This is a genomic window from Streptomyces sp. NPDC033177 (assembly GCF_055577715.1).
Map to the genome: position 1 here is coordinate 395215 of NZ_JBVIPS010000005.1, position 111609 is coordinate 506823.

Below are 111609 nucleotides of genomic sequence, written 5' to 3' on the forward strand. Positions count from 1 at the left end.
CAGGGCGCCTCACAAGCTTCGAGCGGCTGCGCCGGACTCCGTCCGCCGGTGTCAGCGTCGGCTCAGCCCAGCGGGTCCGGAGCCGTCGTAACCCCGGACTCCGTCCGCCGGTGTCAGCGTCGGCTCAGCCCAGCGGGTCCGGAGCCGTCGTAACCCCGTACTCCGCCAACTTGGCCTTGCCGCAGTCGGGGGAGGTCAGGACGAGCGGGCCCTCTTCCGTGAGAGCGATCGTGTGCTCCCAGTGCGAGGACCAGGTGCCGTCCGTCGTGATGACCGTCCAGTCGTCCTCCAGGACCTCCGTGCGGGGGGTGCCGAGGGAGACCATGGGCTCGATGGCCAGGCAGAGGCCGGGGACCAGCTTGGGGCCCTTGCCGCGGCGGCGCTCGACGTAGTTCAGGACGTGCGGGTCCATGTGCATCTCGGTGCCGATGCCGTGGCCGCCGTAGTCCTCGACGATGCCGTACTTGCCGCCGCCGGGCTTCGGCTGGCGGCGGATGTACGTCTCGACCGCGCGGGAGATGTCGACGAGCCGGTTGCCCTGCTTCATGGCGGCCAGACCCGCCCACATCGACTCCTCGGTCACCCGGGAGAGCTCGATCAGCTCCGGGGAGTGACCGGTGCCCACGAACGCGGTGTAGGCGGCGTCACCGTGCCAGCCCTCGATGATCGCGCCCGCGTCGATGGAGATGATGTCGCCGTCCTTCAGGACGGTCTTGTCGTCCGGGATGCCGTGGACGACGACCTCGTTGACCGAGGTGCAGATCGTCGCGGGGAAGCCGCCGTACCCAAGGAAGTTGGACTTCGCGCCGTGCTCGGCGATCACCTTGCGGGCGACGTCGTCCAGGTCCTTCGTGGTGGCACCCGGCACCGCCGCCTCACGCGTCGCGGCGTGGATGGCGGCGACCACAAGGCCCGCCTCACGCATCTTCGCGATCTGCTCGGGGGTCTTGATCTGCACCATGGGGCTTCCGCTCTCCGTCATCCGTCCAACAACCGGCTACGTACACGAACCGACTACGTACACAACACTACGGCCGCGGTCCCCCGAGGGGCACCGCGGCCGAGACAGCGTACTGGCTACTTGTCGCCCTTGAGGGCGTCCATCGCGCGCTTGGTGACCTCGTCCACCTTGCCGAGCGCGGAGATCGTGACCACCAGGCCCTGGGCCTTGTAGTGGTCGATGATCGGCTCGGTCTCGCGGTGGTACACGTCGAGACGCTTGCGGACGGTCTCTTCCTGGTCGTCACCGCGCTGGTAGAGCTCGCCGCCGCAGACGTCACAGACGCCCTCGGTCTTCGGCTTGCTGTACGTCACGTGGAAAACGTGGCTGGAATCGTTCCGGCAGATGCGGCGGCCGGCGATGCGCTTGACCACCTCGTCCTCGGGGACCTCGAGGTCGAGCACCGCGTCGAGCTTCTGGCCGTCAGTCTTGAGCGACTCGTCCAGGGCCTCGGCCTGCGACACGTTCCGCGGGAAGCCGTCGAGCAGGAAGCCGTTCGCGGCGTCCGACTGCGTCATGCGGTCGTGCGCCATCCCGATGGTGACCTCGTCGGGCACGAGGTTGCCGGCGTCCATGAACGCCTTCGCCTGCTTGCCCAGCTCCGTGCCCTGGCTGATGTTGGCGCGGAAGAGGTCGCCCGTGGAGATGTGCGGGATCGACAGGTTCTTGGCGAGGAACGCGGCCTGCGTTCCCTTGCCCGCACCGGGCGGCCCGACGAGGACGATTCGCATCAGCGGAGGAACCCTTCGTAATTGCGCTGCTGGAGCTGGCTCTCGATCTGCTTCACGGTCTCCAGACCCACACCCACGATGATCAGGATGCTTGTCCCGCCGAACGGGAAGTTCTGGTTCGCGCCGAAGCCCACCAACGCCATCGTCGGTACAAGAGCGATCAGACCCAGATACAGCGAGCCCGGCCACGTGATCCGGTTGAGTACGTAGCTCAGGTACTCAGCGGTCGGACGGCCAGCCCGGATGCCCGGGATGAAGCCACCATACTTCTTCATGTTGTCCGCGACTTCCTCGGGGTTGAACGAGATAGCCACGTAGAAGAAGGCGAAGAACACGATCAACAAGAAGTACGTCGCGATGTAAATCGGGTGGTCGCCCTTGGTCAGGTTCGCCTCGATCCACTGCTTCCACCCGGAGTTGCCACCCGCGAACTGGGCGACGAGAGCGGGGATATAGAGCAGCGAAGAGGCGAAGATCACAGGGATGATGCCCGCCTGATTGACCTTCAGCGGAATGTACGTCGACGTGCCGCCGTAGGACCGGCGACCGATCATGCGTTTCGCGTACTGAACCGGAATGCGGCGCTGAGCCTGCTCCACGAAGACGACCAGACCGACCATGACGAGACCCACCGCGATCACGGTGCCGAACTCGATCCAGCCGCCCGCCAGGGAGCCCTGCTTCTTGATGGCCCACAGGGCGCTCGGGAAGGTCGCGGCGATCGAGATGAACATCAGGATCGACATGCCGTTGCCGATGCCGCGGTCGGTGATGAGCTCACCGAGCCACATGACGCAGGCCGTACCCGCGGTCATCGTGATGACCATGGTGACGGTCACGAAGATCGACTGGTCCGGCACGATCTCGGTGGCTACTGGACAGCCGGAGAACAGCGAGCCCGTGCGTGCGGTCGCCACGAGGCCGGTGCCCTGGAGGATCGCGAGCGCGACGGTGAGATAACGCGTGTACTGCGTGATCTTCGCCGTGCCGGCCTGGCCCTCCTTCTTCAGGGCCTCGAGCCGCGGGATCACCACGGTCAGCAACTGCAGGATGATGCTCGCCGTGATGTACGGCATGATGCCGAGCGCGAAGATCGTGATCTGCAGCAGCGCCCCGCCACTCATCATGTTGACCAGACCGAACAACCCCTGGTTGGCGTTGGCCTGGTCCATACATACCTGGACGTTCTTATAGCTGACGCCCGGGATCGGAATGTGTGTTCCGAGCCGGTAGATCACGATGATGCCGAGAGTGAAGAGCAGCTTCTTGCGCAGGTCGGGCGTCTTGAACGCCCGGGCGAACGCGGTGAGCACGGTGCCTCCTGCGACCCCCGCGCGCGTGCGTCAGAGGTAGTGGTCTGAGGATCGACGAATACGTATCAGTCAGAAAAACCGCACGGGCAGACCGCACGGAGCTTAGACAGTGCACGCCACCTTACCGGCGACCGTGCCCCCCTTGGAACGACCAACCGGGGATGCCCCTTTTGTGGGGCATCCCCGGCTGGGAATCGCTCAAGTCATCGAGTGGCCTGAAGAATTCAGACGAGCTCGGTGACAGTACCGCCGGCGGCGGTGATCTTCTCCTTGGCGGAGCCGGAGACGGCGTCAACCGTCACCTGCAGCGCCACGGTGACCTCACCCTGGCCGAGGACCTTGACGAGGCTGTTCTTGCGAACCGCACCCTTGGCCACGAGGGCCTCGACGGTGACCTCGCCACCCTCGGGGAACAGCGCGCTCAGCTTGTCGAGGTTCACGACCTGGAACTCGGTCTTGAACGGGTTCTTGAAGCCCTTGAGCTTCGGGAGACGCATGTGGAGGGGCATCTGGCCACCCTCGAAGCGCTCCGGAACCTGGTAACGGGCCTTGGTGCCCTTGGTACCACGACCAGCGGTCTTACCCTTGGACGCCTCACCACGACCCACACGGGTCTTGGCGGTCTTGGCGCCCGGGGCGGGCCGGAGGTTGTGGACCTTCAGCGGGTTCTGCTCCGCCATGTCAGTCGACCTCCTCAACCGTCACGAGGTGGCGGACGGTGTTAGCCATTCCGCGGAACTCGGGGCGGTCTTCCTTGACGACCACGTCGTTCAGGCGCTTGAGCCCGAGCGAACGCAGCGTGTCGCGGTGGTTCTGCTTGCTGCCGATGTACGACTTCGTCTGCGTGATCTTGAGACGGGCCATTACGCACCCGCTCCCGCACGTGCACGAAGCAGAGCCGCGGGGGCGACGTCCTCGAGGGGCAGACCACGGCGAGCCGCGATCTCCTCGGGACGCTGCAGGCCCTTGAGGGCCGCCACGGTCGCATGCACGATGTTGATCGCGTTCGACGAGCCGAGCGACTTCGACAGGATGTCGTGAACGCCGGCGCACTCGAGCACAGCACGCACCGGGCCACCGGCGATAACACCGGTACCGGGGGAAGCAGGCTTGAGCAGGACGACGCCCGCGGCCTTCTCGCCCGTGATCGGGTGCGGGATGGTGCCCTGGATACGCGGAACCTTGAAGAAGTTCTTCTTGGCCTCTTCAACGCCCTTGGCGATGGCCGCGGGAACTTCCTTGGCCTTGCCGTATCCGACACCTACGGTGCCGTCACCGTCGCCCACCACGACCAGCGCGGTGAAGCTGAAGCGGCGACCACCCTTGACAACCTTGGCGACACGGTTGATCGCGACAACGCGCTCAACGTATGCGGTCTTCTCGGCGGCGGCGCCACCGTCGCGACCCTTCCGGTCCCGCCGCTCGCCGCCACCGGCACCGCTTCCGCGGCGCTGGGGTCCAGCCATTGGAATTACCTCTCTCTGTTACGTCCGCTAGCTCCGGAACCGGGGCTTAGAACTTCAGCCCGGCTTCGCGGGCGGCGTCCGCCAGAGCGGCAATGCGCCCGGCGTACTTGTTGCCACCGCGGTCGAACACGACGGTCTCGACACCCGCGGCCTTGGCACGCTCGGCGACGAGCGCGCCGACCTGCTTGGCCTGCGCCGACTTGTCGGCCTCGCCACCGCGGATCGTCGTGTCCAGGGTCGACGCCGACGCAAGGGTGTGACCCTTGAGGTCGTCGATGACCTGAGCAACGATGTTGCGGTTCGAGCGAGTCACGACGAGGCGCGGACGCTCCGCCGTACCCGACACGTGCTTGCGGATGCGGATGTGGCGGCGGGCCTTGGCGGCACGCTTGTAAGCGTCGCCCTTGGCGATCTTCACACCGTATGCCATGGCTTACTTACCTGCCTTTCCGACCTTGCGCCGGATGACTTCGCCCTCGTACTTGACGCCCTTGGCCTTGTACGGGTCGGGCTTGCGGAGCTTGCGGATGTTGGCCGCAACCTCGCCGACCTTCTGCTTGTCGATGCCCTCGACCGAAAGCTTGGTCGCGGACTCCACCTTGAAGGTGATGCCCTCGGGGGCCTCGACCAGGATCGGGTGGCTGTAACCCAGCGAGAACTCCAGGTTGGAGCCCTTCGCGAGGACGCGGTAACCGACACCGCTGATCTCGAGCTTCTTCACGTAACCCGTGGTCACGCCGGTGATCATGTTCGCCACCAGCGTGCGGGACAGGCCGTGCAGGGCCTTGTTCTGACGCTCGTCGTTCGGGCGGGTGACGTTCAGAACGCCGTCCTCACCCTTAGCGATGTCGATCGGCGCGACAACGGTGTGGGAAAGGGAGCCCTTGGGACCCTTAACCGAGACCGTCCGGCCGTCGATGGTGACGTCCACGCCGGCGGGAACCGTGATGGGGAGCTTGCCAATACGCGACATTAGCTATTCCTCCGTTCCCGACTACCAGACGTAGGCGAGGACTTCCCCACCTACGCCCTTCTTGCCTGCCTGCTGGCCGGTGAGCAGACCGTGCGACGTGGAGATGATCGCCACGCCCAGGCCGCCGAGCACCTTCGGCAGGTTGGTGGACTTCGCGTAAACCCGGAGACCGGGCTTGGAGATCCGCTTGATGCCCGCAATGGAGCGCTCACGGTTCGGGCCGAACTTCAGCTCGAGAACGAGGTTCTTGCCGACCTCGGCGTCCTCGGTCTTCCAGCCCGTGATGAAGCCCTCCTGCTGGAGGATCTCCGCGATGTGAGACTTGATCTTGCTGTGCGGCATCGCCACGGAGTCGTGGTACGCCGAGTTCGCGTTACGCAGACGAGTCAGCATGTCCGCGATCGGATCAGTCATGGTCATGAATTGGCCTTCGGCCTCTCTCGCCGTGGTTTCCTATCTGCGCCATCCCTCTCCCCACTCAGAGGCGGGACGGGTGCGGCGCGGGGACCTACGGCGTAGTAAGTCGGTCAGGGCGGCAGGCGCCCAACCCTCCTAGCCTAAGCCATGGAGAGGTGGGCCACCTACCGACCAGATACTTACCGAGAGCCTCTGTTAATTCCCAAGTCCCGTAGGACAGGGGGAATTACCAGGAGCTCTTGGTCACGCCCGGCAGCTCGCCACGGTGAGCCATCTCACGAAGGCAGACGCGGCACAGGCCGAACTTGCGGTACACGGAGTGCGGACGGCCGCAGCGCTGGCAGCGGGTGTAGCCGCGCACACCGAACTTGGGCTTACGAGCAGCCTTGGCAATAAGTGCCTTCTTCGCCATCTCGCTTACGCCTCCTTGAAGGGGAAGCCGAGGTGACGGAGAAGGGCACGGCCTTCGGCGTCGTTGGTCGCCGTGGTGACCACGGTGATGTCCATACCCCGGACGCGGTCGATCTTGTCCTGGTCGATCTCGTGGAACATGACCTGCTCCGTGAGACCGAAGGTGTAGTTGCCACGGCCGTCGAACTGCTTGGGGGACAGACCACGGAAGTCGCGGATGCGCGGAAGCGCGAGCGACAGGGTGCGGTCCAGGAACTCCCACATGCGGTCGCCACGGAGCGTGACGTGGCAGCCGATCGGCTGACCCTCGCGCAGCTTGAACTGCGCGATGGACTTCCGGGCCTTCGTGATGGCCGGCTTCTGACCCGTGATGGTGGTCAGGTCACGGACGGCACCGTCCATGAGCTTCGAGTCACGGGCGGCGTCGCCGACACCCATGTTGACCACGATCTTGACGAGGCCGGGCGTCTGCATGACGTTCTCGTACGAGAACTCTTCCTGCAGCTTGCCCGCGATCTCCTCGCGGTACTTCGTCTTCAGACGCGGGCTGGTGGTGGTCGTCATCAGATGTCCTCACCCGTCCGCTTGGCAACGCGGATCTTGTTGCCGTCATCGTCGAAGCGGAAACCGACACGCGTGACAACCTTGTTGCCGTCCTTCTCCACGACCAGCTGGACGTTGGAGACGTGGACAGGGGCTTCGGTGGTCACGATGCCGCCGGCCTGCGAACCGCTGGCGGTCGGGCCGGCCTTCGTGTGCTTCTTGACCCGGTTGACACCCTCGACCAGGACGCGCTCGTCGCGCGGGTAAGCGGCAATGACCTTGCCCTGCTTGCCCTTGTCCTTACCGGTGATGACCTGAACCAGGTCGCCCTTCTTGATCTTCATGCTTACAGCACCTCCGGCGCGAGCGAGATGATCTTCATGAACTTCTTCTCGCGCAGCTCACGGCCCACCGGGCCGAAGATACGGGTGCCGCGAGGGTCGCCGTCGTTCTTCAGAATGACGGCGGCGTTCTCGTCGAAGCGGATGTACGAGCCGTCGGGACGGCGGCGCTCCTTGACGGTGCGAACGATGACCGCCTTGACGACGTCACCCTTCTTCACGTTGCCACCGGGGATCGCGTCCTTGACGGTGGCGACGATGACGTCACCGATACCCGCGTAGCGGCGACCCGAGCCACCGAGAACACGGATGGTGAGAATTTCCTTCGCACCCGTGTTGTCGGCGATCCGAAGTCGCGACTCCTGCTGGATCACGTCTATCTCCTGTTTGTCTGCCGGTTCCCGGCGGGGGCGAATCCCTTACGGGAGCCGGCCCCCACCGAGCCTGGCGGAACTGATCCGAGGGGAAATCCCCTCGGAAATTACTTGGCCTTCTCGAGGATCTCGACGATGCGCCAGCGCTTGGTCGCCGACAGCGGACGCGTCTCCATCAGGAGGACGCGGTCGCCGACGCCGGCAGCGTTCTGCTCGTCGTGCGCCTTGAGCTTGTTCGTACGGCGGATGACCTTGCCGTACAGGGCGTGCTTCACACGGTCCTCGACAGCGACGACGACGGTCTTGTCCATCTTGTCGCTGACGACCAGACCCTCACGGGTCTTGCGGAAACCGCGGTCGCTCTTGGTCTCAGTCACGTTGCTCTCGCTCATCAGGCGCTCTCCACCGTCTCGATGCCCAGCTCGCGCTCACGCATCAGGGTGTAGATCCGCGCGATGTCCTTACGGACGGCCTTCAGCCGACCGTGGTTCTCGAGCTGACCGGTCGCCGCCTGGAAGCGGAGGTTGAACAGCTCTTCCTTGGCCTCGCGGAGCTTGTTGAGAAGCTCCTCGTTGCCCAGTTCGCGCAGCTCGGACGCCTTGGTACCGGCCGACATCACGACTCACCTGCCTCGCGCCGAACAATCCGGCACTTCATCGGAAGCTTGTGAGCAGCGCGGGTAAGCGCCTCACGCGCAGTCTTCTCATTCGGGTAGGACAGCTCGAACATCACCCGTCCGGGCTTGACGTTCGCGACCCACCACTCGGGGGAACCCTTACCGGAACCCATGCGGGTCTCGGCGGGCTTCTTCGTCAGCGGGCGGTCCGGGTAGATGTTGATCCAGACCTTGCCGCCACGCTTGATGTGGCGGGTCATCGCGATACGAGCCGCCTCGATCTGGCGGTTGGTCACGTACGCCGGAGTGAGGGCCTGAATGCCGTACTCGCCGAACGCAACCTGCGTACCACCCTTTGACATACCGCTGCGCTTGGGGTGGTGCTGCTTGCGGTGCTTGACCCTACGAGGGATCAGCATGTCGGTCAGGCCTCCGTTCCGGTGCTCTCAGCCGGAGCGGCAGCTGCGGCGGGAGCGTCGGCCTTGGGGGCCTCGGCAGCCGGCGCGGACTGCTGCTGCGGCTTGCGGCCGCGGCCGCCACGCTCGCCACCACGGCCACCACGGGCCGGGCGGTCGTTGCCGCCACCACGGGCCGGGCGGTTACCCGCACGGGCCGCGGCGTTCTCGGCGCGGACCTCGGCGATGTTCTTGACGTCGCCCTTGTAGATCCAGACCTTCACGCCGATACGGCCGAAGGTCGTCTTGGCCTCGAAGAAGCCGTAGTCGACGTTCGCACGGAGGGTGTGCAGGGGCACGCGGCCCTCGCGGTAGAACTCCGAGCGAGACATCTCGGCGCCGCCGAGACGGCCGCCACACTGGATCTTGATGCCCTTGGCGCCGGCCTTCATCGTCGACTGCATGCTCTTGCGCATGGCGCGACGGAAGGAGACGCGGGAGGACAGCTGCTCCGCAACGGCCTGCGCGACCAGCTGAGCGTCGACCTCGGGGTTCTTGACCTCGAGGATGTTCAGCTGAACCTGCTTGCCCGTGAGCTTCTCGAGGTCACCGCGGATGCGGTCGGCCTCGGCGCCACGGCGGCCGATGACGATGCCGGGACGCGCGGTGTGGATGTCCACCCGCACGCGGTCACGGGTGCGCTCGATCTCAACCTTCGAGATGCCGGCGCGCTCCATGCCGGACGTCATCATCCGACGGATGGCGACGTCTTCCTTGACGTAGTCCTTGTACAGCTTGTCGGCGTACCAACGCGACTTGAAGTCGGTGGTAATGCCGAGCCGGAACCCGTGCGGGTTTACCTTCTGGCCCATTACCGGGTTCCTTCCTTGCTGCTGACGACCACGGTGATGTGGCTGGTCCGCTTACGGATCCGGTAGGCACGGCCCTGGGCACGCGGACGGAACCGCTTCAGGGTCGGGCCCTCATCCACGTACGCCTCGCTGATGACCAGCGAAGAGGCGTCACTGTGGTCGTAGTTGTGTGCAGCGTTGGCGATGGCGCTGTCAAGCACCTTGCCAACCGGCACGCTCGCGGCCTGCGGGGCGAAACGCAGGACCGCCTGAGCCTCCGTGGCATCCATGCCACGGATGAGGTCCACCACTCGGCGGGCCTTCATGGGCGTGACGCGGATGTACCGCGCCTGGGCCCTGGCTTCCATGGTTGTCCCTTCGGTGTAAGTCATAGTCGTTCCACCCCGCGCTAGCGGCGCTTCGACTTCCGGTCGTCCTTGACGTGGCCGCGGAAGGTGCGAGTCGGCGAGAACTCGCCGAGCTTGTGGCCGACCATCGCCTCGGTGACGAACACCGGGATGTGGGTCTTGCCGTTGTGCACCGCGATCGTGTGGCCCAGCATGGCCGGGACGATCATCGAGCGACGGGACCAGGTCTTGATGACGTTCTTGGAACCTGCTTCGTTCTGGACATCCACCTTCTTGATGAGGTGTCCGTCGACGAAGGGTCCCTTCTTGAGACTGCGCGGCATCTAAACCCGCTCCTAGCGCTTCTTGTTCGTCTTGCGGCGGCGGACGATGTACTTGTTGCTCGCCTTCTTCGGCGAACGAGTACGACCCTCCTTCTGACCCCACGGCGAGACCGGGTGGCGACCACCGGAAGTCTTGCCTTCACCACCACCGTGCGGGTGGTCGACCGGGTTCATCGCCACACCGCGAACGGTCGGGCGAACGCCAAGCCAGCGCTTACGGCCGGCCTTGCCCCAGTTGATGTTCGACTGCTCGGCGTTGCCGACCTCGCCAATCGTGGCGCGGCAGCGGACGTCGACCAGACGGATCTCACCGGACGGCATACGAAGGTGGGCCATGGAGCCCTCCTTCGCCAGCAGCTGCACGGAGGCACCCGCGGAACGGGCGAACTTCGCGCCGCCGCCGGGCCGCAGCTCGATGGCGTGGATGGTCGTACCGACCGGGATGTTGCGGAGGGCCAGGTTGTTGCCCGGCTTGATGTCCGCGCCCGGTCCGTTCTCGACCCGGTCACCCTGCGACAGGTTGCGGGGGGCCAGGATGTAGCGCTTCTCGCCGTCCGCGTAGTGCAGGAGCGCGATGCGCGCGGTGCGGTTCGGGTCGTACTCGATGTGCGCGACCTTCGCCGGCACGCCGTCCTTGTCGTGACGACGGAAGTCGATCACTCGGTAGGCGCGCTTGTGTCCGCCACCCTGGTGGCGAACGGTCACACGACCGGCGTTGTTACGGCCGCCCTTGCTGTGCAGCGGGCGGACCAGCGACTTCTCCGGCGTGGACCGCGTTACCTCGACGAAGTCGGCGACGCTGGAGCCACGACGGCCCGGCGTAGTCGGCTTGTACTTGCGGATTCCCATTTCTCAGTCCTCGTCCGATATTCGGACCAGGGCGCTCCGTTAGGAGGCCTGGCCGAAGATGTCGATACGGTCGCCCTCAGCAAGGGTTACGATCGCGCGCTTGGTGTCAGCGCGCTTACCGAACCCCGTGCGGGTGCGCTTGCGCTTGCCCTGGCGGTTGATCGTGTTGACCCCAGTGACCTTGACCGAGAAGACCGCCTCGACGGCCTGCTTGATCTGGGTCTTGTTGGCGCCGGGCGCGACGACGAAGGTGTACTTGCCCTCGTCGAGAAGCGCGTAGCTCTTCTCAGAGACGACCGGCTTGACGAGGACGTCACGGGGGTCCGTGAAGCTCTTGCTCAGCGGCGTCTCAACGGTGTTCTTGCCCTCGGTGGCGTGGCGCTTCGCCTTGGCGAGGCGCGCGGCCTTGGCGGCCTTGGCCGCCTTGGGGGCGATGCTCGGGTGACGCGTAGCCATCAGGCTTCGCTCCCTTCGGTCTCAGCGGCCTGGGGGCCAGACACGAAGGACTCGAAAGCAGCCTTGGTGAAGACCACGTCGTCCGAGACGAGCACGTCGTACGTGTTCAGCTGGCCCGGCTCCAGGATGTGCACCTGGGGCAGGTTGCGGGCGGAGAGCAGCGAAGTCTCGTCCGCACGGTCGATGACCAGGAGCACGTTCTTGCGCTCGCTGACCTTGCCGAGCAGCGTCTTCGCGGCCTTCGTGGAGATGTCGCCCTCGACCACGTTGGTGACAACGTGGATACGAGCGTTGCGGGCCCGGTCGGTGAGGGCGTGGCGCAGGGCCGCGGCCTTCATCTTCTTCGGGGTCCGCTGCGAGTAGTCACGCGGCTGCGGGCCGTGGACGACGCCACCGCCGGCGAACTGCGGCGCACGGGTCGAACCCTGGCGCGCGCGGCCGGTGCCCTTCTGGCGGTACGGCTTCTTGCCACCACCGCGGACTTCACCGCGGCGCTTGGTCTTGTGCGTGCCCTGACGGGCAGCGGCCAGCTGGGCGACAACGACCTGGTGGAGAAGCGGGATGCTGATCTTCTCTACGTCGAAGATCTCCGAGGGGAGGTCTACGGTCCCGGCCTTGTCGCCTGCCGGCGAAAGGATGTCAATGGTGCTCATCGGTTCCTCAAGCCCCCTTGGCCGCGGTACGGACCAGGACGAGGCCGCCGTTCGGACCGGGAACTGCGCCCTTGATGAGGAGCAGGCCCTTCTCCGCGTCAACGGCGTGAACGGTCAGGTTCTGGGTGGTGACCCGCTCGTTGCCCATACGGCCCGCCATGCGGAGGCCCTTGAACACACGGCCCGGGGTGGCACAGCCACCGATGGAACCGGGAGAGCGGTGCTTGCGCTGGGTGCCGTGACCGGCGCCGAGTCCCTTGAAGTTGTGACGCTTCATGACACCGGCGAAGCCCTTGCCCTTGCTCTTGCCCGTGACGTCAACCTTGACGCCGGACTCGAACACCTCGGCAGTCACCTCCTGGCCCAGCGTGTACTCGCTGGCACCGGGGGTGCGGATCTCCACCAGGTGGCGGCGGGGGGTCACGTCGGCCTTGGCGAAGTGACCCTTGAGGGGCTTGTTCACCTTGCGAGGGTCGATCTCGCCGAAGGCGATCTGGACCGACTCGTAGCCGTCGGAGTCATTCGTACGGACCTGGGTAACGACGCAGGGCCCGGCCTTGACGACGGTGACCGGGACGACACGGTTGTTCTCGTCCCAGACCTGGGTCATGCCGAGCTTCTCGCCCAGGACGCCCTTGATCTGCTTAGTCATCTGTCCGCGCCTCTCAGAGCTTGATCTCGATGTCGACGCCGGCCGGAAGGTCCAGGCGCATCAACGAGTCAACGGTCTTGGGCGTCGGGTCGAGGATGTCGATCAGGCGCTTGTGCGTGCGCATCTCGAAGTGCTCGCGCGAGTCCTTGTACTTGTGCGGCGACTTGATGACGCAGTACACGTTCTTCTCAGTGGGCAGCGGCACCGGGCCTGCGACCGACGCACCAGTGCGAGTCACCGTCTCGACGATCTTCTTCGCCGAAGAGTCGATGACCTCGTGGTCGTAGGCCTTGAGCCGGATGCGGATCTTCTGTCCCGCCATGGCTACTTGGTAGTCCTTTGTCTCGAAGGCTCTGGCTCCCGGAAGGCCCTTTTTTCTACTTCCTCCGACCCACGCGGTCGGGCGTGTCGCAGTCCCGCTCACGGAGATTTCCCGAAGGATTTCCCTGCTAGGGGCTGCGGCCCAGCTGACCGCGGGTCCGGGGGAAGAAACCCACCGGGCGCCTGGTTAAGACTCCGCACCGCACTTCCCAGAAGATTCCCGTACGTCCGCTCCAGCGCTGCCTGCGGGCTTTTTACGACCGTTTGGCAGATGGGGCGACGAGTACTGTGGGACTCGCTTCCGGTCCTCCCGGCGGGAGGCGCGCAGCATCGGCACTCAACCGAGCAACCCCGACAGTCTGCCATACGGGGCATGGGCCTGGCCAATCGAAGCTGGGCAGCGTACCCCGCGGGTGACGGAGGTCAAACCCCGGGTCACGCTCGGGCCACCCTTCACCGCGCCGGGAGCATGATCCACCTCGCACCGGAACCCGTTCCCCCGCGTTCCGGCGCCACGGGCGCCTTCCTCTCAAGAACCCTGAGAGGGAAAAAGAACCCCACCAAACCCCACCCCGCTCGGCGCCATCGGCAACGCCCGAGCCCTGCTCACTCCCCCGAGTGAACATCACCGGCTGAGCTGGATTTCCGCTCCCCCAACTGCCCTACTCTCAGCCTCAGTAGGCCAAACAACAGCAGACATGCGACGGCCCCCGCCGGGACTGGCATCCCATGGCGAGGGCCTGACCACCGAGGAAGAGGCACTTCCCGATGGACACCCAAAACCCTAGCGTGCCCCCGCGCTCCCGGTCCGCCGTTGGCGGCGGTCAATCCCACGCACGAGCGACCCGACGCCCCCGCGTCCATGCTCGCTCCTCCACTGCGCGCCCCTCCGGCCTCGCACACGAGAACACCCGCCACACCGCCCGCTTCACGGTGATTGGCAACCACCTCACCCAGCACCAGGAGCTCTCCCTCCTGGCGATCGGCATCGGCTGCCACATCCAGTCGCTGCCCGCAGGGGCCCGCGCCGACATCAAGACCCTCGCCGCCCGCTTCCCGGAGGGCGCCACCCGTATCGCCGCGGCGCTGCGCGAGCTGGAAGCCCACGGCTACCTGCGCCGCGAGCGTGAACGCACCCCCGCCGGCCGCATCATCACCCACACGACCTCCTGCAACCAGCCGCACGCGGCGGCCCAGCGCCGCCCGCACTCCCCCGCGCCGAGGCCGACCACACCGCCGCCCGAGACCAACGCGGCCCCGGCCACCCACGCACCCCCGAAACAACCCCGCCCCCTCCCCGCCGTACCGCACCCGGTCTTCCCCGCCTCCGCCCTCCTCCAGCAGGCCACCCACCTCCTCGCCGGCCTGCGCCACGAGGACCCGCGCCTGCTCCTCTCGGCCCGCGACGCCGCCCACCTCGCCCCCGGCGTCGCCGCCTGGCTGGAACGCGACCTGGCACCCGCCGCCGTACTCCACGCGCTCACCCACGACCTGCCACCCGAGGGCCCACGCCGCCCCGCAGCCCTGCTCGCCCACCGCCTGACAGCGCTTTTTCCACCCCCGCCCCCCTTCCACGGCCCGCCGCCCACCCGGCATCCGCTCCAGAACTGCGACGCCTGCGACCGCGCCTTCCGCGCCCCCGAACCAGGCCGCTGCCGCGACTGCCACAGCTCCCCGCACGCCCACTGAGCAGGGGAAACGCTCAGCAAGCTTCGCGTCCCCACACCTCGGGAGCCCCGGCCGACTACCCTGCGTGCCGCCCTCGCCGTCGTCGCCCCCGCGCGCCTGCCGGAGATGCAGCGGACCAAGGACGAGGCCTTCGCCAAGGCGGTCGAATGGCAGTCCCTCAGCCCGGTGCAGAGCTGGGTTCTCGCCTGGGCCCGGGACATCGAGATCGCCCGCCGCCCCGACCTGTCAGCCCGGCACGTCCGCGCCACGCGGGATCTGGAGCATGAGGACACCGCTGTCGCCCAGGAGGCATTGCGCGAGCTGAGCACCGTCCTGGACGAGGCGATGAAGGCAGTCCGGACTTGAGCTGGAGCTGGGAGTACGCCTTCGCGGCAGAGGAAGCCGCCCGCACCGCGTCACCAGCCTTTCTCGCCGAAGTGGAGCACAAGGCCGCGACAGAGCATGCACCACGTTTGGTCACCACTGGTCCCCCTCGCACCACGGTTACCGCCAAGCGCAAAAGGGCCCGTACGACCGAAGTCGTACGGGCCCTCCCGCTACTGCTGGGTACTGCTGGTGCTCTCAGTTCAGAGCAACCGGGTCTCCCCGATCAACGCGCAAGCGAGATGCTTACTTGTTGATCTTGGTGACCTGGCCGGCGCCGACGGTCCGGCCACCCTCACGGATGGCGAACTTCAGGCCCTCTTCCATCGCGACGGGCTGGATGAGCTCAACGGTCATCTCAGTGTTGTCGCCCGGCATGACCATCTCGGTGCCCTCGGGGAGGGTCACGACGCCGGTCACGTCCGTGGTGCGGAAGTAGAACTGCGGGCGGTAGTTGTTGAAGAAGGGGGTGTGACGGCCACCCTCGTCCTTCGACAGGATGTAGGCCTGGGCCTCGAACTCGGTGTGCGGCGTGACCGAACCGGGCTTGATGATGACCTGGCCGCGCTCGACGTCCTCGCGCTTGATGCCACGGAGGAGCAGACCGACGTTCTCACCGGCCTGGCCCTCGTCGAGCAGCTTGCGGAACATCTCGATGCCGGTGACCGTGGTGGTGGTCTTCTCGGTCTTGATGCCGATGATGTCGACGGTCTCGTTGACCTTGAGGATGCCGCGCTCGATACGACCGGTGACGACGGTGCCACGACCGGTGATCGTGAAGACGTCCTCGATCGGCATCAGGAACGGCTTGTCGACGTCACGCTCGGGCTCCGGGATGGACTCGTCGACAGCCTTCATCAGGTTGAGGACGGACTCACCCCACTCCTTGTCGCCCTCGAGCGCCTTGAGCGCCGAGACCTTGACGACCGGCAGGTCGTCGCCCGGGAACTCGTACTCGGAGAGGAGCTCACGGACCTCGAGCTCGACGAGCTCCAGGATCTCCTCGTCGTCCACCATGTCGGCCTTGTTCAGGGCGACGACGATGTACGGAACGCCGACCTGGCGGGCCAGGAGCACGTGCTCCTTGGTCTGCGGCATCGGGCCGTCGGTGGCGGCGACCACGAGGATGGCGCCGTCCATCTGCGCGGCACCCGTGATCATGTTCTTGATGTAGTCCGCGTGACCCGGGCAGTCGACGTGCGCGTAGTGACGCGTCTCCGTCTGGTACTCGACGTGCGCGATCGAGATCGTGATACCGCGCTGGCGCTCCTCGGGAGCCTTGTCGATCTGGTCGAAGGCCGAGGCCTCGTTCAGCTCGGGGTACGCGTCGTGCAGCACCTTGGTAATGGCGGCCGTAAGGGTCGTCTTACCGTGGTCAATGTGACCGATGGTGCCGATGTTGACGTGCGGCTTAGTCCGCTCGAACTTTGCCTTCGCCACTGAATCCTCCTGCGGAGTGGTTCTGTACGCCTTGCTTCATCGGCGCCAGGTGATCTTTGCTGGGATGCCGGGGTCCGAGGCATTCCGTCCGTAGAACGGTCGGAATGCCTCAGGACTTCCGGTGACAAGCCTAAAGCGTGAACTCGGGGGAGTTACTCGCCCTTGGCCTTCGCGATGATCTCCTCGGCGACGTTCCGCGGAACCTCGGCGTAGGAGTCGAACTGCATCGAGTAGCTTGCGCGACCCGAGGTCTTGCTGCGGAGGTCTCCGACGTAGCCGAACATCTCCGAGAGGGGCACGAGGCCCTTCACGACACGGGCGCCACTGCGCTCCTCCATGGCCTGGATCTGGCCACGGCGGGAGTTGATGTCACCGATGACGTCGCCCATGTAGTCCTCGGGCGTGGTGACCTCAACGGCCATCATCGGCTCGAGCAGCACGGGCTTGGCCTTGCGCGCGGCCTCCTTGAACGCCTGCGAACCGGCGATCTTGAAGGCGAGCTCGGAGGAGTCGACCTCGTGGTAGGCACCGTCGAGAAGCGTGATGCGAACACCAGTCATCTCGTAGCCCGCCAGGATGCCGAACTGCATGGCCTCCTGCGCACCGGCGTCCACCGACGGGATGTACTCCCGCGGGATACGGCCACCGGTGACCTTGTTCACGAACTCGTACGAAGCGTCGCCGCTGTCGATGGGCTCGATCGCGATCTGCACCTTGGCGAACTGACCGGTACCACCGGTCTGCTTCTTGTGGGTGTAGTCCACGCGCTCGACGGCCTGACGGATCGTCTCGCGGTACGCGACCTGGGGCTTGCCGACGTTCGCCTCGACGCGGAACTCGCGCTTCATGCGGTCGACGAGCACCTCGAGGTGAAGCTCGCCCATACCACCGATGATGGTCTGGCCGGTCTCCTCGTCCGAGTGGACCTGGAAGGAGGGGTCCTCCTCCGAGAGACGCTGGATGGCTACACCCAGCTTCTCCTGGTCACCCTTGGACTTGGGCTCGATGGCGACCTGAATGACCGGCGCCGGGAAGTCCATGGACTCCAGGATGACCGGCTTCTTGTCGTCACACAGCGTCTCACCGGTGGTGGTCTGCTTCAGGCCCATGACGGCGACGATGTCGCCAGCGCCCACCGAGTCGATCTCCTCACGCTTGTTCGCGTGCATGCGGTAGATCTTGCCGATGCGCTCCTTCTTGCCCTTGACGGAGTTCAGCACCGCGGTGCCGGCCTCCAGGCGACCGGAGTAGATCCGGACGAAGGTGAGCTTGCCGAGGTGCGGGTCGCTCGCGATCTTGAACGCGAGAGCCGAAAGGGGCTCCTCGTCCGAAGGCTTGCGCTTGACCACGGTCTCGGGGTCCTTGACGTCGTGGCCCTCGATGGCCTCGACGTCCAGGGGCGAAGGCAGGTAACGCACGACCGCGTCGAGCAGGGGCTGGACGCCCTTGTTCTTGAACGCGGTGCCGCAGAACACGGGGGTGACGGTGGTGTCGCCGCCCTTGCCGGAGGCGATGGTGATGCGACGGATCGCGTCGTACAGCTGGTCCTCGGTGGGCTCCTGGCCCTCGAGGTACAGCTCCATCATCTGCTCGTCGTTCTCCGCGACAGCCTCGAGCAGCTTGCCGCGGTACTCCTCGGCAGCCTCGGTGTGCGTGTCGGGGATGTCGACGATGTCGTAGGCCTCGCCCATCTTGGTCTCTGCGGACCAGACGAAGGCCTTCATGGTGACGAGGTCGACGACGCCCTTGAAGTCAGCCTCTGCGCCGATGGGCAGCTGCATGACGATCGGGGTCGCACCGAGGCGCTCGACGATCATGTCGACACAGCGGTGGAACTCGGCACCCGTACGGTCGAGCTTGTTGACGAAGCAAATACGCGGGACGCCGTAGCGGTCCGCCTGACGCCACACGGTCTCGGACTGGGGCTCAACACCGGCGACGCCGTCGAACACCGTCACGGCACCGTCGAGGACACGGAGCGAACGCTCTACCTCGACGGTGAAGTCGACGTGACCCGGGGTGTCGATGATGTTGATGGTGTGGTCGACGTCGTTCATCGGCCAGTGACAGGTGGTGGCAGCAGAGGTGATCGTGATGCCACGCTCCTGCTCCTGCTCCATCCAGTCCATGGTCGCGGCGCCGTCGTGGACCTCACCGATCTTGTACGACACACCCGTGTAGAACAGGATCCGCTCGGTGGTCGTCGTCTTGCCCGCGTCGATGTGGGCCATGATGCCGATGTTGCGCACCTTGGCCAGGTCAAGTGAAGTGGTAGCCATATCGGCTCAGTCTTCTCTCGGTCTCGATGTGGGTAGCGACTACCAGCGGTAGTGCGCGAAGGCCTTGTTGGACTCGGCCATCTTGTGGGTGTCCTCACGCTTCTTCACAGCGGCACCAAGGCCGTTGGAGGCGTCGAGGAGCTCGTTGAGGAGACGCTCGGTCATCGTCTTCTCGCGACGGGCGCGGGAGTAACCGACCAGCCAGCGCAGGGCCAGCGTGTTGGCGCGACCGGGCTTGACCTCGATCGGAACCTGGTAGGTCGCACCGCCGACGCGGCGGGACTTGACCTCGAGGGTCGGCTTGATGTTCTCGAGCGCGCGCTTGAGCGTGATGACCGGGTCGTTGCCGGTCTTCTCGCGCAGGCCCTCCATGGCGCCGTACACGATGCGCTCGGCGGTGGAGCGCTTGCCGTTCAGCAGCACCTTGTTGATGAGGGAGGTCACCAGAGGAGAACCGTAGACCGGGTCGATGATGACCGGGCGCTTCGGGGCGGGGCCCTTACGAGGCATTCTTACTTCTCCTTCTTGGCGCCGTAGCGGCTGCGGGCCTGCTTGCGGTTCTTGACGCCCTGGGTGTCAAGGGAGCCGCGGATGATCTTGTAACGAACACCCGGCAGGTCCTTCACACGGCCACCACGCACGAGCACGATGGAGTGCTCCTGCAGGTTGTGTCCCTCACCCGGAATGTAAGCGGTGACTTCGATCCCGCTGGTCAGACGCACACGCGCGACCTTACGCAGGGCCGAGTTCGGCTTCTTCGGGGTGGTCGTGAACACACGCGTGCAGACGCCGCGGCGCTGGGGCGAACCCTCGAGTGCGGGCGTCTTGTTCTTCTCGACCTTGTCCTGCCGGCCCTTCCGGACCAGCTGCTGGATCGTAGGCACTACTTCTCCGGTTTCTGTGTGCCGAATGGTAAAGCTAACCTGGAACATCGCCGACCCACGCGGTCGGGTGTGTCGAATACTGCAGACTCCCGCCGCAAGACGGAGAGGAGCGCAGATTGCGGTGGCCGTTATCGGACTCGCACAGCGGCTGAAGACACGCGCACGAGCCCAGGCACACCCCAGGCACAAGGTCTGAGCGTACCTACCTCATCGGCTCTGGTCAAAACAAATGCCCACGCGGGGGACACACCCGGCTGCAACATACGACACAGGGCGGCCACTCCGCGAGGAGTGACCGCCCTGTGAGCGCCTCGTACGCCCCGAAAGGGACGTACTACCGCTTACTGGTTGTAAGGCCCGTAGTCGTAGTCCTCCAGCGGCACAGCCTGACCCGAACCCGTCCCGAAGGGCGAGTAGTCGATGTCGTCGTAGCCGACGGCCGAGTACATCGCGGCCTTGGCCTCTTCGGTCGGCTCGACCCGGATGTTGCGGTAGCGGGAGAGACCCGTACCGGCCGGGATGAGCTTACCGATGATGACGTTCTCCTTGAGGCCGATCAGGGAGTCGGACTTGGCGTTGATCGCCGCGTCCGTCAGGACCCTGGTCGTCTCCTGGAAGGAAGCCGCGGACAGCCACGACTCCGTCGCCAGCGAGGCCTTGGTGATACCCATCAGCTGCGGACGGCCGGAGGCCGGGTGGCCGCCTTCCGTGACCACACGACGGTTCTCGGTCTCGAACTTCGAGCGCTCGACGAGCTCGCCCGGCAGCAGCTCAGCGTCGCCGGACTCGATGATCGTCACGCGGCGCAGCATCTGCCGGATGATGATCTCGATGTGCTTGTCGTGGATCGACACGCCCTGGCTGTTGTAGACCTTCTGGACTTCGCCGACCAGGTGGACCTGGACCGCGCGCTGACCGAGGATCCGCAGCACGTCGTGCGGGTTGGTGGCACCGAAGGTGAGCTTCTGGCCCACCTCGACGTGGTCACCCTCACGCACGAGGACCTTGGCACGCTTCGAGATCGGGAAGGGAGTCTCGTCGCTGCCGTCGTCCGGCGTGACGACGATCTTCTTGGTCTTCTCGGTCTCCTCGATACGGATGCGGCCTGCCGCCTCCGAGATCGGGGCGACACCCTTGGGCGTACGAGCCTCGAAGAGCTCGACGACACGGGGCAGACCCTGGGTGATGTCGTCACCGGCCACACCACCGGTGTGGAACGTACGCATCGTCAGCTGCGTGCCGGGCTCACCGATGGACTGGGCGGCGATGATGCCGACCGCCTCACCGATGTCGACCAGCTTGCCGGTGGCGAGCGAACGGCCGTAGCAGAAGGCACAGGTGCCGACCGCGGACTCGCAGGTCAGGACCGAACGGGTCTTGACCTCCTCGACGCCGTTGGCGACCAGGGCGTCGATCAGGACGTCACCGAGGTCGACGTTGGCCGGCGCGATGACCTTGCCGTCGATGACGACGTCCTCGGCCAGCATGCGGGCGTACACCGAGGTCTCGACGTTCTCCGTCTTGCGGAGCACACCGTCCTCGCCCTTGACCGCGATCTTGAGCTTCAGACCGCGCTCGGTGCCACAGTCCTCCTCGCGAATGATGACGTCCTGAGAGACGTCGACCAGACGACGGGTGAGGTAACCGGAGTCGGCGGTACGGAGAGCCGTGTCCGCAAGACCCTTACGAGCACCGTGCGTCGAGATGAAGTACTCGAGGACGGAAAGACCCTCGCGGAACGACGCCTTAATCGGGCGCGGGATCGTCTCGTTCTTCGCGTTCGACACCAGACCACGCATACCGGCGATCTGACGCATCTGCATCATGTTTCCTCGGGCACCCGAGTCAACCATCATGAAGATGGGGTTCGTCTTGGGGAAGTTCGCGTTCATCGCCTCGGCAACCTCGTTGGTCGCCTTGGTCCAGATCGCGATGAGCTCCTGCGTGCGCTCGTCCTTGGTGATCAGACCGCGCTCGTACTGCTTCTGGACCTTCTCGTCCTGCGCCTCGTAGCCCGCGACGATCGCCTTCTTGGCCTCGGGGACCACGACGTCGGAGATGGCCACGGTGACACCGGAACGGGTCGCCCAGAAGAAGCCCGCCGCCTTCAGGTTGTCGAGCGTCGCCGCCACGATGACCTTGGGGTAGCGCTCGGCCAGGTCGTTGACGATCTCGGAGAGCTGCTTCTTGCCCACCGAGTAGTCGACGAACGGGTAGTCCTCGGGCAGCAGCTCGTTGAAGAGCGCGCGGCCCAGGGTCGTACGCAGCCGGAAGCTGTCGCCCTGCTGGTACTCCTGCTCGCCCTCTTCGACGGCCGGCGGGGTCCAGCCGCGCGGCGGGATGGTGCCCACCGGGAAGCGGATGTCGACCTTCGCCTGGAGCGAGAGCTCCTTGGCGTCGAACGCCATGGTCGCCTCGGCGGAGGAACCGAACGAACGGCCCTCACCGATGACCTTGCGCTCTTCCTCGTCCGTCGTGAGGAAGAAGAGACCGAGAACCATGTCCTGGGTCGGCATGGTGACGGGACGGCCGTCTGCCGGCTTCAGGATGTTGTTCGAGGACAGCATCAGGATGCGGGCCTCGGCCTGCGCCTCCGCGGAGAGCGGCAGGTGCACGGCCATCTGGTCACCGTCGAAGTCCGCGTTGAACGCGGTGCAGACGAGCGGGTGGATCTGAATGGCCTTGCCCTCGACCAGCTGCGGCTCGAAGGCCTGGATGCCGAGGCGGTGCAGCGTGGGCGCACGGTTCAGGAGAACCGGGTGCTCCGCGATGACCTCTTCCAGGACGTCGTACACGACCGTGCGGCCGCGCTCGACCATGCGCTTCGCCGACTTGATGTTCTGCGCGTGGTTGAGGTCAACCAGACGCTTCATCACGAACGGCTTGAAGAGCTCCAGCGCCATGGCCTTCGGCAGACCACACTGGTGCAGCTTCAGCTGCGGGCCGACGACGATCACGGAACGCGCGGAGTAGTCCACACGCTTACCGAGAAGGTTCTGACGGAATCGACCCTGCTTGCCCTTGAGCATGTCGCTCAGGGACTTCAGCGGGCGGTTACCGGGACCGGTGACCGGGCGACCACGACGACCGTTGTCGAAGAGGGCGTCCACGGCCTCCTGGAGCATGCGCTTCTCGTTGTTCACGATGATCTCGGGAGCACCGAGGTCGAGAAGCCGCTTCAGGCGGTTGTTGCGGTTGATGACACGGCGGTACAGGTCGTTCAGGTCGGAGGTCGCGAAGCGGCCACCGTCCAGCTGCACCATCGGACGCAGGTCCGGCGGGATGACCGGCACGCAGTCGAGCACCATGCCCTTGGGGCTGTTGCTGGTCTGCAGGAACGCGGAGACGACCTTGAGGCGCTTGAGCGCACGGGTCTTCTTCTGGCCCTTGCCGGTACGGATGATCTCGCGAAGCCGCTCGGCTTCCTCATCCAGGTCGAACGACTCAAGGCGCTTCTGCAGTGCAGCGGCACCCATCGAACCGTCGAAGTACGTGCCGAAGCGGTCACGCAGCTCGCGGTAGAGCAGCTCGTCACCCTCCAGGTCCTGGACCTTGAGGTTCTTGAAGCGGTTCCAGACCTCGTCGAGACGGTCGATCTCGCGCTGCGCACGGTCACGCAGCTGCTTCATCTCGCGCTCGGCACCTTCGCGCACCTTGCGGCGTACGTCGGCCTTGGCGCCCTCGGCCTCGAGCTCGGCCAGGTCGGTCTCGAGCTTCTTGGCGCGGGCTTCGAGGTCGGAGTCGCGACGGTTCTCGACCTGCTGACGCTCCACGGAGACGTGCGCCTCCAGGGAGGGCAGGTCACGCGTACGGCGCTCCTCGTCCACGAACGTGATCATGTACGCCGCGAAGTAGATGACCTTTTCGAGGTCCTTCGGGGCGAGATCAAGCAGGTATCCGAGGCGCGACGGGACGCCCTTGAAGTACCAGATGTGCGTGACAGGCGCGGCCAGCTCAATGTGGCCCATCCGCTCACGACGCACCTTGGCGCGAGTGACCTCGACGCCGCAGCGCTCGCAGATGATGCCCTTGAAGCGGACACGCTTGTACTTACCGCAGTAGCACTCCCAGTCCCGGGTCGGACCGAAGATCTTCTCGCAGAAGAGTCCGTCCTTTTCGGGCTTGAGCGTGCGGTAGTTGATGGTCTCCGGCTTCTTGACCTCGCCGTGGGACCACTGTCGGATGTCGTCCGCGGTGGCAAGGCCGATCCGCAGCTCGTCGAAGAAGTTGACGTCGAGCACTTTGTCGTCAATCCCTCTTTCGGGGTCGAGTCTCAATCATGGTCTGAACGGGTCCGGGGAGAGCCGGCCGGACACGAGGTCCGGCCGGCCAACCCGTCAGACCTCTTCGACGCTGCTCGGCTCGCGCCGGGACAGGTCGATACCGAGCTCTTCCGCCGCGCGGAAGACGTCCTCGTCGGTGTCGCGCATCTCGATGGACATGCCGTCCGAGGACAGCACCTCCACGTTGAGGCAGAGCGACTGCATTTCCTTGATGAGCACCTTGAAGGACTCGGGAATGCCGGGCTCGGGGATGTTCTCGCCCTTGACGATGGCCTCGTAGACCTTCACGCGGCCGGTCACGTCGTCGGACTTGATCGTCAGGAGCTCCTGGAGGGCGTACGCGGCGCCATAAGCCTCCAGCGCCCACACCTCCATCTCACCGAAGCGCTGACCACCGAACTGAGCCTTACCACCCAGCGGCTGCTGGGTGATCATGGAGTACGGACCGGTCGAGCGAGCGTGGAGCTTGTCGTCGACCAGGTGGTGGAGCTTGAGGATGTACATGTACCCGATCGAGATCGGGTCCGGGAACGGCTCGCCGGAGCGCCCGTCGAACAGCCGCGCCTTGCCGGACGGGAGGACCATGCGGTCGCCGTCGCGGTTCGGGATGGTGTGCTCGAGGAGGCCGGACAGCTCGTCCTCACGGGCGCCGTCGAAGACCGGAGTCGCGACGTTCGTCCGCGGGTCGACCTGGTCGGCGCCGATGCGCTGCAGGCTCTGCGCCCAGTCCTCGCTGAGACCGGAGACGTCCCAGCCCTGGCTGGCGAGCCAGCCGAGGTGGATCTCCAGGACCTGACCCGGGTTCATTCGGGACGGGACACCCAGCGGGTTGAGGATGATGTCGACGGGCGTGCCGTCCTCAAGGAAGGGCATGTCCTCGATCGGAAGGATCTTGGAGATGACGCCCTTGTTGCCGTGCCGTCCTGCGAGCTTGTCACCGTCCGTGATCTTGCGCTTCTGCGCCACGTAGACACGAACCAGCTGGTTCACGCCCGGCGGCAGCTCGTCGCCCTCTTCACGGTCGAAGACGCGTACGCCGATGACCTTGCCGATCTCACCGTGCGGCACCTTCAGCGAGGTGTCGCGCACCTCGCGCGCCTTCTCACCGAAGATCGCGCGGAGCAGGCGCTCCTCGGGCGTCAGCTCGGTCTCACCCTTGGGCGTGACCTTGCCGACGAGGATGTCGCCGGCGACGACCTCGGCACCGATACGGATGATGCCGCGCTCGTCGAGGTCCGCGAGGACCTCTTCGGAGACGTTCGGGATGTCCCGGGTGATCTCCTCCGGGCCGAGCTTGGTGTCACGGGCGTCGACCTCGTGCTCCTCGATGTGGATCGAGGAGAGGACGTCGTCCTGCACGAGGCGCTGCGACAGGATGATCGCGTCCTCGTAGTTGTGACCTTCCCAGGGCATGAACGCCACGAGCAGGTTCTTGCCGAGGGCCATCTCGCCCTCTTCGGTCGCGGGACCGTCGGCCAGGACCTGGCCCTCGATCACGCGGGCGCCCTCGTCGACGACAACCTTCTGGTTGACGGAGGTGCCCTGGTTCGACCGGGAGAACTTGGCGATGCGGTACGTGGTGTACGTGCCGTCGTCGTTCGTGACCGTGACGTAGTCCGCGGAAACCTCCTGGACCACACCCGCCTTCTCGGCCTTGATCACGTCACCGGCGTCGACCGCACAGCGGTACTCCATGCCGGTGCCGACGAGGGGAGCCTCGGCGGTGATCAGCGGCACGGCCTGACGCATCATGTTCGCGCCCATGAGGGCACGGTTGGCGTCGTCGTGCTCGAGGAACGGGATCATCGCGGTCGCGACCGACACCATCTGGCGCGGCGAGACGTCCATGTAGTCGACGTCGTCGCCGGGGATGTAGTCGATCTCGCCGCCACGACGGCGGACGAGGACGCGCGCCTCGGTGAAGCGCATGTCCTCACCAAGCACGGCGTTGGCCTGGGCGATGACGAAGCGGTCCTCTTCGTCGGCCGTCAGGTAGTCGACGTCGTCGGTGACGACGCCCTCGACGACCTTGCGGTACGGCGTCTCGACGAAGCCGAACGCGTTGACGCGGCCGTACGAGGCGAGCGAACCGATCAGACCAATGTTGGGACCTTCAGGCGTCTCAATGGGGCACATGCGGCCGTAGTGAGACGGGTGAACGTCACGGACCTCGAAGCCGGCCCGCTCACGGGAGAGACCACCCGGGCCAAGCGCCGAGAGACGGCGCTTGTGGGTGAGACCCGACAGCGGGTTGTTCTGGTCCATGAACTGCGACAGCTGCGAGGTGCCGAAGAATTCCTTGATCGACGCCACGACCGGGCGAATGTTGATCAGGGTCTGCGGCGTGATCGCCTCGACGTCCTGGGTCGTCATGCGCTCACGCACGACGCGCTCCATACGAGCCAGACCCGTGCGGACCTGGTTCTGGATGAGCTCGCCGACGTTGCGCAGACGACGGTTGCCGAAGTGGTCGATGTCGTCGGTCTCGACGACGATCGACGTACCGCTGTCACCAACGGTCTCGGTCTCACCGGCGTGCAGCTTCACCAGGTACTTGATCGAGGCGATGATGTCCTCGACCGTGAGGATGCCCGCATCGAGCGGAGCGTCCGCACCCAGCTTCTTGTTCACCTTGTAGCGGCCGACCTTCGCGAGGTCGTAGCGCTTGGGGTTGAAGTAGAGGTTCTCAAGCAGCGTCTGAGCGGCCTCACGCGTCGGCGGCTCGCCCGGACGGAGCTTGCGGTAGATGTCGAGCAGCGCGTCGTCCTGGCCCTGGGTGTGGTCCTTCTCCAGGGTGGCGCGCATGGACTCGTACTCGCCGAACTCCTCGAGGATCTGCTCGGTCGTCCAACCGAGAGCCTTGAGCAGAACGGTGACCGACTGCTTGCGCTTGCGGTCGATGCGTACACCGACCATGTCGCGCTTGTCGATCTCCATCTCCAGCCAGGCACCCCGGGACGGGATGATCTTGGCGGAGAAGATGTCCTTGTCGGACGTCTTGTCGATCGAGGAATCGAAGTAGACACCCGGCGAACGGACCAGCTGCGACACGACGACACGCTCGGTGCCGTTGATGACGAAGGTGCCCTTGTTCGTCATGAGCGGGAAATCGCCCATGAAGACCGTCTGGGACTTGATCTCGCCGGTCTCGTTGTTGGTGAACTCAGCGGTGACGAAGAGCGGGGCGGCGAACGTGAAGTCGCGCTCCTTGCACTCGTCGATGGAGTTCTTCGGAGGCTCAAAACGGTGGTCGCGGAATGTCAGGGACATCGACCCGGAGAAGTCCTCGATCGGAGAGATCTCCTCGAAGATCTCCTCCAGACCGGACTTGGTGGGGACGTCCTGTCCACTGTCGAGAGCCGCCTCGACACGACCCTTCCAGGCTTCATTCCCGAGCAGCCAGTCAAAGCTCTCGGTCTGCAGCGCAAGAAGGTTCGGAACCTCGAGGGGCTCCCTGATCTTTGCAAAGGAGATGCGCAGCGGGGCGGTGCTGGCGCCGTTGTTCGTATTCGCGGTCGAGGCAGTGCGCGAGGCGGCCAAGAGGGGGTCCTTCCGAGGGCTCGGACTCACTACGCGCGTACCGGTCCCAGGTTGGACGCAGAGACGAGGCATCCCCGGTCAGGGAAAGTCCAGTCCACTGTGCTCAAGCATGGGCATGCCCCTGGTGACGGGCAGGAGGCAGCTAACAGGCAGCGCAAAGGGTCAGTGTAGCCACTAGGCCCACTGATGTCCAGTGCGGGTTTTTGAAGACCCTCGTTGTTCTCAACCCCTGCTGCAAGCCACGCCCTCGATGCACATCGATACTGCCCTCTTCGCCGTCGATCCATGCCTCGGATGCGGATCGATGTGACGACGCGTCCTGAGAATTGCGCGCTGCGTGCAGTTCGTCAAGGCCCCCCTGCCCCGACTTGGCTCTCAGCTCGTCACCGTCACGGCCGTTCCGGGGCACGACGAAGATCACCATACTCGTCGGGGCGGGCTTCGCAAGGCAGCCGTGGGGTGCGCCGGAGAACGCCGAAGGGCGACCACCCAGATGGGTGATCGCCCTTGACGCGCGCTGCCTGAAGCAGCGCCAAAAAGTCCTGCCGCCTACGCGCCCACAGGCGCGCGGCAGACGACTCGCGAGGTGTTACTTGACCTCGACGGAGGCGCCGGCAGCCTTGAGGGACTCGGCAGCCTTGTCAGCGGCCTCCTTGGCGACCTTCTCGAGGACCGGCTTCGGGGTGCCGTCGACGAGGTCCTTGGCCTCCTTGAGACCCAGGGAGGTGAGCTCGCGCACGACCTTGATGACCTGGATCTTCTTCTCGCCGGCGCCGGTGAGGATGACGTCGAACTCGTCCTGCTCCTCGGCAACCTCGGCGGCGGCGGCCGGGCCGGCCGGAGCAGCGGCGACGGCCGCGGCGGCGGTGACGTCGAACTTCTCCTCGAAGGCCTTCACGAACTCGGAGAGCTCGATGAGGGTGAGCTCCTCGAACTGGGCAAGCAGGTCTTCCTGGCTGAGCTTCGCCATGATGGGCGATCCTTCCACTAATTCGGCTGGTGCCGGGTGTATATGAAGGCGGGCGTACGTTCGGCCCGCTGCGACCGTCGCCCTAACGGGCGGCGATCAATGCGCGAGCCGAATTACTCGGCACCGCCCTGCTCGGCCTGCTTGGCACGAAGCGCCTCCGCGGTGCGGACGAACTTCGAGGGAAGCGCCTGGAAGAGCTGCGCAGTCTGCGTCTGCTTGCCCTTCATGGCACCCGCCAGCTTGGCGAGCAGAACCTCGCGGGACTCGAGGTCCGCGAGCTTCTTGAACTCATCGGCGGACAGCGCCTTGCCGTCAAGGACACCGCCCTTGATGATGAGGTTGGGGTTGTCCTTGGCGAAGTCACGAAGACCCTTCGCCGACTCCACCGGGTCACCGGTGACGAAGGCAACCGCCGTCGGACCCGTGAACAGGTCGTCCAGCGTGTTGATCCCGGCCTCGTTGGCCGCGATCTTGGTCAGCGTGTTCTTCACCACGGCGTACTCGGAGTTCTCACCGAGCGAACGGCGCAGCTGCTTGAGCTGGGCCACGGTGAGACCCCGGTACTCGGTCAGCACGGCGGCGTTCGAGCTGCGGAACTTGTCCGTGAGCTCGGCTACCGCGGCAGCCTTGTCGGGCGTCGGCATAGAGCGTCGGCCTCCTTCCGGGTGATGAGGACCGCTCAGAAGGGGCTGACAAAACAAAACGCCCCAGCGCAGGCGCATGGGGCGTGAACTCGACCTGACGGGAACCCGTCCGGGAGTACTTCCTCAGTCACCTGCGCGGGTCGTCCGCAGTTTCAGCGGATCCTTCGGCCACCGCACACTCTTACGAGCACACGGCAACGACCAGCGGTCTTTGGCTTCTGTGGAAGAGTACGCGAACGGGTTCGCGTCAGGCAAATCGGCTCAGACGCCGCTGTCCGCGCCCATGTCCGCGCCGCTCTTCTCGAGCTCCTTGAACATCTCCATCAGGTCGAAGGTCTTGCCGGCGGGCGGCGGGGTCACCTTGGCGGCCGCGCCGTACTCGGAAAACTTCTGGGACGTCTTCATCGTGCCCTCGGGGGACTTGATGTCGATGTCCATACGGACGGGGTAGTCGTCCTCGTTCACCCAGACCTCGGTGTCGTACCCCTTGATGCCCGCCTTCTCGATGCTCTTGAGGAGCTGTTCGCGCTCGCTCTTGCCGAGCATCTCGTCGAGGCCCTTGTTGGACTCCATCATCTCCTTGACGGAGAGACGGCCCTGGTAGCGCTGCGTCTGGACGCCGTCGACCTTCGCGGGGCCGACGTGCTTCAGGTTCGGCGAGTCCAGGAGCATCGCGAGCTGCTGCGCCGGGTCCTGGTTCATGCTGTCCAGGCCGCCGGTCAGCTGCTTCGCGGCCTTCTCGTCACCGACCTGCTCGGCGATGGTGTTCAGGTCCATCTTGACCCACTGCTTGCCGTCCATGTCCTTGGCGGCGACAGCCCCCATGTCCATGTACATCACGTTGTCGAGCCAGAGCATCCGGACCTTCTCCGGTGCCTCCGGGTCACCATCCGTGAGCGCCGAGCCGGACATCGTCATATCCATGACGGTCGGGTCCCAGCCCATGACGCCGGACATCTTCATGTCACCGCTGGAGCCACCCATCGACTTCGGCGCCGACATCGTCATCTCGACCTTGGCCGACTTGGCCTTCGAGGTCTTCTCGTACGCCGCCGTGATGACCTCGGTCACCTGCGACCGGGACTGGGTCTCCCCCGAGCCCGCCCCCTTGGCCTTGCCGTCCTTGTCGGAGCCTCCACAAGCCACCGCACCCGTACACAGCAGCGTGGTGGCGAGCACGGCGCCCGCCATTCTCTTCACAGTCATGACCCCACCCCTAGGAACACATGATCGACACAATTCAGTGTGGTGAGAGTACCCGAAGGCCGAGATCAGGCCTGCGGCTGCTGGTTCATGAGGTCCTTGAAGCTCATGGTGTCCGAGGCCGGGGGCTTCTCCACGGAGACCGGGGTTCCGTAGTCGCTGTAGTAGACGGTCTGATTGAAGGCGCCGGTCTTCATGTCGGCCTTCTCGGTCTTCTTGACCAGCAGATCGTCGTCGTTGACCCAGATGTCGATCGTCTCGGTGCTCATCCCCGCCTGGCTGAACTGCTCCTTCAGCTCGGCCAGTTGGGACGCGTCCAGGTCGGCGTTCTTGCCCGTCAGATCGGCGACGTCGACCTCGCCGGAGTAGTGCGTCGTCTTCGTGCCGCGCACCGTCTCCTCGCCCACACGCTTCACGTCACCCGAGGCGAGCAGCATCTTGACCGACTGGTTCGGGGTGGTGTTCTGCATCTGGTCCTTGAAGGCGTCACCGGCGGCGCCGCCCAACTCGGCCAGCGTCTCGTAGTCGTACTCGATCCAGTGCTTGCCGCCGCCGGCCTGCGAGGCGAACCGGTCGCCCATGTTCGCGTAGAAGCCCGTCTTCAGATAGCGGTAGTCGATCTTCGACTGGCCCATCTGCTTCATCTGGTCGGCCTGGGTGCCCCCGGTGAGGGTCGCGGTGACGTTGCCGGTGATGCCGTCCGACCACGCCATGGCGCCGTCCATGTTCATCGACATCTGGGTGCCCATGACCGTCTTGCCCTCGATCTTGGCCGAGTCGGCGTTGTCGGTCTTGTCCTCGATGGAGCGCAGGGCGGCTATCGGGCTGAGGGCGACGGAACCGCCCTTCTCGTCCTTCGCGTCACCGTCGCCGCCGCCGGAGGAGCCACAGGCCGCGACCCCGGTCAGCGCGGCGGCCACCGCGATCGACAGGCCCGCGCGTCGCATGGTCGTGCTGTTCATGACATCCCACCCCTTGTACTCGTGTGAATCCTGCACGCTAGCGCAGTCCCCCGACAGCTCCGGCGGACATGCACACATACGAGGACGGGCCCCGCACCTCGAAAGGTTGCGGGGCCCGTCCACACAGAACGCGTACGCGACGCGGCTGCCGTCAGATTCAGACGGCGGCCGGGTCCTCCTCGGTGAGGAGGTTGCGGGTGCGGTTGCTGTCCAGCGGAATGCCGGGGCCCATCGTGGTGGTGAGCGCGGCCTTCTTGATGTAGCGACCCTTGGCGGCCGACGGCTTCAGACGGAGGATCTCCTCCAGCGCCGCGGCGTAGTTCTCCACCAGCTTGGTGTCGTCGAAGGACACCTTGCCGATGATGAAGTGCAGGTTCGAGTGCTTGTCGACGCGGAACTCGATCTTGCCGCCCTTGATGTCGTTGACAGCCTTCACGACGTCGGGGGTGACGGTGCCGGTCTTCGGGTTCGGCATCAGACCACGCGGACCGAGCACGCGGCCGAGGCGGCCGACCTTGCCCATGAGGTCCGGGGTGGCGACGACGGCGTCGAAGTCCAGGCGGCCCTTCGCGACCTCGTCGATGAGCTCGTCGGCGCCGACGATGTCGGCCCCAGCGGCTTCCGCGGCCGCAGCACGGTCACCGGTCGCGAAGACCAGGACCCGGGCGGTCTTGCCGGTGCCGTGCGGGAGGTTCACGGTGCCACGGACCATCTGGTCGGCCTTGCGCGGGTCGACACCCAGGCGGAAGGCGACCTCGACGGTGCCGTCGAACTTGGTCGCGGAGGTCTCCTTGGCGAGACGGACGGCCTCGAGCGGGGCGTAGAGCTTGTCCCGGTCGATCTTGGCGTCCGCAGCGCGGAGAGTCTTGCTGCGCTTCACTTCTGCTCCTGTTGGTTTCAGGTGTGGAGTCGTGGTGCGGGCCGGCGCATGGCCCTACCACTGAGAAAGGTCAGACGGGGAAAGCTCTTAGCCCTCGACCGTGATGCCCATGGAACGGGCGGTGCCGGCGATGATCTTCGACGCGGCGTCCAGGTCGTTGGCGTTGAGGTCTTCCATCTTGGTGGTGGCGATCTCGCGGACCTGCGCCTCGGTGATCTTGGCGACCTTGGTCTTGTGCGGCTCGCCGGAGCCCTTCTCGACACCCGCGGCCTTGAGGATCATCTTGGCGGCCGGCGGAGTCTTGGTGATGAAGGTGAAGGAGCGGTCTTCGTAGACCGTGATCTCCACCGGGATCACCCAGCCACGCTGCGACTCGGTCGCGGCGTTGTAGGCCTTGCAGAACTCCATGATGTTGACGCCGTGCTGGCCCAGCGCGGGGCCGACCGGCGGGGCCGGGTTGGCTGCGCCGGCCTGGATCTGGAGCTTGATAAGCCCCGTGACCTTCTTCTTCTTGGGAGGCATTGCTCTCTCCGGGTCCTAGTGAGAGTTTCCAGCCACCATCCAGCCATCCGGATGGAGGCATACCGCACCACGATAACGGGTAACGTCATGCGGCCAAAAACCGAGCAGGTCAGACCGGCTTTGAGAGCCCGTCTGACCTGTTCGGAGGCGTATGTTCCAGAGGAGCCGCGAGGGCTAGTTCTTCTGGATCTGGTCGAAGCTGAGCTCGACCGGGGTCTCGCGGCCGAAGATCTCGACGAGACCCTTGACCTTCTTCGAGTCGGCGTTGATCTCGTTGATCGTCGCCTGCAGCGTCGCGAACGGGCCGTCGGTGACGGTGACCGAGTCGCCCACCTCGAAGTCGAGCACCTGGACCTCGACCTTGCGGGACGGAGCCGGCTTGCCCTCGGCCTCGGCAGCCTCACGGGCGGCCTTCTCCTCGGCCTCCGGAGCGAGCATCTTGACGATCTCGTCCAGGGTCAGGGGGTACGGGTCGTAGGCGTTGCCCACGAAGCCGGTGACCCCGGGGGTGTTGCGGACGACGCCCCAGGACTCGTTCGTCAGGTCCATGCGCACCAGGACGTACCCGGGGAGCTTGTTCTGACGGATGGTCTTGCGCTCGCCGTTCTTGATCTGCGCGACCTCTTCCTGCGGCACCTCGGCCTGGAAGATGAAGTCCTCGACGTTCAGCGAGACGGCACGCTGTTCGAGGTTGGTCTTCACGCGGTTCTCGTAACCGGCGTAGGTGTGGATGACGTACCACTCGCCGGGAAGGGTGCGGAGCTCGTCGCGCAGGGCCACGATCGGGTCGACCGGCTCGGCCTCTTCCTCGGCCTCCGCAGACTCCGCGTCATCCGCAGACTCAGCCTCGGCGCCCTCGACGTCCTCATCGGATTCGGCGGCAGCTTCCTCGCCGGCCTCGGCGTCCTCGTCGGACTCGGCGTCGGTCTCGACGTGCAGCGCCGACTCCTCGGCGGGAACGCCGGCGGCGGCGTCGGCAGCCTCGGCCTGGTCCGGGTCCTCGGCGTCCGCCGCCTCGACGATGTCGAGCTGGTCCTCCACGGACTCCTCGGAATCCACGCGCGGCTCAACGGCGTCGTTCAGGTTCGGGTCAGACACGGTGGCTGCTTCTTCCTGGATACAGAGGGGTGGAACGCGCGAAACGGGCGCCGGGTACGGCGCCCTTCGCTCTCGGCTGTGCCATCGGCTCAGCCGAAGACGTACTTGACGGCCTGGTTGAACCCATAGTCAATCACGGTCACAAGGCCGATCATGATGACGACGAAGACAATCACCACGGTGGTGTACGTCGTGAGCTGACTGCGAGTCGGCCAGACGACCTTGCGGAGTTCCGCGACGATCTGACGGTAGAAGAGCGCGAGACGGCCGAAGGGGCCCTTCTTGCCGCGCTTGCCGCCCTTGCGGGCCTTCTTCTTGGAATCCGGCGCCTCGTCCTGGGCATCAGGCATGTCGATGGAGCCCACGGCGTCCGTCACTCGTCCTCACCTGATTCCGGGTCGTGGCCGTGCCGCGCCCGGTATGAGCCGCACGGCGGTGCAATGCAGTACGTACATGTGCGCACACATCCTGGCGAAAGGAGTGTGTAGCAGGGCCGGAGGGACTTGAACCCCCAACCGCTGGTTTTGGAGACCAGTGCTCTACCAATTGAGCTACGACCCTTTGATTTCCCCAACCTACCGCATCCGCCCGGGTGCACAGAGTGCGAGGAGAAGGTGCGGCCGGTGAGGGCCAACGAGCAGTGAGTGTACGTGCTCTGCGGCGCCCCGTCGAACAGAAACGGATCCGGCGGCCCCCGGCAAACACCGAAAGCCGCGTGCCGGGGGTCTTTCCGGTCTGGAACGATGGGGCGATGAGCGCTTCCACTTCTCCCACCGAGCGCCGGGTCTCCGCCCGCGTCGGCGCGATCTCCGAGTCCGCGACCCTCGCAGTCGACGCCAAGGCGAAGGCCCTCAAGGCCGCCGGGCGGCCGGTGATCGGTTTCGGCGCGGGTGAGCCCGACTTCCCGACGCCCGACTACATCGTCGAAGCCGCCGTCGAGGCCTGCAAGAACCCGAAGTACCACCGCTACACCCCGGCCGGCGGGCTCCCCGAGCTCAAGGCCGCGATCGCCGCGAAGACGCTGCGCGACTCCGGGTACGAGGTCGACGCCTCGCAGGTCCTGGTGACCAACGGCGGCAAGCAGGCCATCTACCAGGCGTTCGCCGCGATCCTCGACCCGGGCGACGAGGTCATCGTCCCGGCTCCCTACTGGACGACGTACCCGGAGTCGATCCGTCTCGCGGGCGGCGTACCGGTCGATGTCGTCGCCGACGAGACCACGGGCTACCGCGTCTCGGTGGAGCAGCTGGAGGCCGCGCGCACGGAGCGCACGAAGGTCGTCCTCTTCGTGTCGCCGTCCAACCCGACGGGAGCCGTCTACAGCGAGGCCGACGCCGAGGCGATCGGCCGCTGGGCCGTCGAGCACGGCCTGTGGGTCATGACCGACGAGATCTACGAACACCTCGTCTACGGAGACGCGAGGTTCACCTCGCTCCCGGCGATCCTGCCCGAGCTGCGCGACAAGTGCATCGTGGTCAACGGCGTCGCCAAGACGTACGCGATGACCGGCTGGCGCGTGGGGTGGATCGTCGGCCCGAGGGACGTGGTGAAGGCCGCGACGAACCTGCAGTCGCACGCGACGTCGAACGTCTCCAACGTCGCGCAGGTGGCGGCCATCGCGGCCGTCTCCGGTGAGCTGACCGCCGTCGAGAAGATGCGCGAGGCCTTCGACCGACGCCGCAAGACGATGGTGCGGATGCTGAACGACATCGAGGGCGTGTTCTGCCCCGAGCCGGAGGGCGCCTTCTACGCGTACCCCTCGGTGAAGGGCCTCATCGGCAAGGAGATCCGCGGCAAGCGCCCGCAGGACTCCGTGGAGCTCGCCGCGCTGATCCTGGAGGAGGCCGAGGTCGCGGTCGTCCCGGGCGAGGCCTTCGGGACGCCGGGTTACCTCCGTCTTTCGTACGCCCTGGGTGACGAGGACCTCGTCGAGGGCGTCTCGCGGATCCAGAAGCTGCTTGCCGAGGCCCGCGACTAGGCACCTTCCACTTGGTAAGTGGGCCGTCTCCCCCTCCGGGAGGCGGCCCGCTTCTTCGTTCGGGGAAGGCCACGAAGGGGGACAGTGGCTTCCGGGACGCCACGTACGTACGGCAAGATCCTGGAATGGAGCGTGTACGTGACGTAAGAGAGCTGCCCAAGGCCCACCTGCACCTGCACTTCACCGGGTCGATGCGGCCCACGACCCTGCTGGAGCTCGCCGACAAGTACGGGGTGCGGCTGCCCCCGGCGCTGACCGGCGGTGAGCCTCCTCAGCTGCGGGCGACCGATGAACGCGGGTGGTTCCGCTTCCAGCGGCTCTACGACATGGCGCGGTCCTGCCTGCGGGAGCCCGAGGACATCCGGCGCCTGGTGCGGGAGGCCGCCGAGGAGGACATCCGGGACGGGTCGGGGTGGCTGGAGATCCAGGTCGACCCGACGTCGTACGCGCCCCGGCTCGGTGGGCTCATCCCGGCCCTGGAAATCATCCTGGACGCCGTCGAGAGCGCCTCGCGGGACACCGGCCTCGGAATGCGCGTGCTCGTCGCCGCGAACCGCATGAAGCACCCTCTGGACGCCCGCACGCTGGCCCGCCTCGCGGTGCGGTACGCCGACCGCGGCATCGTCGGCTTCGGGCTCTCCAACGACGAACGTCGGGGCTTCGCGCGGGACTTCGACCGGGCCTTCGCGATCGCGCGGGACGGCGGCCTGCTCGCGGCGCCGCACGGCGGCGAGCTCAGCGGGCCCGCCTCCGTGCGGGACTGCCTGGACGACCTGCACGCGGGGCGGATCGGGCACGGGGTGCGGGCAGCGGAGGACCCGCGGCTCCTGAAGCGTCTCGCGGAGCGGGGGGTGACCTGCGAGGTGTGCCCGGCGTCGAACGTGGCCCTGGGTGTCTACGAGAAGCCCGAGGACGTACCGCTGCGCACCCTGTACGACGCCGGGGTGCCGATGGCGCTGGGGGCCGACGATCCGCTGCTCTTCGGGTCACGGCTGGCCGCGCAGTACGAGATCGCGCGCAAGCACCACGCCTTCGACGACCACGAGCTTGCCGAGCTCGCCCGGCAGTCGGTGCGCGGCTCGGCGGCCCCCGTCGACGTACGGGAGAAGCTGCTCTCGGGCATCGAGGAGTGGCTCAGCGGCTGATGCCCGCGAGGAGCGTGCGGGCCAGGGCGGCGGCGAACTCCTCGACGGGCTGCGGAGGTTGCTTGCCGATCGTGGAGTCGTAGGCGAAGGCGCGCTGGGCGCAGGCTCCCAGGAGGAGCGAGGCGGCCGCGAACGTGTCGGCGTCGGGGGCGATCCGGCCGGCGTCGCGTTCGGTGCGGAGGTAGGCGTCGAGGGCCTCGATGGGCACGTGCGGGCCCGTGCCCATCTCCTGCATGGCGTCTTCGTGGCGCCGCTTGAGCTTGGTCTCGGCGTAGAGGGACGCGGCGATCGGGAAGCTCTGGGCGTAGAAGTGGCTGGCCAGGCGGGCGATCTCGGCGAGGTTGTCCTCCACGGGGCGCTCCCCCGGGTCCTCCGCGAGGCGGCGCAGGAGCGGGCCGAGCCGGGGCAGCCGCTCCTGGAGGACGGCCACGAACAGCTCCTCCTTGCTCGCGAAGTGCTTGTAGAGGGCTGCTTCGGAGCAGCCCGCCGCTTTGGCGATCTCCTTGGTGGTGGCACGGGCGAGGCCGATGGTGAGCATGAGGTCGTGCGCCGCGTCGAGAATGCGGGCCCGGGTGGGCTTCTGCTGCATGTGCCGTCCAACCAACCTTGACGAAGAGGTGAGCGGATACTCACCCTAGGGGTGAGTGAATACTTACCCACCTTGGGAGGGTGTGCGATGAGGCTCACGGTGTTCGGTGCGACCGGCGGTGTAGGCGGGGAGATCGTCAGGCAGGCGCTCGCGGCGGGCCACAAGGTCACGGCAGTCGTGCGTGATCCCTCGCGGCTCACGGCGACAGGCGAGGGCCTTGAGGTGTTCCGGGCCGACCTGAGCGATGCGGAGGGGCTGCGGGCGGCGGTGGCCGGGCGGGACGCGGTGCTCTCGGGGCTCGGGCCGCGCAAGAGGTCGGACGCGGGGATAGCGGCGGAGCTCACGCGGTCGGTGCTGCACGCCATGGAGGCCGAGGGGGTGCGCAGGCTGGTGGTGGTCAGCGCGGCGCCGGTGGGCCCGCCGGCCGAGCGACAGCCGGTCGTCGACCGGATGATGGGAGCCCTGGTCAGCAAGATCCTCAAGCCGATGTACGACGACCTGCGGGCCATGGAGGCCGCGTTGGCGAGCAGCGTGACGGACTGGACGTCCGTGCGCCCGCCGAGGCTGCAGGACAAGCCGGCCACGGGCGTCTACCGCCGGGTCGTCGGGGGCACGCCGAGCAGCGGGCGGTTCATCGGCAGGGCCGACGTGGCGCACGCGATGCTGGCGGCGGTCGACGACCTGTCGACGGTGAAGCAGGGCGTGGGCGTCGCCTACTAGGCGTCCAGCTGGCGACTGGTTGCTTACTGGCTGCCTACTAGAGGCTGACGCCCACCGTCACCGGCTCGTTGACCAGCGTGACCCCGAAGGCGTCCCGTACTCCGGCGACGACCTCACGGGCGAGGGCCAGCAGGTCCTCCGTGGTCGCGCCGCCGCGGTTGGTCAGGGCGAGGGTGTGCTTGGTGGAGATGCGCGCCGGACCCTCTCCGTAGCCCTTGGTGAAGCCCGCCTTGTCGATGAGCCAGGCGGCGGAGGTCTTCACGCGGCCGTCCTCCGTCGGGAAGGCGGGAGGCGCCACGTCCGGGCCGAGACGGTCCACCACGCGCGCGTGGAACGCGGTGAACTCCTCCTCGGTGAGGATCGGATTGGTGAAGAAGGACCCGGCCGACCAGCTGTCGTGGTCCTCGGGGTCCAGCACCATGCCCTTGCCCGCGCGCAACTTCAGGACGGTCTCACGGGCGACGGCCGCGGGCACCCGGTCGCCGGCCTGGACGCCGAGCGTGCGGGCCGTCTCCGGGTACTTCAGGGGGGCGCTCATTCCCTGGGCGTCTTCAAGGGCGAAGCGGACACGCAGCACCACGAAGCGGTCGGGCTCGGCCTTGAACCGGCTGTGGCGGTACGAGAAGTCGCACTCGGCGTTCGTGACGGTGACCGTCTCGTGGGTCTTCCTGTCGTACGCGACCACTTCGGTGATGGTCGCCGAGACCTCCTGGCCGTACGCCCCCACGTTCTGGATCGGCGTCGCGCCCGCGGAGCCCGGGATCCCGGCGAGGCACTCGATGCCCGCGAGGCCGGCCTCCACGACGCGGGCCACCGCGTCGGTCCACACCTCACCGGCCGCCAGCTCCAGCTTCGTGCCGTCGAGTGCGAAGCCCTTCGTGGCGATGCGCAGAGCGGTGCCGTCGAAGCCCTTGTCTCCGATGACCAGGTTCGAGCCGCCGCCGATGATCAGCAGCGGGGTCCCGGAGTCGTCGGCTTCGCGGACGGCGGCGATCACCTCGGCGTCAGTCGTCGCGGTGATCAGACGGGCCGCGGGACCGCCGAGCCGGAAGGTGGTCAGCGGGGCGAGGGGGGCATCGTGGAGTTCCTGCACGTGCTCAAGAGTACGGTCCGTGGCCCCGCCGCTCGGGCGGGGCCACGGACCGTGGGTCCGACGGGGGCGAGACCGGGCGGAGCCGGTTCAGACGCCGACCGTGGTGCGCCCTTCGGCCGCTGCCGGGTCGGCTCCGGCCCGCTTCGCGCTCGCGCCCTTCCCCGGGAGCAGCGCCGCCGCGACCGCACCTACGGCGACCATCGCGGCTCCGGCCCACAGCGCGGGCCCGAGGCCGTCCACGAAGCTCTGGGCGGACTCGTAACCACCCTGGGCGGAGAACACCGCGGCGAGGCTCGCGATGCCGAGGGCGCCGCCGACCTCCCGCAGGGCGTTGTTGGCGGCGGGGGCGAAGTACAGCGCCATGCCGACCCCGCCGAGGATCAGGGCGGGGAGCTGGGCGGCGTACGACACCTCGGAGTCCACGAGGCCCAGGCTGCTTCCCCGCGCCGTGCTCCAGTAAGGGGCACCCGCCCACGGCGGATGCCCCTTACCTACTCCTGGCCGCGCGTGAACGTCAGGCGAGCTGGACCACGGCGCGGGACATGCCGAGCACCTTCTGGTCCGCGCTCGTCGCCACCAGGTCCACCCGGACGCGGTTGTCGTCGAGCTTCACGGCGACCTTCGCGCTGACCTCGATGAGCGCACCCTTGTCGTCGTTCGGGACCACGACGGGCTTGGTGAAACGCACGCCGTACTCGACGACGGCAGCCGGGTCACCCACCCAGTCGGTCACGACCCGAATCGCCTCGGCCATGGTGAACATGCCGTGCGCGAGGACGTCCGGAAGGCCGACCTCGACCGCGAACTTCTCGTTCCAGTGGATCGGGTTGAAGTCGCCGGAAGCGCCCGCGTAACGGACGAGGGTGGCACGCGTCACAGGAAAGCTCTGGGACGGCAGCTCGGTGCCGACCTCGACGCTGTCGTACGAAATCTTGGCGGTCATGGCGTCACGCTCCCTCTGCCGCAGGCTCCGCCGCACGCGCGACGAGCTTGGTCCAGGCGGTCACGACGTGCTCGCCGGCCTCGTCGTGGACCTCGCCGCGGATGTCCAGGATGTCGTTGCCCGCCATCGACTTGATGGCCTCGATGGTCGAGGTGACCGTCAGCCGGTCCCCCGCACGCACCGGGCGCGTGTACGTGAACTTCTGGTCGCCGTGCACGACCCGGCTGTAGTCGAGCCCCAGCTGCGGGTCCTCGATGACCTTGCCCGCGGCCTTGAACGAGATGGCGAACACAAAGGTCGGGGGTGCGATCACATCAGGGTGTCCGAACGCCTTGGCGGCCTCCGCGTCGGTGTACGCGGGGTTGGCGTCGCCCACCGCCTCGGCGAACTCACGGATCTTCTCCCGGCCGACCTCATAGGGATCGGTGGGCGGGTAGGACCGCCCCACGAAGGACTGGTCGAGCGCCATGGACTCGGTACCTCCTGCAGGTATGGGTAACAGGTGTGGGTAAACGACGCGAGGCCGCCCCCAGAAATCGGGGACGGCCTCGTGTACGAGCCTGTATCTAGCGCGTTTCGCGGTGCGCAGTGTGCGCGTTGCAGCGCGGGCAGTGCTTCTTCATCTCAAGACGGTCCGGGTCGTTACGCCGGTTCTTCTTGGTGATGTAGTTCCGCTCCTTGCACTCCACGCAGGCCAGCGTGATCTTCGGGCGGACGTCTGTGGCAGCCACGTGAGTGCTCCTTGACGGACGGATGGACGGATGAACGCAAAAAAATAGTAGCCGATCGAAGGTCCGACCCCACAATCGGCTACCAATTCAGTAGCGGTGACCGGACTTGAACCGGTGACACAGCGATTATGAGCCGCTTGCTCTACCGACTGAGCTACACCGCTGCAGATGCCGGATCCCCCCGCCCGAGGGCGAGGATCACGCGACATCAGAGCCCCAATGCGGAATCGAACCGCAGACCTTCTCCTTACCATGGAGACGCTCTACCGACTGAGCTATTGGGGCGAGCGATGAAGACATTACACGGTCGGTCGCCGATCGCCCAAATCCGTTTCGCCGGGGCTGTCCGGGGGCATCTCGGCAGTCGTCCCGGCCGCCTCACCACGTCACTTCGGCGCCTCGCGCCACACCGGTTCGACCTCTCCCGCCTCACCGGTTCGACGTCCTCCACCGGGCCTCTTCAGAGGCCCGCACCACGCCGGTACGACTATTTCGCTCCTCCTCGAAGAGGGCCGGTCGTCACCCTAGGCTCGACCCACTCTGCGTGATCTTGGACGTTTTCGTCCCGGACACCTCCGTCCCGGATGACGCCACGCCCCGCAGCCGCCCCCGAGCCTCAGGAGCGCGATGCCCGACAGCCAGCCGCAGCCCCACTCCTCCGGCTCTTCCGGCTCCTCAGGCGACGACGCCGACGCCTCCGCGCTGCTCCTCTGCGGCGCCCGGCTGACCGACGGCCGGACCGTGGACGTGCGGCTCGGCTCCGGGCGCATCGAGGCGGTCGGCACGGCGGGCAGCCTGACCGCGCACGGCACGCGCGTGGACCTCAACGGCTATCTCCTGCTGCCGGCCGCGGCCGAACCGCACGCGCACAGCGACACGGCCCTGTCCGCGGACACGGAGGGCCCGGTCTCGTACGAGGTCGCCGACGTCCAGCGCCGGACCACCGAGGCCGCCCTCCTGCAGCTCGGGCACGGCGCGACCGCCCTGCGCTCGCACGTGCGGATCGGCGACGTCCCCGGGCTCACGTCGATGGAAGCGGTGCTGCAGGCACGGCGTTCACTGCGCGGCCTGGTCGACCTGACGGCCGTGGCCGTACCGCGCCTGCTGACCGGGGTGGCCGGTGCCGACGGGCTCGCGATGCTGCGGGACGCCGTGAAGATGGGCGCCTCCGTGGTGGGCGGCTGCCCCGACCTGGACCCCGATCCGACCGGCTACGTGGAGGCTGTCCTCGAGGTCGCCGCCGAGCACGGCTGCCCCGTCGACCTGCACACGGACGGCAGCGATCCGGCGCGGCTGGGGCGGCTCGCCGCGATGGCGGGCGGGCTGCGGCCCGGGGTGACGATCGGGCCGTGCGGCGGGCTCGGGCGGCTGCCGTCGGACGTGGCAGGGCGGACCGCGGAGCAGCTGGCGGCGGCCGGTGTGACGGTGGTGTGCCTGCCGCAGGGCGGGTGCGGAAGCGTGGAGCGGCGCGGTGCGGTGGCGCCGGTGCGGCTGCTCCGGGCGGCCGGGGTGCGGGTCGCCGCCGGCAGCGGGGCCATGCGGGACGTGTCGAACCCTGTGGGGCGCGGGGATCCGCTGGAGGCCGCGTATCTGCTGGCCTCGCGGTGCGGTCTGCGCCCCGAGGGCGCGTACGGCGCGGTCAGCTCCGCGGCACGGACCGCGATGGGGCTCCCCCAGGTCCGGGTGGAGGCGGGCTTCCCCGCGGAACTGCTCGCGGTGCGCGGCGACCACCTCGCGGGGGCGCTCTCGCTCGCGTACAGCCGCATCGTGGTGCACCGGGGGCGCGTGGTGGCACGGACGAGCGCGGTGCGGGAGTACTGCGACTCGGCGGCCGCCGTGGCGCTCGACCTGCCCCGGCAGGGCCGCTCGAAGGGGAGCGGTCCGGGCCGGCCGAAGGGCGCGGAGCCCTCCTGACGGCGGGCGACGTGTCCTGGCGTGCTCCCGCGTGCGCGGGGCGATCTCGCGGGAGCTGTCGTACGGTCGGAGACATGCGCATTGTCATCGCTGGAGGTCATGGTCAGATCGCGCTGCGGCTCGAGCGGTTGCTCGCCGCGCGGGGTGACGAGGTCGTCGGGATCGTCCGCAGAAGCGGGCAGGAGGCCGATCTGCGGGACGCGGGTGCCGAAGCGGCGCTGTGCGACCTGGAATCGGCGTCCGTCGACGAGGTGGCCGGGCTTCTGGAAGGCGCCGACGCGGCGGTCTTCGCCGCGGGCGCGGGGCCGGGCAGCGGCGCCGACCGCAAGAACACCGTGGACCGCGACGCCGCCGTGCTCTTCGCCGATGCGGCCGAGCGCGCGGGCGTGCGGCGCTATGTCGTCGTGTCGTCGATGGGCGCGGACCCCGCGCACAAGGGCGACGAGATCTTCGACGCCTATCTGCGGGCCAAGGGCGAGGCCGACGCTTCCGTACGCGGCCGCAGGGCCCTGGACTGGACGATCCTGCGCCCCGGCATGCTGACGGACGACGCGGGCACCGGTCTCGTGCGCCTGGAGGCGTCGACCGGGCGCGGGCCGATCCCGCGTGACGACGTGGCCGCGGTCCTCGCCGAGCTGATCGACTCGTCGGCGACGGCGGGCCTGACGCTGGAGCTGGTCAGCGGGTCCACGCCGGTGTCCGTGGCGGTCAAGTCCGTTGCGGGGAACTGACGTCCGTACGGGGCCGTAGGGGTATGTCGGTCTCCTGAGGGATGTCCCGCGCGCGGGCCGGTGCTTGGCTGGAGGCACTGCCTACGTGAGGAACGCCATGCCTGCTTCCGATGTGCCCGCCGCGCAGGAAGCCCTCTTGCGGCAGATGTACGCCGTCTTCAGTACCGAAGAGCGCGACGCGTTCATCCCGCGCTCCCTGGCACCCGACGTGGACTGGCCGAACCTCCTGGACAACACCCGCGCCCGGGGCATCGCGGCGGTCCGCGCCTACTGGGCACGGCAGTTCGCGGTGATGCATCCCCTGGTGCACCTGGAGCGGCTACGCCTCGATGACGACGGGCGGCGGGTCGTGGCGACCGTGCGGCCGGGCCTGCGGGACGAGACGGGCGACCACTGGGCGCCGACGACGGTCGAACACGTCTACACGTTCCGGGGCGACGGTCTGGTGAGCCGGATGGACGTACGGCAGCGGTGACCGCCCCGCGCCGGGCGCTGTGAAGGCCTGTAGGAGCGCCTCAGAACAGCGGGAGCTGCCCGGGGAAGTCCGGGACCGCGTAACCGTCCAGAGCGGGCTGTGCGGCGCCCAGCATGGCCTGCCTGCGCGAGCCGGGACAGGAGACGAGGTCGCCGCCGCCGCGCGGGCCCGGCGGATCATGCCGGGCGAACCGGCCTCCGACGACCGCGATGTCACGGCGGCACTCGGGGCAGTTCCTGCGGCGCGATGAGGACGGCATGGCTGACATGGACGACATACCCTCAGCGTACGAAAAGACCCCCTCCGACTTGCGTTTCCGCAAGACCGGAGAGGGTCTCCTTCGTGTGGCGGCGCCAGGATTCGAACCTGGGAAGGCTGAGCCGGCAGATTTACAGTCTGCTCCCTTTGGCCGCTCGGGCACACCGCCTGGGTCGCTGCCTGGAACCGTCCGCTTTGGGGCGGCGCTCCGTGGCAACGACGTAAACGATACCTGATGGACAGGGGTGCTTCGCCACCCGATTGATCGGCCCCCGGCCCGGGGGCGGTGGCTAGGCTTTGCGGATGCGGCCAGGGACCGAAGGCCGTGCACCAGCCGAGTACGCAGACCCCGATACAAGGAGCCACAGGACATGGCCGACTCCAGTTTCGACATCGTCTCGAAGGTCGAGCGGCAGGAGGTCGACAACGCCCTCAACCAGGCCGCCAAGGAGATCTCGCAGCGCTACGACTTCAAGGGCACGGGCGCCTCGATCGCCTGGTCCGGCGAGAAGATCCTGATGGAGGCGAACGGCGAGGAGCGGGTCAAGGCGATCCTCGACATCTTCCAGTCCAAGCTGATCAAGCGCGGCATCTCGCTGAAGTCGCTGGACGCGGGCGAGCCGCAGTTGTCCGGCAAGGAGTACAAGATCTTCGCCTCGATCGAAGAGGGCATCTCCCAGGAGAACGCGAAGAAGGTCGCCAAGATCATCCGCGATGAGGGCCCCAAGGGCGTCAAGGCGCAGGTCCAGGGCGACGAGCTGCGGGTCAGCTCGAAGAGCCGCGACGACCTGCAGGCCGTACAGGCGCTGCTCAAGGGGCAGGACTTCGACTTCGCGGTGCAGTTCGCCAACTACCGGTGATTGCCGGTAGGTACGGCAGTAAGTACTGCTGATCGCCGAGTACTGCTGATCGCTCGTCGTGCGACGCCGAAGGGCGGGCACCCGGTTCGGGTGCCCGCCCTTGCTGCTGGCCGCAGATCGGGGATCGACGCCTCAGGAGCGCGGATGGCTCAGCGGCGCGAGTGGCCGAAGAGGATGCGGTAGGCGACGAGCAGGACGAGTGAACCGCCGATCGCCGCGGCCCAGGTCGCGCCGTCGTAGACGTCGGTGGCTATGGGGCGGTCGAGATAGCGGGCGGAGAGCCAGCCGCCGATGAAGGCTCCTGCGATGCCGATGACGGTCGTGCCGATGAAGCCACCCGGGTCGCGGCCGGGCAACAGGATTTTGGCTACGACACCGGCGATCAGCCCCAGAACGATCCAGCTGATGATGCCCATGCGGTGTACCTGCCCCTCTTCGTGCTGTTGTCCCGAAGGACGTCACGGGAGCGGGGCGCGGTTGCGGTGGTCGGCCTGATGCGGTGTATGACACACGGGCTGCGCCGCCGCGCGGCACGGCCCACAGGGTGCGTCAGCGTGTGGTGAACGGCTGGTCCGTACGCACGATTTCGCGGCCGAGCGGCATCAACGACACCGGGATCAGCTTGAAGTTGGCGATGCCCAGCGGGATGCCGATGATCGTGACGCACAGGAGGACGCCGGTCACGATGTGGCCGAGCGCCAGCCACCAGCCCGCGAGGATCAGCCACAGGACGTTCACGATGCAGGACGGCGCGCCCGCGTCGCGGCGCTCAACTGTCGTGTAGCCGAAGGGCCACAGGGCGTAGACGCCGATGCGGAAGCTCGCGACTCCGAAAGGGATTCCGATAATCGTGACGCACAGGAGTACCCCGGCCAGGAGATAGCCGAGGAACATCCAGAAGCCGCACAGGACGAGCCAAATGATGTTCAGGATTGTCTTCACTGTTGGCGACCTGCCATCTGCTCGAGCCGGGCAATGCGCTCCGCCATCGGCGGATGCGTGGAGAACATCTTGGACATGCCCTGCCCCGGACGGAAAGGGTTCGCAATCATCATGTGACTCGCCGTCTCAAGGCGCGGCTCGGGCGGCAGCGGAAGCTGCTTCGTCCCCGCGTCGAGCTTGCGCAGGGCGCTCGCGAGGGCCAGTGGGTCCCCGGTGAGCTGCGCGCCGGACGCGTCGGCCTCGTACTCCCTGGAGCGGCTGATCGCGAGCTGGATGACGGAAGCGGCGAGCGGGCCGAGGAGCATGATCAGGAGCATGCCGAAGATGCCGGGGCCTTCGTTGTCGTTCGACCTGCCGATCGGGATCAGCCAGGCGAAGTTGACCAGGAACATGATCACCGAGGCGAGCGCGCCGGCGACCGATGAGATCAGGATGTCGCGGTTGTAGACGTGGCTGAGCTCGTGGCCGATGACGCCCCGCAGCTCGCGCTCGTCCAGGAGGCGCAGGATGCCGTCGGTGCAGCACACCGCCGCGTTGCGCGGATTGCGGCCGGTCGCGAACGCGTTCGGCGCCTCGGTGGGCGAGATGTAGAGGCGGGGCATGGGCTGACGGGCCTGCGTCGAGAGCTCGCGGACCATGCGGTAGAGCTGTGGTGCCTCGAATTCGCTCACCGGGCGCGCGCGCATGGCGCGCAGGGCGAGCTTGTCGCTGTTCCAGTACGCGTACGCGTTGGTGCCGAGCGCCACGAAGAGCGCGACGATCAAGCCCGTGCGTCCGAAGAAACTGCCGATGACGAGGATGAGAGCGGACAGTCCCCCGAGGAGTACGGCGGTCTTCAGCCCGTTGTGCCGGCGGTGCACGGTACGCCCTCCTGTGGTGCTTGGGGGAACCCTCTGGCTACTGGTGCTTCCACTCTTCAGTGGACCCTCCCGTACTGGTCAACGCCAGGCGGGGAGCACTAGTTCCCTTGTGCGCGCAGGAGCGGTGCCGCGGTGCTGTGGGCCGCTCGGGTGATGTCCGAGCGGCCTTCGCGGAGACGGGGCCGCGTCAGAAGAGGCCGGTGTCGGAGAACCTCAGGACGAGTTGCGGCGCTCCGGAGAGCGCGATGCCGAGGACCGCGGTGAGGGCGATGGCCGCCGTCAGCGGAGCCGGGACACGGTGCTTGGCCGGCTCGCCCTCGGGGGCGCGGAACAGCAGCGCGGTCCACTGGAGGTAGTAGAAGAGCGCGATCACGACGTTCACGGCCATCACCACGGCGAGCCAGCCGAGGCCCGCGTCGACCGCCGCCGAGAAGACGGTGACCTTCGCGAAGAGGCCGATGATGCCCGGTGGCAGGCCCGCGAGGCAGAGCAGGAAGAAGCCGAGCACCAGGGCCGCGAGGGGGCTTCTCGCGTACAGGCCCCGGTAGTCGCTGACACGGTTCAGGCGCTGCGTACGGCCGACAAGGGCGGCGACGGCGAACGCCCCGAGGTTCACGGCCGCGTACATGAGGGCGTAGGCGACGGTGGAGCCGACGGCTTTCTCTGCCTCGGCGGGGTTGTCGGCGTATCCGGCGGCGGCGATCGGCACCAGGAGGTATCCCGCCTGGCCGACGGAGGACCAGGCGAGCAGGCGGACCGCGCTGTACGCGCGCGTGGCCTGTTGGCGCAGCGCCGCCACGTTGCCCGCGGTCATGGTGAGGGCGGCGAGCACGGCGAGGGCCGGTCCCCACACGTCCGCGTACGAGGGGAAGGCGACGACGGTGACGAGGATCAGGCCGGTGAAGCCGACCGCCTTGCCGACGACGGAGAGGTAGGCAGCCACCGGCAAGGGCGCGCCTACGTAGGTGTCCGGTACCCAGAAGTGGAACGGCACGGCGGCCACCTTGAAGGCGAAGCCGACGAGGGTGAGGGCGACGCCGGTCTGCGCGAGCGTGTCCAGCTGTCCGTCGACGTGCTGGAGCTCCTCGGCGATCTCCGTGAGGTGCATGGTCCCGGTCGCGGCGTACACGAAGCTGACGCCCATCAGCGTCACGGCGGTCGCGGTGACGGAGGAGAGGAAGAACTTCAGGGCCGCTTCGGAGGACCGCTTGTCGCCGTGCCTGAGGCCCACGAGCGCGAAGGCGGGCAGGGAGGCGACTTCGAGGGCGACGATGAGCGTGGCGAGGTCGCGCGAGGCGGGCAGCAGGGCGGCGCCCGCAGCGGAGGAGAGCAGCAGGAACCAGAACTCCCCTTCGGGGAGTTCCTTGTCGGTGCCGTTCGCGTCCTTGAGTGTGCTGATCGAGAGCAGCGCCGCCAGCAAGGCACCGCCGATGACGAGCAGTTGGATGACGAGCGTGAAGCGGTCGGCGGTGTAGCTGCAGGCCTCCGCACCACCGGTCAGGCAGAAGGTCGACCGGTCGTCGTTCAGGATCGGCAGCAGGGAGAGCGCCGCGACGGCGAGTCCCGCCACGGAGATCCAGCCGAGCAGCGCCTTCTTCTTGTCGCCCACGAAGAGATCGGCGACGAGCACGAGGAGACCGACGACCGCAGCGATGGTTGGCGGAGCGATCGCGAGCCAGTCGACGGACTGGACGACGCCGGCGGCGCTTTCGGCGGCCACGGTCACGACTTGCCTCCTGAGAGGAGCTGCTGCACGGCCGGGTCGGTGAGGCCGAGCAGAGCGGCGGGCCAGAGTCCGGCGAGGACGGTGAGGGCGACGAGCGGGGTCCAGGCTGCGAACTCATAGCCCTGGACGTCGGCGAGCCCCGGGAATTCGGTCTTGGCGGCGCCCTGTGCCCCCTGGGGATCCTGGGATCCCTGGGGCGCCTGAGCCATCGGGCCCATGCAGACGCGGCGTACGACGATGAGCATGTACGCGGCAGTGAGCAGAGTGCCGACGGCAGCGATCGCCATGAAGGTGAGGAAGGCCGGGCGGCTGAGCCCTTCGGCGGGCTTGAACGCGCCGAACAGGGCGAGCATCTCGCCCCAGAACCCGGCGAGGCCCGGAAGACCGAGCGAGGCGACGGCGCCGAAGGCGAGGAGGCCGCCGAGGCGGGGCGCCCTGCCGTAGAGCGCGGCGCCCGATTCCTGCGCGAGGGTGTCGAGGTCGCTGGTGCCCGTACGGTCCTTCAGCGCGCCGACGAGGAAGAACAGCAGGCCGGTGATGAGGCCGTGCGCGATGTTGGCGAACAGCGCGCCGTTCACGCCGGTCGGGCTCATCGTCGAGATGCCGAGGAGCACGAAGCCCATGTGGCCCACGGACGAGTACGCGATGAGGCGCTTGAGGTCGCCCTTCGCGCCCTGCTTGGCGAGGGCGAGGCAGGCGAGCGAACCGTAGATGATCCCGACGACCGCGAAGGCCGCCAGGTACGGCGCGAAGGTGTGCATCCCGTCGGGCGTGATCGGCAGCAGGATCCGGACGAAGCCGTACGTGCCCATCTTCAGCAGCACGCCGGCCAGCAGGACCGAGCCGACGGTGGGCGCGGCGGTGTGCGCGTCCGGCAGCCAGCTGTGCAGCGGCCACATCGGCGTCTTGACCGCGAGCCCGAGCCCGATCGCCAGAACGGCGATGACCTGCACGGATGTGCTCAGGCCCCGGCCGTTGTCAGTGGCGAGTGCCACCATGTCAAATGTGCCGGACTTGAGGCCGATGAGGAGGAGACCGAGCAGCATCACGACGGAGCCGAGAAGCGTGTAGAGGATGAACTTCCAGGCGGCTTGCGTGCGTTGGGCGCCGCCCCAGCGTGCGATGAGGAAGTACATCGGGATGAGGACCATCTCGAACGCCAGGAAGAACAGCAGCAGATCGAGGACGGCGAAGGTCGCGAGGGTGCCGGACTCGAGCACGAGGATCAGCGCCACAAATGCCTTGGGGGACGGCCCGGTCGGCATTTTGAAATAGCTGTACATCGCGCAGAGGAAGGTCAGGAGCGCGGTCAGGACCAGGAGGGGGAGCGAGATGCCGTCGATGCCGAGGTGGATGCGCACGTCGAGTGCGGGGATCCAGCTGATATCCGTCGTGGCCTGCATCTTTGACGGCTGGTCATGGTCGAAGCCGAGTGCCAGGACGATCGCCGCGATGAGGATCGCGCCGGTGACGATCACGCCGTGGCGCAGCACGGCCTGGTCGGGTGACTTCCCCTTCAGTCCGGGCGGGGCCGGGAGCAGGGCGGCCACGGCACCGATGAGCGGGCCGACCACGATCAACGCGAGAAGAAGCTGCATCACGGATTCACTGATATCGATCACGGCTGCTCACGCTCCGGCTGTGGCGACGAGGACGGCGGCGACAGCCAGGACGACGGTGCCTGCGAGCAGCGCGCTCAGGTAGGTCTGCACGTTGCCGGTCTGCGCGCGGCGGACGGCCGCGCCGAGCCAGCGGGGTGCGGTGCCCGCGCCGCGTACGTACGTGTCGACGACCTCGCGGTCGAGGAACCGGACGAGGCGCGCGGCGGCCTGGACGGGGCGCACGAACAGCGCGGCGTAGACGGCGTCGAGGTGGAAGCCGACGGCGGCGTGCCGGTGCAGCGGGCCGAGCAGGAGGCGGCCGGGGTCGGCCGGGTCGTGAGCGGCGGCCACGTCTCCGTAGACGGGGGCGTGCGAGGCGATGGCCTCGGCTTCGACCAAACCTCCGTCGGCTCCCGCGTCGGCGGCGACCGCGCCCATCGGGTGGCGGACGGCGAGAGCCGTGGTGTGACGCCACGCCCCGTACGTAACGAGCCCGCCGACGAGGGCTAGTCCCGTGCCGAGGACGGAGGTGGTGAGGGTCGGAGTGAGCGAGTGCCCGTCGAACCAGTCCGGCAGGACTCCGACGGTCAGGCCGAAGGCGAGCGAGGGGACGGCGAGCACCCAGAGCACGGCGGTCATGGCGATGGGCTGGCGGGTTGGGGTCTCCCCTGCTCGAACGGAGTTGAGAGCTTGGGGAAGGTCCGGGGCTTCGGGGCCCTTGCCGTTGAAGGCGAGCAGCCACAGACGCGTCGCGTAGGCGGCGGTGAGGAGGGCGGTAAGCAGACCGGCGACCAGGACGATCCAGCCCGCCGCGGTGGGGGCGGTCCCGGAGTGACCGGTGGCCGCGTGCTCGGCGGCACCCAGGACGGCTTCCTTGGAGAAGAAGCCGCTGAAGGGCGGGATCGCGGCGAGCGCCAGGAGCGCCACGGTCATCGTCCAGAAGGCGTCGGGGACCCGGTCGCGCAGGCCCTTCATGCGGGACATCGCGGCGAGGGAGTTGGTGCCGGCGGCGTGGATGATCACTCCGGCGCCAAGGAAGAGGAGCGCCTTGAAGGCGCCGTGCGAGAGGAGATGGAAGACGGCGGCACCGCGGTCGCCGACGGCGAGGGCGCCGGTCAGATAGCCGAGCTGGCCGATCGTCGAGTACGCGAGGACGCGCTTGATGTCGTCCTGGGCGAGCGCGGCGAGGGCCGAGCCGGCCATCGTGACGGCGGCCATGACGGCGAGGACGACCAGCGCCGCCGACGAGGCGGCGAAGACCGGGAGGAGCCGGGCGACGAAGTAGACACCGGCGGCGACCATCGTCGCGGCGTGGATGAGCGCGGAGACGGGCGTGGGGCCCGCCATCGCGTCGGGCAGCCAGGTGTGCAGCGGGAACTGCGCGGACTTGCCCGCCACACCGGCGAGGAGCAGCAGGGCGATCAGCGTCGGGTGGTCGAGGCCGCCGCCCGCGACTGTCCCGAGGATCGTCGTGATGCGGAACGACCCGGCGTCGACGGCGAGCGCGAACAGGCCGATCAGGAAGGGGACGTCGCCGAGCTTGGTGACCAGGAAGGCCTTGAGGGAGGCGGCGCGCGCTTCGGGCGTCTCCCAGTAGTGGCCGACGAGGAAGTACGAGCAGATGCCCATGATCTCCCAGCCGACCAGGAGCACCATCAGGTCGCCGGAGTAGACGACGAGCAGCATCGCGGAGGTGAAGAGGGAGACGAGAGCGGCGTACGAGGGGTAGCGCGGGTCGTCGCGCAGGTAACCCGTCGAGTAGATCTGCACGCAGGAGGCGACGACGCCGACCAGGACGGCGACGAGGGCGGCGAAGCCGTCGATGTGCAGGGCGAGTTCGATGGGGACCGAGCCGGTCGGGGTGAGCTCGGTGGCGGAGTCGATGTCGGCGCCGCCGCCGTGGCGGGCGGCGACCATGACGGCGATGAACAGCGCCGCCAGGGTGGGCAGCACAGCGAGGGGGCGTACGAGACCCGGGACGGAGCGGCCGAGCAGCAGACCGGCGACGGCACCGAGGAACGGCAGGAGGGGGACGAGTACGGCGAGGGTGGTCGTGGTCACGCGGTGGCCTCAGCCTTCTGCGACTTCTGCGACTGCTGTGCCGAGGCGGGGTCATCGGCGTCGTCATCGTCGGGGCCCTCGGCGGTGTCGCGGAGGTCGTCGACGGCGGAGGAGCCGCGGTTGCGGTAGACCGCCAGGACGATCGCGAGGCCGATGCCGATCTCCGCGGCGGCGATGGCGATGGTGAAGAGGGTCAGGGCCTGGCCGGAGTGGAGGGCGTCGCGGAGCCAGACGTCGAAGGCGACCAGGTTGAGGTTGACGGCGTTGAGCATGAGCTCGACGGACATCAGGACCAGGATCGCGTTGCGGCGGGCGAGCACTCCGTACAGGCCCACGCAGAAGAGGAGGGCGGCGAGGACAGCGGGATAGGCGAGGTGCATCAGCGCTGCTCCTTGTCGAGGGGGGAGTCGCTGGGGGCACCGCTTGTGGGGGTATGGCCGGGGGTGTCGCCGGGGGTGTCGTTCAGGCGAGTCATGCGGGCGTTCCTGCGGGAGAGGACGATCGCGCCGACCAGGGCGGCCAGGAGCAGGACCGAGAGCGCCTCGAAGGGCAGCACCCAGTGCTGGAAGAGGAACTTCCCGGTCACCGCGGTGGAGCCCTGGGCTTCGTCGGCGGCGCGGTCGAGGTCGATCCAGGTCGTCCGGAAGGCGTCGACGACGACCCAGACCAGGGCGGCCGCCGCGAGGACGGCCACCGCGAGCGCGACGGGGCGGTTGCCCGAATCGGCGTCCGGGGAGCGGCCGATGGGGGCCCGCGTCAGCATCAGACCGAAGAGAAGGAGGACGACGACGGAACCGACGTAGATCAGTACCTGCACCCAGGCGATGAACTCGGCGGTGAGCAGGAGGTACTCGACGGCCAGGCCGCCGAGCGTCGCCACGAGCCACAGGGCGGCGTGCACCAGCTGCTTGGTGGTGACGGTGACGATCGCCGAGCCGAGGGTGACGAGGCCGACGAGCAGGAAGGCGATCTCCACTCCCGTCGGGGAGAGGAAGCCTTGCGGGGCGGCGGCTGCGAGGGGTGCGGTGGCTGCGAGGTTCACGGTCACGCGGATCCCTCCGGTCCGGCGGCTTCAGCGTCCTGTCCGGCGGCTTCGGCTTCCTGCGCCGCGGCTTCGGCTTCCTGCGCCGCGGCCAGCTTTTCCGCCGCCTTGCGGGCGGTGACGATCTCCTTGGGTTCCTCGGCCGCGGGGTCCAGGGCGGGCGGGGCCGGGACCGTCCACATCCAGTCGCGGAGCTTGTCGCGCTCGTGGGTGAGTTCGTGGATGTCGGTCTCGGCGTACTCGAACTCCGGGGACCAGAACAGTGCGTCGAAGGGGCAGACCTCGATGCAGATGCCGCAGTACATGCAGAGGGAGAAGTCGATGGCGAAGCGGTCGAGGACGTTGCGGCTGCGCTCGCGGCCGCCCTCGACGGCCGGCGGGACCGTCTCCTTGTGGGAGTCGATGTAGATGCACCAGTCCGGGCACTCGCGGGCGCAGAGCATGCAGACCGTGCAGTTCTCCTCGAAGAGCCCGATGACACCCCGGGTGCGGGGCGGGAGTTCGGGCTGGTGCTCCGGGTACTGCTCGGTGACGGTCTTCTTCGTCATCGTGCGGAGGGTGACGGCGAGGCCCTTGGCGAGGCCGCTGCCGGGAATCCGGGGCCGGGTGGGCGGGAGAGACGCAGCCATTTAGTTGATCGCCACCTTCACGATTCCGGTGAGCGCGATCTGCGCGAGGGCGAGCGGGACGAGGAGGGTCCAGGAGAGCTTCTGGAGCTGGTCCTCGCGGAGACGGGGGTAACTGACGCGGAGCCAGATCACGACGAAGGCGAGCAGTCCGGTCTTCAGGAGGGTCCAGACCCAGCCGAGTCCGTCGGCACCCCATGGGCCGTGCCAGCCGCCGAGGAAGAGGACGGTGGTGAGGCCGCAGAGGACGACGATTCCGGCGTACTCGGCGAGGAGGAAGAGGGCGAAGCGCAGGCCCGTGTACTCGGTGTAGGCACCGAAGATGATCTCCGAGTCGGCGACCGGCATGTCGAAGGGCGGGCGCTGGAGTTCGGCGAGGCCCGCGATGAAGAAGACGAGGGCGCCGACGATCTGCCAGGGCAGCCACCACCACTCGAAGGCGTTGAGGATGCCGGGCAGCGAGACCGTCCCGGCGGCCATCGCGACCGAGGCCGCGGCGAGCAGCATCGGGAGTTCGTACGCCAGGAGCTGGGCGGCGGTGCGCAGGCCGCCGAGGAGGGAGAACTTGTTGGCGCTCGCCCAGCCCGCCATGAGCGAGCCGAGTACGCCGACGCCCATGACCGCGAGCACGAAGAAGATGCCCGCGTCGACGAGTTGGCCGACGGCGCCTTCGCTCGGGCCGATCGGGATGGCGACCAGGACGAGGAGGTACGGCAGCAGGGCGATGGCGGGGGCGAGCTGGAAGATGCGGCGGTCGGCCGCGGCCGGTACGACGTCTTCCTTCTGCGCGAACTTGACGCCGTCCGCGACGAGCTGGGCCCAGCCGTGGAAGCCGCCCGCGTGCATGGGGCCGAGGCGGCCCTGCATGTGGGCCATCACCTTGTGCTCGGTCTGGCCGACGACCAGGGGCAGGACGAGGAATACGGCGAAGACGATGAGAAGACGCAGGGCGACGTCGAGCGCGTCGGTCACTCCGAGCCTCCTGGGCGGTCGGCTTCATCGTCGGGCTTGGCGGGGGCGGGCTTGGTGGGGGCGGGCTCGGCGGGGGCGGGCTCGGCTGGCTCCGGCTTGACCGGCTCCGGCCTGGCCGACTCCGGCCTGGCCGACTCGGGCTTGACCGACTCCGACTCCGGCTCGGCCGACTCCGGCTCCGGCCTGGCCAGCTCGGACTCGGCCGGCTCCGACTCCGGCCTGGCCGGCTCCGGCTTGACCGACTCCGACTCCGGCTTGACCGACTCCGGCTTGACCGACTCCGGCTTGACCGACTCCGGCTTGACCGACTCCGGCTTGACCGACTCCGGCCTGGCCGGCTCGGGCTCGGCCGGCTCCGGCCTGGCCGACTTGGGCTTGACCGACTCCGACTCCGACTCCGGCTCGGTCGGCTCCGGCTTGACCGGCTCCGACTCCGGCCTGGCCGACTCCGGCCTGGCCGACTCCGGCCTGGCCGACTCCGGCTTGACCGGCTCCAGCTCCGGCTCCGGCTCGGTCGGCTCCGGCCTGGCCGGCTCGGGCTTGACCGGCTCCGGCTTGGCAGTTACGGCGCCAGGGTCAGTACTGGTACCAGTGCCGGTCTCAGCTTCCGTAACCGGTGCCGCCTCACCGCTCGTCTCACCGCTCGCGCCCTCACTCGCCTCGAACGCCGGGCGGGCCTGGTGCCACGGAGCGTCGGAAGCAGCCGCGGGTGACGCGGGCTCAGGCTTCGCCTCGGGCGCCGGAGCGGCTTCGGGCTTCGCCTCCGGCGTCGGAACGGCCGCAGCCTCCGTTGCCGGGACGGCCGCCCCCTCCGGTCGCTGCGACGCAGAGCCCTGGCTCACACTCCGCGAACGGCGCGGTGCCGGTGCCGGAGTCTCCGGCTGTGTGCCCGCCGCCTGGCTGGCCGAGCCCTCCCCCGCCGTGCGGGCCCGGCGTACGGGACGGTCGCCCGCCGCGCGGGCCGCGCCGCGGGCCGGGCGGGCCGGGGCCGCCGGGAGTTGGCCCTTCAGGGGGCCCCACTCGTTCGGGTCGGGTACGCCGGGAGGCAGCATCTGGCGGCGCTTGGGCCCGCCGTGCTCCGACTCCCCCGGCTCCTTCGCGCCGGGCCACGCCTTCGCGACGCGCGCCGCCAGGACGAAGTCCTTGCGCAGGGGGTGGCCTTCGAAGGTGTCGGGGAGGAGCAGCGGGACCAGATGCGGGTGGCCCTCGAAAGCTACGCCGAACATCTCGTGCGTCTCGCGCTCGTGCCACGCCGCGCCCGCGTAGACGTCGACCGCGGTCGGCAGGGCCGGGGCCTCGTGCGGAACGGTCGTACGGATGAGGAGGCGACGTACGGGAGAGAGGGCGACGACGTGGGCCGAGACGAGGAAGCCGGTGCCGGGTTCGTCGACGGCGCTCAGCCAGTCGAAGTAGGTGCAGGTCAGCGTCGTGCGCGCGGTTTCGAGCGCCGCGATCCACGAGCTCGGCGGGACGTCGACCGTCAAGAGGTCGTACGACTCGTCCGCCGTGGCGTCCGCGCCGAAGAGCTCCTCGACGGGGCTCGGCAGCCAGCCCGTCATGCCTTCCCCTCCCCTGAACCGGAGGCCGGCGCCGGCGGCTTCACGAGCCCGCTCTGCAAGGCCGCCGCCGAAGGCCGGTTGCCGTCGCCGGCCCCGCCCTTCCCGCGCCCGTACCGCTCCCCCAGCGACTCCGCCGCGATCTTCTCCTGGAGCTTGAGGATGCCCTGGAGCAGCGCCTCGGGCCGGGGCGGGCAGCCGGGTACGTACACATCGACCGGGATGATCTGGTCGACGCCCTTGGTCACCGCGTACGAATCCCAGTACGGGCCGCCGCAGTTCGAGCAGGCGCCGAAGGAGATGACGTACTTGGGCTCGGGCATCTGCTCGTACAGGCGCTTCACGGCCGGGGCCATCTTGTCCGTCACCGTGCCCGACACCACCATCAGGTCCGCCTGACGCGGGCCCGGCGCGAACGGGATCACGCCAAGACGGATGAAGTCGTGCCGGGCCATGGAGGCGGCGATGAACTCGATGGCGCAGCAGGCGAGGCCGAAGTTGAAGACCCACAACGAGTACCGGCGGCCCCAGTTGAGGACCACCTTCATCGGCTCGGGGGCCAGCCGCGAGAGCACGCCGAGCTTCTGCGGCTCGGGCGTGGACAGCACGGTCGGCTCGGGCAGGAGCACGGGCTCCGGGGTCACGTCCGTGCGAGGACGCTCCGGGGTCACGTCCATGTGAGGACGCCCTTCTTGTATGCGTACAGCAGGCCCACGGTCAGGAAGCCGAGGAAGACGAACATCTCCACCAGCGTCGTCGCACCGTAGCCGGGCGCGGCGAAGACCGTCGCCCATGGAAAGAGGAAGATCGAGTCGACGGCGAAGATGACGTAGAGGAACGCGTAGACGTAGTAGCGGACCTGGGTGTGCGCCCAGCCCTCGCCGACGGGGTCGACCCCGCACTCGTACGTCAGGAGCTTCTCGGGTGTCGGCACCACGGGCCGGAGCAGGCGCCCCGCGCCGAAGGCGACGGCGACGAACAGCACGCCGACGACGGCGAGCAGTCCGACGACGGAGTACGACTGGTAGTAGCTCGCCGCGACGTTCGTCACGTGCACGTCAGCCCCTCACTCCCTGACCGCCTCTGACACCCAGCACTGTTCGACGATCTGTACGCACGGGAGTCTAGGGCCTGCTAAAGGTGAGGTAAGCAGAGCGTCATGCATCGGGTGGGGTTATCCCCCGAGTGTTCCTGGCGGCCTTCCTCATGGCATCGCGGCGGCGCGCCGTGCACTCTGACCCGTATGACCGCACGCGCCATGTCCTCAGCCACGTCAGCCACGTCCTCGCCGCCCCCCGCCCGCTTCGCGGCGTACGACGCGCAGACCTGGAAGGAGATCGCCCACCTTCTCGCCAACCTGCCGATCGGCGTGGCCGGTTTCGTCTACGTGGTCGTGACGCTCGCCGCCGGCGGCGGTCTCGCCGTGACCGTCGTCGGCCTGCCGCTGCTCGCGGGCGCGCTGCTCGGCGCCCGGCTGATCGGCAGGGCGGAACGTGCGCGGGCGCGCAAACTGCTCGGGCTGCGGATCGACGAGCCGAGCCCGATGCCCAAACAGCGGGGGCACGGCTTCTTCAGCTGGCTGTGGTCGAGCCTGAAGGATCCGGTCGGCTGGCGCACGATGCTGTACTCCTTCATGCGGCTGCCCTGGGGCGTGGTGACCTTCGCCGTCACCCTGACCGGGCTCTTCGTGCTCTGGCCGGTGCTCCCCTACATCGTGCGCGGTCTGACGAACGCCGACCGCGCGATGGCGCGCGGGCTGCTGTCGCCGTCCGACGAACTGGAGCGGCGCATCGTGGAGTTGGAGTCGGACCGCGGTGTCGTCGTCGACACCGCCGCGGCCGACCTGCGCCGCATCGAACGCGACCTGCACGACGGGGCGCAGGCCCGCCTGGTGGCGCTCGCCATGGGGCTCGGCCTGGCCAAGGAGAAGCTCCTGGAGGGCCAGGCGGACGACACCGTGGCGGCGATGGTCGACGAGGCGCACGGCGAGGTGAAGCTCGCCCTCCAGGAGCTGCGCGACCTGGCCCGCGGCATCCACCCGGCGGTCCTGACCGACCGCGGCCTGGACGCGGCGCTGTCCTCGGTGGCCTCGCGGTGCACGGTCCCGGTGAAGGTGACCGCCGATCTGCCGGCGCGCCCGGCCGCCGCGATCGAGGGCATCGCGTACTTCACGGTCTCCGAGCTCCTGCAGAACGTCAGCAAGCACAGCGGGGCCCGTACGGCGTCCGTGGACGTGTGGCGTGCCGACCAGCGGCTGCTCATCCAGGTGTCGGACGACGGCAGGGGCGGTGCGCAGCTGGACGGGGGCTCGGGCATGGCGGGGCTCGCGGACCGGCTCGGCGCGGTCGACGGCCTGTTCGTGATCGAGTCGCCGGAGGGCGGGCCCACGACGATCACGGCGGAACTGCCGTGGCGGGACCGGGATCAGGACCGGGACCAGGACCGGGATCAGACGGCCCGGCCGGCCCTGGGGCAGGGGAGGTAGGGAAAACCCCCGGTCGAAGACACCTACGCACCACATGGTCCGGATCTGCCGCGGCCAGCACGCTTGAGATACGACGCCGAACCAGCGCGTGACCCAAGAGGCAGCGCACGACCGAGCAGAAACGGACGACACCGATGGCCACGGAGTACGGACAGGAGTACGGGCGCATGGACCGTTCGGAGTTCCGGGGATCCGATCTCGACGACCGGCGGCGCCGTCTCCCTGCCGGGCTGCGGGCGCCGATCGAGGCGCGCGCCTGGAAGGAGTTCGGCTATGTGCTGCTGAGCCTGCCGATCAGCATCGTCACGTTCACGTTCGCGGTCACGATGCTGTCGGTCGGGGCCGGCTTGCTGGTCACGTTCATCGGCATCCCGGTGCTCGCCGCCGGGCTCGCCGCCTGCCGTGGCTTCGGCTCGCTCGAACGAGTGCGGGCGCGGGCACTCCTGGACGTCGAGGTGGCCAATCCTGAGCCGCTGCGGCCCAAGAACGGCGGTGGGCCCATGGCATGGGTGGGCGCCGCCCTCAAGAGCGGTGTCTCCTGGCGGCACGTCCTCTACTCCATCCTCCACATGCCCTGGGCGGTCTTCTCCTTCACCGTGTCGGTGGCCTTCTGGACGTACGGCTGGGCGATGCTCACGTACCCGCTGTGGCAGTGGCTCTTCCCGATCTACGGTGGCCAGGGCGGCATCCAGCTCTACCGCGACAACGGTCACCAGATCTACCTGGACAACCCCTTCGAGATCGGCGTCACCGCCCTCACCGGCCTGCTGATCACGCTCGCCACGCCCTGGATCGTCCGGGCCCTGACCACCGTCGACCGCGTCATGGTGGCCGGCCTGCTCGGCCCGTCGAGCCTGGCCACGCGCGTAGTCGAGCTGGAGTCGGACCGCGGTGTCGTCGTCGACACGGCCGCCGCCGACCTGCGCCGCATCGAGCGCGACCTGCACGACGGGGCGCAGGCCCGCCTGGTGGCGCTCGCCATGGACCTGGGCCTGGCCAAGGAGAAGCTGACCGAGGACCCGGAGGCCGCGGCGCGCATGGTGGGCGAGGCACACGGCGAGGTGAAGGTGGCCCTCCAGGAGCTGCGCGACCTGGCCCGCGGCATCCACCCGGCGGTCCTGACCGACCGCGGCCTGGACGCGGCGCTGTCCTCGCTCGCCGCCCGGTGCACGGTTCCGGTCCAGGTCGAGGTGGATCTGCCCGCGCGTCCCGCCGCCGCGATCGAGGGCATCGCGTACTTCACGGTCTCCGAGCTCCTGCAGAACATCAGCAAGCACGCGCGGGCGTCCCACGGCTCGGTCGACGTGTGGCGGGTCGAGGACCGGCTGATGCTGCAGGTCTCCGACGACGGGGCCGGGGGCGCCGATGTGACCACCGGCTCCGGGCTCGCCGGGCTCGCCGAGCGGCTCGACGCGGTCGACGGGATCCTGGTCGTGGACTCGCCGGTGGGCGGGCCCACGACGGTGACGGCCGAGTTGCCCTGGCGGGCGTAGCCGCGAAACCTCCTTCCGCACTCACCCACCCGGTTCGCCCCGCAGCGCGGGGAGGCCGGGTGGGTGCTGCCGCGCCGCCCCGAGCGAGCAGGGCAGCGGTTGCCGAACGGGGGGCAGCGGGCCGCGCAGCAGGGGCAAGCGGTTGCCTGCGAACGCCGTTACGCCCTTCGCAGGCGTTCGTACGCGCGATACTGAGGTGCCGGGGGACAACCAGAACCACATGTGCCGGGGGGCCGTGAACGTGGAGGACAAAGTGCGGGTCGTCATCGCCGAGGATTCGGTGCTGCTCAGGGAGGGCCTGACCCGGTTGCTGACCGACCGCGGGCACGACGTCGTCGCGGGGGTCGGCGACGCGGACGCGCTGATCAAGACGATCAACGACCTCTCCGCCGCGGGCGCGCTGCCCGACGTGGTCGTCGCCGACGTGCGGATGCCGCCGACGCACACCGACGAGGGGGTGCGGGCCGCGGTGCACCTGCGTCACCAGTTCCCGGGGCTCGGGGTGCTCGTCCTCTCCCAGTACGTCGAGGAGCAGTACGCCACCGAACTGCTCGCCGGGTCCAGCCGTGGCGTCGGCTATCTGCTCAAGGACCGTGTCGCCGAGGTGCGCGAGTTCGTGGACGCCGTGGTGCGTGTCGCGGAGGGCGGTACGGCGCTCGACCCGGAGGTCGTGGCGCAGCTGCTCGGCCGCAGCCGCAAGCAGGACGTCCTCGCGGGGCTTACTCCTCGCGAACGCGAGGTACTCGGTCTGATGGCCGAGGGCCGGACGAACTCGGCGGTGGCACGGCAGTTGGTGGTGAGTGACGGCGCGGTCGAGAAGCACGTCAGCAACATTTTCCTGAAGCTGGGGCTTTCCCAGAGCGACGGGGATCACCGGCGTGTGCTTGCGGTTCTCACCTACCTCAACTCCTAGCAATCTGACACCCTGTCAGTTATTCGACAACAACGGCAACCGCGCGAGCGCGGAGACACGAGCACGGAGAACAGTCCTAGAACCAAAGGATGAGTGGGGGCGTCTTCCATGTCGGGCCGGAGGGCGAGGCAGAACATGACGAAACGGGGCATTGCAACGCCTCAAAAGTGCGTCCGTCATGCGATCAACCCCAGGAAGGCGACCCTTACAGACGTAGGGTGGGCCTTGGGAAGGCCGGTCGCCCAGCCTTTCCCGCTCAGCCGCCCGAGGGAGGTCCAGTTCAGTGACCAGCCAGGTCAGTAGCCCAGCCGAGCAGGCCGATGGGGCAGTCGTCGGAGAGCAGCGCAAGCATGCTGGTGAGAAGGATGTACGCCGTCTGGACCGGGTGATCATCCGTTTCGCGGGTGACTCGGGTGACGGCATGCAGCTCACCGGTGACCGGTTCACTTCGGAGACGGCGTCCTTCGGGAACGACCTGTCGACACTGCCGAACTTTCCCGCCGAGATCCGTGCTCCTGCCGGGACACTGCCGGGTGTCTCCTCCTTTCAGCTCCATTTCGCCGACCACGACATCCTCACGCCGGGCGACGCGCCGAACGTCCTGGTCGCGATGAACCCGGCCGCGCTGAAGGCGAACATCGCCGATGTGCCGCGGGGCGCGGAGATCATCGTCAACACGGACGAGTTCTCCAAACGGGCGATGCAGAAGGTCGGCTACGAGGTCTCGCCGCTGGAGGACGGTTCGCTGGACGGCTACAGCGTCCACCCGGTGCCGTTGACGACGCTGACGGTCGAGGCGCTCAAGGAGTTCGACCTCTCGCGCAAGGACGCGGGCCGCAGCAAGAACATGTTCGCGCTCGGGCTGTTGTCGTGGATGTATCACCGGCCGACGGAGGGCACGGAGAAGTTCCTGCGGACGAAGTTCGCCAAGAAGCCGGACATCGCCGAGGCCAACATCACCGCTTTCCATGCGGGTTGGAACTTCGGTGAGACGACCGAGGACTTCGCGGTCTCCTACGAGGTCGCGCCCGCCGCCCAAGCCTTCCCGACCGGCACCTACCGCAACATCTCGGGGAACCTGGCCCTGTCGTACGGGCTGATCGCCGCGGGCCGGCAGGCGGATCTGCCGCTGTATCTGGGCTCGTACCCGATCACCCCGGCCTCGGACATCCTGCACGAGCTGAGCAAGCACAAGAACTTCGGTGTGCGCACCTTCCAGGCCGAGGATGAGATCGCGGGGATCGGGGCGGCGCTGGGTGCGGCGTTCGGCGGCTCGCTCGCGGTGACGACGACCTCGGGGCCCGGTGTGGCGCTGAAGTCGGAGACGATCGGTCTCGCGGTCTCGCTGGAGCTGCCGTTGCTGATCGTGGACATCCAGCGCGGTGGCCCTTCGACCGGGCTGCCGACCAAGACCGAGCAGGCGGATCTGCTGCAGGCGATGTTCGGGCGCAATGGTGAGGCGCCGGTGCCGATCGTGGCGCCCAGGACGCCGGCGGACTGCTTCGACGCGGCCATCGAGGCGGCGCGGATCGCGGTCAGCTACCGCACCCCGGTGTTCCTGCTCTCCGACGGCTATCTGGCCAACGGCTCCGAGCCGTGGCGCATCCCGGATACCGATGAACTCCCTGACCTACGGGTGCAGTTCGCCTCGGGGCCCAATCACACCGAGGACGACGGCAGCGAGGTCTTCTGGCCCTACAAGCGCGACCCGCAGTCCCTGGCCCGCCCGTGGGCGATCCCGGGCACGCCCGGTCTCGAACACCGCATCGGCGGCATCGAGAAGCAGGACGGCACCGGCAACATCTCCTACGACCCGGCCAATCACGACTTCATGGTCCGCACCCGCCAGGCCAAGATCGACGGCATCCAGGTCCCCGACCTCGAAGTCGACGACCCGACCGGCGACGCCACGCTGCTCGTCCTGGGCTGGGGTTCGACCTACGGCCCCATCACCGCGGCGGTACGCCGGCTGCGCGCGGTCGGCCAGAGCGTGGCGCAGGCCCATCTGCGCCACCTCAACCCCTTCCCCCGGAATCTGGGCGAGGTCCTGAAGCGTTACGACAAGGTGGTGATCCCCGAGATGAACCTCGGGCAGCTCGCCACGCTCCTCCGCGCCAAGTACCTCGTGGACGCGGTCTCGTACAACCAGGTCAATGGAATGCCGTTCAAGGCCGAGCAGCTCGCCACGGCTCTCAAGGAGGCCATCGATGGCTGACACGAAGACCGAAGGCACCGGAAGCACGATCGAAGCGCTTTCGCTGGTGCCCAAGGCCGAGGCCAAGCAATCCATGAAGGACTTCAAGTCCGATCAGGAGGTGCGTTGGTGCCCCGGCTGCGGTGACTACGCGGTCCTGGCCGCCGTGCAGGGCTTCATGCCCGAACTCGGCCTGGCCAAGGAGAACATCGTCTTCGTCTCGGGCATCGGCTGCTCGTCCCGCTTCCCGTACTACATGAACACCTACGGGATGCACTCCATCCACGGCCGCGCCCCGGCCATCGCCACCGGACTGGCCTCCTCCAGGCGGGACTTGAGCGTGTGGGTGGTCACCGGTGACGGCGACGCGCTGTCCATCGGCGGCAACCACCTCATCCACGCCCTGCGCCGCAACGTGAATCTGAAGATCCTGCTCTTCAACAACCGGATCTACGGCCTCACCAAGGGCCAGTACTCCCCGACCTCCGAGGTCGGCAAGATCACCAAGTCGACGCCGATGGGCTCCCTGGACGCCCCCTTCAACCCGGTGTCCCTCGCGATCGGCGCGGAGGCGAGCTTCGTGGCGCGGACCGTGGACTCCGACCGCAAGCACCTCACCTCCGTGCTGCGCGAGGCCGCCGAACACCCCGGCACCGCACTGGTGGAGATCTACCAGAACTGCAACATCTTCAACGACGGCGCCTTCGAGGTGCTGAAGGACAAGCAGCAGGCCGAGGAAGCGGTGATCCGGCTCGAACACGGGCAGCCCATCCGCTTCGGGGCCCCGCTGGAGAGCGGCCTCGGTTCCAAGGGCGTCGTACGCGACCCGGCGACCGGCGATCTCAAAGTTGTCCCGGTCACCTCTGAGACCGAGTCTCAGACCCTGGTCCACGACGCGCACTCGACGTCGCCGACGCTGGCCTTCGCGCTCTCCCGCCTCGCCGACCCCGACACCCTGCACCACACCCCGATCGGCGTCTTCCGCAACGTCGAGCGCCCGGTCTACGACACCCTCATGTCCGACCAACTGGACAGCGCCATCGAGCAGAACGGCAAGGGCGACCTGGCCGCGCTGCTGGCGGGCGGCGACACGTGGACCGTCGTCGGCTAGTCCGGCACGATCACCCCGAGGCCCGGTCCTGATCCTTCAGGACCGGGCCTCGTCGTATGCCTCGCGCGCTTCCTGTACGTCCGCCAGGCGCTTCTCGGTCCACTCGGCGAGCGCCCGGACCTGTGTGCCGACCTCGCGCCCGAGGTCGGTGAGCGAGTAGTCGACGCGCGGCGGGATGACCGGTTTGGCGTCGCGGTGCACGAGGCCGTCGCGCTCCAGGGTCTGCAGGGTCTGCGCGAGCATCTTCTCGCTGACCCGGCCGAGCGCCCGGCGCAGCTCGCTGAAGCGGTACGAGCGCTCGTCCAGGGCGATCAGGACGAGCACTCCCCAGCGGCTCGTGACGTGCTCCAGGACGAGGCGCTGCGGGCACATGCCCTCGTCGCCGAGATTCCAGCTGCTTACTGCCATGCCAGTACCTTACTTCAAAGTGGGTACTTTCCAATAGTTAGCGCCCAACGTAGGCTCATCGTCGAACCACCCCAAAGGACATCAGAGGGAGATATCAGACATGAGCATCGTCGTCACCGGAGCCACCGGACACCTCGGCCGTCTCGTCATCGACGGGCTGCTCGGCGCGCAGGTGCCCGCCGGGCAGATAGCCGCCGTCGTCCGCGACAAGGAGAAGGCCGCCGATATCGCCGCGCGCGGTGTCGAGCTGCGGATCGCGGACTACAGCGCGCCCGAGACCCTCGCCGGCGTCTTCGCCGCGGGCGACAGGGTTCTGCTGATCTCCGGAAGCGAGGTCGGGCGGCGGGTGCCGCAGCACGCGGCGGTGATCGACGCGGCCCGTGCGGCGGGCGTCGCGCTCCTCGCGTACACCGGTGTGCTCGGCGGCCCCGACGCCGACATCGAACTCGCGGCCGAGCACAAGGAGACCGAGCGGCTGATCCTGGAATCCGGGCTTCCGCACACGTTCCTGCGCAACGGCTGGTACCACGAGAACTACACGGCCAACCTCGCTCCCGTCCTGGAGCACGGCGCCGTCGTCGCCTCCGCGGGCGAGGGCAGGGTCGCCTCCGCCTCGCGGGCCGACTACGCGGCTGCCGCCGTCGCCGTACTGACCGGCGAGGGCCACGAGGGCAAGACGTACGAGCTGAGCGGCGATGTCGCGTGGAGCCTGGCCGAGTACGCCGCCGAGGTCGCCCGGCAGAGCGGCAAGGACATCTCGTACACGAACGTCCCCGCCGAGCAGAACCTCGCGATCCTGACCGGCGCGGGCCTTCCCGAGCAGTTCGCCGCGATCCTCGTCGACGTGGACTCGGCGATCGAGCGGGGGCTGCTCGCGGGTACGAGCGGGGACCTGGCCCGCCTCATCGGGCGTCCCACGACGCCTGTCGCGGACGCGATCTCGGCGGCCCTCAAGGGCTGACTCCGGGGCGTGAGACGAGTCATGACCGTTTTCGTGAGACGGGCATGACACGGGGGTGTTCGGGCCGCTACCTTCTGAGGGCAGCGTGGGGCTGCCTTGCACCAAGGAGGGGCCGTGGACGCCGCCGCAGCCGAACAGTCGAAGAGCGAGCAGCGCATAGGGCTGCTGAACGGCGTCGCGGCCTATGGGATGTGGGGCCTCGTCCCCCTCTTCTGGCCCCTGCTCAAGCCGTCCGGCGCGGGCGAGATCCTCGCGCACCGGATGGCGTGGTCGCTCGTCGTGGTCGGCATCGCCCTGCTGCTCGTGCGGCGCTGGGCGTGGGCGGGCGAGCTCATCCGGCAGCCTCGCAAGCTGGGCCTCGTGACGATCGCCGCGGCGGTCATCACGATCAACTGGGGCGTCTACATCTGGGCCGTGAACTCCGGCCACGTCGTCGAGGCCTCCCTCGGCTACTTCATCAACCCCCTGGTCACCATCGCGATGGGCGTCCTGCTCCTCGGCGAACGGCTGCGCCCCGTGCAGTGGACGGCCGTCGCCGTCGGCCTCGCGGCGGTCCTCGTGCTCGCGTTCGGATACGGGCAGCCGCCGTGGATCTCGCTCTGCCTCGCCTTCTCCTTCGCCACGTACGGCCTGGCGAAGAAGAAGGTCGGGCTCAGCGGCCTGGAGTCGCTGACCGCCGAGACCGCGATCCAGTTCCTGCCCGCGGTCGGGTTCCTGGTGTGGCTCGGGGCGCGGGGTGACGCCACGTTCGGCGCGGAGGGTTTCGGGCACGCGGCACTCCTTGCGGCGACCGGTCTGGTCACCGCCATTCCCCTGGTCTGCTTCGGGGCCGCGGCGATTCGGGTGCCGCTGGCCACGCTGGGAATGCTGCAGTACCTCGCGCCCGTCTTCCAGTTCCTGCTCGGCATCCTGTACTTCCATGAGGCGATGCCTCCGGAGCGGTGGGCCGGGTTCGGCCTTGTGTGGCTGGCGTTGTCCCTGCTGACCTGGGACGCGGTTCGCTCCGCGCGGCGTAATGCGGTGCGTCTTGCCGCTGCGCGGCGGGAATCCGCCGGGGTCCCCGTCGCGGGGCGGGAGACTGAGCCGATGACTCCTGCTGCTCCCGCCACTCCCGCTGCCGGGCGGGAAGGGTCCGCGGTCTGAGCCTTGCCCTGCGGGGTGCGGGCTGCGCGGTGCTTTTTGCGGGCTGCCTTCTGCGGGTGCGTTGTGGCTGGTCGCGCAGTTCCCCGCGCCCCTGACGGGGCGCCCTCGTCGGTGCTCTTCTGCGGGTGCGTTGTAGCTGAGCGCGCCGTTCCTCGCGCCCCTGACGGGGCGCCCTCGTCGGTGCCTTCTGCGGGTGCGTTGTAGCTGAGCGCGCCGTTCCTCGCGCCCCTGACGGGGACGCCTCATCGGCTGTCTTCTGCGGGTGCGTTGTAGCTGAGCGCGCCGTTCCTCGCGCCCCTGACGGGGACGCCTCATCGGCTGTCTTCTGCGGGTGCGTCGTGGCTTGGCGCGTCGTTCCTCGCGGCCCTAGCGGGGCGGCCTCGTTGTCCTTGCGTACGTCGTGAAGTCGCGAGGGGCTCGGCCGAGGATGGTTTGTACGTCCGGTGTGGGCTTTGCGTTGTGGCCCTCGGGGAGCCAGGCGAGGACGTCCGCGAGGGGGCGGGCGATCTCCTCGGGGACTCCCTGGCCGGCCAGCTCCGTCACGTACGCGTCCGCCGTGATGTGTTCGAAGCGCATCGGCCGGCCCCACGCCTCCGCCAGCTCGGCGACCGCCTCGGCGAAGCTCAGTGCCCGGGGGCCCGACAGTTCGTACGTACGTCCTGTGTGCCCGTCCTCGGTGAGCAGCGCCGCCACCACCTCCGCGATGTCCTCCACGTCGATGAACGGCTCCGGCACATCTCCCACCGGCAGCGCGAGGCGGCCTTCGAGCAGCGGTGCGGCGAAGAGGTCTTCGTCGAAGTTCTGGGAGAAGTTGTTCGGGCGGATCACCGTCCAGTCCACGCCCGCCGCACGCACCACGCGCTCGGCCTCCGCCATGGACGGCTCGAAGGAGTCACCGAACACCTCGACGCCCCGCCCGGACAGGACCACGAAGCGGCGTACGCCGGCCGCGGCGGCCTGGTCCACGAAGTCGGCGATCGGTTCCGGCTCCGGCGGGCCGACCAAGTAGAGGGCGGACACGCCCTCGAGGACCGGGGCCCAGGTGGCACGGTCGTTCCAGTCGAAGCGGGTCTCGCCGGAGCGGGACGCCGCGCGTACGTTCCTGCCCTGGTCCCGCAGCCGGGCCACCACGCGGCGGCCCGTCTTGCCGGTGGCGCCGAGGACGAGGATGAGGGCGTCGGATGCCTGCGTGTTCTTCGCGTTGTCTGTCATGGGTACAGCCAACTCCCCTGTGTGCGCCCATCACATGGGCGCTCGTCTCGCTCCCATGGGAGTACGTCCACGTGCGCGGGGCGCCGTCTACGGTGGGGGCATGGACGCTCTGGGGGATCTGCTGCGAGGGGTACGTGCCGACGGTGCGCTGTTCGACCGGGCCGTACTGACCGGGCCTTGGGAGAGGCGGCACAGCGAGGGGGCCGCCCTGACGCTGGTCACGGTGGTGCACGGGGCGGCTCGGATCTCCGCCGCGTCGGGTGAACCGCGCCTTCTGGGCGAAGGGGGTGCCGCCGTGGTCTGTACGACGGCGCCGTTCACGCTGGCCTCCGCGGAAGCCGCCGGCGCCGGGACCGAGCTCATCACCGGGGCCTACCAACTGGACGGAGCGGTGGGGCGCCGCCTCGTCAGCATGCTGCCGCCGCTCCTCGTGGTCCCGTCGGGCGAGGAGTGCATGCCGATCCTGGAGCTGATCGCCGCGGAGGTGGCCGCCGACCGGCCGGGGCGCCAGTACGTGATGGACCGGATGCTCGACTGGATGCTGGCCTGCACCCTGCGCGAGTGGTTCGACCTGCCGGACGCCTGCCCGCCCGCCTGGTACCGCGCGCTGGGCGACGAGGTGGTCGGCCCCGCCCTGCACGCCATGCACGACGAGCCCGCGCGGCCCTGGACGGTGGCGTCGCTCGCCGCGCGCGGCCAGGTGTCGCGGGCGGCGTTCGCCCGGCACTTCGCCGAGCTTGTCGGCAGGCCCCCGATGGCGTACCTCACCGAGTGGCGGATGACGCTCGCCTCCGAGCTGCTCGCCGAGCCGGGCGCGACGGTGGCCTCCGTGGCCGGGCAGGTCGGTTACGCGGACGGCTTCGGCTTCAGCGACGCCTTCAAGCGGATCCGGGGCATCGCCCCCAGCACCTACCGCGCCTCCCTGACCCCCGCCCGAACGGACCCCCGCTCCCTCATGGCCACAGGCTGACCTACGGCACCGCGCCTTCGAGTGGGACGGGGCCTACCGCGGCAGTGGGCGAAATACTTCGGCCCCACCTCCTCCGAATCGGGCGCCATCGTCGCTACCTTCACCCATAAGGGATCAGAACTGATCGAAAGCGACATCGCCTGACCGAGTCTGGCGGGAGGTCGAGACCCTCGTGCCCGAGAGCGCGCCCCGGACCGTTGCCCAGACCGCGCCGAAGCCGGGGGCGGCGCCCTCGACCGGCCGCCTCCCCGGCAGCCTCTTCGACCGCCGTCTCCCCCGCAGCTTCTCCGGCCGCGACGACCTCCCCCTCCTCGCCGCCTGCGTCGCCTTCGCCGCCCTCTCCCTCGCTCTCGTCCCGCTCACCCTCTCCCTCGGCTGGGACGAGATCGTCTACGCGAGCCGCTTCCCGCCGTACGAACCCGCCACCCCCTTCAGCGCTCCCCGCACCCGCGGCGTCCCCCTGCTCCTCTCCCCCGTCGCGGCCTGGAGCGACTCGACCCTCCTGCTCAGGGTCTGGCTGACGCTGCTCTCGACCGCCGCCCTCTACCTGGGCTTCAGACCCTGGCTGCGCGTCATCGCCGGGCGTCCCGCCGTGGCCGGCGTGGCTGCCGGGCTCTACGGAAGCCTCTGGTTCGCGCTGTTCTACGCGAACGCCGCGATGCCGAACCACTACACCGCCATGGGGGTCACGGCCGCGGTCGGACTGTTCCTCGGGGCCCGCCCCGGGCGTCTCGCCCACGCGGGGATCGCGGCGGGGCTCGCCCTGGCCGCCCTGATGCGCCCGAACGACGGTGCCGCCGTCGCCGTCCCGCTGCTCGCCGCCGCCCTGCTCGTGCCCGCCTGGCGGACCAGGGGGCGCGCCTTCGCCGTGGTCGGCGGTGTCCTGGCCGGTCTGCTGCCGTGGGCCATCGAGGCGTACGTGCGTTTCGGCGGCGTACGCGAACGACTCTCGGCGGCAAGCGACGTGCAGGGCGGGCTGCGTCCCCTGGCTGCCGTCGAGGCCCAGTTCACCGCCCTGGACGGCCCTCTGCTCTGCCGACCGTGCACCGCCGACCAACTCAGGATCGTGGCCGCGGAGTGGTGGCTCCTCCTGCCGGTGCTCGTGGCCGCCGGGTTGTGGGCCACGAGGAGGGCGGGGGCGGGGGCGGGGATGAGGACCGGGGTGGAGAGGACCGAGGCGGAGAAGGCCGGGGCGGAGAAGGCCGGGGCGGAGAAGGCCGGGGCCGAGAAGGCCGGGGCCGAGAAGGCCGGGGCCGAGAAGGCCAGGGCGGGGAGGACCGGGACGGAGAAGGCCGAGGCGGAGAGAGCCGGGACGGAGAGGACCAAGGCGGAGAAGGCCGAGACGGAGAAGCCCGGGACGGAAAAGGCCGAGGCCGAGAAGGCCAAGGCGGGGAGAACCGGGGCCGAGAGAGCCGAGACGGAGAAGGCCGAGACGGAGAAGGCCGAGGCGGAGAAGCCCGGGACGGAAAAGGCCGAGGCCGAGAAGGCCAGGGCGGGGAGAACCGGGGCCGAGAGAGCCGGGGCGGAGAAGGCCGAGGCGGAGAGGGCCGAGGCGGAGAAGGCGAGCGCGCGTGACACCTCGTACGGCACCGCGACGAGAACCCTCGCCACCCCGAAGGCAGTCCGCCCCGCGCTCCGGCTGGCCGTGGTCGTCGCCGTGTGTGTCGCTCTGCCCTATCTCCTCCTCGTCCCCTACGGCGCCCCCCGCTTCCTCCTCCCCGCCCACGCCCTCCTCGCCGTCCCCGCGGCCTTCGGACTCCTCGCCCTCTTCGGCCGGGCACAGCGCGTCGTCACCGTCGTCCTCGCCGCCGCCCTCGTCGCCCACTTGGGGGTCCAGCTCCCGCTCGCCTTCGGCAACGCCCGTATCCAGGCCGGCGCCCGCGGCGACTGGGTGCGCGTCACCGGGGTCCTGTACGAGCACGGGGTCCGCGCTCCGTGCGTACTGAAGGGCAGCACCTCGGTGATCCCCATCGCGTACGTCTCCGGGTGCTCGGCCGCCCGGACCGGCGACCGGCGGCCGCCCGCCGCCCTGGTCCTGCGCAAGAAGCAGCCCCCGCGCTGGGCCCGCGACTGGCGGCGGTATCCCGTGCCGGACACCTACGCTCCCGGCTGGACGGTGCTCGTGCCGCCGCCGACGACGACCGCCTTGCGGAACACGGCGACCGATATGCGCTCTTGACGCACGGTCAAGCTCACCCCCACCATCAGGCACGCCAATTCCATGAATGACAAACGGAATTGGCGCCCCCACGCACCACCAAGCAATCTCGCGCAAGCCCAAGCAACGAACCAACAGAACACGGAGCCCCCCACATGAAGCTCTCCGTTCCCGGACGCGCCGCGGCAGCCGCCGCCATAGCCGTCACCGGAATCCTCACCACCAACGCGGCGTCCTCCGCGGCCTCCGCCCCCACAGCGGCCGCCCCCGACATCTCCGTGGCCAACGTCCAGGCCCATCTCTCGCAGCTGCAGGACATCGCCTCGTCCAACGGCGGCCACCGCGCCCACGGCAGCGCGGGCTACAAGGCCTCGATCGACTACGTGAAGGGCAAGCTGGACGAGGCCGGATTCACCACCTCGCTCCAGGAGTTCACCTCCAACGGCAAGACCGGCTACAACCTGGTCGCGGACTGGCCCGGCGGCGACGCCGACCAGGTCGTCATGGCGGGCTCGCACCTCGACAGCGTCAATTCGGGCCCCGGCATCAACGACAACGGCTCCGGTTCGGCCGCGATCCTGGAGACCGCGCTCACCGTGGCGCGCGAGCAGTACAAGCCGGCCAAGCACCTGCGGTTCGCCTGGTGGGGAGCCGAGGAACTGGGGCTCGTCGGCTCCTCGCACTACGTCGACAAGCTGCCCGCGGGCGAGCGCTCGAAGATCAAGGGCTATCTGAACTTCGACATGATCGGCTCCCCGAACCCGGGCTACTTCGTCTACGACGACGACCCCACCATCGAGAAGACCTTCAAGGACTACTACGGCGGCCTCGACCTCGCCACGGAGCCCGACAAGGAGGGCGACGGCCGCTCGGACCACGCACCGTTCAAGGACGCGGGCGTGCCGGTCGGCGGACTGTTCAGCGGCGCCGACTACAAGAAGACCGCCGAGCAGGCCCAGAACTGGGGCGGCACGGCCGGTGAGCCGTTCGACAAGTGCTACCACTCCGCCTGCGACACGAAGTCGAACATCGACGGGACCGCCCTCGACCGCAACAGCGACGCGGTGGCGTACGCGGTGTGGGGGCTTTCCGCCTGACCTCCCGGCCCTGGCTCAGGGCCGGCCGGCCCCACGGGCCGAGTAACCCCTGGACGCAATTACCTGCGCATGCATATAGTGCATGCGCAGGTAATTGCACGGTCCTCGTGACCGTGCGCCACCACGCCACACACCCAGGGGGCCCACCATGACCCGTAAGTTCCTCTTCGTCCTCGGCAGCGCCCGCCCCGAGGGCAACACGGAGACGCTGGCCCGCAAGGCCGCTGAGCAGCTCCCGGCCGACGTGGAGCAGCGCTGGCTGAACCTCGCCGACCACCCGCTGCCCGACTTCGAGGACCTGCGCCACGACAGCACACGGCCGCGTGCCCGCCCCCGGCCCTCCGGCGACAACGAGGCACTGCTCCTGGACGCCACCCTCGACGCCACGGACATCGTCATCGTGTCGCCCCTGTACTGGTACTCCCTCTCGGCCACCACCAAGCGCTACCTCGACTACTGGGACGCGTGGCTCGAGGTCCCGGAGGTCGACTTCAAGGCCACCATGAAGGGCCGCACCCTGTGGGGCGTGACGGCGCTCGCCCACAGCGAGGAGGAGGTCGCGGAGCCGCTGATCAGCACGCTGAACCACGTGGCCGCCTTCTTCCCGCTGCACTTCGGCGGCGTCCTGCTCGGCAACGGATCGCGGCCGGGCAACGTGCTCGACGACACCGAGGCCCTCGCTCGCGCCAAGACGTTCTTCGCGCAGGAGCCGCCGCTCGCCCGCTACCCGTACGAGAGCTGACGATGCGCAGGGCGGCCGGCCCTACGCCGTGATGTCCTTCGCCCCGAACCTCGCCCACGCCGCCGAGCCGAACAGGGCCGCGTACAGGCCCTGGAGGCCGAGGTTCTTGACCAGCTCGTCCCAGTAGACGGGCTCGCGCATCAGGTCCGCGAAGGACAGCCAGTAGTGCGAGAAGAAGTACGGCTGGATGGCGTGCAGCTGGGGGATCTGGTCGAGGATCTGGATGGTGATCAGCAGGCCGACCGTCGTCGCCATCGCCGCGATGCCGCTGCTGGTCAGCGTCGACACGAAGAGACCGAGCGCCGCCACCCCGATCAGTGACGCGGCGACCACGAGGGCGATGAGCAGGGCTCGCAGCAGCCCTTCGCCGAAGCCGATCCGGGTGCCGGAGATCGTGGTGACCTCGCCGACCGGGAAGAGCAGCGCCCCGACGGCGAGCGCGGAGACAGCCACGACGAGGGTCGCGACCAGGCAGAACGTCATCGCTGTCGCGTATTTGGCGAGCAGCAGGCGCGTACGTCCCGCGGGGGCGACGAGCAGATAGCGCAGCGTCCCCGCGCTGGACTCGCCCGCGATGGAGTCGCCCGCGACGACGCCGACCGCCATGGGCAGGAAGAAGGGGAGGGTCGCGGCGAGCGCGGTGAACACCAGGAACAGGCCGTTGTTGGTCACCTGTGCGATGAACGCCGGCCCCCCCGCTTCGCCGCCGCCCCCGCCGAGCGTCGAGCCGTCGCTGGTCTCGATCTTGACGGCGACACCCACGAGGACCGGCACGGCGGCGAGTACGCCGAGCAGCGCGAGGGTCCGCCAGCGGCGGAAGGTGATGCCGAGCTCGCTGCGGAAGATCCCGAAGGTCCAGATGCGCCGCACCTTCGCTGGGTCCATCACCCCTCGTACGTCGTCCCGTACGTCGTCGATCTCAGCCCGCGACATCGAAGCCCTCCCCCGTCAGCGCCACGAACGCGTCCTCCAGCGAGGCCCGTTCGACGCCGAAGCCCCGCACTCGGACGCCCGCACCGACCAGGGCGGCGTTCAGCTCGGCGAGGTCCGTGCCGCTCTCCGTGCCCGGCGGTTCGCCCGTCACGCGGTCCTCCGTCACGACGAGATCCGTCACGCCGAGTTCCTTCAGGACGCGCACCGCGTCACCCGTGTCCGGCGTCGTGACGACCAGGCGCCCTCGCGCGCCCGCGGCGAGCTCGGCGACCGGGCCCTGGGTGATCAGACGGCCCTGCGCCATCACCGCGGCATGCGTACAGACCTGCTCGATCTCGTCCAGGAGGTGCGAGGAGAGGAACACGGTCGTACCCTCCGACGCCAATTCCCTTATCAGCGCCCGGATTTCGCGCATGCCCTGCGGATCGAGTCCGTTGGTCGGCTCGTCGAGCACGAGGAGCCTGCGCGGCTGGAGCAGCGCCGCGGCGAGCCCGAGGCGCTGCTTCATCCCGAGCGAGTACGCCTTCGCCTTCTTGCCCGCGGCAGCCGTCAGCCCCACCCGGCCCAGGGCGGAATCGGCGCGGGCACGGCGGGTGCGCGGATCGGCGGTCGGGTCGGCGGCGTCGTACCGCAGGAGGTTGTCGCGGCCGGAGAGGAAGCCGTAGAGCGCGGGGCCTTCGATGAGCGCGCCCACGTGCGGGAGCACGGTGCGTGTCTCGCGCGGCATCGGGCGGCCAAGGACCCTGGCCCGGCCGGAAGTCGGCTCGATCAGGCCCATCAACATCCGGATGGTGGTCGTCTTGCCCGAGCCGTTCGGCCCGAGGAACCCGAAGACGCTGCCCGCGGGGACGGTGAGGCTCAGCTGGTCCACGGCCAGCTGCTTGCCGTAGCGCTTGGTCAGCCCGGAGGTCTCGATGACGGTCTCCGCCGCACCGCCGCTACTGCTGCTGCCCGGCACCTTGCCTCCCCCGCTCGAAGTCGTGACGGCGGGTCCGAGGTACCTGTCCGGCACCTCGGACCCGCCGCTCAATCGCCTTGCCGCAGCACGCTACTTCGCCGCGTTCGCCGCCTTCACCAGCGCGTCCTTGGTGACCGCGCCCGCGTAGACCTTGCCGTCCTCGGTGATGAGGGCGTTGATCAGGCGCGTCTTGAAGACCGTGCCCGAGCCGAAGTCGCCCGACACCTTGTCGCCGAGCGAGTCGAGGAAGTTCTGCGCGTCCGGCGGGACGTCACCGGAGGCACCCGTCGGGAGGCCCTGGCCGCCCGGCAGTTCGAGCTCGGCGATGGAGTTCCAGCCCTTGCCGATGACGTTCAGGCCGTTCAGGTCCTCCATGCCCTTGTCGTCCTTGAACTCCTTGCCGCCGTCCTTGAAGCCGTGCTTCTCGGCCGCGGTGTCGTCGCCCTCCGTGACCTTCGCGCCCTTGGGCGGCGTGAAGTCGAAGGTCGAAGCGGCCGGCTTGCCGAAGTCGACCTTGGTGAAGCCCGCGTCGACAACCGCGCTGCCACCGCCGGACGGGGTGAGCGTGAACTTCAGCGGCGTGCCGGTCTCGGAGTCCACGGCGACCGTGATCTGGCCGATCGTCGAGCCGGACTGCTTGGGCTTGATGACCAGGCGGTAGGCGTCGCGGCCGGCCACCTGCGCGGTGCCGTCCACCTTCACCGACGTCGTGTCGTCGACGGCCTTCAGCGCTTCCTCGGCCAGCTCCTTGGGCGTGGAGGGGACATCCTTGGGGAGGTCCTTCACACCGGAGTCCTTGTCGGACCCCTTGCCGGAGTCCCCGCCCTTGCCCGCCGACTTGGAGTGGTACGCCTCGTTCGACTTGCTGTCGTACGCCCACACGTCGTCGCCGTTGTGGATCAGGCTGTACTCGGCGGCGTCGTCCAGGATCGACAGCTTCTGCTTGTCGGGGCCGTCGGCGGCGACGCGCAGCGTGTGCGTGCCGGTCGCCAGCTCCATCAGCTTCGCCTGCGGGTCCGCTGCCGAGCCCTCGCCGTCCTTGCCGTCGTCGCCGCCCGAGCCACCGCCCGGGGCGAAGCCACCGGCCATGTCGCCGCCGAGGGACGGGAGGCCGAGGTCGGTGCTGATCTTCACGGTGCCCGAGAGCTGCTCCGTGTCCGACGCGGCGATCTTCTCGATGAGTTCCTGGGCGGTGACGTCGGGCAGCTTGGGGTCGCCCGACGTGGCGAGCGCCGGGACGAGCCCGATGGTCGCCGCCGCCACCCCCGCCACCGCGACGGGGACCACGTAACGCGCCGCCTTGCGACGGCCCGCGCGCAGCTCCCCGCTCTCGCTGGTGTTCTGCTCCGGTTCGTACGGTGCCATTGTGTGCCCTACCTCCGTGGTCGGCGGCGGCCTTCCCAGTACGTGCGTGCGTCCACTCCTCGCCGCCATTCTCACCCGAATAGGTCAGGAGTGGTTGTTCTTGCTGGACCTTGCTTGTCTCCATACGACCAAATCGGCCAGCGAGAAGCGTCAGACCCCGGGAGCAACTCCACGTACTGCTGTGGGATGACAAGAAGAGGCGACGCCTCCCCCGACCAGTAGGGGAAGCGCCGCCCGAGCACTCAGGGTTCGGTGCTGCGCGAGCACTCAGGGTTCAGCGCTGCACGAACACGGGCGGCTCAGCCCGCCCGGTGCACCACCAGATCGCAGAGCTCGACGAGGGACGTCTTCGCGTCGCAGTCCCGCAGCGGCGCGAGGGTGTCCCGCGCCTCCTCCGCGAACCGCACCGTGTCCTTGCGCGCCTGCTCCAGGGCCGGGTGGACCCGCAGCCGGGTCAGCGCCTCGGCGTGCCGCGCGTCGTCGGTCAGGTCCGAGTCCAGGAGCTCCGACAGGGCGATGTCCTCGGGGAGCCCGAGCTTCTCCACCCGCTCGCGCAGGCGCAGGACCGGAAGCGTGGGGATGCCTTCGCGCAGGTCGGTGCCGGGCGTCTTGCCGGACTCGTGCGAGTCGGATGCGATGTCCAGTACGTCGTCGGCGAGCTGGAAGGCGACGCCGAGCCGCTCCCCGTACTGGGTCAGGACGTCCACGACGGTCTCGTCGGCACCGGACATCATGGCGCCGAAACGGCATGCCACGGCGACGAGCGAGCCGGTCTTGCCGCCGAGCACGTCGAGGTAGTGGTCGACCGGGTCGCGGCCCTCGGTGGGCCCCGCCGTCTCCAGGATCTGGCCCGTGACCAGGCGTTCGAACGCCTCCGCCTGGATGCGGACTGCGTCCGGGCCGAGGTCGGCCAGGATGTACGAGGCGCGGGCGAAGAGGAAGTCACCCGTGAGGACGGCGACGGAGTTGCCCCAGCGCTGGTTGGCGCTCTCGACGCCGCGGCGCACGTCCGCCTCGTCCATCACGTCGTCGTGGTAGAGCGTCGCGAGGTGCGTGAGCTCGACGACGACGGCGGAGGGCACGACACCCGGCGCGTACGGATCGCCGAACTGGGAGGCGAGCATCACGAGGAGCGGCCTGAACCGCTTGCCGCCCGCGCGCACCAGATGCTGCGCGGCCTCCGTGATGAAGGGGACCCCGCTTTTGGTGGCGTCGAGCAGACCTTCCTCGACGGCCGCCAATCCGGCCTGGACATCGGCTTCGAGAGCCTGGTCCCGCACGCTGAGGCCGAAGGGCCCGACGACGGTCACGAGGGGTTCTCCTGTCTGCTGACGATCACAAGTCGGTCACTCGGTCGATCATCACTCGGTCGGTCTTTGCGTGATGATCGCTTCGATGACACGGTTTGTCGATGTGTCGCTGCCATCACACAAGTCAGCGTATCCGGTCGCCTTTCGATCACAGTGGGCACCCGCCTGTGCAATGCCGCCCAGGCGGCGTGCGGTGACCGCCGGTATGTTCTTGATCAGCTGATACGCCCCAGAACTACCCGGAGCAGAACCTTTGTCCCGCACTGAGCCCGACATCGAACCGCCCGCGGAGCCGCCGACGGAGCCGCCGCCCGGCGACGACCACGCCTTCTTCGGGCAGCCGCGCGGACTTCTCACCCTCTCGGGTCTCGAGGTCTGGGAGCGTTTCTCGTTCCTCGGCATGCAGGCCATCCTCGTCCTGTATTTCGCGGACTCCGTCGCGAACGACGGAATGGGCATGGATCCCGGGACCGCCGCCTCGGTGTCTGCGGCGTACGGAACGCTCGTCTACCTCGTCTCGGTGGCCGGCGGCTGGCTCGCCGACCGCATCCTCGGCTCGTACCGCGCGGTCCTGTGGGGCGGCATCCTCATCGCCTGCGGCCACTACTCGATGGCCGTGCCGACGGCGACGATGACCTGGGTCGGGCTCGGCCTGATCAGCGCGGGCACCGGCCTGCTCAAGCCGAACGTCGCCTCGATGGTCGGCAAGCTCTACCGCACCGACGACGACCGCCGTGACGCGGGTTTCGCGCTGTACTACATGGGCATCAACATCGGCGCCTTCGCGGGCCCCCTGATCACCGGCTGGCTCGGCGACCACAAGGGCTGGCACTGGGGCTTCTCGGCGGCCGCGATCGGCATGACGTTCGGCCTGATCCAGTACGTGCTCGGGCGCCGTCACCTCGCCGGACGCAAGGCGTCGGCCGAATTCGCGCTGCCCAAGGACGCGATGCGCCGCGCGGTCGTCCTGATCGTCGTGGGCGTCGTCGTGTTCGCCGCCGTCGCGGCGCTGCTCGCCGCCCTCGGCTGGCTGACGATGGACCGCTTCGTCGACCTGCTCACCGTCATCTCGGTGATCGCGCCCATCGTCTACTTCGTGGTCATGTTCCGCAGCCCACGGGTGACGTCCGAGGAGCGCGGCCGCCTCAGGCCGTACGTGGTGCTCTTCCTCGCCTCGGTCGTCTTCAACTTCATCCTCTTCCAGGCGTATTCGACGATGATCCTGCTCGCGTCGACGAACGCCGAGACCGCGATCTTCGGTTTCACCTTCCCCGCGAGCTGGTACGCCTCCGCGCTCGGTGCCTTCGAGGTCGCGCTCGCCCCCGTCGTCGCCACGGTCTGGGCCCGGATGGGTCACCGCCAGCCGCACGCCTCCAACAAGATCGCGTTCGGCGTGATCCTGGGCGGCCTGTCGTTCCTGCTGATGGTGCTCCCCACCTCCGGGCACGGCGACGACACGTACAAGATGGCGGTCTGGTGGATCGTCGGCTCGTACCTGCTGCTCGGCCTCGGCGACATCCTCGTGGAGACCTCGGGCATGTCGGCCACGACGAAACTCGCGCCCCAGGCCTTCGCCAGTCAGACCATGGCCCTCTGGTTCCTCTCGCTGGCCCTCGCCAACGGCATCCAGGCGCAGGTCGTGAAGTTGTACGGAGAGGTCTCCAACCCGGCGTACTTCGGCGTGAACGGCGCGATCGCGGTGGCCGCCGGTGTGGCCGTCATCCTGCTCGCCCCATGGCTGCGCCGCACCATGCACCCCGTCCACTGAGGACGCATAGGACACATAGGCCACAGAGGACACTGAGGTACCCCCCATGCAGACCATGCAGATTCGCACTTCCTTCCCGTACGAGACCACCCGCGAGGACGTCCAAGTACCCCTCCCGGACGGGACCAAGCTGTACGCGCGCATCTGGCGCCCGGTGACGGACGAACCCGTCCCCGCGCTCCTGGAGTACCTCCCCTACCGGCTGAGCGACTGGACGGCGCCTCGCGACTTCCAGCGCCACCCCTGGTACGCGGGCCACGGCTACGCCTCCGTGCGCGTGGACGTGCGGGGACACGGCAACTCGGAGGGCATGCCGACCGACGAGTACTCCCCGGTCGAGCTGGCCGACGGGGTCGAGGTCGTCAACTGGCTCGCCGAGCAGCCCTGGTGCTCCGGCAAGGTCGGCATGTTCGGCATCTCCTGGGGCGGCTTCAACTCCCTCCAGATCGCGGCACTCGCGCCCGAGCCGCTCAAGGCGGTCGTCACGGTCTGCTCCGCGGACGACCGCTATGACAACGACGTGCACTACATGGGTGGTTCCGTCCTGGCGGTGGACATGCACGCCTGGGCGGCGACGATGCTCGCCTTCGTCTCCCGGCCCCCGGACCCGCTGTTCGTCGGCGACCGCTGGCGGGAGATGTGGCTGAGCCGCCTCGAAGCCGTGGACCCCTTCATCCACACCTGGCTCGACCACCAGACCCGGGACGCCTACTGGCAGCACGGCAGCGTCTGCGAGGACTACTCCGCGATCGGCGCCGCCGTGCTCGCGGTGGGCGGCTTCCACGACCCCTACCGGGACACGGTCCTTCGCCTGGTCGAGCATCTGCCAGGTGACGTACGGGGGTTGATCGGCCCGTGGTCACACCAGTACCCCGACCGGGGCCTTCCGCCGGGCCCGGCGATCGGCTTCCTCCAGGAGACCCTGCGCTGGTGGGACCACCACCTCAAGGGCATCGACACGGGCATCATGGCGGAGCCGAAGCTGCGCTCCTGGATCAGCGAATCCCACCCACCGGCGACGGTGTACGCCGAGCTGCCGGGCGGCTGGGTGGGCGACCCCTCCTGGCCATCGCCGAACGTCACCCCGACCCCGTACGCCCTCCAGGGCGCCCCTCTCGTCGTCGACTCCCCCCAGCACACGGGCCTGGACGCGGGCCGCTACTTCCCCTTCGGCAATGACGCCGACCTGCCGCCGGACCAGCGGGACGAGGACGCGAAGTCGGCGTGCTTCGAGTTCGAGGTCCCCTCAGCCGTACGCATCCTGGGCCGCCCCAAGGTGACGCTGCGCCTGACGATGGACACCCCGTCCGGCCAGGCGATCGCGCGGGTGTGTGACGTGGCCCCGGACGGTTCGTCGACGCTCGTGACGCGGGGTGTCCTGAACCTCTCCTCGCGCAACGGCCGGGACAGGGTTGACCCGTGGCCGGCGGGCGGGACGGAGGACGTCACCTTCGAGCTGAACGCGATCGGCCACACGTTCCCGCCGGGCCACAAGATCAGGCTCGCGGTGTCGTCCACGTACTGGCCGTGGATCTGGCCGCAGGCGGACTCGGCGGGCTTCGTCCTCGACCCGGCGGGCAGTGCGCTGGAACTCCCCGTGCGCGTCGGCGACTTGGACCCCTCCATCACCTTCGCCGCTCCGGAGCAGTCGGAGCCCCTCGGGGTGGTGTACCCGGCGACACTCGACGAGCCGCGCCCCGAGCGCCTGGTCGTACGCGATGTGGCGAAGGGTGAGTGGCGCCTGGAGGTGGACCCGCGCTACGGCGGTACGCGCGTCTACCCGGACGGCCTCGAATTCACCGAGGACGCGGTGGAGGCATACACGATCAACGAGTCCGACCCGCTCTCCGCGCGCACCCGCTCCGACTGGTTCATCCGGCTGCACCGCCCCGAGCTGGCGTGGGACGTGTCGATCAGCTCCCGCTCGGAGATCACGTGCGACGCGGCGGACTTCATCACGTCGAACGAGGTGGTGTGCAAGGAGGGGGACGAGGTCGTCTTCCACCGGACATGGGAGAAGCGAATTCCAAGGACGGCGGGCTAGAACCTCACTCCCGGGCGGCGAGCAACCGCTCGATCACGACGGCCACCCCGTCGTCCTCGTTGGACGAAGTCACCTCGTCGGCGGCCGACTTGAGGTCGGGGTGGGCGTTGGCCATGGCGACGCCGCGGGCGGCCCAGACGAACATCGGCACGTCGTTGGGCATGTCCCCGAAGGCGATGGTGTCCTCGGCGGCCATCCCGAGCCGCTCGGCGGCCAGGGCGAGCCCGGTCGCCTTGGTCACCCCGCGGGGCTGCAGTTCGACCGTGCCGGGGCCTGACATGGTGACGGTGGCGAGGGGCCCCACGGCATCACGGGCGACGGCGGCCAACTCGTCGTCGGTCAGCTCGGGATGGCGCAGGAGCACCTTGCTGATGGGCTCGGCCCAGAGCGCGTCACGCTTGTGGACGCGCACGGCGGGCAAAGTGGGATGCGGCATCAGATACCCCGGCTCGATGAGGGTGAGCCCGTCCACGCCGTCCTGATCGACGGCGGCGTAGACCTGCCCGACTTCCGCCTCGATCTTCCCGAGCGCGGCCTCGGCCAGCTCGCGGTCGAGCGTCACGGACCAGATCATGCGGTCGGCCCCGGCGTCGTACAACTGCGCCCCCTGACCGCAGACGGCGAGGCCGCCACCGCCCAGATCGTCGAGGAGCGGCTTCACCCGGGGCGCAGGCCGCCCGGTCACCACCAGGTGGTGCGCCCCCGCCTCGGCGATCGCCGACAGCGCGGCCAACGACCGGTCGGAGACGGTGTCGTCGCCGCGCAGCAGCGTTCCGTCCAGGTCAGTGGCGATGAGTGAATATGCGAGGGGTGCAGCCATGATCCAGAGAATACGGATCCCGGGCGCCGCCGATAGCAACGTCACAAGAGCTGTGACGCGCGGAGTGCGCTGGTCGCACAACCGGCGCTCGCGGGTCGCTCACAGGATTCACCGGGACGGGTCCCCACGAACCGTCCCTACGGTATGACTTGGCCCGGAAATCGCGCCTGAGCGATGGCATGGCTTCCCTGAGCCGGACCCCTCAGCCGTGAGTCGCCGCCACATGCCCCACCAACCGCGGCGACGCGAATTCCGTGCCGCACACGAAGCGCATCACCGGGCCGTACGACGCCGCCGCCGGGAGTCCGGTGAAGTACAGGCCCGGGACCGAGGAGACATAGCCCGCGCCCAGCTTCGGGGTGCCTCGGCTCGTGGCGAGGCGGGCGCGGAGGGCGGGGTCCAGGAAGTCCATCGCGGCGATGTCGACGCGGTAGCCCGTCGCCGCTATGACGTGATCGGCCGGGAGCTCCCTGATGCGGCCGCCCAGGGTCTCCACCCGCAGGACGGGGCTGCCGTCCCGGACGTCCGCCGCCATGACGCGGCGGACCTCGCGCTTCTCGACCTTGCCCTCGAAGCGCTCGCGCAGCCACCACGCGCCCAGCGGTCCGAGTATGCGGCGGACCAGGTAATGCCGGGCCTGCGGGGGCAGATAGCGGTAGGGGTGGGGGTAGTAGCTGATCGCGTACAGCGACCAGGCGCGGCCGAACGGCGACTCGGGGCGCAGCTTCGGCTGCTCCCACGGAGGCGCCCCGAAGGCCACCGACCCCCTGCCGCGCGCCACCACCTTCACGCTCGCGCCCGCTTCGGCGGCGAGCGCGGCCGTTTCCAGGGCCGACTGCCCCGCGCCGACCACGATCAGCTCGCGTCCGGCGAACCGCGACAGGTCGCTGTGTTGCGAACTGTGCGAGACGGGGCCGGTGGGGGCCGGCCCGTCCGGCACGGCGGCGGCGAGCGCCGGCGGCAGTTGCGCGAGCCCCGAGAGGCCGCTCGCGACCACGACCGCGCGGGCCGTGAACTGCTCGCCGGAGTCCAGCTTCAGGTCGAACCCCGCCGTGCCCTTGCGGTCCACCGACACCACCCGCACCTGCTCCAGGTCGGGCACGAGTCTCTCCCTGAACCACTCCCCGTAGGCGACGAAGGTCTCGATCGGGACGATGTCCTCGTCGGTGACCAGACGCCGGATGCCCGCCGCGGCGCAGTAGTCGACGAGGTTGTGGCCGCGTTGGGGCGCGTCGATGTTCGAGGCCACGGGCGTCGATTTCAGGAGCATGCCCGCGGGCATGTGCGCCCGCCAGCTCACCATCGGGTCACCGAAGACCCGAACCGGAATTCCGCGGGCCCGCAGATGGGCCGCGGTGGACAGGCCGAACGGTCCCGCCCCGATCACTGCTACCGGATGGATCACGAAGTCCCTCCCCAGGACGTCACTTGCCGCGTGTGCCGTGTGCCTACTTCGTGGGTGATGAACTGCTGCCGCGGCGGTTGGTCCGCCACAGTTGATAGAGATGCTTCGCCCCGGGCCGCACGAAACGCGCGAGCATCGTGAAGAACGGCTTCATGTCGTCCGCCGCCAGCCACGCCAGTTCCGTGCCGCTCGCGCGTGGGGGCGCGTGCGGAGTCGTATAGCCGCTGCGGCGGTAGGCGAGGAGGGCGGGCAGGTCGATGTTCTCCACGACATACCGGTGCCCGGCGCGCTGTTCCCCCTTGGGAACCGGGCGCCCCGTCAGGTGCAGATGCATGGCGCGAACCACATCGATCCCGGACTCGCTCTCGAAGAGCCGGAATTGCGCACCCGTACGGGGGTTGAAGTCGAGCAGTTTGTACTGACCGTCCCGCCGGTCGAAGCGGAGGTCCAGGTCGATGATGCCGGTGAAGCCGATCTGCTTGATGAAACGAGCGGCGAGGTCCGCGAGTTCCGGATTGTCGACGACGTACGCATGCGCCGTCATTCCCGCGTGCGGCGGCCAGGAGCGCACCTTGACGCCCGTGAACATGGCGCGCGGCGCGGAATCCGCGTCGAAGTACGCGTGCACGATCCAGTCCTCGGCCTGCTCCCGCGGCAGATACTCCTGGAGGATCACCCCGGGCCGCTCGCCCCAGCCACGGGCGAGGCAGAGCAGGCCCGCCGGGGTCTCTATGCGCGTCGTCCCGTTCACCGCGGGCCGGGAGCGGCGCGTGAACGCCTCGCGGTTCTTGGCGACCACCGGGAAGGTCGCCCCGGCGGCGAACTCCTCTATGTCCCCGTAGCTCTCGGGGAAGGACGCGGCGGGCGAGGCGATGCCGTGCTCCACGCACAGCTCGTGCAGGCCCTGCTTGCTGGCGAGGCGGCGGGGCAACCGCGGCTCCACGCGCGGGAAGAGGAACCCCGCCGCGGCCAGCGGCTCCTGGTGCTCGGCGATGAGGACGGCCGCTTCCTCGTCGGTCGGGATCAGGACCGTGGGTCTGCCGATCCGGCGCGCGATGCGCAGCATCCCCTCGACGAGCCGTCGCGGCTCCTCCACCCCGGTGGTCGGCCAGACGAACGCGCCGGTCAGATGGCGGGAGGACGCCGCAGGCGTGTAACGGTCCTCCGTGATCGCGTACATGGGCACGCCCAGCCGTCCGAGGCTGCGGATCGCGCCGACGCCGCCGTGGTGCAGCGGATAGTTCCCGAACTTCACGATCAGGCCGGGCACCTCACGGTCCACCGCGAAGGGCACGCTGTCGTTCCTCATGGCCACGGGTCCCCCCACGTGTCCCTCCGTATGACCCGGACCCACCCCGTCCGTGTCCCCCCAAAGGACGCTAAGCCGGAACTGACCACTCCAGCAAGGTTTATTCGGACATTGCGAACTCTTTAGACACTGCCCCAACCGGGGGTTCCCACGTAACGTGTGGCACACCCATATGGAAAGCGAGGCAGGTACGCATGTCCGAGCACACCCCGCTCGATCCGGCCGGGAGCGACCCTTCCGTCCGCTCCGCAGTCGACCCCTTCGCTCTCGCGGAGGGTGACCCCTTCGGGCCGCACAATCTCCCGTACGGCGTGTTCTCCCTGGCCACGGGCCCTGCGGGCGCGTCCGGAGCCGGAGAGCGCCGCGTCGGCGTACGGCTCGGCGATCACGTCCTCGACGCGGCCGCGGCGGCCGCCGCGCTCGGCTCGCCCTATGTCTCGCTGCTCGCCGGACCCACGCTCAACCCGCTGCTCGCCGCGGGCCGCACGGCGTGGTCGGATGTACGGCGCGCGCTCACGGCCTGGGTGACGATCCCGGCGCACCGCGAAGTCGTGCGCCCCCTCATGTACCCCCTGTCCGAGGTCACGCTGCACCTCCCCTTCGAGGTCGCCGACTACGTGGATTTCTACGCCTCCGAGCACCACGCGACCCACCTGGGCCAGATCTTCCGTCCGGACGCACCGTCCCCGCTGACCCCCAACTGGAAGCACCTCCCCATCGGTTACCACGGCCGGTCCGGCACCGTTGTGGTCTCCGGCACCGAGGTGGTACGCCCCTCGGGGCAGCGCAAGGCTCCTGCGGAGACGGCCCCGGTCTTCGGGCCCTCCGTCCGCCTCGACATCGAGGCCGAGGTCGGCTTCGTCGTGGGTACGCCGTCGGAGCTGGGCACGCCGGTGCCGCTCGCGGACTTCCGGGAGCACGTCTTCGGGCTGACCCTCCTCAACGACTGGTCGGCGCGCGACATCCAGGCGTGGGAGTACGTTCCGCTCGGGCCGTTCCTCGGCAAGTCCTTCTGCACCTCGGTCTCGGCGTGGATCACCCCCCTTGAAGCCCTGGACGCCGCGCGGGTCGCCCCTCCGGAGCGCACGCACGAACTCCTGCCCTACCTGGACGACTCGGCGGAGTCCGTCGCCGACGAGCCCGGCGGCTACGACCTGCGCATCACCGTGGCCCTGAACGGCCACGTCATCTCCGAGCCGCCCTTCTCCACCGTCTACTGGACGGCCGCCCAGCAGCTGGCCCACATGACGGCGAACGGCGCGTCCCTGCGCACGGGTGACCTGTACGGCTCGGGCACCGTGAGCGGTCCCTCCGAGGGGCAGTACGGCTCCCTGATCGAGATCACCTGGAACGGCCGCGACGCTCTTGTCCTTCCGGACGGGAAGCGGACGTTCCTCGAGGATGGTGACGAGGTCACGCTGACGGCGTGGGCCCCGGGGCCGGATGGGACGAGGGTCGGCCTCGGCGAGGTCTCTGGCAGGGTCGCCTCCAGCCGCTGATCCTGCGGGCCGGGGGTGCCACCCCCGGCCCCCCCCTGGCCCCCGGGCGGCCAGCGCCCAGCTCCGTGAGCGACTGCTGCGCCGTCGTGGCTGGTCGCGCAGTTCCCCGCGCCCCTAAGGGCGCCTGCCGTGCCGATCTACTCTGTCTCTGGCCGGAGACAGGCCCACTCGCCACTCGTCTGCGGCGTCGCCTTGGCTGGGCGCGCCCACGCGGCGGAGCCGCAAATATCACAGCCCCGCGCCCCTAAGGGGCGCTTCCGGCTCGGCTGCTCAAAGAAGGTCCTCCGGCGGCTCCGGCCACTCCTCCTCCGGGGGCTCGGGGGCCTGCGGGGGCACCGCGGCCTGCGGGGGCGCCGGAGGAGCCTCGCCCTCCAGTTCCGCGAGGACCCCCAACACGCCCTCCCCGTACGTCGCCAGTTTCTTCTCGCCGAGGCCGCTGATGCCGCCCAGCTCCGACAGGGACGAGGGCCGCAGTGTGGCGATCTCCCGCAGCGTGGCGTCGTGGAAGATCACGTACGCGGGCAGGCCCAGCTCCTTGGCCTGCGCGCCGCGCCACGCCCGCAGCGCCTCGAACACCGGCACCGCCTCCTGAGGCAGCTCGGCGACCGCCGCCGCGGCCTTCGCCTTGCGCTCCCCCTTCGCGGGCTTCGCCGCGGCCGGCCGCTTCGGCTCCTTGCGCAACCGCACCTCCCGCTCCCGGCCGAGGACTGAACCGCTCTCCTCGGTCAGGACCAGCGTGCCGTACTCCCCCTCGACCGCGAGCAGCCCCTGGGCCAGCAACTGCCGCACCACGCCCCGCCATTCGGCTTCCGCGAGCTCCTCGCCGATGCCGAAGACCGAGAGCTGGTCGTGGTCGAACTGGATGACCTTGGCGGTCTTCTTGCCGAGCAGGATGTCGATGATCTGGCCCGCGCCGAACTTCTGGCCGCGCTCGCGCTGGAGCCGCACGATCGTGGAGAGGACCTTCTGGGCCGCGACCGTGCCGTCCCACGTCTCCGGGGGCGTCAGGCACGTGTCGCAGTTGCCGCAGGACGGGGCGTCCGCGTCCTGGCCGAAGTAGGTGAGGAGCTGGGCCCTGCGGCACTGGGCCGTCTCGCACAAGGCCAGCATCGAGTCCAGATGCGAGGCCGCCCGGCGGCGGAACGCCTCGTCACCCTCGCTGCCCTGGATCATCTTCCGCTGCTGGACGACGTCCTGCAGGCCGTACGCCATCCAGGCCGTGGAGGGGAGTCCGTCGCGGCCCGCGCGGCCCGTCTCCTGGTAGTACCCCTCGACCGACTTCGGCAGGTCGAGGTGGGCGACGAACCGGACGTCCGGCTTGTCGATGCCCATGCCGAAAGCGATCGTGGCACAGACGACCAGGCCCTCCTCGCGCAGGAAGCGGGACTGGTGGGCGGCGCGCATCCGGCCGTCGAGACCCGCGTGGTACGGAACGGCCTCGATGCCGTTCTTGCACAGGAACTCGGCGGTCTTCTCCACCGAATTGCGCGACAGGCAGTACACGATGCCCGCGTCGCCCGCGTGCTCCTCCTTGAGGAACGCCAGGAGCTGCTTCTTCGGCTCGGCCTTCGGCACGATGCGGTACTGGATGTTGGGCCGGTCGAAGCTCGCCACGAAGTGCTTGGCGTCCGGCATGCCGAGCCGCTCGGTGATCTCCCGGTGCGTGGCGTGCGTCGCCGTCGCCGTCAGGGCGATCCGCGGCACGTCCGGCCAGCGCTCGCCGAGGAGGGAGAGCGCCAGATAGTCGGGGCGGAAGTCGTGGCCCCACTGCGCGACGCAGTGCGCCTCGTCGATCGCGAAGACGGAGATCTTGGCGCGGGAGAGCAGATCGAGCGTCCCCTCCAGGCGCAGCCGCTCCGGCGCCAGATACAGCACGTCGAGCTCCCCCGCGAGGAACTCGGCCTCCATCACGCGCCGCTCGTCGAAGTCCTGCGTGGAGTTGATGAAACCGGCCCGCACCCCGAGTGCCCGCAGCGCGTCCACCTGGTCCTGCATGAGCGCGATGAGGGGGGAGATGACGACGCCGGTGCCGGGGCGCACCAGGGCCGGGATCTGATAGCAGAGCGACTTGCCGCCACCGGTGGGCATCAGCACGACGGAGTCCCCGCCCGCGACCACGTGGTCGATGATCGCTTCCTGCTCACCGCGGAACGCGTCATACCCGAAGACGCGGTGCAGCGTCCGCAGCGCGTCACTCTCCGCCACCGCGCTCGGTACGGTCACCTCACTCATGCCATCGTTCCCATCCATCGCCCTGCCCCCGTACGTCGCGCTTCGACCACAGACTCCACGATAGGGCTCCCGACCGACACCTCAGGAAGTTATCCACAGGCCGCCGCCCGGCACCCCTGTCGGACGGGGTGCCGGGCGGCGGCGAAAGGAACAGGCGAGCTACCGGACGAAGACCCCCGCCTGGTTCGCCAGATCCAGGAAGTACTGCGGGGCCACGCCCAGGACCAGCGTCACCGCGACACCCACGCCGATCGCCGTCATCGTCAGCGGTGAGGGCACGGCGACCGTCGGGCCGTCTGCCTTCGGCTCGCTGAAGAACATGAGCACGATCACGCGGATGTAGAAGAACGCGGCGATCGCGGACGAGATCACACCGACCACGACCAGCGCACCGGCGCCGCCCTCGGCCGCCGCCTTGAACACAGCGAACTTCCCGGAGAACCCGGAGGTCAGCGGAATGCCGGCGAAGGCAAGCAGGAACACCGCGAAGACGGCGGCGACCAGCGGCGAGCGCCGACCGAGCCCCGCCCACTTCGACAGGTGCGTGGCCTCGCCCCCCGCGTCCCGCACCAGCGTGACCACCGCGAACGCGCCGATCGTCACGAAGGAGTAGGCCCCCAGGTAGAAGAGGACCGACGAGATGCCGTCCGGCGTCATGGCGATGACACCGGCGAGGATGAAGCCCGCGTGGGCGATCGAGGAGTACGCGAGCAGCCGCTTGATGTCGGTCTGCGTGATCGCGACGATCGCGCCGGCCAGCATCGTGAGGATCACGACGCCCCACATCACGGGCCGCCAGTCCCAGCGAAGGCCCGGCAGGACCACGTAGAGGAGCCGGAGCAGCGCGCCGAAGGCAGCCACCTTCGTCGCCGCGGCCATGAAGCCGGTGACCGGGGTGGGCGCGCCTTCGTACACATCCGGGGTCCACATGTGGAACGGCACCGCGCCGACCTTGAAGAGCAGCCCCATGACGATCATCGCGGCGCCGATCAGGAGCAGCGCGTCGTTGCCCATGGTGTCGGCGAGCGCAGGATTGACCTCCTGGATGCTGCCGTCGATGACCTTGGCGATCGTGCCGTACGACACCGAGCCCGCGTACCCATAGAGCAGGGCGATCCCGAAGAGCAGGAACGCCGAGGAGAACGAGCCGAGCAGGAAGTACTTGACGGCGGCTTCCTGCGACATCAGGCGCTTGCGGCGGGCGAGCGCGCAGAGCAGGTAGAGCGGCAGCGAGAAGACCTCGAGGGCGATGAAGAGCGTCAGGAGGTCGTTCGCCGACGGGAAGACGAGCATCCCGCCGATCGCGAAGAGGGCGAGCGGGAACACCTCGGTGGTGGTGAACCCGGCCTTCGTGGCGGCCTGTTCGCCCTCGCTGCCCGGCACGGAACCGGCCTGCGCGGCGAACGAGTCCACGCGCTTGCCGTGCGCCACCGGGTCGAGCCGCCGCTCGGCGAAGGTGAAGATCGCGACGAGGCCCGCGAGAAGAATCGTGCCCTGAAGGAAGAGCGCCGGTCCGTCGACCGCGATCGCGCCCATCGCCGCGATGTGCGCCTTCGTCGTGCCGTACCCGGTGGCAGCGAGCCCGACGACCGCGGCGAAGGCCGCGGTGAGGGCGACCACCGCCACGAACACCTGCACGTAGTAACGGGACTTGCGCGGCACGAAGGCCTCGATGAGGATCCCGAGCACCGCCGCGCCGATGACGATCAAGGTCGGCGACAGCTGCGCGTACTCGATCGTGGGAGTGTCGATCTTGTCGATCTGGTCCTGGGGCGCCGCGGCCGACGCCATTGTCCACAGGCTGTGGACAGCCGATGCGCTCACTTGGCCGCCTCCACGTCTGGCTTCGGGTCCTTCTGCTGTACGTCGGACATGGTGTGCTTGACCGCCGGGTTGACCAGGTCGGTGAGCGGCTTCGGGTAGACGCCGAGGCCGATCAGGAGCGCGATCAGCGGGGTGACGACCAGGAGTTCACGCACCCGCAGGTCCGGCATGGCCGAGACCTCCGGCTTCACCGGGCCCGTCATCGTCCGCTGGTAGAGGACGAGGGTGTAGAGCGCGGCGAGCACGATGCCGATGGTGGCGATGATCCCGACCACCGGGTAGCGCGCGAACGCGCCGACCAGGACCAGGAATTCACTCACGAACGGCGCGAGACCCGGCAGCGAGAGCGTCGCGAGACCACCGATCAGGAAGGTGCCGGCGAGCACCGGTGCGACCTTCTGCACCCCTCCGTAGTCCGCGATGAGCCGCGAACCGCGCCGCGAGATCAGGAAGCCGGCCACCAGCATCAGGGCGGCGGTCGAGATCCCGTGGTTGACCATGTAGAGCGTCGCGCCGGACTGGCCCTGCGAGGTCATCGCGAAGATGCCGAGAATGATGAACCCGAAGTGCGAGATCGACGCGTACGCCACCAGGCGCTTGATGTCGCGCTGACCGACCGCGAGCAGCGCGCCGTAGATGATGCTGACCAGCGCGAGCACGAGGATGACCGGCGTCGCCCACTTGCTCGCCTCGGGGAAGAGCCCGAGGCAGAAGCGCAGCATCGCGAAGGTGCCGACCTTGTCGACGACCGCCGTGATCAGGACCGCGACCGGGGCCGTGGACTCGCCCATCGCGTTCGGCAGCCAGGTGTGCAGCGGCCACAGCGGCGCCTTCACCGCGAAGGCGAAGAAGAAGCCGAGGAACAGCCAGCGCTCGGTGCTCGTCGCCATCTCCAGGGTGCCGTTGGCCCGCGCCTCGGTGATCTCCTGGAGCGAGAAGTTCCCCGCCACCACGTAGAGCCCGATCACCGCGGCCAGCATGATGAGGCCGCCGGCGAGGTTGTAGAGGAGGAACTTCACGGCCGCGTACGAGCGTTGCGCCGACGCCTTCTCGTCGCTGCCCGCGTGGGCACGGTCCCCGAAGCCGCCGATGAGGAAGTACATCGGGATGAGCATGGCTTCGAAGAAGATGTAGAAGAGGAAGACGTCGGTGGCCGCGAAGGAGATGATCACCATCGCCTCGACGGCGAGGATCAGGGCGAAGAAGCCTTGAGTCGGCCGCCAGCGCGAGGACTTCGTCTCCAGGGGGTCGGCGTCGTGCCAGCCCGCCAAAATGATGAAGGGCAGCAGGAGCGCGGTGAGCGCGATGAGGGCGACACCGATGCCGTCCACGCCGAGTTCGTACCGCACCCCGAATTCCGCGATCCACGAACGGGACTCGGTGAGTTGATAGCGGGCCCCGTCGGGGTCGAACCGCACGAGCACGGTCACGGCGAGCGCGAGCGTGGCGAGCGACACGAGCAGCGCGAGCCACTTGGCGGCGGTACGCCGAGCGGCCGGAACGGCTGCCGTGGCGATCGCGCCGACCGCGGGCAGGACCGCCGTCGCTGTCAGGAGAGGAAAGGACATCGGTATCAGACCGCCCTCATCAGCAGGGTCGCGGCGATGAGTACCGCAACGCCGCCGAACATCGAGACCGCGTAGGAGCGGGCATAGCCGTTCTGCATCTTGCGCAGCCGTCCGGAGAGCCCGCCGACCGAGGCCGCCGTGCCGTTGACGACTCCGTCGACCAGGGTGTGGTCGACGTAGACGAGCGAGCGGGTGAGGTGCTCTCCGCCGCGGACCAGGACGACGTGGTTGAAGTCGTCCTGGAGGAGGTCGCGCCGGGCCGCCCGGGTGAGCACCGAACCGCGCGGTGCGGTGACCGGGACGGGACGGCGGCCGTACTGGAGGTAGGCCAGGGCCACACCGATGAGCAGGACCACCATGGTGGCGCCCGTGACCGTGGCGGCGCTCAGCGGAGAGTGGCCGTGTTCGTGCTGGGTGACCGGCTCCAGCCAGTGAATGAAGCGGTCGCCGATGCTGAAGAACCCGCCCGCGAAGACGGACCCGAAGGCCAGCACGATCATCGGGATCGTCATGGACCTGGGCGACTCGTGCGGGTGCGGCTCGTGGCCGTCCGCATCCGGCTGCCAGCGCTTCTCACCGAAGAACGTCATGATCATCACGCGCGTCATGTAGAACGCGGTGATCGCGGCGCCGAGCAGCGCGACCGAACCGAGGATCCAGCCCTCCGTGCCGCCCTTGGCGAACGCCGCCTCGATGATCTTGTCCTTGGAGAAGAAGCCGGAGAGGCCGGGGAAGCCGATGATCGCCAGATAGCCGAGCCCGAAGGTGACGAAGGTGACCGGCATGTACTTCCGCAGGCCGCCGTACTTCCTCATGTCGACCTCGTCGTTCATGCCGTGCATGACCGAACCGGCCCCGAGGAAGAGCCCGGCCTTGAAGAAGCCGTGCGTCACCAGGTGCATGATCGCGAAGACGTAGCCGATGGGGCCGAGGCCCGCGGCCAGGATCATGTACCCGATCTGGGACATCGTCGACCCGGCGAGCGCCTTCTTGATGTCGTCCTTCGCGCAACCGACGATCGCACCGAAGAGGAGCGTGACCGCGCCCACGACGGTGACGACGAGCTGCGCGTCCGGGGCGCCGTTGAAGATCGCGCCGGAGCGGACGATCAAGTACACGCCGGCGGTCACCATCGTCGCCGCGTGGATGAGGGCCGAGACCGGGGTCGGGCCCTCCATCGCGTCGCCGAGCCAGGACTGCAGCGGCACCTGAGCGGACTTGCCGCACGCCGCGAGGAGGAGCATCAGGCCGATGGCCGTCAGCTTGCCCTCCGACGTCTCACCCGTGGCCTCCAGGACGGGCCCGAAGGCGAACGTCCCGAAGGTGGTGAACATCAGCATGATGGCGATCGAGAGGCCCATGTCGCCGACCCTGTTGACCAGGAAGGCCTTCTTCGCGGCGGTGGCCGCGCTGGGCTTGTGCTGCCAGAAGCCGATCAGGAGGTACGAGGCGAGGCCGACGCCCTCCCATCCGACGTACAGGAGCAGGTAGTTGTCGGCGAGGACCAGGATGAGCATCGCCGCGAGGAACAGGTTCAGATAGCCGAAGAAGCGGCGGCGCCGCTCGTCGTGCTCCATGTACCCGATGGAATAGATGTGGATCAGGGTGCCCACACCGGTGATCAGCAGGACGAACGTCATCGACAGCTGGTCGAGCTGGAAGGCGACGTCCGCCTGGAAACCCTCCACAGGAATCCAGCTGAACACGTGCTGCGACAGGGAGCGCTCATCGGCGCCCTTGCCCAGCATGTCGGCGAAGAGCATCACACCGATGACGAAGGAGGCGGCCGCGAGCAGCGTGCCGAGCCAATGGCCGACACGGTCCAACCGCCGCCCGCCGCACAGCAGTACGGCCGCTCCGAGCAGAGGCGCCGCTACGAGCAGCGCGATCAGGTTCTCCACTTTTCAGCGACCCCTTACAGCTTCATCAGGCTGGCGTCGTCGACCGAGGCCGAGTGACGGGAGCGGAACAGCGACACGATGATCGCGAGGCCGACCACGACTTCCGCCGCGGCGACGACCATCGTGAAGAAGGCGATGATCTGGCCGTCGAGATTGCCGTGCAGCCGGGAGAAGGCCACGAAGGCGAGGTTGCACGCGTTGAGCATCAGCTCGATACACATGAACACCACGATCGCGTTCCGCCTGATCAGCACGCCGGTGGCGCCGATCGCGAACAACAGCGCCGCGAGATACAGGTAGTTGACCGGATTCACTTCGACGCCTCCTCGGTCTTGGTCGACCGCTCCAGACGCTCCGTGGAGCGCTGTTCGAGGGCCCGCAGGTCGTCAAGCGCCTCGTCCGACACATCGCGGATCTGGCCGCGCTCACGCAGCGTCTTGTTGACCGTGAGCTCGGAGGGCGTGCCGTCGGGGAGGAGACCCGCGACGTCCACGGCGTTGTGCCGGGCGTAGACACCGGGGGCGGGCAGCGGCGGCAGGTGCTTGCCGCGCACGCGCTCCTCGGACATCTCTCGCTGCGTCTTGGCGCGCTCCGTGCGCTCGCGGTGGGTGAGCACCATCGCGCCGACGGTGGCGGTGATGAGCAAGGCGCCGGTGATCTCGAAGGCGAAGACGTACTTCGTGAAGATGCTCTCGGCGAGGCCCTCCACGTTGCCGCCCGCGTTCGCCTTGCCGAGCCCGGTGAAGCTGTTCACCGAGGCGTTCCCGATGCCGGCGAAGAGCAGGATGGCAAAGCCGAAGCCGCAGAGACCGGCCAGCCAGCGCTGCCCCTTGATGGTCTCCTTCAGGGAGTCGGCGGCGGTGACACCGACGAGCATGACCACGAAGAGGAAGAGCATCATGATCGCGCCGGTGTAGACGACGACCTGGACGATGCCCAGGAAGTACGCCCCGTTGGCGAGGTAGAAGACCGCCAGGATGATCATGGTTCCGGCGAGACAGAGCGCGCTGTGCACGGCCTTCTTCATGAGGATCGTGCACAGGGCGCCGATCACGGCGACCGTGCCGAGCACCCAGAACTGGACGGCCTCACCGGTGGAGGTGGTGTAGGCGGCGAGCTGCGTCATCGGTTGATCACCTTCCCCGACGCGGGCTCGTCTTCCCCGAAGGTGGAAGCGGCCTCCTGGGGCGTCTCCCCCTTGGAGAGGGCCACTTGAGGCACCGTGCCCGGAGCGGCCTCGGTCACCAGACCTCGGTAGTAGTCCTGCTCGTCCGTGCCGGGGAAGATCGAGTGCGGCGACTCGACCATGCCTTCCTCCAGGCCGGCGAGCAGCTGCTCCTTGGTGAAGATGAGCTTCTCGCGGCTGCTGTCGGCCAGCTCGAACTCGTTCGTCATCGTCAACGCGCGCGTGGGGCACGCCTCGATGCACAGGCCGCACAGGATGCAGCGGGCGTAGTTGATCTGGTAGACGCGGCCGTACCGCTCGCCCGGGGAGTAGCGCTCCTCCTCGGTGTTGTCCGCGCCCTCCACATAGATCGCGTCCGCGGGGCAGGCCCAGGCGCAGAGCTCACAGCCGATGCACTTCTCCAGGCCGTCCGGATGGCGATTGAGCTGATGCCTGCCGTGGAAGCGAGGAGCGGTGATCTTCTCCTGCTCCGGATACTGCTCGGTCAGCCGCTTCTTGAACATGGCCTTGAAGGTCACGCCGAAGCCCGCGACGGGGTTCTGGAACCCCTGCTTCGATTGATTCGACTCGTGGTGCGACTGCTGTGACTCTTTCTTCGACTCAGCCATCGGACGCCTCCTTTCCGTCACTTCGGGTTCCGTCACTTTGAGTATCCGGCCCACCACTGACAATCAACTCGCGCTCCTGGCGCGGGCGTCGTCGCGGTACGGGCGGCAGGCTCTGTCCGGGCAGCGGCGGGACGGGGAATCCACCGGCCATCGGGTCGAAGGCGACGGGCTCCTCGCTCTCGGATCGTGCCGCCGATTCCTTCTCACGCTTGTCGCGGAAGATGTCGACGACGACGGAGAGCAACAGGAGCGCGATGACTCCGCCGCCCACATAGAGCGCGATCGAGGTGAAGTCGTACTCCTCGTTCCGCATCGCCCTGACCGTCGCCACGAGCATCAGCCAGACGACCGAGACCGGGATCAGGACCTTCCAGCCGAGCTTCATCAGCTGGTCGTAGCGGACGCGTGGCAGCGTGCCGCGCAGCCAGATGAAGAAGAACAGCAGCAGCTGGACCTTGATCACGAACCAGAGCATCGGCCACCAGCCGTGGTTCGCGCCCTCCCAGAAGGTGCTGACCGGGTACGGGGCCCGCCAGCCGCCCAGGAAGAGCGTGACCGAGACCGCCGAGACGGTGACCATGTTGACGTACTCGGCGAGCATGAACAGCGCGAACTTGATCGACGAGTACTCGGTGTTGAAGCCACCGACGAGGTCGCCCTCGGACTCCGGCATGTCGAAGGGGGCGCGGTTGGTCTCACCGATCATCGTCACGATGTAGATCAGGAACGACACCGGCAGCAGCAGGACGTACCAGCGGTCCGCCTGCGCCTCCACGATCGCCGAGGTCGACATCGACCCGGAGTAGAGGAACACCGAGGCGAACGCGGCGCCCATCGCGATCTCGTACGAGATCATCTGCGCGCAGGAGCGCAGACCGCCGAGGAGCGGATACGTGGACCCTGAGCTCCAGCCCGCCAGCACGATGCCGTAGATGCCCACCGACGCGACCGCGAGGATGTAGAGCATCGCGATCGGCAGGTCGGTGAGCTGCATCGTCGTGCGCTGGCCGAAGATCGAGATCTCGTTGCCCGCAGGTCCGAAGGGGATCACCGCGATCGCCATGAACGCCGGGATGGCCGCGACGATCGGCGCGAGGATGTACACCACCTTGTCCGCGCGCTTGACGACCAGGTCTTCCTTGAGCATCAGCTTGATGCCGTCCGCGAGGGACTGCAGCATGCCCCAGGGGCCGTGCCGGTTGGGCCCGATGCGCAGCTGCATCCAGGCGACGACCTTGCGCTCCCACACGATGGAGAAGAGGACCGTCACCATCAGGAACGCGAAGCAGAACACCGCCTTGACCGCGACGAGCCACCACGGGTCACGGCCGAACATGGACAGGTCTTCCGCCGCAAGCGGCACCATGTGGTGCATCACGACGTCACCTCCGGGGCCTCAGAGGGCTCCGGCAGGAGCGCCGGGCCGATGCGGACGAGGTCGCCGGGGCGCGCACCGGTGTCGGAAGTGACGCCTCCCCCGGTCGAGTTCAGCGGCAGCCACACCACGCGGTCAGGCATGTCGGTCACCTGGAGCGGCAGTTCGGTCGCCCCTGCCGGACCGGAGACGGCCAGGACGTCGCCGTCCTTGACGCCAACCTCGGCCGCGGTGGCCGCCGACAGCCGGGCGACCGCGGCGTGCCGTGTGCCGGCCAGCGCCTCGTCGCCCTCCTGGAGGCGGCCCTGGTCGAGCAGCAGCCGGTGCCCCGCGAGAACGGCCTCTCCGGAGGCGGGCCGCGGCGGCTGGGCGGCCGTCTCCAGGGGCTCCGTGGCATGCGTTCCGTCCCAGCCGCCGAGCCGGTCGAGCTCGCGCCGGGCGGTCGCCAGGTCGGGCAGACCCAGGTGCACGTCCCCGGCGTCGGCCAGCATGTGCAGCACACGCGCGTCCGTCGGGGCCAGCGTGCGCGTCATGTGGTCGGGCTTCAGCGCGGCTTCGAACATCCGGGCCCTGCCCTCCCAGTTGAGGAAGGTGCCGGGCTTCTCCGCGACCGCGGCCACGGGGAGCACGACGTCGGCGTGCTCGGTGACCTCACTGGGCCGCAGCTCAAGAGAGACCAGGAACCCGACCTCGGAGAGTGCTTCACGCGCGCGTGCCGGGTCGGGAAGGTCGGCGACCTCCACGCCGGCCACCAGGAGCGCGCCCAGTTCGCCGGTCGCCGCGGCCTCGATGATCTGGCCGGTGTCACGGCCGTAGCGGTGCGGGAGTTCGGCGACGCGCCAGATGGACGCGACCTCGTCCCGCGCGCGCGGGTCGGTGGAAGGCCGCCCGCCGGGGAGCAGCGAGGGCAGCGCACCGGCCTCGATGGCGCCGCGTTCCCCCGCCCGGCGCGGAATCCACACCAACCGCGCACCGGTCGCGGAAGCGGCCCGTACGGCGGCGGTGAGCCCGCCCGGCACGGCCGCGAGGCGCTCGCCGACCACGATCACCGCGCCCGGAGCGCGCAGCGCCTCGGCCGCCTTGGCGCCGTCGCCCTCAAGGCCGACCTCTCCGGAGAGGGCGTCGAGCCACTCCGTCTCGGTGCCGGGAGCGGCGGCCAACAGCGTGCCGCCCGCCTTCTCCAGGCCCCGGGTCTGGTGCGTGGCGAGGGAGAACGTCCGCTGGCCGTGCTTGCGCCAGGCCTTGCGAAGGCGCAGGAAGACCCCGGGCGCCTCCTCCTCGGCCTCGAAGCCGACGAGCAGGACCGCGGGCGCCTTCTCCACTTCCGCGTACGTGACTCCGGCGCCGTCGAGATCCCGGCCACGGCCCGCGACACGGGCGGCCAGGAAGTCGGCCTCCTCGCTGCTGTGCACGCGCGCGCGGAAGTCGATGTCGTTGGTGTCGAGCGCCACGCGCGCGTACTTGCTGTACGCGTACGCGTCCTCCACGGTGAGGCGCCCACCGGTCAGCACACCGGCCCGGCCGCGCGCGGCGGCGAGTCCGGCGGCCGCGACTTCGAGCGCCTCGGGCCAGCTGGCGGTCTCCAGCTCACCCGTCTCCGCGTTGCGCACCAGCGGCGTGGTGAGGCGGTCCGGCTTCTGCGCGTAACGGAAGCCGAAGCGCCCCTTGTCGCACATCCACTCTTCGTTGACCTCGGGATCGTCCTGCGCCAGGCGCCGCATGACCTTGCCGCGCCGGTGGTCGGTGCGGGTCGCGCAGCCGCCCGCGCAGTGCTCGCAGATCGACGGCGACGACACCAGGTCGAACGGGCGGGAGCGGAAGCGATACGCCGCCGAGGTCAGCGCGCCGACCGGACAGATCTGGATGGTGTTCCCGGAGAAGTACGACTCGAAGGGATCGCCCTCGCCCGTGCCGACCTGCTGGAGCGCACCGCGCTCGATCAGCTCGATCATCGGGTCGCCCGCGATCTGGTTCGAGAACCGGGTGCAGCGCGCGCACAGCACGCACCGCTCGCGGTCGAGCAGCACCTGCGTGGAGATCGGCACCGGCTTCTCGAACGTCCGCTTCTTTCCCTCGAAGCGGCTGTCGGAGTCGCCGACCTGCATCGCCTGGTTCTGCAGGGGGCACTCGCCGCCCTTGTCGCAGACCGGGCAGTCCAGCGGGTGGTTGATCAGGAGCAGCTCCATCACGCCGCGCTGCGCCTTCTCGGCGACCGGCGAGGAGAGCTGCGACTTCACGACCATGCCGTCGGTGCAGGTGATGGTGCAGGAGGCCATCGGCTTGCGCTGGCCCTCCACCTCGACGATGCACTGACGGCAGGCGCCGGCGGGGTCGAGCAGCGGGTGGTCGCAGAACCTCGGGATCTCGATGCCGAGGAGCTCGGCGGCCCGGATCACCAGCGTCCCCTTGGGGACGCTGATCTCGATGCCGTCGATCGTCAGCGACACGAGGTCTTCCGGCGGAACCGCCGCCTCGCCCCCTCCGGAGGGAGCGCTGTTGGTGGTCACTGTCATGCGTTCACCTCCGAATGTGCGGCGGGCCTGTCGGCCCAGAGAGTCGACTTCGCCGGGTCGAAGGGGCAGCCCTTGCCGGTGATGTGCTGCTCGTACTCCTCGCGGAAGTACTTGAGCGAGGAGAAGATCGGCGACGCGGCGCCGTCACCCAGCGCGCAGAACGACTTGCCGTTGATGTTGTCGGCGATGTCGTTCAGCTTGTCCAGGTCGGACATCACGCCCTTGCCGGCCTCGATGTCGCGGAGCAACTGGACCAGCCAGTACGTCCCTTCGCGGCAGGGAGTGCACTTGCCGCAGGACTCGTGGGCGTAGAACTCGGTCCAGCGGGTGACCGCCCGCACGACACACGTCGTCTCGTCGAAGCACTGCAGCGCTTTCGTGCCGAGCATCGAGCCCGCGGCGCCCACTCCCTCGTAATCCAGCGGGACATCGAGGTGCTCGTCGGTGAACATCGGCGTCGAGGAGCCGCCCGGTGTCCAGAACTTGAGCCGGTGGCCCGCCCTGATCCCGCCGCTCATCTCGAGCAGCTGGCGCAGGGTGATGCCGAGCGGCGCCTCGTACTGGCCGGGGCTGGTGACGTGGCCGCTCAGCGAATAGAGCGTGAAGCCGGGGGACTTCTCGCTTCCCATCGACTTGAACCAGTCTTTTCCGCGATTCAGGATCGCGGGAACCGACGCGATGGACTCGACGTTATTGACAACAGTGGGGCATGCGTAGAGGCCCGCGACGGCCGGGAAAGGGGGACGCAGTCGCGGCTGGCCACGGCGGCCTTCGAGCGAGTCGAGCAGCGCGGTCTCCTCACCACAGATGTACGCGCCCGCACCCGCGTGCACGGTGAGTTCGAGGTCGAGTCCGCTGCCCAGGATGTTCTCGCCCAGGAAGCCCGCCTCTTTCGCCTCACGTACGGCCTCGTGCAACCGCCTGAGCACGGGGACGACTTCACCGCGCAGGTAGATGAAGGCATGCGACGAACGGATCGCGTAACAGGCGATCACGATGCCCTCGATGAGGCTATGCGGGTTCGCGAAGAGGAGCGGGATGTCCTTGCAGGTCCCCGGCTCCGATTCGTCGGCGTTGACAACTAGATAGTGCGGCTTTCCATCGCCCTGCGGAATGAACTGCCATTTCATTCCGGTGGGGAATCCGGCGCCGCCCCTGCCGCGCAGACCGGAGTCCTTCACGTACGCGATGAGGTCGTCCGGCGCCATGGCCAGGGCCTTGCGCAGGCCCTCGTACCCCTCGTGCCGTCGGTAGGTCTCCAGCGTCCAGGACTTCTCCTCGTCCCAGAACGCCGAGAGCACCGGCGCGAGCAGCTTCTCGGGGCTGGTCTCGTTGTCGATCTCGGCTGCCAAGGTCATCACTCCCCCTCCTCGGCGGTCGGTCCGGCCGGGTGGGCCGGGTCGGATGCCGAGGTCTCCTGCGGTGCGTCGTGCGAGCTGAGGTGCTCGGCAGGCGCCTCGTCCTTCGGGCCGCCCTCGCGCGGGTGGACCACCCGTGGCTGCGGCAACTCGCCCTTGGCCAGGCGAAGACCGATCAGCGAGGCCGGGCCCGCGCCGCCGCTCGCCTCGACGGCGCCGGAGCGCTCGTCCGGGAAGCCCGCCAGGATCCGGGCCGTCTCCTTGTACGTGCACAAGGGGGCGCCGCGGGTCGGCTCGACCTGCACGCCAGCGCGCAGGTCGTCGACGAGCCGCTTGGCGGTCTCGGGGGTCTGGTTGTCAAAGAACTCCCAGTTGACCATCACGACGGGAGCGAAGTCGCAGGCCGCGTTGCACTCGATGTGCTCCAGCGTGACCTTGCCGTCCTCCGTGGTCCCTTCGTTGCCGACACCCAGGTGCTCCTGGAGCTGCTCGAAGATCGCGTCGCCGCCCATGACGGCGCACAGCGTGTTCGTACAGACGCCGACCTGGTAGTCACCGGAGGGCTTGCGCCGGTACATCGTGTAGAACGTCGCGACCGCGGTGACCTCGGCGGTGGTCAGGCCGAGCACCTCCGCGCAGAAGGCCATGCCCGTGCGCGTGACGTGACCTTCCTCCGACTGCACGAGGTGCAGCAGCGGGAGCAGCGCGGACCGGGAGTCCGGGTAGCGGGAGATGATCTCCTTGGCGTCCGCGTCGAGCCTGGCCCGTACGTCGGCCGGGAAGTCGGGGGCGGGGAGTTGGGGCATGCCCAGGCTGACGCCCGCGCCCTGAGAAGGGGTGGTGGTCACCGGTCGACGCCTCCCATCACGGGGTCGATGGACGCGACGGCGACGATGACGTCGGCGACCTGGCCGCCCTCACACATCGCCGCCATGGCCTGCAGGTTGGTGAAGGACGGGTCGCGGAAGTGGACCCGGTAGGGGCGGGTGCCGCCGTCGGAGACGACATGCACCCCGAGCTCGCCCTTGGGTGACTCGACCGCGGTGTACGCCTGCCCGGCCGGCACCCTGAAGCCCTCGGTCACCAGCTTGAAGTGGTGGATCAGGGCCTCCATGGAGGTGCCCATGATCTTCTTGATGTGATCGAGCGAGTTGCCCAATCCGTCCGGACCAAGCGCCAGTTGCGCGGGCCAGGCGATCTTCTTGTCGCCGACCATGACCGGACCCGGCGCGAGGCGGTCCAGGCACTGCTCGACGATGCGCAGCGACTGGCGCATCTCCTCCAGGCGGATCAGGAAGCGTCCGTAGGAGTCACAGGTGTCGGCGGTCGGCACGTCGAACTCGTAGTTCTCGTACCCGCAGTAGGGCTGCGCCTTGCGCAGGTCGTGCGGCAGACCGGCCGAGCGCAGGACGGGCCCCGTGGCGCCGAGTGCCATGCAGCCGGCGAGGTCGAGATAGCCGACGTCCTGCATACGGGCCTTGAAGATGGGGTTGCCGGTGGCGAGCTTGTCGTACTCGCCGAGGTTCTTCTGCATCTTCTTCACGAACTCGCGGATCTGGTCCACCGCGCCCGGGGGCAGGTCCTGGGCGAGTCCGCCGGGCCGGATGTACGCGTGGTTCATGCGCAGTCCGGTGATCAGCTCGAAGATGTCGAGAACGAGTTCACGATCGCGGAAGCCGTAGATCATGATCGTCGTGGCGCCCAGCTCCATGCCGCCGGTGGCGATGCACACCAGGTGGGAGGAGAGCCGGTTGAGCTCCATCAGGAGCACGCGGATGATCGACGCGCGGTCCGGGATCTGGTCCTCGATGCCGAGGAGCTTCTCGACGCCGAGGCAGTACGCCGCCTCGTTGAAGAACGGCGTCAGATAGTCCATGCGCGTGACGAACGTCGTGCCCTGCGTCCACGTGCGGTACTCGAGGTTCTTCTCGATGCCCGTGTGCAGATAGCCGATGCCGCAGCGGGCCTCGGAGACGGTCTCGCCCTCGATCTCCAGGATGAGCCGGAGCACACCGTGGGTGGAGGGGTGCTGCGGACCCATGTTGACGATGATGCGCTCGTCGTCCGACCGGGCGGCGGACTGGACGACTTCGTCCCAGTCGCCGCCGGTGACCGTATATACGGTCCCCTCGGTCGTCTCGCGTGCGGAGGCATGTGAAGTGGACATCAGCTGTACGACCTCCGCTGGTCCGGAGCCGGGATCTGGGCGCCCTTGTACTCGACGGGGATGCCGCCGAGGGGGTAGTCCTTGCGCTGCGGGAAGCCCTGCCAGTCGTCCGGCATCATGATCCGCGTCAGCGCCGGGTGACCGTCGAAGATCAGGCCGAAGAAGTCGTAGGCCTCGCGCTCGTGCCAGTCGTTCGTCGGATAGACGGCGACCAGCGAGGGGACGTGCGGATCGGCGTCAGGGGCACTGACTTCGAGCCGGATCAGGCGGTTGTGGGTGATCGAGCGCAAGTGATAGACGGCGTGCAGCTCGCGGCCCTTGTCCTCGAGGAAGTGCACGCCGCAGACGCCCGTGCAGAGCTCGAAGCGCAGGGCCGGGTCGTCGCGCAGGGTCTGGGCGACGCGCACGAGATGCTCGCGCGCGATGTGGAAGGTGAGCTCGTCCCGGTCGACGACCGTCTTCTCGATCGCGTTCTCCGGCAGGAGCCCCTGCTCTTCCAGGGCTCCTTCCAGCTCGTCCGCGACTTCGTCGAACCAGCCGCCGTACGGGCGCGCGGAGGCGCCGGGCAGGGTGACCGTGCGCACCAGGCCGCCGTAACCGGACGTGTCGCCGCCGTTGTTGGCGCCGAACATGCCCCTACGGACGCCGATGACCTCGCCGGCCTCGTCGCGGGGAGCGGGAACGCCGTTCCCGTTCAGGTGCTCGTCGTGTGCGTCGTGCGCGTCGCTCACCGCAGCAGCCCCTTCATCTCGATGGTGGGGAGGGCCTTGAGGGCCGCCTCCTCCGCCTCGCGGGCCGCTTCCTCGGCGTTGACCCCGAGCTTGCCGCCCTGGATCTTCTGGTGGAGCTTGAGGATCGCGTCCATCAGCATCTCGGGCCGCGGCGGACAGCCGGGCAAATAGATGTCAACAGGGACAATGTGGTCCACGCCCTGCACAATCGCGTAATTGTTGAACATCCCGCCCGACGAAGCGCAAACCCCCATGGAAATGACCCACTTGGGGTTGGGCATCTGGTCATAGACCTGCCGCAGGACCGGCGCCATCTTCTGGCTCACACGCCCGGCCACGATCATCAGATCGGCCTGCCGCGGCGAACCGCGGAAGACCTCCATGCCGAAGCGAGCCAGGTCATAACGCCCGGCTCCCGTCGTCATCATCTCGATGGCGCAGCACGCGAGGCCGAAGGTCGCGGGGAAGACGGATGACTTGCGCACCCAGCCCGCGGCTTGTTCGACGGTGGTCAGCAGAAAACCGCTCGGCAGTTTCTCTTCGAGTCCCATGCTCTTTGGCCCCTCAGACCTTTAGTCCCATTCCAGGCCGCCACGCCGCCATACGTACGCGTACGCGACGAAGACGGTGAGCACGAAGAGCAGCATCTCCACGAGCCCGAAAATCCCCAGCGCGTCGAAGGTGACGGCCCAGGGGTAAAGGAAGACGATCTCGATGTCGAAGACGATGAAGAGCATCGCCGTCAGGTAGTACTTGATGGGAAATCGCCCGCCGCCGGCCGGAGTCGGCGTCGGCTCGATACCGCACTCATACGCCTCGAGCTTGGCGCGGTTGTACCGCTTTGGACCGATAAGCGTGGCCATGACCACGGAGAAGATCGCAAAGCCTGCCCCGAGGGCTCCCAGCACGAGGATGGGCGCATAGGCGTTCACGCTCCTCGCTCCTCTCAGTCGGCACTGACTGTTGGCGGTTGCATCGGACCGCGACCCGCCCACCACGACCCACGAAGATCGCTTACATGTGAAGCAGGTCACAAGCCCAACTGCCGTGCATCTTATGCCCGCCGGTCTGTGATCTGCGACACGGGGTGCGCCAACAGCTTTGTGATCTCCACCACCTGACGAAGGATCATGAAGTCGGATGAGCGGTGATCTTCATACGCGAAGCGCCTGAGTGATCACCAGAGGTGACATCTCGGCGCGTTACCGCTGGTCGGGAGGGGGTCGCCCTATCAAGCGGTGGCCGCTGCAAGCAAATTGGCGCTGGACGCGCTGGCTTGATAGTGGCGGCTCATTCACACTTTGGCGGGAGGGGTGTGGATGAAGGTGGACAGCCACGAACGCGTGCACAGATTCACGAGCCACCGAAGCGACACCTTCACGGCCACCGAAGCGGCACCTTCACGTCCACCGAAGCGGCACCTTCACGTCGATCGAAGCGGCACCCTTATGACGATCGGAACGGCATCCGCGAGAGAGCCCGCGTGAGCCGACCGACACCCCGCCGACACGAGCCCGTCGTCGATCCACCGTCGATTACTCGTCGATCCGTCACCGATCCCCCATACGGGTAACACCCCTGAATTCTTCGGGAGATCTCAGGAAGGTCTCGGCGCGATCTCAGGGAGATCCCCTAGGGCAACACCTGTGACCTGCGCCACACACCAATTGGCGGCAAAGAAACCGGGCTTGGCCAACCGGCTCAACCGGTGGTAGTCCGCGGGCAATTCGGGCGTATCGCAGAAAACCCATGATCACAGGCGTGATCACCGTTGTCCGCATTGCCCGTTACGGCGTCAATAAGAAGTGACACGCCCGGGATTCGGGGCCGAGAACGGCAACTGTGGCGCAGCCCACGTTTCTTGATGGGAACCCTGACTCCCTGATAGCGGTTGTTCTCATGTCCCACACCGCTCACATACCCAGCCACCGGAAGCCCCGTCGTAGCGCCACGAAGCAGGCCCTGCGCGCCGGAGTTGCCGGTGGCGTCCTCAGCACCCTGGCAGTGGCCGCGGCCGCCGGCACGGCGAACGCCGCCGAGCCGGTGACCGAGACCATCGAAATGCCCACGCTCACCGCGGATCTCTCCACGCAGATCGCGCAGTCCGCTGAGGCCACCCAGCAGACCGCCGACAGCTACGAGCTCCGTGCCGAGCAGGACGCGGCCGCCGTGAAGGCCGCCAAGCAGGCCAAGGAAGACCAGGCCGCCGCCGAGAAGAAGGCGGAGGCCAAGGCGAAGGCCGAGGCCGCCGCCAAGAAGAAGGCGGAGGAGGAGCGCGCCTCGCGTTCCGCCGAGCGCACGACGCTCAGCGCCGCCGGCGGCTCCAGCGCCTCCACCGCCGACACGCCCGCTCCGGCCAGCGGCAGCGTCGGCACGGTCATCAGCTTCCTGAAGGCCCAGCTCGGCGACGCGTACGTCATGGGTGCCTCCGGACCCAACGCGTGGGACTGCTCCAGCCTCGTCCAGGCCGCGTTCAAGCAGGCGGGCGTGGACCTTCCGCGCGTCTCGCAGGACCAGTCGGTCTCCGGTACGCCGGTCTCGCTCTCCAACGTCCAGGTGGGCGACATCCTTTACTGGGGTGGCGCGGGCTCCGCGTACCACGTGGGTGTGTACATCGGTAACGGCCAGTACCTCGACGCCGCCAACCCCGGCAAGGGCGTTGTCATCCAGGACCTGTCGGGCTACCCCGCCGACGGTGCCGTGCGCGTCCTCTGAGGGCCCTCACAGACACTCAGAAGGGCCGGGAACCCCCCAGTGGGGTTCCCGGCCCTTCTGTGCGCTCAGCGCGTACGCCTCAGCCCTTCGGCGACAACTCGCCCATCTCGGACCAACTGCTGCCCGGGATCTCGGTGTGGATGATCTCCGGGGTCGAGGCGATCAGCCCGGACATCGTCTCCATGCCGGCCTTGAAGTGGTCGGAGCCGACGTGCGCCGCGCCCGCCTCCTGGGAGGCGAAGCCCTCCAGGAGGACGAACTGGTGCGGGTTGTCGACGCTGCGGGACCAGTCGTAGAAGAGGTTGCCCTCCTCCGCGCGCGTGGCCCGCGTGAACTCGGCGGTCCGCTCCAGCCAGCTGTCGGCGTACTCGGGGCGGACGGTGAACTTGACTGCGATGAAAATCATGCGCCCAGCCTCGTACCACCCACGGGGCAAGGGCAAATCGGACAGAGCCCCACACCTGCGTGCCGCTCACGCCCGCATGACGCTCACGCCCGCATGACGCTCACGCCTTCGGGGCCACCTTGCTCAGGCCGTTGATGATGCGGTCCATCGCGTCGCCGCCCGTCGGGTCGGTGAGGTTGGCCAGCATCTTCAGCGTGAACCGCATCAGCATCGGGTGCGTCAGACCGCGCTGCGTGGCGATCTTCATGACCTTCGGGTTGCCGATGAGCTTCACGAAGGCGCGGCCCAGCGTGTAGTAGCCGCCGTAGGTGTCCTTGAGGACCTTCGGGTAGCGCTGGAGCGCCAGTTCGCGCTGGCCGGGGGTCTGACGGGCGTGCGCCTGGACGATGACGTCCGCCGCGATCTGCCCGGACTCCATGGCGTACGCGATGCCCTCGCCGTTGAAGGGGTTCACCATGCCGCCCGCGTCGCCCACCAGGAGCAGGCCCTTGGTGTAGTGCGGCTGGCGGTTGAAGGCCATCGGCAGGGCGGCGCCGCGGATCGGCATCGTCATGTTGTCCGGGGTGTAGCCCCACTCCTCCGGCATCGAGGCGCACCAGGCCTTCAGCACCTCGCGCCAGTCCAGCTCCTTGTAGGCGGACGAGGAGTCGAGGATGCCGAGCCCGACGTTCGACGTGCCGTCGCCCATGCCGAATACCCAGCCGTAGCCGGGAAGGAGCCGGTCCTCGGCGCCGCGGCGGTCCCACAGCTCCAGCCAGGACTCCAGGTAGTCGTCGTCGTGGCGGGGCGAGGTGAAGTACGTACGGACGGCGACGCCCATCGGGCGGTCCTCGCGGCGGTGCAGGCCCATCGCGAGGGAGAGCCGCGTCGAGTTGCCGTCGGCGGCGACCACCAGCGGGGCGTGGAAGGTGACCGGGGTCTTCTCCTCGCCGAGCTTGGCGTGGACGCCGGTGATGCGGCCCGTGCGGTCGTCGATGATCGGGGCGCCGACGTTGCAGCGCTCGTACAGGCGGGCGCCCGCCTTCTGCGCCTGGTTGGCGAGCTGCTCGTCGAAGTCGTCGCGCTTACGGACCAGGCCGTAGTTCGGGTAGGCGGCGAGTTCCGGCCAATCGAGCTGGAGCCGTACGCCGCCCCCGATGATGCGGAGGCCCTTGTTCCGCAGCCAGCCCGCCTCCTCGGAGATGTCGATCCCCATGGACACCAGCTGTTTGGTGGCGCGCGGCGTCAGGCCGTCGCCGCAGACCTTTTCCCTTGGGAACGCGGTCTTCTCCAGGAGGAGGACATCGAGTCCGGCCTTCGCCAAGTAGTAGGCGGTCGTGGAACCGGCTGGCCCGGCCCCGACGACGATCACATCAGCGGTGTGTTCGGTGAGGGGCTGGGGCTCGGTCACGGCGGGTTCTCCCCAAGGCTCGAAATCTGTGTGCCGACGGGCACGGGTTATGGGCAGTCTATGCAGCGGTACCGATCAGCCAGCCGAAGGGCCACCCGTGACAAAGCAGGCGACAAAGCAGCCGCTGCCGAGCAAGACCCTGCCCGCCGTACAACTGCGGGTCCCGACCCATGAGGACGCGTTCGTCTGGCACCGGCTCTTCGACGACCCGGAGGTGATGGAGTTCTTCGGCACCGGCACGTCGGCCGAGCTCTCCGTGTACGAGGAGCTGACCGCCCGGCAGCGCAGACACGACGCCGAACTCGGCTTCTGCCTCTGGACGTTGCTCGACGCCGACGGCGAGCCGATCGGCTTCACCGGAGCGCAGCCCTGGCCCAACGACTGGGGACCCAGGGGCGAGATCGAGATCGGCTGGCGGCTCACCCGCGCCGCCTGGGGGAAGGGGTACGCGAGCGCCGCCGCGCAGGCCACCCTGGAGCGGGTGCGCGCGGCGGGCGTACGGGACGTGGTGGCGATGGTCGACGTCCGCAACGCACGCTCCGTGGCCGTGACCCGGCGGCTCGGCATGGAGCTGGCCGAGACCTTCACGACGCCGTCGAAGCGGGAGGCCCACACCTTCCGGCTCGCGCTGTAGCGGGTCTACCCTGCCGGCACCGCCGGGGGGTGACATCCGTGCCGAAGACGCCCAGGACCGCCTGCTCCTGCCTCGGGCCGGGGCGCGTCAGCCGTTGAGCCGCCAGTTCTCCAGGGCGATCCGGTGGTTCTTCTCGCCCTCGCCCGCGGGCCAGGTGTCCGCGCGCCAGGAGAGCTGGATGGCGTACTCGGTGCCGTTGTCCGCGACGTAACTCTGGTTCACCGCATGGATCTCGCGACCGGCCGTGTCGGTGTACGTGTACTCCCAGATCGCGCCGCTGCGCCCCTGGAAGGTGTTCGGCTCGAGCCGCAACCGCTGGTAGTCCGACTTCTTCGGGTCCTTCTTGGCGTCCTTCTCGATGTCCGTGAAGTTCTCGTACGAGGTGTACGGGGCGTTCGGGACCACGCCGACGATGAACTGCTCCGGGCCGGTCGACCCGGCGTACACGATCTGGCCGGGTCGCTCCTCGCCCTGCCGGGACCAGCCGTCGGGCACGGCGAACTCGAAGCCGCTCACGTCGGACACCAGGTCGAAGCCCGCGGGTGGTTCGGGGGCCTCGTCCACGGTGTCCGGGCTCGCGCTCGGCTCCACCTCCGGGTCCTCCGTGCTGTCCGTCGGCGTGTCGGAGGGGGTCGGCGTGGGTGCCGGCGTGGGGTCCTGGCTGCGGCTGACGGCGGGCTTGTCGTCCTTGCCGCCCGCCTTGTCGGCGGAGCCGTCGTTGTTGTCCTGCCAGAGCAGGACGCCGGCCGCGATGCCGCTGCCGATGACGAAGGCGGCGGTGAGAGTGGCGACCCAGAGGGCGGTGCGGCGGGGCTCGGGCGGGGCGGACGGCTGCTGGTGCAGTTGGTAGGCGTGGGGGTCGTAGGCCGTGGGGGTGTAGGCGGGGTCGTACGCGGGCCGGGGTGCGGGGGTAAATCCCGGTGTCGCAGGGTCCGTCGAGACGGGGCCCACGGCGCCGATGGCGCCCTCGGTGGGCGCGTCGGCCACGGAACCGGGCGCGTCGGGGGAGCCGGACGCACCCGCCGGGCCGCTCGGCATCGGCGGGACCGACGGCATCGGCACCGCGTCGATCCCCGGCCGCTGGCCGGCGAGTTGCAGCAGGAACGGCGCGACGAGCGCGGCGCCGAACACCCAGAGCAGCCCGAACAGCAGTGCGTCCGGCACGCTCACGCCCGCCTCGAAGGTGCCGTTGCCCGAGCCGCTCCCGCCTCCGCCGCCGAACTCCGACGAGGCGTTGCCGGTCGCGTCGACGCTGAATCCGCCGACCCCGGCGAGCAGCAGGAAGAGCCCGAAGAAGATCCCGGCGGCGAGGAGTTGCTCACCCCGGTGCGCGGAACGCCGCGCGGCGAGCAGGCCGAGGACCAGCGCGCACACGAGGCCGAGCGCCAGCGCCCCGACGACGGCCCAGTCGTTGGTGACGTCCCCCAGCTCGGAGAGCCCGAAGGACTCGCTCTCATAGCCACCGCCGTACGCCGAACTGCTGCCCTCCACCGACGCGCCGAGCGGTGCCCCCCAGCCGAGGCCGAGGGCGGCGATGCCGAGGTTCGGCAGCAGGAGCAGGGCGATGAGCAGGGGGGACACGTCGGTGTCGTCGAGGTCGGCGAGACCTTCGAGGTCGTCGACCTGGGCGAGGCTGATGAACGCGACGAGCGAGCAGACGACAAGGACGATCGCGAGCGCGCGCAGCGCGGTGCCGGTGGCGCGGAACGCCGCCTGCCAGCCCGACCGTCGGGCGAGCCACTGGGCCAGGTCGTCGCGGTGCAGCACACCGCAGGAGACGGCCAGAGCGAGGACGAGCGCGCCGAGCGCGGCGAGCACCGGGGACGAGGAGAGCTCGACGCCCTCGATCTCGGGCTGCGCGAAGAGGCTGAGCGCGAGCGTGCCCGCGGTCACCAACAGGGTGACGCGCACGGCCGCTTCGAGCCCGGCCGTGCCACCGCCTAGGCCCCCGGCGCGCACAAGGACACGGGTGCGCAGGAGGCGTACGCCGATGAAGAGGGCCCCGATCCACAGGGCGGTGGCGGTGAGCGGGATGAGGTGCAGCGAGGCACTGCCGTCGAAGGCGACGTC

At 68.6% G+C, this 111609-nt stretch carries 109 protein-coding genes, 4 tRNA genes and 1 pseudogene (1 of these 114 only partly in view); 25 read left to right on the top strand and 89 right to left on the bottom strand.

All coding sequences use genetic code 11. The features are described 5' to 3' along the window. Positions 1-124: 124 nt before the first annotated feature. The 24 genes from map to rpsJ form a co-directional block, all read right to left on the bottom strand. On the bottom strand, positions 125-961 hold the full coding sequence (map, locus tag ACZ5U5_RS19835) for a type I methionyl aminopeptidase (RefSeq protein ID WP_453451894.1): 837 nt from the start codon (positions 959-961) through the stop codon (positions 125-127). 116 nt (positions 962-1077) lie between these two features. After that, the gene (locus tag ACZ5U5_RS19840; RefSeq protein ID WP_469023244.1) at positions 1078-1731 is read right to left on the bottom strand and encodes an adenylate kinase; all 654 of its coding nucleotides are present in this window, start codon (positions 1729-1731) and stop codon (positions 1078-1080) included. Next, a complete protein-coding gene (secY, locus tag ACZ5U5_RS19845; RefSeq protein ID WP_469023246.1) occupies positions 1731-3044 on the bottom strand; it encodes a preprotein translocase subunit SecY in 1314 nt (437 codons plus the stop codon). The genes ACZ5U5_RS19840 and secY overlap by 1 nt, the downstream gene beginning before the upstream one ends. Positions 3045-3268: 224 nt before the next feature. Next, positions 3269-3724, bottom strand: coding sequence for a 50S ribosomal protein L15 (gene rplO / locus ACZ5U5_RS19850; protein ID WP_098244248.1), 456 nt, complete (start codon positions 3722-3724; stop codon positions 3269-3271). A gap of 1 nt (position 3725) precedes the next feature. After that, entirely contained in the window at positions 3726-3908 is a 183-nt protein-coding gene (gene rpmD, locus ACZ5U5_RS19855; RefSeq protein WP_041985698.1) for a 50S ribosomal protein L30, read from the bottom strand. Beyond that, a complete protein-coding gene (gene rpsE / locus ACZ5U5_RS19860; RefSeq protein WP_160506669.1) occupies positions 3908-4510 on the bottom strand; it encodes a 30S ribosomal protein S5 in 603 nt (200 codons plus the stop codon). Before rpsE ends, rpmD begins: the two co-directional genes overlap by 1 nt. A 46-nt stretch (positions 4511-4556) precedes the next feature. Then, the gene (gene rplR, locus ACZ5U5_RS19865; protein ID WP_469023249.1) at positions 4557-4940 is read right to left on the bottom strand and encodes a 50S ribosomal protein L18; all 384 of its coding nucleotides are present in this window, start codon (positions 4938-4940) and stop codon (positions 4557-4559) included. Positions 4941-4943: 3 nt separating this feature from the next. Next, positions 4944-5483, bottom strand: coding sequence for a 50S ribosomal protein L6 (gene rplF / locus ACZ5U5_RS19870; protein WP_160506667.1), 540 nt, complete (start codon positions 5481-5483; stop codon positions 4944-4946). A 21-nt stretch (positions 5484-5504) separates the two neighbouring features. Beyond that, entirely contained in the window at positions 5505-5903 is a 399-nt protein-coding gene (gene rpsH, locus ACZ5U5_RS19875) for a 30S ribosomal protein S8 (RefSeq protein ID WP_160506666.1), read from the bottom strand. A 223-nt stretch (positions 5904-6126) separates the two neighbouring features. After that, positions 6127-6312, bottom strand: a complete 186-nt coding sequence (locus tag ACZ5U5_RS19880; RefSeq protein ID WP_003948630.1) for a type Z 30S ribosomal protein S14 — start codon at positions 6310-6312, stop codon at positions 6127-6129. 5 nt (positions 6313-6317) lie between these two features. Further along, positions 6318-6875: a 50S ribosomal protein L5 gene (gene rplE, locus ACZ5U5_RS19885; protein ID WP_344522014.1), complete on the bottom strand. Its 558-nt coding sequence runs from the start codon at positions 6873-6875 to the stop codon at positions 6318-6320. Further along, positions 6875-7198, bottom strand: a complete 324-nt coding sequence (rplX, locus tag ACZ5U5_RS19890) for a 50S ribosomal protein L24 (RefSeq protein ID WP_160506664.1) — start codon at positions 7196-7198, stop codon at positions 6875-6877. Before rplX ends, rplE begins: the two co-directional genes overlap by 1 nt. A 2-nt stretch (positions 7199-7200) precedes the next feature. Then, a complete protein-coding gene (gene rplN / locus ACZ5U5_RS19895; RefSeq protein ID WP_073768975.1) occupies positions 7201-7569 on the bottom strand; it encodes a 50S ribosomal protein L14 in 369 nt (122 codons plus the stop codon). Positions 7570-7676: 107 nt separating this feature from the next. Further along, positions 7677-7961, bottom strand: a complete 285-nt coding sequence (rpsQ, locus tag ACZ5U5_RS19900) for a 30S ribosomal protein S17 (protein ID WP_361837218.1) — start codon at positions 7959-7961, stop codon at positions 7677-7679. After that, on the bottom strand, positions 7961-8185 hold the full coding sequence (rpmC, locus tag ACZ5U5_RS19905) for a 50S ribosomal protein L29 (RefSeq protein WP_010036720.1): 225 nt from the start codon (positions 8183-8185) through the stop codon (positions 7961-7963). The genes rpsQ and rpmC overlap by 1 nt, the downstream gene beginning before the upstream one ends. Next, on the bottom strand, positions 8185-8604 hold the full coding sequence (gene rplP / locus ACZ5U5_RS19910; RefSeq protein WP_135332557.1) for a 50S ribosomal protein L16: 420 nt from the start codon (positions 8602-8604) through the stop codon (positions 8185-8187). Before rplP ends, rpmC begins: the two co-directional genes overlap by 1 nt. Positions 8605-8609: 5 nt before the next feature. After that, a complete protein-coding gene (gene rpsC, locus ACZ5U5_RS19915; protein ID WP_160506663.1) occupies positions 8610-9452 on the bottom strand; it encodes a 30S ribosomal protein S3 in 843 nt (280 codons plus the stop codon). Further along, a complete protein-coding gene (gene rplV, locus ACZ5U5_RS19920; protein WP_016645177.1) occupies positions 9452-9799 on the bottom strand; it encodes a 50S ribosomal protein L22 in 348 nt (115 codons plus the stop codon). Before rplV ends, rpsC begins: the two co-directional genes overlap by 1 nt. A 41-nt stretch (positions 9800-9840) precedes the next feature. Beyond that, a complete protein-coding gene (gene rpsS, locus ACZ5U5_RS19925; RefSeq protein WP_160506662.1) occupies positions 9841-10122 on the bottom strand; it encodes a 30S ribosomal protein S19 in 282 nt (93 codons plus the stop codon). A 12-nt stretch (positions 10123-10134) separates the two neighbouring features. Further along, a complete protein-coding gene (rplB, locus tag ACZ5U5_RS19930; RefSeq protein ID WP_160506661.1) occupies positions 10135-10971 on the bottom strand; it encodes a 50S ribosomal protein L2 in 837 nt (278 codons plus the stop codon). Between the two features lie 39 nt (positions 10972-11010). Continuing rightward, on the bottom strand, positions 11011-11427 hold the full coding sequence (rplW, locus tag ACZ5U5_RS19935) for a 50S ribosomal protein L23 (RefSeq protein WP_190084419.1): 417 nt from the start codon (positions 11425-11427) through the stop codon (positions 11011-11013). Then, positions 11427-12080 (bottom strand): 50S ribosomal protein L4, encoded by a 654-nt coding sequence (gene rplD, locus ACZ5U5_RS19940; RefSeq protein WP_469023258.1) that lies wholly within the window; start codon positions 12078-12080, stop codon positions 11427-11429. The genes rplW and rplD overlap by 1 nt, the downstream gene beginning before the upstream one ends. A 7-nt stretch (positions 12081-12087) precedes the next feature. Further along, a complete protein-coding gene (gene rplC / locus ACZ5U5_RS19945) occupies positions 12088-12732 on the bottom strand; it encodes a 50S ribosomal protein L3 (RefSeq protein WP_363212685.1) in 645 nt (214 codons plus the stop codon). Positions 12733-12745: 13 nt separating this feature from the next. Beyond that, a complete protein-coding gene (rpsJ, locus tag ACZ5U5_RS19950; RefSeq protein WP_003948644.1) occupies positions 12746-13054 on the bottom strand; it encodes a 30S ribosomal protein S10 in 309 nt (102 codons plus the stop codon). A 767-nt stretch (positions 13055-13821) separates the two neighbouring features. Here rpsJ and ACZ5U5_RS19955 point away from each other — a divergent pair. Both ACZ5U5_RS19955 and ACZ5U5_RS19960 read left to right on the top strand, forming a co-directional pair. Further along, positions 13822-14742: a helix-turn-helix domain-containing protein gene (locus tag ACZ5U5_RS19955; protein ID WP_469023261.1), complete on the top strand. Its 921-nt coding sequence runs from the start codon at positions 13822-13824 to the stop codon at positions 14740-14742. Between the two features lie 60 nt (positions 14743-14802). Continuing rightward, positions 14803-15087 (top strand): hypothetical protein, encoded by a 285-nt coding sequence (locus tag ACZ5U5_RS19960; protein WP_469023764.1) that lies wholly within the window; start codon positions 14803-14805, stop codon positions 15085-15087. A gap of 264 nt (positions 15088-15351) precedes the next feature. Here ACZ5U5_RS19960 and tuf read toward each other — a convergent pair whose 3' ends face one another. The 15 genes from tuf to ACZ5U5_RS20035 form a co-directional block, all read right to left on the bottom strand. Next, complete coding sequence (tuf, locus tag ACZ5U5_RS19965) at positions 15352-16545, bottom strand: elongation factor Tu (protein WP_160506655.1); 1194 nt, start codon at positions 16543-16545, stop codon at positions 15352-15354. 152 nt (positions 16546-16697) lie between these two features. After that, complete coding sequence (gene fusA / locus ACZ5U5_RS19970; protein ID WP_469023263.1) at positions 16698-18824, bottom strand: elongation factor G; 2127 nt, start codon at positions 18822-18824, stop codon at positions 16698-16700. Positions 18825-18863: 39 nt separating this feature from the next. Then, positions 18864-19334, bottom strand: coding sequence for a 30S ribosomal protein S7 (rpsG, locus tag ACZ5U5_RS19975; protein ID WP_003974303.1), 471 nt, complete (start codon positions 19332-19334; stop codon positions 18864-18866). A 2-nt stretch (positions 19335-19336) separates the two neighbouring features. Beyond that, complete coding sequence (rpsL, locus tag ACZ5U5_RS19980; RefSeq protein WP_003948652.1) at positions 19337-19708, bottom strand: 30S ribosomal protein S12; 372 nt, start codon at positions 19706-19708, stop codon at positions 19337-19339. A gap of 341 nt (positions 19709-20049) precedes the next feature. Beyond that, a complete protein-coding gene (locus ACZ5U5_RS19985) occupies positions 20050-23949 on the bottom strand; it encodes a DNA-directed RNA polymerase subunit beta' (RefSeq protein ID WP_361837202.1) in 3900 nt (1299 codons plus the stop codon). A 96-nt stretch (positions 23950-24045) separates the two neighbouring features. Continuing rightward, positions 24046-27531, bottom strand: coding sequence for a DNA-directed RNA polymerase subunit beta (gene rpoB, locus ACZ5U5_RS19990; RefSeq protein ID WP_469023266.1), 3486 nt, complete (start codon positions 27529-27531; stop codon positions 24046-24048). Positions 27532-28120: 589 nt separating this feature from the next. Further along, positions 28121-28501, bottom strand: coding sequence for a 50S ribosomal protein L7/L12 (rplL, locus tag ACZ5U5_RS19995; RefSeq protein ID WP_365823557.1), 381 nt, complete (start codon positions 28499-28501; stop codon positions 28121-28123). A gap of 113 nt (positions 28502-28614) precedes the next feature. Next, positions 28615-29145, bottom strand: a complete 531-nt coding sequence (gene rplJ, locus ACZ5U5_RS20000; protein WP_469023269.1) for a 50S ribosomal protein L10 — start codon at positions 29143-29145, stop codon at positions 28615-28617. A 261-nt stretch (positions 29146-29406) separates the two neighbouring features. Continuing rightward, on the bottom strand, positions 29407-30351 hold the full coding sequence (locus ACZ5U5_RS20005) for an SCO4651 family lipoprotein (RefSeq protein WP_469023272.1): 945 nt from the start codon (positions 30349-30351) through the stop codon (positions 29407-29409). A 65-nt stretch (positions 30352-30416) separates the two neighbouring features. Beyond that, positions 30417-31310 carry an SCO4651 family lipoprotein gene (locus ACZ5U5_RS20010; RefSeq protein WP_469023274.1) on the bottom strand — a complete coding sequence of 298 codons (894 nt, stop codon included), beginning with the start codon at positions 31308-31310 and terminating at the stop codon, positions 30417-30419. A 157-nt stretch (positions 31311-31467) separates the two neighbouring features. Beyond that, positions 31468-32190, bottom strand: a complete 723-nt coding sequence (gene rplA, locus ACZ5U5_RS20015; RefSeq protein WP_409059162.1) for a 50S ribosomal protein L1 — start codon at positions 32188-32190, stop codon at positions 31468-31470. An 87-nt stretch (positions 32191-32277) separates the two neighbouring features. Then, positions 32278-32712: a 50S ribosomal protein L11 gene (rplK, locus tag ACZ5U5_RS20020; protein WP_355803871.1), complete on the bottom strand. Its 435-nt coding sequence runs from the start codon at positions 32710-32712 to the stop codon at positions 32278-32280. Positions 32713-32886: 174 nt separating this feature from the next. Then, entirely contained in the window at positions 32887-33810 is a 924-nt protein-coding gene (gene nusG, locus ACZ5U5_RS20025) for a transcription termination/antitermination protein NusG (RefSeq protein ID WP_469023278.1), read from the bottom strand. Between the two features lie 89 nt (positions 33811-33899). Continuing rightward, positions 33900-34187 (bottom strand): preprotein translocase subunit SecE, encoded by a 288-nt coding sequence (gene secE, locus ACZ5U5_RS20030; RefSeq protein ID WP_160506639.1) that lies wholly within the window; start codon positions 34185-34187, stop codon positions 33900-33902. A 111-nt stretch (positions 34188-34298) separates the two neighbouring features. After that, positions 34299-34371, bottom strand: a tRNA-Trp gene (locus ACZ5U5_RS20035). Positions 34372-34561: 190 nt separating this feature from the next. Between ACZ5U5_RS20035 and ACZ5U5_RS20040 the strand changes: the two genes are divergently transcribed. Next, positions 34562-35788: a pyridoxal phosphate-dependent aminotransferase gene (locus tag ACZ5U5_RS20040; protein WP_469023281.1), complete on the top strand. Its 1227-nt coding sequence runs from the start codon at positions 34562-34564 to the stop codon at positions 35786-35788. A gap of 125 nt (positions 35789-35913) precedes the next feature. Beyond that, a complete protein-coding gene (locus ACZ5U5_RS20045; protein ID WP_469023284.1) occupies positions 35914-36933 on the top strand; it encodes an adenosine deaminase in 1020 nt (339 codons plus the stop codon). Here the strand turns inward: ACZ5U5_RS20045 and ACZ5U5_RS20050 are convergent. After that, a complete protein-coding gene (locus ACZ5U5_RS20050) occupies positions 36923-37522 on the bottom strand; it encodes a TetR/AcrR family transcriptional regulator (RefSeq protein WP_469023286.1) in 600 nt (199 codons plus the stop codon). The genes ACZ5U5_RS20045 and ACZ5U5_RS20050 overlap by 11 nt on opposite strands. An 87-nt stretch (positions 37523-37609) precedes the next feature. Between ACZ5U5_RS20050 and ACZ5U5_RS20055 the strand changes: the two genes are divergently transcribed. After that, positions 37610-38242 carry an NAD(P)-dependent oxidoreductase gene (locus ACZ5U5_RS20055; protein ID WP_469023287.1) on the top strand — a complete coding sequence of 211 codons (633 nt, stop codon included), beginning with the start codon at positions 37610-37612 and terminating at the stop codon, positions 38240-38242. A gap of 37 nt (positions 38243-38279) precedes the next feature. On the opposite strand, the pseudogene ACZ5U5_RS20060 reads toward ACZ5U5_RS20055, so the two are convergent. The 7 genes and pseudogenes from ACZ5U5_RS20060 to ACZ5U5_RS20090 all read right to left on the bottom strand — a co-directional run. Beyond that, positions 38280-39377: pseudogene (locus tag ACZ5U5_RS20060) on the bottom strand (UDP-N-acetylmuramate dehydrogenase); the annotation flags it as partial. 45 nt (positions 39378-39422) lie between these two features. After that, complete coding sequence (locus ACZ5U5_RS20065; RefSeq protein ID WP_469023289.1) at positions 39423-39758, bottom strand: hypothetical protein; 336 nt, start codon at positions 39756-39758, stop codon at positions 39423-39425. A gap of 91 nt (positions 39759-39849) precedes the next feature. Beyond that, positions 39850-40278: a MaoC family dehydratase gene (locus ACZ5U5_RS20070; protein WP_469023292.1), complete on the bottom strand. Its 429-nt coding sequence runs from the start codon at positions 40276-40278 to the stop codon at positions 39850-39852. Between the two features lie 4 nt (positions 40279-40282). After that, entirely contained in the window at positions 40283-40747 is a 465-nt protein-coding gene (locus ACZ5U5_RS20075) for an FAS1-like dehydratase domain-containing protein (protein ID WP_469023294.1), read from the bottom strand. A gap of 97 nt (positions 40748-40844) precedes the next feature. Continuing rightward, positions 40845-41009: a 50S ribosomal protein L33 gene (rpmG, locus tag ACZ5U5_RS20080; protein ID WP_004571794.1), complete on the bottom strand. Its 165-nt coding sequence runs from the start codon at positions 41007-41009 to the stop codon at positions 40845-40847. 91 nt (positions 41010-41100) lie between these two features. After that, positions 41101-41173, bottom strand: a tRNA-Met gene (locus tag ACZ5U5_RS20085). Positions 41174-41221: 48 nt separating this feature from the next. Continuing rightward, positions 41222-41294 (bottom strand) — tRNA-Thr (locus ACZ5U5_RS20090). Between the two features lie 342 nt (positions 41295-41636). On the opposite strand from ACZ5U5_RS20090, the gene ACZ5U5_RS20095 reads away from it, so the two are divergent. From ACZ5U5_RS20095 to ACZ5U5_RS20105, 3 genes are all read left to right on the top strand, one after another. Further along, positions 41637-42923 (top strand): amidohydrolase family protein, encoded by a 1287-nt coding sequence (locus ACZ5U5_RS20095; protein ID WP_469023296.1) that lies wholly within the window; start codon positions 41637-41639, stop codon positions 42921-42923. A 74-nt stretch (positions 42924-42997) separates the two neighbouring features. Then, positions 42998-43654 carry an SDR family oxidoreductase gene (locus ACZ5U5_RS20100; protein WP_469023299.1) on the top strand — a complete coding sequence of 219 codons (657 nt, stop codon included), beginning with the start codon at positions 42998-43000 and terminating at the stop codon, positions 43652-43654. Between the two features lie 97 nt (positions 43655-43751). After that, on the top strand, positions 43752-44129 hold the full coding sequence (locus ACZ5U5_RS20105) for a nuclear transport factor 2 family protein (RefSeq protein WP_469023301.1): 378 nt from the start codon (positions 43752-43754) through the stop codon (positions 44127-44129). Between the two features lie 40 nt (positions 44130-44169). On the opposite strand, the gene ACZ5U5_RS20110 is transcribed toward ACZ5U5_RS20105, so the two are convergent. Both ACZ5U5_RS20110 and ACZ5U5_RS20115 read right to left on the bottom strand, forming a co-directional pair. Beyond that, positions 44170-44406: a hypothetical protein gene (locus ACZ5U5_RS20110; RefSeq protein ID WP_469023304.1), complete on the bottom strand. Its 237-nt coding sequence runs from the start codon at positions 44404-44406 to the stop codon at positions 44170-44172. Between the two features lie 68 nt (positions 44407-44474). Continuing rightward, a tRNA-Tyr gene (locus ACZ5U5_RS20115) sits at positions 44475-44556 on the bottom strand. Positions 44557-44758: 202 nt separating this feature from the next. Here ACZ5U5_RS20115 and ACZ5U5_RS20120 point away from each other — a divergent pair. Next, the gene (locus tag ACZ5U5_RS20120) at positions 44759-45247 is read left to right on the top strand and encodes a YajQ family cyclic di-GMP-binding protein (protein WP_249588357.1); all 489 of its coding nucleotides are present in this window, start codon (positions 44759-44761) and stop codon (positions 45245-45247) included. 149 nt (positions 45248-45396) lie between these two features. Here ACZ5U5_RS20120 and ACZ5U5_RS20125 read toward each other — a convergent pair whose 3' ends face one another. The 13 genes from ACZ5U5_RS20125 to ACZ5U5_RS20185 all read right to left on the bottom strand — a co-directional run bounded on the left by ACZ5U5_RS20125 (position 45397) and on the right by ACZ5U5_RS20185 (position 57690). Further along, on the bottom strand, positions 45397-45663 hold the full coding sequence (locus ACZ5U5_RS20125; RefSeq protein WP_469023306.1) for a GlsB/YeaQ/YmgE family stress response membrane protein: 267 nt from the start codon (positions 45661-45663) through the stop codon (positions 45397-45399). A gap of 133 nt (positions 45664-45796) precedes the next feature. Continuing rightward, positions 45797-46189 (bottom strand): YccF domain-containing protein, encoded by a 393-nt coding sequence (locus ACZ5U5_RS20130; protein ID WP_469023308.1) that lies wholly within the window; start codon positions 46187-46189, stop codon positions 45797-45799. Continuing rightward, positions 46186-47049 carry a zinc metalloprotease HtpX gene (htpX, locus tag ACZ5U5_RS20135; RefSeq protein WP_453452011.1) on the bottom strand — a complete coding sequence of 288 codons (864 nt, stop codon included), beginning with the start codon at positions 47047-47049 and terminating at the stop codon, positions 46186-46188. The genes ACZ5U5_RS20130 and htpX overlap by 4 nt, the downstream gene beginning before the upstream one ends. Positions 47050-47236: 187 nt before the next feature. Next, entirely contained in the window at positions 47237-48775 is a 1539-nt protein-coding gene (locus ACZ5U5_RS20140) for an NADH-quinone oxidoreductase subunit N (RefSeq protein WP_469023311.1), read from the bottom strand. Then, positions 48772-50397: an NADH-quinone oxidoreductase subunit M gene (locus ACZ5U5_RS20145; RefSeq protein WP_469023314.1), complete on the bottom strand. Its 1626-nt coding sequence runs from the start codon at positions 50395-50397 to the stop codon at positions 48772-48774. Before ACZ5U5_RS20145 ends, ACZ5U5_RS20140 begins: the two co-directional genes overlap by 4 nt. A 6-nt stretch (positions 50398-50403) precedes the next feature. After that, on the bottom strand, positions 50404-52437 hold the full coding sequence (locus tag ACZ5U5_RS20150; RefSeq protein WP_469023316.1) for an NADH-quinone oxidoreductase subunit 5 family protein: 2034 nt from the start codon (positions 52435-52437) through the stop codon (positions 50404-50406). After that, entirely contained in the window at positions 52434-52817 is a 384-nt protein-coding gene (gene nuoK / locus ACZ5U5_RS20155; protein WP_469023317.1) for an NADH-quinone oxidoreductase subunit NuoK, read from the bottom strand. Before nuoK (ACZ5U5_RS20155) ends, ACZ5U5_RS20150 begins: the two co-directional genes overlap by 4 nt. Beyond that, on the bottom strand, positions 52817-53485 hold the full coding sequence (locus ACZ5U5_RS20160) for an NADH-quinone oxidoreductase subunit J family protein (protein ID WP_469023320.1): 669 nt from the start codon (positions 53483-53485) through the stop codon (positions 52817-52819). Before ACZ5U5_RS20160 ends, nuoK (ACZ5U5_RS20155) begins: the two co-directional genes overlap by 1 nt. Next, positions 53482-54108, bottom strand: coding sequence for a NuoI/complex I 23 kDa subunit family protein (locus ACZ5U5_RS20165; protein WP_469023322.1), 627 nt, complete (start codon positions 54106-54108; stop codon positions 53482-53484). Before ACZ5U5_RS20165 ends, ACZ5U5_RS20160 begins: the two co-directional genes overlap by 4 nt. After that, complete coding sequence (locus ACZ5U5_RS20170; protein ID WP_469023325.1) at positions 54109-55077, bottom strand: complex I subunit 1/NuoH family protein; 969 nt, start codon at positions 55075-55077, stop codon at positions 54109-54111. Next, entirely contained in the window at positions 55074-56636 is a 1563-nt protein-coding gene (locus ACZ5U5_RS20175) for an NADH-quinone oxidoreductase subunit C (RefSeq protein WP_469023327.1), read from the bottom strand. The genes ACZ5U5_RS20170 and ACZ5U5_RS20175 overlap by 4 nt, the downstream gene beginning before the upstream one ends. After that, entirely contained in the window at positions 56633-57310 is a 678-nt protein-coding gene (locus ACZ5U5_RS20180; RefSeq protein ID WP_469023329.1) for an NADH-quinone oxidoreductase subunit B, read from the bottom strand. The genes ACZ5U5_RS20175 and ACZ5U5_RS20180 overlap by 4 nt, the downstream gene beginning before the upstream one ends. Beyond that, entirely contained in the window at positions 57301-57690 is a 390-nt protein-coding gene (locus ACZ5U5_RS20185; protein ID WP_160506614.1) for an NADH-quinone oxidoreductase subunit A, read from the bottom strand. The genes ACZ5U5_RS20180 and ACZ5U5_RS20185 overlap by 10 nt, the downstream gene beginning before the upstream one ends. 186 nt (positions 57691-57876) lie before the next feature. On the opposite strand from ACZ5U5_RS20185, the gene ACZ5U5_RS20190 reads away from it, so the two are divergent. The 5 genes from ACZ5U5_RS20190 to ACZ5U5_RS20210 all read left to right on the top strand — a co-directional run bounded on the left by ACZ5U5_RS20190 (position 57877) and on the right by ACZ5U5_RS20210 (position 64829). Next, positions 57877-59118, top strand: a complete 1242-nt coding sequence (locus ACZ5U5_RS20190) for a sensor histidine kinase (protein WP_469023333.1) — start codon at positions 57877-57879, stop codon at positions 59116-59118. A 134-nt stretch (positions 59119-59252) separates the two neighbouring features. Beyond that, positions 59253-60611, top strand: a complete 1359-nt coding sequence (locus tag ACZ5U5_RS20195; RefSeq protein ID WP_469023335.1) for a sensor histidine kinase — start codon at positions 59253-59255, stop codon at positions 60609-60611. 220 nt (positions 60612-60831) lie between these two features. Continuing rightward, on the top strand, positions 60832-61524 hold the full coding sequence (locus ACZ5U5_RS20200) for a LuxR C-terminal-related transcriptional regulator (protein ID WP_469023766.1): 693 nt from the start codon (positions 60832-60834) through the stop codon (positions 61522-61524). 283 nt (positions 61525-61807) lie between these two features. Further along, the gene (locus tag ACZ5U5_RS20205) at positions 61808-63739 is read left to right on the top strand and encodes a 2-oxoacid:acceptor oxidoreductase subunit alpha (RefSeq protein WP_469023337.1); all 1932 of its coding nucleotides are present in this window, start codon (positions 61808-61810) and stop codon (positions 63737-63739) included. Further along, the gene (locus ACZ5U5_RS20210; RefSeq protein ID WP_469023340.1) at positions 63732-64829 is read left to right on the top strand and encodes a 2-oxoacid:ferredoxin oxidoreductase subunit beta; all 1098 of its coding nucleotides are present in this window, start codon (positions 63732-63734) and stop codon (positions 64827-64829) included. The genes ACZ5U5_RS20205 and ACZ5U5_RS20210 overlap by 8 nt, the downstream gene beginning before the upstream one ends. Before the next feature lie 36 nt (positions 64830-64865). On the opposite strand, the gene ACZ5U5_RS20215 is transcribed toward ACZ5U5_RS20210, so the two are convergent. Further along, the gene (locus tag ACZ5U5_RS20215) at positions 64866-65237 is read right to left on the bottom strand and encodes a winged helix-turn-helix transcriptional regulator (RefSeq protein ID WP_469023343.1); all 372 of its coding nucleotides are present in this window, start codon (positions 65235-65237) and stop codon (positions 64866-64868) included. Positions 65238-65337: 100 nt separating this feature from the next. Here ACZ5U5_RS20215 and ACZ5U5_RS20220 point away from each other — a divergent pair, with 100 nt between their 5' ends. Continuing rightward, positions 65338-66198 (top strand): NAD(P)H-binding protein, encoded by an 861-nt coding sequence (locus ACZ5U5_RS20220; RefSeq protein ID WP_469023345.1) that lies wholly within the window; start codon positions 65338-65340, stop codon positions 66196-66198. Positions 66199-66312: 114 nt separating this feature from the next. Next, complete coding sequence (gene rarD / locus ACZ5U5_RS20225) at positions 66313-67341, top strand: EamA family transporter RarD (RefSeq protein WP_469023347.1); 1029 nt, start codon at positions 66313-66315, stop codon at positions 67339-67341. A gap of 366 nt (positions 67342-67707) precedes the next feature. On the opposite strand, the gene ACZ5U5_RS20230 is transcribed toward rarD, so the two are convergent. Further along, positions 67708-68553, bottom strand: a complete 846-nt coding sequence (locus tag ACZ5U5_RS20230) for an NAD(P)H-binding protein (RefSeq protein ID WP_469023349.1) — start codon at positions 68551-68553, stop codon at positions 67708-67710. Between the two features lie 100 nt (positions 68554-68653). Here ACZ5U5_RS20230 and ACZ5U5_RS20235 point away from each other — a divergent pair, with 100 nt between their 5' ends. The 4 genes from ACZ5U5_RS20235 (at position 68654) to ACZ5U5_RS20250 (ending at position 73520) form a co-directional block, all read left to right on the top strand. After that, the gene (locus ACZ5U5_RS20235; protein WP_469023352.1) at positions 68654-69523 is read left to right on the top strand and encodes an AraC family transcriptional regulator; all 870 of its coding nucleotides are present in this window, start codon (positions 68654-68656) and stop codon (positions 69521-69523) included. A 172-nt stretch (positions 69524-69695) separates the two neighbouring features. After that, positions 69696-71702, top strand: a complete 2007-nt coding sequence (locus ACZ5U5_RS20240; protein WP_469023354.1) for a hypothetical protein — start codon at positions 69696-69698, stop codon at positions 71700-71702. A gap of 134 nt (positions 71703-71836) precedes the next feature. Beyond that, positions 71837-72778: a M28 family metallopeptidase gene (locus tag ACZ5U5_RS20245; protein WP_469023356.1), complete on the top strand. Its 942-nt coding sequence runs from the start codon at positions 71837-71839 to the stop codon at positions 72776-72778. Between the two features lie 148 nt (positions 72779-72926). Continuing rightward, positions 72927-73520, top strand: coding sequence for a flavodoxin family protein (locus tag ACZ5U5_RS20250; protein WP_469023359.1), 594 nt, complete (start codon positions 72927-72929; stop codon positions 73518-73520). A gap of 21 nt (positions 73521-73541) precedes the next feature. Here the strand turns inward: ACZ5U5_RS20250 and ACZ5U5_RS20255 are convergent, their stop codons facing one another. From ACZ5U5_RS20255 to ACZ5U5_RS20270, 4 genes are all read right to left on the bottom strand, one after another. After that, a complete protein-coding gene (locus ACZ5U5_RS20255; RefSeq protein ID WP_469023769.1) occupies positions 73542-74405 on the bottom strand; it encodes an ABC transporter permease in 864 nt (287 codons plus the stop codon). 34 nt (positions 74406-74439) lie between these two features. After that, positions 74440-75411: an ABC transporter ATP-binding protein gene (locus ACZ5U5_RS20260; RefSeq protein WP_469023361.1), complete on the bottom strand. Its 972-nt coding sequence runs from the start codon at positions 75409-75411 to the stop codon at positions 74440-74442. Positions 75412-75501: 90 nt separating this feature from the next. Next, on the bottom strand, positions 75502-76776 hold the full coding sequence (locus ACZ5U5_RS20265) for a LolA family protein (protein WP_469023363.1): 1275 nt from the start codon (positions 76774-76776) through the stop codon (positions 75502-75504). Between the two features lie 299 nt (positions 76777-77075). Beyond that, the gene (locus ACZ5U5_RS20270) at positions 77076-78086 is read right to left on the bottom strand and encodes a polyprenyl synthetase family protein (protein ID WP_469023367.1); all 1011 of its coding nucleotides are present in this window, start codon (positions 78084-78086) and stop codon (positions 77076-77078) included. A gap of 253 nt (positions 78087-78339) precedes the next feature. On the opposite strand from ACZ5U5_RS20270, the gene ACZ5U5_RS20275 reads away from it, so the two are divergent. Both ACZ5U5_RS20275 and ACZ5U5_RS20280 read left to right on the top strand, forming a co-directional pair. Beyond that, on the top strand, positions 78340-79854 hold the full coding sequence (locus tag ACZ5U5_RS20275) for a peptide MFS transporter (protein ID WP_469023369.1): 1515 nt from the start codon (positions 78340-78342) through the stop codon (positions 79852-79854). Between the two features lie 55 nt (positions 79855-79909). Beyond that, a complete protein-coding gene (locus tag ACZ5U5_RS20280; protein ID WP_469023372.1) occupies positions 79910-81898 on the top strand; it encodes a CocE/NonD family hydrolase in 1989 nt (662 codons plus the stop codon). Positions 81899-81902: 4 nt separating this feature from the next. Here ACZ5U5_RS20280 and ACZ5U5_RS20285 read toward each other — a convergent pair whose 3' ends face one another. The 3 genes from ACZ5U5_RS20285 to ACZ5U5_RS20295 form a co-directional block, all read right to left on the bottom strand. After that, positions 81903-82718, bottom strand: a complete 816-nt coding sequence (locus ACZ5U5_RS20285) for an HAD family hydrolase (protein WP_469023375.1) — start codon at positions 82716-82718, stop codon at positions 81903-81905. Positions 82719-82920: 202 nt separating this feature from the next. Next, positions 82921-84123, bottom strand: coding sequence for an FAD-dependent oxidoreductase (locus tag ACZ5U5_RS20290; protein ID WP_469023377.1), 1203 nt, complete (start codon positions 84121-84123; stop codon positions 82921-82923). 43 nt (positions 84124-84166) lie between these two features. Beyond that, a complete protein-coding gene (locus tag ACZ5U5_RS20295; RefSeq protein ID WP_469023379.1) occupies positions 84167-85432 on the bottom strand; it encodes a carboxylate--amine ligase in 1266 nt (421 codons plus the stop codon). 194 nt (positions 85433-85626) lie between these two features. Here ACZ5U5_RS20295 and fahA point away from each other — a divergent pair, with 194 nt between their 5' ends. Beyond that, positions 85627-86931, top strand: a complete 1305-nt coding sequence (gene fahA / locus ACZ5U5_RS20300) for a fumarylacetoacetase (RefSeq protein WP_469023381.1) — start codon at positions 85627-85629, stop codon at positions 86929-86931. Positions 86932-87201: 270 nt separating this feature from the next. Here the strand turns inward: fahA and recQ are convergent, their stop codons facing one another. The 15 genes from recQ to ACZ5U5_RS20375 all read right to left on the bottom strand — a co-directional run bounded on the left by recQ (position 87202) and on the right by ACZ5U5_RS20375 (position 105326). Continuing rightward, positions 87202-89163: a DNA helicase RecQ gene (gene recQ, locus ACZ5U5_RS20305; RefSeq protein ID WP_469023384.1), complete on the bottom strand. Its 1962-nt coding sequence runs from the start codon at positions 89161-89163 to the stop codon at positions 87202-87204. Between the two features lie 159 nt (positions 89164-89322). Next, on the bottom strand, positions 89323-90987 hold the full coding sequence (nuoN, locus tag ACZ5U5_RS20310; protein ID WP_469023386.1) for an NADH-quinone oxidoreductase subunit NuoN: 1665 nt from the start codon (positions 90985-90987) through the stop codon (positions 89323-89325). Next, positions 90984-92555 carry an NADH-quinone oxidoreductase subunit M gene (locus tag ACZ5U5_RS20315; RefSeq protein ID WP_469023389.1) on the bottom strand — a complete coding sequence of 524 codons (1572 nt, stop codon included), beginning with the start codon at positions 92553-92555 and terminating at the stop codon, positions 90984-90986. The genes nuoN and ACZ5U5_RS20315 overlap by 4 nt, the downstream gene beginning before the upstream one ends. Before the next feature lie 5 nt (positions 92556-92560). Then, positions 92561-94456: an NADH-quinone oxidoreductase subunit L gene (gene nuoL / locus ACZ5U5_RS20320; RefSeq protein WP_469023391.1), complete on the bottom strand. Its 1896-nt coding sequence runs from the start codon at positions 94454-94456 to the stop codon at positions 92561-92563. A gap of 14 nt (positions 94457-94470) precedes the next feature. Further along, on the bottom strand, positions 94471-94770 hold the full coding sequence (gene nuoK, locus ACZ5U5_RS20325; RefSeq protein ID WP_016640174.1) for an NADH-quinone oxidoreductase subunit NuoK: 300 nt from the start codon (positions 94768-94770) through the stop codon (positions 94471-94473). Next, complete coding sequence (locus ACZ5U5_RS20330; RefSeq protein WP_469023394.1) at positions 94767-95582, bottom strand: NADH-quinone oxidoreductase subunit J; 816 nt, start codon at positions 95580-95582, stop codon at positions 94767-94769. The genes nuoK (ACZ5U5_RS20325) and ACZ5U5_RS20330 overlap by 4 nt, the downstream gene beginning before the upstream one ends. After that, positions 95579-96250 carry an NADH-quinone oxidoreductase subunit NuoI gene (nuoI, locus tag ACZ5U5_RS20335; protein WP_469023397.1) on the bottom strand — a complete coding sequence of 224 codons (672 nt, stop codon included), beginning with the start codon at positions 96248-96250 and terminating at the stop codon, positions 95579-95581. The genes ACZ5U5_RS20330 and nuoI overlap by 4 nt, the downstream gene beginning before the upstream one ends. After that, positions 96243-97616, bottom strand: a complete 1374-nt coding sequence (gene nuoH, locus ACZ5U5_RS20340) for an NADH-quinone oxidoreductase subunit NuoH (RefSeq protein ID WP_469023771.1) — start codon at positions 97614-97616, stop codon at positions 96243-96245. Before nuoH ends, nuoI begins: the two co-directional genes overlap by 8 nt. 8 nt (positions 97617-97624) lie before the next feature. Next, complete coding sequence (locus ACZ5U5_RS20345; protein WP_469023400.1) at positions 97625-100138, bottom strand: NADH-quinone oxidoreductase subunit G; 2514 nt, start codon at positions 100136-100138, stop codon at positions 97625-97627. Continuing rightward, entirely contained in the window at positions 100135-101496 is a 1362-nt protein-coding gene (gene nuoF / locus ACZ5U5_RS20350; RefSeq protein WP_365823666.1) for an NADH-quinone oxidoreductase subunit NuoF, read from the bottom strand. Before nuoF ends, ACZ5U5_RS20345 begins: the two co-directional genes overlap by 4 nt. Then, positions 101496-102302 carry an NADH-quinone oxidoreductase subunit NuoE gene (gene nuoE / locus ACZ5U5_RS20355; protein ID WP_469023773.1) on the bottom strand — a complete coding sequence of 269 codons (807 nt, stop codon included), beginning with the start codon at positions 102300-102302 and terminating at the stop codon, positions 101496-101498. Before nuoE ends, nuoF begins: the two co-directional genes overlap by 1 nt. Positions 102303-102340: 38 nt before the next feature. Then, positions 102341-103663, bottom strand: a complete 1323-nt coding sequence (locus ACZ5U5_RS20360) for an NADH-quinone oxidoreductase subunit D (protein WP_469023402.1) — start codon at positions 103661-103663, stop codon at positions 102341-102343. After that, a complete protein-coding gene (locus ACZ5U5_RS20365; protein ID WP_469023776.1) occupies positions 103663-104361 on the bottom strand; it encodes an NADH-quinone oxidoreductase subunit C in 699 nt (232 codons plus the stop codon). Before ACZ5U5_RS20365 ends, ACZ5U5_RS20360 begins: the two co-directional genes overlap by 1 nt. A gap of 29 nt (positions 104362-104390) precedes the next feature. Beyond that, positions 104391-104945 carry a NuoB/complex I 20 kDa subunit family protein gene (locus ACZ5U5_RS20370; protein ID WP_160506582.1) on the bottom strand — a complete coding sequence of 185 codons (555 nt, stop codon included), beginning with the start codon at positions 104943-104945 and terminating at the stop codon, positions 104391-104393. Positions 104946-104966: 21 nt separating this feature from the next. After that, the gene (locus ACZ5U5_RS20375; RefSeq protein WP_003992243.1) at positions 104967-105326 is read right to left on the bottom strand and encodes an NADH-quinone oxidoreductase subunit A; all 360 of its coding nucleotides are present in this window, start codon (positions 105324-105326) and stop codon (positions 104967-104969) included. 967 nt (positions 105327-106293) lie between these two features. On the opposite strand from ACZ5U5_RS20375, the gene ACZ5U5_RS20380 reads away from it, so the two are divergent. Next, positions 106294-107109, top strand: coding sequence for a C40 family peptidase (locus tag ACZ5U5_RS20380; protein WP_469023406.1), 816 nt, complete (start codon positions 106294-106296; stop codon positions 107107-107109). Positions 107110-107188: 79 nt separating this feature from the next. Here the strand turns inward: ACZ5U5_RS20380 and ACZ5U5_RS20385 are convergent, their stop codons facing one another. Next, on the bottom strand, positions 107189-107515 hold the full coding sequence (locus ACZ5U5_RS20385) for a putative quinol monooxygenase (protein ID WP_469023408.1): 327 nt from the start codon (positions 107513-107515) through the stop codon (positions 107189-107191). Positions 107516-107615: 100 nt separating this feature from the next. Beyond that, positions 107616-108905: a geranylgeranyl reductase family protein gene (locus ACZ5U5_RS20390; RefSeq protein ID WP_469023410.1), complete on the bottom strand. Its 1290-nt coding sequence runs from the start codon at positions 108903-108905 to the stop codon at positions 107616-107618. Between the two features lie 97 nt (positions 108906-109002). On the opposite strand from ACZ5U5_RS20390, the gene ACZ5U5_RS20395 reads away from it, so the two are divergent. Next, positions 109003-109539: a GNAT family N-acetyltransferase gene (locus ACZ5U5_RS20395; RefSeq protein WP_469023413.1), complete on the top strand. Its 537-nt coding sequence runs from the start codon at positions 109003-109005 to the stop codon at positions 109537-109539. A gap of 87 nt (positions 109540-109626) precedes the next feature. On the opposite strand, the gene ACZ5U5_RS20400 is transcribed toward ACZ5U5_RS20395, so the two are convergent. Continuing rightward, positions 109627-111609, bottom strand: the 3' portion of a protein-coding gene (locus ACZ5U5_RS20400) for a hypothetical protein (protein WP_469023792.1). It continues 297 nt past the right edge of the window; 1983 of the gene's 2280 nt are visible here — the last part of the coding sequence; the start codon falls outside the window, past its right edge — the gene reads right to left on this strand; the stop codon is at positions 109627-109629.

Excerpts from the sequence above, each read along its gene's own strand:
- ACZ5U5_RS20165 (WP_469023322.1), bottom strand. The coding sequence starts at position 54,108 with ATGGCTGCGTCTCTCCCGCCCACCCGGCCCCGGATTCCCGGCAGCGGC.
- rpsG (WP_003974303.1), bottom strand. The coding sequence starts at position 19,334 with ATGCCTCGTAAGGGCCCCGCCCCGAAGCGCCCGGTCATCATCGACCCG.
- fusA (WP_469023263.1), bottom strand. The coding sequence starts at position 18,824 with ATGGCTACCACTTCACTTGACCTGGCCAAGGTGCGCAACATCGGCATC.
- ACZ5U5_RS20120 (WP_249588357.1), top strand. The coding sequence starts at position 44,759 with ATGGCCGACTCCAGTTTCGACATCGTCTCGAAGGTCGAGCGGCAGGAG.
- rplX (WP_160506664.1), bottom strand. The coding sequence starts at position 7,198 with ATGAAGATCAAGAAGGGCGACCTGGTTCAGGTCATCACCGGTAAGGAC.
- rpsQ (WP_361837218.1), bottom strand. The coding sequence starts at position 7,961 with ATGAGCGAGAGCAACGTGACTGAGACCAAGAGCGACCGCGGTTTCCGC.
- ACZ5U5_RS20200 (WP_469023766.1), top strand. The coding sequence starts at position 60,832 with ATGTGCCGGGGGGCCGTGAACGTGGAGGACAAAGTGCGGGTCGTCATC.
- ACZ5U5_RS20110 (WP_469023304.1), bottom strand. The coding sequence starts at position 44,406 with ATGTCGTCCATGTCAGCCATGCCGTCCTCATCGCGCCGCAGGAACTGC.
- ACZ5U5_RS19840 (WP_469023244.1), bottom strand. The coding sequence starts at position 1,731 with ATGCGAATCGTCCTCGTCGGGCCGCCCGGTGCGGGCAAGGGAACGCAG.
- ACZ5U5_RS20180 (WP_469023329.1), bottom strand. The coding sequence starts at position 57,310 with ATGGACGTGACCCCGGAGCGTCCTCGCACGGACGTGACCCCGGAGCCC.
- ACZ5U5_RS20190 (WP_469023333.1), top strand. The coding sequence starts at position 57,877 with ATGACCGCACGCGCCATGTCCTCAGCCACGTCAGCCACGTCCTCGCCG.
- ACZ5U5_RS19955 (WP_469023261.1), top strand. The coding sequence starts at position 13,822 with ATGGACACCCAAAACCCTAGCGTGCCCCCGCGCTCCCGGTCCGCCGTT.
- rpmD (WP_041985698.1), bottom strand. The coding sequence starts at position 3,908 with ATGGCCCGTCTCAAGATCACGCAGACGAAGTCGTACATCGGCAGCAAG.
- rplB (WP_160506661.1), bottom strand. The coding sequence starts at position 10,971 with ATGGGAATCCGCAAGTACAAGCCGACTACGCCGGGCCGTCGTGGCTCC.
- nuoK (WP_469023317.1), bottom strand. The coding sequence starts at position 52,817 with ATGCACCTCGCCTATCCCGCTGTCCTCGCCGCCCTCCTCTTCTGCGTG.
- ACZ5U5_RS20125 (WP_469023306.1), bottom strand. The coding sequence starts at position 45,663 with ATGGGCATCATCAGCTGGATCGTTCTGGGGCTGATCGCCGGTGTCGTA.
- ACZ5U5_RS20360 (WP_469023402.1), bottom strand. The coding sequence starts at position 103,663 with ATGTCCACTTCACATGCCTCCGCACGCGAGACGACCGAGGGGACCGTA.
- map (WP_453451894.1), bottom strand. The coding sequence starts at position 961 with ATGGTGCAGATCAAGACCCCCGAGCAGATCGCGAAGATGCGTGAGGCG.
- ACZ5U5_RS20105 (WP_469023301.1), top strand. The coding sequence starts at position 43,752 with ATGCCTGCTTCCGATGTGCCCGCCGCGCAGGAAGCCCTCTTGCGGCAG.
- ACZ5U5_RS20265 (WP_469023363.1), bottom strand. The coding sequence starts at position 76,776 with ATGGCACCGTACGAACCGGAGCAGAACACCAGCGAGAGCGGGGAGCTG.
- ACZ5U5_RS20330 (WP_469023394.1), bottom strand. The coding sequence starts at position 95,582 with ATGACGCAGCTCGCCGCCTACACCACCTCCACCGGTGAGGCCGTCCAG.
- recQ (WP_469023384.1), bottom strand. The coding sequence starts at position 89,163 with ATGAGTGAGGTGACCGTACCGAGCGCGGTGGCGGAGAGTGACGCGCTG.
- ACZ5U5_RS20100 (WP_469023299.1), top strand. The coding sequence starts at position 42,998 with ATGCGCATTGTCATCGCTGGAGGTCATGGTCAGATCGCGCTGCGGCTC.
- rpmC (WP_010036720.1), bottom strand. The coding sequence starts at position 8,185 with ATGTCGGCCGGTACCAAGGCGTCCGAGCTGCGCGAACTGGGCAACGAG.
- ACZ5U5_RS20040 (WP_469023281.1), top strand. The coding sequence starts at position 34,562 with ATGAGCGCTTCCACTTCTCCCACCGAGCGCCGGGTCTCCGCCCGCGTC.
- ACZ5U5_RS20285 (WP_469023375.1), bottom strand. The coding sequence starts at position 82,718 with ATGGCTGCACCCCTCGCATATTCACTCATCGCCACTGACCTGGACGGA.
- ACZ5U5_RS20235 (WP_469023352.1), top strand. The coding sequence starts at position 68,654 with ATGGACGCTCTGGGGGATCTGCTGCGAGGGGTACGTGCCGACGGTGCG.
- ACZ5U5_RS20315 (WP_469023389.1), bottom strand. The coding sequence starts at position 92,555 with ATGTCCTTTCCTCTCCTGACAGCGACGGCGGTCCTGCCCGCGGTCGGC.
- rplR (WP_469023249.1), bottom strand. The coding sequence starts at position 4,940 with ATGGCATACGGTGTGAAGATCGCCAAGGGCGACGCTTACAAGCGTGCC.
- ACZ5U5_RS20220 (WP_469023345.1), top strand. The coding sequence starts at position 65,338 with ATGAGCATCGTCGTCACCGGAGCCACCGGACACCTCGGCCGTCTCGTC.
- ACZ5U5_RS20215 (WP_469023343.1), bottom strand. The coding sequence starts at position 65,237 with ATGGCAGTAAGCAGCTGGAATCTCGGCGACGAGGGCATGTGCCCGCAG.
- ACZ5U5_RS20175 (WP_469023327.1), bottom strand. The coding sequence starts at position 56,636 with ATGACGGGCTGGCTGCCGAGCCCCGTCGAGGAGCTCTTCGGCGCGGAC.
- rplK (WP_355803871.1), bottom strand. The coding sequence starts at position 32,712 with ATGCCTCCCAAGAAGAAGAAGGTCACGGGGCTTATCAAGCTCCAGATC.
- rplE (WP_344522014.1), bottom strand. The coding sequence starts at position 6,875 with ATGACGACCACCACCAGCCCGCGTCTGAAGACGAAGTACCGCGAGGAG.
- ACZ5U5_RS20045 (WP_469023284.1), top strand. The coding sequence starts at position 35,914 with ATGGAGCGTGTACGTGACGTAAGAGAGCTGCCCAAGGCCCACCTGCAC.
- ACZ5U5_RS20075 (WP_469023294.1), bottom strand. The coding sequence starts at position 40,747 with ATGGCGCTCGACCAGTCCTTCGTGGGGCGGTCCTACCCGCCCACCGAT.
- ACZ5U5_RS20380 (WP_469023406.1), top strand. The coding sequence starts at position 106,294 with ATGTCCCACACCGCTCACATACCCAGCCACCGGAAGCCCCGTCGTAGC.
- rplC (WP_363212685.1), bottom strand. The coding sequence starts at position 12,732 with ATGACTAAGCAGATCAAGGGCGTCCTGGGCGAGAAGCTCGGCATGACC.
- ACZ5U5_RS19880 (WP_003948630.1), bottom strand. The coding sequence starts at position 6,312 with ATGGCGAAGAAGGCACTTATTGCCAAGGCTGCTCGTAAGCCCAAGTTC.
- ACZ5U5_RS20255 (WP_469023769.1), bottom strand. The coding sequence starts at position 74,405 with ATGGACCCAGCGAAGGTGCGGCGCATCTGGACCTTCGGGATCTTCCGC.
- ACZ5U5_RS20210 (WP_469023340.1), top strand. The coding sequence starts at position 63,732 with ATGGCTGACACGAAGACCGAAGGCACCGGAAGCACGATCGAAGCGCTT.
- ACZ5U5_RS20370 (WP_160506582.1), bottom strand. The coding sequence starts at position 104,945 with ATGGGACTCGAAGAGAAACTGCCGAGCGGTTTTCTGCTGACCACCGTC.
- rplO (WP_098244248.1), bottom strand. The coding sequence starts at position 3,724 with ATGGCGGAGCAGAACCCGCTGAAGGTCCACAACCTCCGGCCCGCCCCG.
- fahA (WP_469023381.1), top strand. The coding sequence starts at position 85,627 with ATGTCCGAGCACACCCCGCTCGATCCGGCCGGGAGCGACCCTTCCGTC.
- nuoI (WP_469023397.1), bottom strand. The coding sequence starts at position 96,250 with ATGGCTGAGTCGAAGAAAGAGTCACAGCAGTCGCACCACGAGTCGAAT.
- ACZ5U5_RS20245 (WP_469023356.1), top strand. The coding sequence starts at position 71,837 with ATGAAGCTCTCCGTTCCCGGACGCGCCGCGGCAGCCGCCGCCATAGCC.
- ACZ5U5_RS20295 (WP_469023379.1), bottom strand. The coding sequence starts at position 85,432 with ATGAGGAACGACAGCGTGCCCTTCGCGGTGGACCGTGAGGTGCCCGGC.
- rplP (WP_135332557.1), bottom strand. The coding sequence starts at position 8,604 with ATGCTGATCCCTCGTAGGGTCAAGCACCGCAAGCAGCACCACCCCAAG.
- ACZ5U5_RS20230 (WP_469023349.1), bottom strand. The coding sequence starts at position 68,553 with ATGACAGACAACGCGAAGAACACGCAGGCATCCGACGCCCTCATCCTC.
- rpsJ (WP_003948644.1), bottom strand. The coding sequence starts at position 13,054 with ATGGCGGGACAGAAGATCCGCATCCGGCTCAAGGCCTACGACCACGAG.
- rplF (WP_160506667.1), bottom strand. The coding sequence starts at position 5,483 with ATGTCGCGTATTGGCAAGCTCCCCATCACGGTTCCCGCCGGCGTGGAC.
- rpsS (WP_160506662.1), bottom strand. The coding sequence starts at position 10,122 with ATGCCGCGCAGTCTCAAGAAGGGACCCTTCGTCGACGGACACCTCATC.
- ACZ5U5_RS20280 (WP_469023372.1), top strand. The coding sequence starts at position 79,910 with ATGCAGATTCGCACTTCCTTCCCGTACGAGACCACCCGCGAGGACGTC.
- rpsE (WP_160506669.1), bottom strand. The coding sequence starts at position 4,510 with ATGGCTGGACCCCAGCGCCGCGGAAGCGGTGCCGGTGGCGGCGAGCGG.
- ACZ5U5_RS20070 (WP_469023292.1), bottom strand. The coding sequence starts at position 40,278 with ATGACCGCCAAGATTTCGTACGACAGCGTCGAGGTCGGCACCGAGCTG.
- rplL (WP_365823557.1), bottom strand. The coding sequence starts at position 28,501 with ATGGCGAAGCTCAGCCAGGAAGACCTGCTTGCCCAGTTCGAGGAGCTC.
- rplD (WP_469023258.1), bottom strand. The coding sequence starts at position 12,080 with ATGAGCACCATTGACATCCTTTCGCCGGCAGGCGACAAGGCCGGGACC.
- ACZ5U5_RS20385 (WP_469023408.1), bottom strand. The coding sequence starts at position 107,515 with ATGATTTTCATCGCAGTCAAGTTCACCGTCCGCCCCGAGTACGCCGAC.
- rpsC (WP_160506663.1), bottom strand. The coding sequence starts at position 9,452 with ATGGGCCAGAAGGTAAACCCGCACGGGTTCCGGCTCGGCATTACCACC.
- rplV (WP_016645177.1), bottom strand. The coding sequence starts at position 9,799 with ATGGAAGCCAGGGCCCAGGCGCGGTACATCCGCGTCACGCCCATGAAG.
- nuoF (WP_365823666.1), bottom strand. The coding sequence starts at position 101,496 with ATGACCTTGGCAGCCGAGATCGACAACGAGACCAGCCCCGAGAAGCTG.
- ACZ5U5_RS20055 (WP_469023287.1), top strand. The coding sequence starts at position 37,610 with ATGAGGCTCACGGTGTTCGGTGCGACCGGCGGTGTAGGCGGGGAGATC.
- ACZ5U5_RS20195 (WP_469023335.1), top strand. The coding sequence starts at position 59,253 with ATGGCCACGGAGTACGGACAGGAGTACGGGCGCATGGACCGTTCGGAG.
- nuoH (WP_469023771.1), bottom strand. The coding sequence starts at position 97,616 with ATGGTGCCGCTTGCGGCGGAAGACCTGTCCATGTTCGGCCGTGACCCG.
- nuoE (WP_469023773.1), bottom strand. The coding sequence starts at position 102,302 with ATGCCCCAACTCCCCGCCCCCGACTTCCCGGCCGACGTACGGGCCAGG.
- ACZ5U5_RS20250 (WP_469023359.1), top strand. The coding sequence starts at position 72,927 with ATGACCCGTAAGTTCCTCTTCGTCCTCGGCAGCGCCCGCCCCGAGGGC.
- rplW (WP_190084419.1), bottom strand. The coding sequence starts at position 11,427 with ATGGCTACGCGTCACCCGAGCATCGCCCCCAAGGCGGCCAAGGCCGCC.
- ACZ5U5_RS20005 (WP_469023272.1), bottom strand. The coding sequence starts at position 30,351 with ATGACTGTGAAGAGAATGGCGGGCGCCGTGCTCGCCACCACGCTGCTG.
- rplJ (WP_469023269.1), bottom strand. The coding sequence starts at position 29,145 with ATGCCGACGCCCGACAAGGCTGCCGCGGTAGCCGAGCTCACGGACAAG.
- rpsH (WP_160506666.1), bottom strand. The coding sequence starts at position 5,903 with ATGACCATGACTGATCCGATCGCGGACATGCTGACTCGTCTGCGTAAC.
- ACZ5U5_RS20010 (WP_469023274.1), bottom strand. The coding sequence starts at position 31,310 with ATGAACAGCACGACCATGCGACGCGCGGGCCTGTCGATCGCGGTGGCC.
- ACZ5U5_RS20345 (WP_469023400.1), bottom strand. The coding sequence starts at position 100,138 with ATGACAGTGACCACCAACAGCGCTCCCTCCGGAGGGGGCGAGGCGGCG.
- ACZ5U5_RS20050 (WP_469023286.1), bottom strand. The coding sequence starts at position 37,522 with ATGCAGCAGAAGCCCACCCGGGCCCGCATTCTCGACGCGGCGCACGAC.
- ACZ5U5_RS20095 (WP_469023296.1), top strand. The coding sequence starts at position 41,637 with ATGCCCGACAGCCAGCCGCAGCCCCACTCCTCCGGCTCTTCCGGCTCC.